Source organism: Halobacterium sp. KA-6 (assembly GCF_021029015.1).
Classification (GTDB): domain Archaea; phylum Halobacteriota; class Halobacteria; order Halobacteriales; family Halobacteriaceae; genus Halobacterium.
Genome location: NZ_JAJJZH010000006.1, coordinates 1 through 104,301 on the forward strand (window position 1 = coordinate 1; position 104,301 = coordinate 104,301).

Below are 104,301 nucleotides of genomic sequence, written 5' to 3' on the forward strand. Positions count from 1 at the left end.
ACGTCGTCGTCGACGGCAGCGACGCGTTCGCGGGGGAAGCGCGAACGCGCGTCCGGGAGCGGATCCGCGAGACGGCGGTTCGAGCGTGCGCGCAGAAACACGGCGTCTCGCGGGACGAAACCACGGACGCCGTCGCGCGCGGCGAGTGGACGAGCGACACGGTCGCCGCGGCGTTCCTCGGGGACGAGCGCGCGCCACGGTACCCGCTCCGCGAGCGCCTGCGCGGGTGGGTGCACCCCGACCGAGCGTTCCAGCGACGCGTCGAGCGCGCCGTCGACGCGACCCACGACCTCGCCACGGAGGGGTCGCAGTGAGCCAGTCGCGATTCACGGGCGGCCTGCTGGCCGCGCTCGTGCTCGCCGGCGCGGGCGCAGCGAGCGGCCGGTCGGCGCTGTTCGTCGCCGCCGTGATTCCACTCGTGTTCGTGCTGTACGGCGCGCTCTCCGTCCCGCGAGCGGATGACGGAGTCCACGTCACTCGCGACCTCTCGACGGAGTCGCCGCTGCCCGGCGACCGCGTCGCGGTCGAACTCACCGTCGAGAACGTCGGTGGGAGCGCGCTCCCGGACGTCCGCGTCGCCGATGGCGTCCCCGGCGACCTCCGCGTGGTGGACGGCTCGCCGGACGCCGCGCTCGCGCTCCCGGCGGACGGCACGGCGACTGTCGAGTACACGATAGTCGCGGACCGCGGCCAGTTCCCGTTCGATTCGCCGACCGTCCGGGTCCGTGGCGCGAGCGCGACGAACGCCCGCACGGTCGACGCACCCGTCGACGGAACGGACGAACTGAACTGCCAGGTGAGCGTCGCTGACGTACCGCTTCGCAGGCAGACGACCGCCCACGCGGGGACGCTCCCGACGGACTCCGGCGGGCCGGGCATCGAGTTCCACTCGACGCGCGAGTACCAGCGCGGCGACCCCGCGAGCCGCATCAACTGGCGGCGCTACGCCAAGACCGGCGAACTCTCGACGGTGAACTACCGGGAGCGACGCGCGGCCGCCGTCGTGCTCGCCGTGGACGCCCGCGACGCAAGCGACGCGACCGCCCACGCCGGCACGCCATCCGGAGCATCACTGTCCGCGTACGCCGCAGCGCGCGCCGTCGAACCGCTCGAAACCGCCGGGCACCGCGTGGGGCTCGCGGTATTCGGTATCGACGACCCCGTGACCGGCGGAACGGACCCCGCGTGGGTGCCGCCCGGCACGGGTGACGCCCATCACGCGCGCATCGCGACCGTGCTCGACGCCGCAGTCGAAGGCGGCGCGGACGACGCTGAAACGACGACGGAGGAGGCCGAACCTGATCAGGGAGAAAAACAAGTCGCCACGGCCGACGGCGGCAGTTGGCTCGGTGCGGGCGACGACGCGCGCATCGACCGGTTCGCCGAACGCGTGCAGCCAGGCACGCAGGTCGTCGTCTGCTCGCCCGCGCTCGACGAGTTCCCGGTCGCGCTGACGCGCCGGCTCGCGGCCGACGGCCACCACGTCACCGCGGTCAGCCCGGACGTCACCGCCACGGACACGCCCGGACGAACGCTCGCCGCGACCGACCGCGCGCTCTCGCTCTCGGACCTCCGGGCGGCCGGCGCGCACGTCGTCGACTGGTCGCCCGACGAGCCACTGGCCAGTGCGGTCGCCCGCGCGACCACCACAATCCGAGGAGGACAGCGATGAGCACCGAGACCGTGCGCCGGCCGACGGTCGTCGCGGGCGCTGCGATGCTCGCGGTAGTGCTGTTCGCCGTCAACGACGCCAGCGGCACGTACGGCCTGCTGGCGTTCCTCGCGGCAGCGGGCGGCGGCGTGCTCGCTGTGGCGACCGGACTCGCGACGCGGGAGGAACCGCTGGCCGTGTTCGCGGCGTCCGTGCTCGCTCCCATCGGTGGTGTCGTCGTCCTCGCCACCGCCGGGCTCTCGGCCGCCGACCTCCCGCTGCTCGCGGACGTACTCGACCCGCTGGTCGTCGTCGCGCTCGCGACCGCGGGTTTCGGCGCGACGGCGGCGTTCACGGGCGGCGTCGGCGGCGGCGCGGTCGGCCGCGCGTTCTCCGTCGTCGTCGCGACTACCATCCTCCCGTTCCTCGCGACTGTCGCCGTGCTCGTCGAACGCGTGCAGCAGAACGTGGGCGTGCTCGGCGAACTCGGAGACGTCGTGGGGGTGGTCGTCGGTCTCGTCCGCTCACCCACCGGAACCAGTATCGACGTGGTGGTGTTCTTCGTGCTGGTCGCAGCGACAGCGCGTGCACTCGCTGCCGGCGTGAGCGCCGCGCCGCTGGTCGAACTCGCGCCGCGCGACCGTCGCGAGACGGTGTCGCAGGCCAGCCGGTACGTGGTCGCCGTCTGCTTGACCGTCTGGCGGTTGTTCGCCCTGAGTTGGGCGGTCGTGTTCGTGGCGTTCGTCACCGGCATCGCGGAGCGCGCCGTCGCACAGATGCCGGACAGCGTCGTCTCGCTCGTCGGCACGCTCGCATCCGCCGGCGTGCTGCGTACGCTCATGTTGGTCGCTATTACGGTCTCCTTGCTCGTGGTCGGCGCCCTACGCGTCGCACGTCTCGCGACCGGAGACCACCGCGAGAGTCTCCGCCGGGTCGCGCCAGCCGCTGGTGGCGGCGTGCTCGCGGTCCTCGTCGGCGTCCTGTTCGCTAATCGGGTCGTCGCTGAAGTCCGGCGCGCGCTCCCCCAGCAGGCGCGTGCGAACTTCGAGGGCGTCGTCGCGACGTTCGGCGAGCCGGCGCTGGCTCTCGTCGCCCTGCTCGCACCGCTGGCCGCACTCTCGGCGCTCCTGCTGGCGTTCGCGGGGCTGGGCTGGCTTCGCGCGATTCCCCAGCGCAGCGCGCCCGCCGCCGTCGCAGCAGGCGCGCTCGTGGTCGCCGCGGCCGCCGCCGGCGTGCAGGGCGCGCCCCGTGAATTCGTGTTCGCGCTCGTCGCCACGGGGATGGTCGCGTGGGACGTCGGCGAGTACGGCGTCGGCGTGGCCGCGGAGTTGGAGCGACACGCGCCGACGGCCCGCGCGGAAGTCGTTCACGTCGCCGCCGCGGTCGCCGTGGGCGTGCTCGCGTACTACGCCGCGACGCTCGTCGGCGGGGTCGCCGCCGGACTCCAGACGCCCGACCCAGGCGCAGCGCTAGTCGCGCTCGTCGCGGCAGGCGTGGGACTGGCGGCGCTGGTCGGCGCGCTCGCGGAGTGAAGAATTGAGCTACCCACCCCTGAAGGGGTGGGATTCAGCATGGACTCCCGTTCTAGCCGAAACCTCGGCAGGTGATTCATACTCACCGTTCACGTTCAGCGTCCCGCTGTTCAAGCGCACGCCCAAGGGTGCGCCTTCGTCGCCCCCGGTTTGGTTGCGACGAAGATACCGCAAACCGATATTCTTGGCCGCGTTGTAGTCGGCGTGGTTCTCGTACCCGCACTTCAAGCACTCGAAGGCTTCGCCGTCGCGGTTGTCCGGGTGGGTGAACCCACAGTATGAACACCGCCGCGACGTGTTTTCCGGGGGAACCTGCTCTACTGTGATACCGTACTCTGCGGCCTTGTATTCGACATATTCGTAGAGGCGGTTGAATGCCCACTTATGCCCCCACGACGCCCCGGTCCGCTCGCGGATATCGGTTAAGTCCTCGAAGGCGATGACCGTACAGCCGTGTTGGCGGGCTTCTGCAACCAGTTCGTTGCTGATACGGTGAAGCGTCTGCTTGAATCGGCCGTTTTCTTTCCGACCGACTGCCTGGATATTCTCGTGTGCCCACCGCGTCCCGCACTCTTGTAGGTCGCCACGCCGATTTTCGTATTCACGCCGCCAGTGGTCGAACTCCGCGCCCGTCCAGAACGTACCCGTGCTGGCGACAGCGAGGTTGTTCACGCCGAGGTCAATCCCGAGAACCGTTCCGTTCTCAGGTGTTGGCTGTTCCGGCGAGTCCAACTCTCTTTCCTTCTTACAGTGAACGTGAAGTTGCCACTCGTCGTGCTTTCGATGTAGTTCCGCCCCCGTGGTTTCGTACTCGTCGGAGAACAGGTATTCCGCATGGGGTGTCTCACGATCTCTGTCGGGTAGCACGTAGTCGGCTTCGACCCGACCGTCTGTAGTGGCGAGAGACACGTAATCGTCGTAGAATGTGGCAGTTCGGTGGTCGTAGACGACGTGCGGGGAAGTCATACGCGGTTTCGACGCCTTCTTGCCTTGCTTCCATCGTTCGACAACACTCTTGCAGGCTTCTGCGGCCTTGTTGCGGGCGTTCTGAACCAGCCCCGTGTTTAGCGGCGTCTGATCGCACACGTCGTCGTAGGTTTCGCCTTGAAGTTGACCTTTGCTCGTGGTGACGTATTCGCCTTGGAAAGCGTGGTCAACCACGTATTGTGCCGCGAACAGAAATTCGTCCACGGTGTCACGGAGAAGTGCGTCGTCATCACTGTCCACGTCAAGCGTGACGGGGACAGTCCGGCGCACTTCCATAGATTAGATGTGATACTGGTGGTTTATGAAGATTAGGGAGTCAGGGTGGCTACGTCTGGTGGTTTGTGGAGCGGAGCTTACGGATTCATCCCACGGCTAACGCCGTAGGGTTTCTCCTGTATCTTCTCAAACACCGGGGCGGTCGACTTCTGGAGTATGCGGACGCTCTATGTGCAGCCGCTCTGCCCGTACTGCCGGAAAGTCAAACGCGCGCTCGACGACCTCGGACTCGACTACGAGACCGAACGCGTCTCCTTCTTCAAATTCCGCCGAGACGAAGTTCGAGAAGTCAGCGGCCAGTCGCAGGTGCCCGTGCTCGTGGACCCCGAGCACGGCGTCGACGGGATGCCGGAGTCAGACGATATCGTCGACTACCTCTACGAGACCTACGGCGAGTAGTTACGACACAGCCGGTACCTGCACGCTGTCGAGGACGTCGCGCACGACGTCCTCGGGGTCGACGTCTTCGACGGTGGCCTGCCCGGTGAGCACGAGCCGGTGGACGAGCACGGACTGGCCTGCTCGCTTGACGTCCTCGGGCGTGACGTAGTCGCGGCCCTGCACGACGGCGCGGGCGCGAGCGACCTCGAAGAGACGCTGGGTACCCCGGGGACTCACGCCGACTTCGACGCGGTCGTCCTCGCGGGTGGCGCGCCCGATGTCGACGACGTAGTCGCGGACGCCGTCGCTGACCGAGACCGTCTCCGGGACCTGCTGGAGGTCCGCGAGCGCGTCGTCGGGGACAACCTGTGACACCTCGGGTGTGGTGGTCTGGCGGTCCGCACGGCGGTCGATGAGTTCGCGTTCGCCCGCTCGGTCGGGGTAGCCGATGCCGGCTTTCACCGCGAAGCGGTCGCGCTGTGCTTCCGGTAGTCGGAACGTGCCCTCCTGCTCGACGGGGTTCTGGGTCGCGATGACGAAGAAGGGGTCCGGGAGCTGGTGGGTCTCGCCGTCCACGCTCACCTGTCCCTCCTCCATCGCTTCCAGTAGCGCGGCCTGCGTCTTCGGCGGCGCGCGGTTGATTTCGTCCGCGAGCACGACGTTGGCGAACACGGGGCCGGGGTTGAACTCGAAGGACTCGGTGCGGGCGTCGTAGACGTGCGAGCCGGTGATGTCCGACGGGAGGAGGTCGGGCGTGAACTGCACGCGAGTGAAGCCGAGGCCGAGCGCGTTCGCGAGGCTGCGCGCCGTCAGCGTCTTCCCGGTGCCCGGAACGTCCTCCAGGAGGACGTGGCCGCGAGCGAGCGCGCCCGAGAGGACCGTTTCGAGGAACGTGCGGTCGGTGACGACCGCCTCGCTGACTGCGTCTATCACGTCGGTGCACGTCCGGGCGGCGGTGTCGGCGTCCATTCGAGTCGTGGGTCGCCGCCACCGTCCTTGTAGTTGTCGCCTGTTCTCGGCGCATCACTGGAATAACCGCTCAGTTAATACCGCGCCAGCCCGTCACTTCGACTAACCTAGCGAAACGCATACACCGCTCCCACCGAGAGGAGTGCGTGCTAGCGCCGTTCGAGGACGGGGCAGGCGTCTCGAACGGGCAACGGGGGCAACCGACGAACATGGGACCTGACACAGAGCTTTCGAACGTCGTACTCGTCACGGTGGACTCGCTCCGAGCGGACGCCATCGGAGCGTACGACGCACAGCGACACACGCCAGTGATGGACCGCCTCGCCCAGCGAGGGACCGTCTTCGAACGCGCGTTCGCGAACGGGAACTGGACGCCGTTCTCGTTCCCGTCGATGCTCTCCTCCCGGCCAGTGTTCTCCGATTCCGACGAGGTCGGTGTCAGCGAGTCGCCGACGCTCGCTTCGGCGCTGTCCGACGCGGGCGTCGCCACGGGCGGGTTCAACGCGGCGAACGGCTTTCTCACCTCGCACTGGGGATACGACAAGGGGTTCGACGAGTTCGAGCCGTTCGTCGCCAGCGTCGGGTCGAGCATCTACAGTCGCTACCTCGCTACTCACCCCACGGTCGAGGCGTGGCTGCAGCTCGCGACGTCCCCGCTGCGCCGCGCCGGGTCGTGGCTGCGCGGCGACAGCGACGACCGGCCGTTCCTCGACACGTCCCGAATGTTCGACGTCGAGCACGCTGCCACCGAATTCGTCGAAGACACCGACGAGCCGTTCTTCCTGTGGGTCCACTACATGGACGCACACACGCCGTACGTCCCCGCACCGCGGTACATCCGCGAAGTGTCCTCGAACGTACTCGGCACCCACCGGATGCTGCACGCACACACCCGCACCGGCCTCGGATGGGAGGTCGGCGAACGCACGCTCGGCGACCTCCGTACACTCTACCAGGCCGCTGTCCGGCAGGTCGACGCCAGTATCGGGCGACTGCTGGACACCCTCGACGAGGAAGGCGTCGCCGACGAGACCGCAGTCGTGCTCGCCGGCGACCACGGCGAGGAGTTCCAGGAGCACGGCCACCTCGCGCACTACCCAAAACTGTACGACGAACTGATTCACGCGCCGCTGGTCGTCGACGTCCCCGGCGCGGAGCCGCGGCGCATCGAGCAGCAGGTCGGCCTGGACTCGATTCCGCCGACCATCACGGACCTGCTGGACGTCGACGCGAACGCCGACTGGCAGGGCGACTCGCTCGCCACCGCGGTCCTCGACGGCGACGAACCCGACGACGACCCGGTCGTGTCGGTGACCGTGCGTGGCGAGTCGGTGACCGCCCAGCCCATTCCGCGCTCGCTGGACGACGGCGACCTGCTCGTGAGCGTCCGCGACGCGGATTGGACGTACGTCGAGAACGTCGACGCCGACACCCACGAGCTGTACCACCGGCCGTCGGACCCCAGCCAGCAGGACGACTTGTCCGTGGACCCGTCGGCGGAGGCCCGCGAAGTCGTCGAACGGTTCGCGCCGCTAGTCGACGAGCACGCGGCCGTCATCCGCGACCGGAGCGGAACGACCGAAGCCGCAGTCGACGAGGACCTCGGCGCGCGGCTGGAAGCACTCGGCTACAAATAGATGGTCCGGCGCTACCTCCGCGGCCTCTACGAGGGGCCGTTCGCGATGCAGTTGCGACGGTTCGTCGCCGTCGGCGCGTTCACGGCGGGCGTCCAGATGGTGTTGCTGTGGGCGTTCGTGGACGTCGGCCGTCTGAACTATCTCGTCGGCGCAGTCATCGCCATCGAAATCACCATCGTCCTCTCGTACGTCCTCAACAACGCGTGGACGTTCCGCCGCTACCGCAACACCGGCACCGTCGATTTCCTCGTCGGCTTGCTGAAGACGAACGTCATCCGCGGCTCCGCAATTCCGCTACAGGTCGGCGTCCTGTTCGCGCTCGTGGAGTGGCGCGCGCTCCCGTACCTGCTCGCGAACGCGTTCGCCATCCTCGTCAGCGGCCTCTACCGCTACGTCCTCGACGCACGCTGGACGTGGGGTTAGGCGTACGAACGCCGCTGGATGCCTCTCGCGGTCGCTTCTGTTGACTCGCAGAACGTTCAGTCCAACTGCTTGCGCATCGCGACGTGGGGAATGCCTGCTTCCTCGAACTCGTCGCCGTCGCGGACGTAGCCGCGGCGGTCGTAGAACCCGGCAGCGGGCAGTTGGGCGTGGAGATACAGTTCGTCGAACCGCTCGCGCGCGGCGGCTTCGAGGGCGTCCATCAGCGCCGCACCCCAGCCTTCGCCGCGGCGGGCTTCGCGGACGGCGACGCGCTCGACTTTCCCCACGCTCGCCTCGTACTCGCGGAGGCGCGCAGCCCCGACGGGCTCGTCGTGTTCGGCGTAGGCCACGAAGTGGAGCGCGTCGCCCTCGTGTTCGTCCACTTCGAGGTCCTCGGGGACGCCCTGTTCGTCGACGAACACGGCGTACCTGACGTCGAGTGCGTCCTCGTAGCGGGCGTCGGTGTCGGCTCGCACGACCGGCATGAAAACGAGTCGGGCCGCGAGCCGGAAAACCCCTACTGCTCGTCGGCGACGTCCGCGACGAACTCTTCGAGCAGCGACGACAGCATCCCGGCGAATCCGGTGTCGCGGCTCCAGAACGCGGTCTCGGTGCCGTCGTCGCCAGCGACGCTGATGAGCACCGCAGTATCGTCGACCATCACGACGCGCTCGGCACCCATGTCGGGGGTCGGCTGCTGCGCGACCGCGACGTCACCGATGCGGCTCACGACCGCCACCCCCGGAGGACTGTTGGTAGAATCATACTGACAGTGTGGTTCTCGGGTTGTACTGACAGCTACTGCTTACACAAACACACCGGGAAGAGCGGTAATCCGTATCAACTACTCGCGGCGCTGGCGGTAGTCCGGCAGCGTGTCGTCCTGCATGACGGCCGTTCGCCCGCCGTCCACGAGCAGGGACGTGCCCGTCACGAACGCCGCTTCGTCGCTCGCGAGGAACGCCACCGCCGCCGCGACGTCCTCGGGCTCGCCGATGCGACCCACGGGGTGGATGGAGTCGAGGTGTTCGCGGTACTCGTCGTCCATCTCCTCGGTGGTGCGGTCGACGGCGACCCAGCCGGGGTTCACGGTGTTCACGCGAATCGACGGCCCGAAGTCCAGCGCCATCGCCCGCGTCATCCCGTCGATACCCGCCTTCACCGCGTTGTACGGGAAGTGCTCGGGCATCGTCAGCCGCGCGTGATTCGAGGAGACGTTGACGACGCTGCCGCCGTCCATCGCCGTGACGGCGTGCTTGGCGGTCAGCCAGTACGACCGGAAGTCCGTCTCCAGCACGAACTCCCAGTCCTCGATGGTCGCCTCGTCGGCGGGCGTCTCCGTCTGCACGCCCGCGTTGTTCACCAACACGTCCAGCCCGCCGAAGCGCTTGACGGTCGCCTCCACGAGCGCTTCGATGTCCTCCGGGTCGCGCATATCGGCTCGTACGAACACCGCCGAACCCGCTTCCTCGTCGCTGATTCGCTCCGCAACCACCTCGCCGTCCTCGACTGTCCGACCGGTGACGACGACGTTCGCGCCCTCCGCGGCGAGCCGGCACGCGATACCCTCTCCGATGCCGCGCGTCGACCCCGTGACGAGGGCGGTCTTCCCCGCGAAGCGTTCGCCAGTGCTCACCACTCGGCGACACCTCCGTCCTCGTGACGCCAGATTGGGTTGTGCCAGTCGGGCTCCTCGGACGCGCGAATCGCGTCCTCGTCCACGTCGATGCCCAGGCCCGGCCCTTCAGGGAGTTCGACGTAGCCGTCCTCGTACTCGAACACCGACGGGTCTTCGAGGTAGTCCAGCACGTCGCTGCCCTCGTTGTAGTGGATATCGAGGCTCTGCTCCTGAATCAGGGCGTTCGGTGCTGCTGCGTCCACCTGTACGCAGGAGGCCAGCGCGACCGGCCCGAGCGGGCAGTGGGGTGCCATCGCCACGTCGTAGGCTTCGGCCATCGACGCGATCTTGTTCACCTCGGTGATGCCGCCGGCGTGCGAGAGGTCCGGCTGGATGACGTCCACGCTGCCCTGCTCGAAGACCTCCTTGAAGTCCCACCGGGAGTACATCCGCTCCCCGGTCGCGATGGGCGTCGTCGTCTTCGCCACAATCTCCGGGAGCACGTCGTTGTGCTCGGGGAGCACGGGCTCCTCCACGAAGAACGGGTCGTACGGTTCGAGCGCGGCGACCAGCTGCTTCGCCATCGGCTTCGAGACGCGGCCGTGGAAGTCCACGCCGATGTCCACTTCGTCACCGACCGCCTCGCGGACCGCAGCGATGCGGTCGACGGCCTCGTCGACGGCCTCCGGGTTGTCGACGCGGCGCATCTCCGGCGTCGCGTTCATCTTCAGCGCGGTGAATCCCGCGTCGACCTTCTCCGCAGCGGCCTCGCCGACGTCGCCGGGTCGGTCGCCGCCAATCCACTGGTAGACGCGAATCCGGTCCCGTGCTGGCCCGCCGAGCAGTTCGTAGACCGGCGCGCCGAGCGTCTGTCCCTTGATGTCCCAGAGAGCCTGGTCGATGCCCGCGATGGCGGACATCAGGATGGGGCCGCCGCGATAGAACCCCCCGCGGTACATCGCCTGCCAGTGGTCCTCGATGCGCGTCGGGTCTTCGCCGAGCAGGTAGCTCTCGAACAGTTCCTCGACCGCCGTCTCGACCGTCTTCGCACGCCCCTCCACGACCGGCTCCCCCCAGCCGACGGTGCCGTCGCTGGTCGTGACTTTCAGGAACAGCCATCTTGGAGCCGCGTGGAACAGTTCGTAGTCGGTAATTCGCATTACGTCGAGGACTGACCGGACACCCGTTAGTGGTTCCGGTCAGGCCCGCGAGCGCTCAGAACGACTGGCCGCTACTGGGACTGGAACCGCCGCGGCCGCGGTACTCGTAGTCGCCGAAGCCCAGCACCGGGAAGAAGATGGCCGGAATCAGCCAGAGCCCAATGCCGAAGAGGAGGCCGCAGCCGAACGACTCCGCGATGTCGATGGAAATCTTCGCAAGCACGAAGATGTTCACGATGGGCACGAACAGCAACAGCAGCCACCACCACTCGTTGCCGCCGATTTTGACCATCACATAGACGTTGTATATCGGGATGATGGCGGCCCAGCCGGGCTCGCCGGCTTTCGAGAACGTCAGCCACGTTCCGCCGACAACAGCGACCAAGACGACCAACGCGATGAGTAGTCCGACAAGCCCAGCGACGGCGTCACCGGCGCTCGACTGGAGGGGACAACAGGAAACTGTCGAGTGTCATTCAAGACTACTACAGGCGCACCACCGTAAAAAACTCCGGGACGTCACTCTAGTTGCTCAGCGTACTCGTAGTCGGCGGGGTAGGCGTTCGGCGCGGCGTCGTCGATGCGGATGCCCCACCCGTCGAGCACCGTGGGGTCGTCGAGCGCTGTGCGCAGCGTCTCGCGCACGTCCTCGACGTCCACGCCGTAGTAGTCGCCGGGCACGCCGTCGAGGTACTGCAGTGCCGTCCGGAAGAGACTGCGCATCCCCGCGTCGTCGCCGGATGCCGGGCGGTCGTCCGCCGTGCTTCGCGTCCCGTCGCTCTCGAAGTTGTAGTGCTTGTGCGCGCCCGCCGCGACCTGCACCATCCCGTGGAGGAACGCCGACTCCGTGGTGCCGCTGCCGTAGTTGTACCACTCGTCCTCGAAGCAGTCGTGGGACTCGTGGAACTCCCCGCTGTTGTAGAGGCGGACGCCGTGCTCCGTCGCGCGTCGTAGCGTCGCGTGCTCCCACACCCGGCGGTCGGCGAGCCAGCCGGTCGGGTTCCCCAGCGGCGGCGCGACGCTCGGGTCGCGGGTGTGGTCGTCCATCACGACCGGCTTGGACCTGGCGGGCCGTAATCCCGTCGGTGGGCCCTCCACGATGGCCGCAACGGCAACCCCTATGCGTCCGCGTCCGCTACGACGTGACGATGCGAGTCGAACAGCTAGGCGATGGCGAACCCGAAGTGGCGGTCGTCGGGAGTGTCCACGGCGACGAGCCCTGCGGCGCTCACGCAGTCCAGCGACTGCTCGACGCCGATCTCGACGTGCTCGAACCCGTGAAACTCGTCGTCGCGAACGAGCGCGCGCTCGAGGAGAACGTCCGCTACCTCGACGCCGACCTCAACCGCTCGTTCGGCGAGGACGTCCCCGACGACGCCCACGAGGTCGAACTCGCTCACCGCCTCGCCGACGAAATCCGGGGCTGTACCGTGCTGTCGCTGCACTCCACGCAGTCCCACGCCGACCCGTTCGCCATCACCGCGGGCTTCGACGGCCAGATTCCGGACGTCGTCCCGCGACTCCCCATTGTCGCGACCGTCGACACCCAGGGCTTCGGCGAAGGCCGACTATTCGCGTCCGACGCGGACATCATCGAGGCCGAGGCCGGCCTCCAGGGCACGGAGACGGCCGCGGAGAACGCGTTCCGCCTCGCACGCGAGTTCCTCACCGCGGTCGGCGCGCTCCCCGGGAGCGCAGTCGAACGCGAGATTCCGGTCTTCGAGATGGGCGAGTCCATTCCCAAACCCCCGGCCGACGAGTACGAGGTGTTCGTTGAGAACTTCGAGCGCGTCGAGCGCGGCGAGACGTTCGCCGCCGCGGACGGCCACGAACTCGTCGCCGACGACCCCTTCTATCCGGTGCTGTTGTCGCCGTACGGGTACGCCGGCCAGTTCGGCTACCGCGGCCAACACCGCGGCACCGTCGGTCAGTCCTCGGACGGCGCGAACTCCACGAGCGTCAACTCCCTGTCCAGCGCGCAGTAGTCGTGGGGCGGGTCCCCGAGAATCTCCTGAATCTGGTACTCCTTGTCGAACTCCGCGCCCACCGGCTCACAGTACTCGTGGCTCGGACACTCCGTGTGGGGGCACGGCCCAGCTAACTTCCCCTTGCTCCCAGCGTACGCGCCCTTCGACGGCACGTTCGCTTTCACGGACGTCGGCTCCACGTCCACCGCGACCACGCCCTCGTCATGGACCGCGCAATCCAGTACCTGTCCGCCCTCCCGGACTTCGGTGACCTCGTAGCGCACGCCCTTCTCCAGCGTCAGACACTGCTTGCGGTACGGACACCCCTCGCAGGCCGACGACTCCCCGCGATAGACGAACTCCGTACCCGGCTCGGCGAGCCGCGACCCGAGCAGCGTGATAGACATGTTCGTCGATTCGACTCGCGCGTGGTTAAGCCTCCCGCCAGCAGGACGGTCTGGCATTGGATGTGATTCCGTTTCTCCGAGTTACGTAGCGATAGACGTGCACACTTCCTCGAAAGCCCCGAGGCTGTAGACTCGGGAGGCTTGTTGCGCTCCTCGCTCGCTAGGCTCGCTGCGGTGCTTACGTCGCCTGCCTTCGTCTACTAGCCTCGCCCCTTTCAGTCCGTCCCGTTACCGGCTGAACAACCGGTCTCGGGCGGACTGAAAGGGGCGAGTCGCTCGGCGAAGTACGCCGAAGTAAGCACCGAGAGAGTGAAGCGAATTAGGCGCGCAGCGAGGCGCACGAGTCGAGCGAGCCGGGGCTTTCGAGGTGGTACCGTCAACGATGCAGCAGCAGTCTACGAAAACAACCCAACCTATCCCGAACATCTACCCGAGCGAGCACCGACAGCCTAGGCGTGATACTGGTCGTGTGTGGGCCGCCGGGCGCGGGGAAAACCACCGTCGCGCTAGGCCTGAATCGGCGGCTCGAAGCCGACGGCTACGACTTTCAGGTGGTGCACACAGACGACCTCGCGACGCCGGTGTACGACCACTTGTTTGAGCGCGTCGCCGACGCTCCCGAAGCGAACTGGCTGCTCGACGGGACGTTCTACAAGGCGAAGTGGCAGGCGCGAATCCAGGAGTTCCCGGATGTCTACGTGCTGCTCGTGACCGCGGACCGAGACACCTGCGTCCGGCGGAACTACGAGCGAGACGGAATCCCGGACCGCGCGGTGAAGACGATTTACGACGAGTTCGACTGGCCCGACGCGGACTTCACCGTCGACACCGACGTGCTGCGCGTGGAGACCGCGGTCGACCTCGCGTACGAGCGCGTGCAGGAGTGGCTCCGCGAGGCGGAGACAGTCGATGCGGAACACACCCGAGAACAGGAATAGCGGCGATCAGCCCGTGAGTTCGTCGAGTTCGTCGAGGTAGTCGTCGCGGGGAAGCTGGTAGGCGTCCCGGTAGTCGATGTCACCCATGTCGAAGCGGGCGGCGAGATCGACCGCACCAGCGTCGGCGGCGTCGCGAGAGTCGAAGCGCGCGTCGGCGTCCTTGACGCGGACTTCGGGTTCGAGGCGGAGGGAGACGAACCAACTGTCGGGCGCGGAGTGCGAGCGGCGCTTGCGCTCGGTTGGCGGGCGGCACGCGACGCGAATCGTCGGGAGGCAGGGCGCGGGGAAGCGTTGGGTGTCGAAGACGTCGGGCCGGTAGACGAGAATCGCGCCGTCCTCGTCGTCGTTCCAGACCTGCCAGCCCTCGGAGAGGTCGTCGAACGCGGTCATGGGCGTCCTATCCCGCGAACGCCGTAAGGTCTGCCGGTTCGCGGCGAGCCGGAAGCCGACTATCGGCACGGCGTTCGGTACTGGCTGTCGGTGAAAGTGAAGTCAGTCGTGGCTGTACCGCGATTGCGTGTTCACAGGTGGAATCGGTCCGCAGCGCGATAGTAGCCACACAGAATAGTTCGCTTCACTTTCACTCCGCACCCCGGCTGGGCGTCGCAGTTCCTCGTTCAGGTGTCGGCCAGCGTGGCGGCTGCGTCGACACTGTCCGCGTCGTCGCCGAGCCACTCTTCAGCCCACTCCTCGATGGCGTCGAACACCGGGAACAGCGACTCACCTTTCGCGGTCAGCGAGTAGTACGTCGCTACGGGCGACTCCTCCTCGAGGCGGCGGTTGACGAACCCCATCTCCTGGAGGTCGTCGAGCACGCGCGAGAGCGTCCGCGAGCTGGCGTCCGTCGAGCGTTTGAGCTCGTTGAACCGCTTCTCGCCGTCCTGGAGGTCGTGGAGCACGATGAGCCGCCACTGGGAGCCAATCTGTTCCAGCGAGTCGATGACGCTGCAGGCCTCCTCGCTGTATCGCTCGTCTGCCATGTCCGACCGTACGCAGCGGGCACGCATAGTGGTTCCGACTGGAATCAGGTGTCAGAGTGACACTGCTGGGGTGACGCCGCCGTCACCGGATGGCCCCGAGGTTAGCGGAACGGTTTACGTGTGGGTGGCTTACTGGGAGGCATGACAGACACCGACCCCCACGCCGGACAGCCGGTTGAGCACCGCGGACCCGCACTCGAAGACGCCGACAGTGCCGTAATTCTGCTGCACGGTCGCGGCGCTCGCGCCAGCGGAATGCTCGGATTCGCCGAGGACCTCCCCAGCGAGGGCACCGCGTTCGTCGCACCGCAGGCCGCCCGCGCGACGTGGTACCCGAACAGCTTCCTCGAACCCACCGAAGAGAACGAGCCGTGGTTCAGTTCCGCGCTCGGCCTGGTCAACGACGTCTTCGAGGACGTCACCGAGCACGTCCCCGCAGAGAACGTCGCGCTCCTCGGATTCTCGCAGGGTGCGTGTCTCGGCAGCGAGTTCGTCGCTCGGAACCCCCGCGAGTACGGCGGATTCGTCGCGTTCTCCGGCGGCCTCCACGGCCCCGAAGGCACCACGCACGAACACGAGGGCGACCTCGAAGGCACGCCAATCTTCCTCGGCTGCAGCGACCGCGACCCCCACATCCCCGAGGAGCGCGTCCACGAGACCCGCGACGTCTTCGAGGCGATGAACGCCGACGTCACCGAGCGCATCTACGAGGGCATGGGTCACACCGTCAACCAGGACGAACTCGAACACGCCGCCGACATCGTCGGCGACCTCTGACCCGCCGCGACCTGTAGGTTTACCCGCGGCCGCTCCCTACCAGTGAGTATGAGTGACGCCAGTGACAGCGCCGACGCCGGCAGCGCGGACGCCAGCGACGTGCCCGAGACCGAGGCGGAGTGGCGCGAGCGTCTCAGCGACGACGAGTACGAGATTCTGCGCGAGGCGGGGACCGAACGCCCGTATTCCGGCGAGCACGTGGACCGCGACGAGGACGGCACGTACCGGTGTGCGGGCTGCGGCGAGGTGCTGTTCGACGCGGACACGAAGTTCGACGCGCACTGCGGGTGGCCGAGCTTCTGGGACGCCGCCGAGAGCGACGCCGTCGAACGCCGCCCCGACCACAGCAACGGCATGGAGCGCACGGAAGTCGTCTGCGCGACCTGCGGCGGCCACCTCGGCCACGTCTTCCAGGACGGGCCGGAACCCACTGGAGAACGCTTCTGCATCAACTCCGCCGCGCTCGACTTCGACGCCCAGAATTAGAAGCAGAACGAGAACGGGTAGGTGAGCGCGACGCGGTCGCCGTCCTCCAATTCGGTGGCGAACCCGTCGAGGAGTTCGTTGAACCGCCCGTTCACAAGCACGCGAGCGTACGCCCGGGTGCGCTCGCCCTCGGGGTTGCGCTCCCAGCGGCCGGGCGGGTCGCCGGGGTAGTTCGCCCACGTCGCAGCAGTCTCCTCTTCCTCGCTCTCCGCGAGCAGCATGTCTTCAAGGCCGTACTCGTCGAAGAACGCATCGAGGAACTCCCCGAGCGTCGTCCCGTCGAAGGAGAACTCCATGCTGTGCGTGCCGAGCTCGCGGCGAACGTGGCCGGTCGCACGCAGTTCCACGGTGGTCTCACTCCGCTGACCGTCGACCTCACCGCCCTCCTCGCGGTTCTGAACGCTCATACGGGTCGTTCGCGCTTCACCCGCCTAAACACAACCCCGAACGTATTCGGTTCGGACGACGGGAAACGCCTATCCCGTTCGCTGTCGAGGTGGCCAGTGATGGACGAGGACCGCGAGTTCGCGCTCGAATCCCGGCTCACGAACCACGGCTGCTACCTCCGCGAAGTCGCCGAATCCGGGGACACCTACCACCTCACCTACCAGTCCGCGGCGGCCGACCAGCACGGCGAAATCCCGCACCAGCAGGTCGGGGACATAGTCAACGTCTTCCGGAAGCTGTTCGCCGACGCCGGCTGGTCGGTTCGTAGCGTGGAAGCGACCGTAACCGACCTCGACGACGAGCCACTGGGGTCGTGGCGCGCGGAGCAGGAGTGGTTCGACGCACTCGCCGACGGCACCATGACCGAGGTCGAGTTCTCGCGTCGCGTCGTCGACAGCCTCGAACCTTAGCCGCCCGCGCGCATCGCCTTCCGCGAGAAGTCCTCGACGAGTTCCTCGAGTGCTTCCTCGCCGAACTCCTCGTCGGCCGCGAAGGCAACGGTAACTTCGGTGAGTTCCAGCGACGGCCCGATGGCGACTTTCTCCGCGGACAACTCGGCGCGCCAGCCGTCGCCCTCGACCGTGTCGTCGTCGACGATGGTGCCGCCGAGGTTCTCGAGGTAGTTCCGAGCGAGCCGCACGGAGATGCCGCGAAACTCCTTCTCCCGCTTCACACCACGTCCCCCGTCGCTGTTCCACCGGCGACCGGTGGGAAGATGCTCAACTGGTCGCCGTCTTCGAGTTCCGTCTCCATGCCGTCGAGGTGTAGCACCTCCCGGCCGCTCTTCAGGACGTTGATGTGCGGGCGGAGGCCGCCGTTCTCGACGAGCTGGCCCGCCAAGCCATCGTACTCGGTTTCGAGTTCGCGGAGCACCTCGCCGACGGTCGTCCCCTCGTCGTACTCGCGCTCGACGACCTTCGTGCCGACTGACTCACGGAAGGTCGCGAAGAAGCGGAGTTCGACGTTCATGCGCCCCCGAACCGGATGCCGTCCTCGACGAGGCGCTGGTTGCGCTCGCGGTCCAGCGCTTCGCCGAGTTCGTCGTGGTCGTAAATCTGGGCGACGAGTTCCGCGTAGAGGTTCCGCCACGAGATGGCGTAAATCGGCGACTGCCCCCACGCGCGCAGTTCCGGCACGAATTCGTCGTAGCGTTCGAGGCGCTCCTCCAGCCGCTCGACGGCGTCGACGACGTACGACACGGCCTCCTCGTCGGAGTCCGCGGCGTCAATGGCGTCGTTGAGGCGGCGCTCCCAGCCGGCGACGGCTTGCTGCATGTCCTTGCGCGTATCGTCGCTGTCGGCGGGGAGTGCGTCGAGAATCGGTTCCGGAACGCCGAGTGACACCGGCTCCATGCGTGAACGTGACGCGGCGACGAGCATAAAGGTCCCGCTGACCCCGGAATCCCCGGGACGGCGAAGCGTCGCGCGGCTCGAATTGGTGTCCCGAGTGGTCCGCTCGCCCTCGTAAATGTAACTGGTATCAGTTACGTGACCGTGGAATCACTATCGGGATACGGTCCGTATGTAACGAAAGAGCACCAACTATGACTGACCTAGGTGGCTTCCAGGACCACGTCGCTCGCGTCGACCTCGGCGCCGGCGACGTCGACTACGAGAGCATCGACGACGAGGACGCGCGCAAGTACATCGGCGCGCGCGGCCTCGGCGTGAAGTACGTCTTCGAGAACGGCCCCGACGTCGAGCCGCTCTCCGAGGAGAACTTGCTGGCGTTCATGAACGGGCCGCTAACGGGGACGCAGACACCAATGAGCGGACGCATCGCGGTGGTAACGAAGTCCCCGCTGACGGACACTGTCACGGACTCCCACCACGGCGGGTGGAGCGGCGCGCGCCTCAAGTGGGCGGGCTTCGACGGCCTGCTGTTCGAGGGGAAAGCCGAAGACCCCGTCTACGCCGTCGTCGAGGACGGCGAAGTCGAACTGCGTGACGCCAGCCACCTCTGGGGGTACGGCATCCACGACACCATCGACGAATTGGAGAGCGAAGTCGACGGCACGTACGGGAAGAACCTCTCCGCGATGGCTATCGGTCCGGGCGGCGAGAACACGGTCCGGTACGCCTGCATCATCAACGAAGACGACCGCGCCTCCGGCCGCGGCGGCACGGGCGCCGTCATGGGGTCGAAGAACCTCAAAGCGGTCGTCGTGAAGGCGTCCACGCAGATGCCCAAGCCCGCCGACCGCGAGACGTTCATGGACGGCCACAAGGCCGCCATGCAGGCGATTCAGGAGTCCGACGTCACCGCGCCCAACGAGGGCGGGCTCTCCGTCTACGGGACGAACGTCCTGATGAATCTCACCGAGGAGATGGACGGCCTCCCGACCCGAAACGGCCGATACACGTCCACGAGTACGGAAACCGAGGCCGAACCCGACGAGCCGAACATCGACTCCGAGAAGGTCTCCGGGGAGAACGTCGAGGAGAACATCCTCGTCGACGACCCGACGTGTCACTCCTGCCCGGTCGCCTGCAAGAAGGAAGTCGAGGTCGACGTCCACCACAAGGGCGAGGACCTCAACGTCCGCATGGAGTCCTACGAGTACGAGTCCGCGTGGGCGCTCGGCCCGAACTCCATGAACGACGACCGCGACAAGGTCGCGCTGATGATGGACCGCTGCAACGACTTCGGCATCGACACCATCGACAGCGGGAACATGCTCGCGTTCGCGATGGAAGCCGCCGAGAAAGGCTACCTCGACGACTTCGACGAGACCCTCGACTGGGGCGACGTCGACGCCATGGTCGAGATGCTGGAGAAAATCGCCACCCGCGACACCGACCTCGCGGACGTGCTCGCCGAGGGGCAGAAGCGCGCGGCGGAGACGCTGGACGCCCACGACTGCCGCCTCGACGTGAAGGGGCAGTCCATCGCGGCGTACGACCCGCGCGGTCTGAAGGGCATGGGCATCGGGTACGCGACCTCGAACCGCGGCGGCTGCCACCTCCGCGGGTACACGCCCGCCGCCGAGATTCTCGGCATCCCGGAGAAGGTCGACCCCACGGACTGGGAGGGGAAAGGCGAACTCACGGCGACCTTCCAGGACCTCCACGCCATCTCGGACTCGTTCGACATCTGCAAATTCAACGCGTTCGCCGAGGGCGTCGAGGAGTACATCGACCAGTACAACGGCATGACAGGACGCGACGTCGGCGAGGAGGAACTGCTGGAAGCGGGCGAGCGCATCTACAACCTCGAACGCTACTACAACAACCTCGCCGGCTTCGACGGCGACGACGACACGCTCCCGGACCGCTTCGTGGAGGGCGCGGAGGACGCAGTGCCCGCGGGCGGCGGCATCGAGGGTGAACTCTGCGAACTCGACGCGATGAAAGACGAGTACTACGAGCACCGCGGCTGGGTCGACGGCGTCGTTCCAGACGAGAAACTCGATGACCTCAGCATCGACCTCGGCCCCGGCACGGGCGTCTCCGCTAGCGGCGCAGCGTCCGCGGACGACTAACGTTCCAATCCGACGTTCCACGTTCTTTTGCTGCCCGACTTGCCAACGTAGCGACAGCCGCTCAACAGCTGGTCCCTGGCGGATTGAAAGGGCCGAGGGCTTTCAGGTGTGCGAGAGAGCGACAAATTCAGGAGCGATTCCGACACCTAGACCCGAAACCCGTTTTTCCGCGCGCGCCTTACGACGCTGCAGTGACTGACATCTCCAAGGAGGCGTTCCACGACGCCCTCGAAGCCGTGGGTCGGCCGGTTGCGACCGCCGCACAGGTCGCCCGGGAACTCGACTGCACGCAGGCGGCGGCTGCCAACGCCCTCGCCGAACTCGCTGAATCCGGTGACGTGGAGCGCGCGGACGTGGAGAACGACCCGGTGGTGTGGTATCCGCGGGACTGGCTGGAACTGACGGACCGCGAGCGGGTCGTGCCGTTCCCGGACCGCCGGGAGATTGTCGTCGACCAGCCCGCGCAGTTCACGCGCGCCCAGTTGTCGCGGTTCGCGCACCTCGCGGACACGACGCGGACGGGCAGCTACCGGTACGTCGTCCGCGAGGAGGACGTGTGGGCGGCGCCGTTCGAGAGCCTCGACGACCTGCTGGCTGCGATGGACCGCGTGCTCCCGCGGGACTGCCCCGGATTGAAGGACTGGGTGGAAGAGCAGTGGACGCGCGCGACGCGCTTCCGGCTCGTGACGCACGAGGACGGCTACGTCGTCCTCGAAGCGAAGACCGAGAGCCTGCTCGGGAACGTCGCCGACCAGCACCTCGCCGACGACGTGATTCGCGCGCCCATCTCGGACACGGAGGCGTGGGTCGCCGAGAACAAGGTCGCGGAACTGAAGCGCACGCTCTACGAGGCTGGCTACCCCGTCCAGGACGAGCGCGACCTCGAAACCGGCGAGCCGCTGGACGTCGACCTCGACCTCGAACTCCGGGACTACCAGCAGGACTGGGTAGAGCGCTTCGTCGACGCGAGTTCGGGCGTGCTCGTCGGGCCGCCGGGGTCGGGGAAGACCGTCGCCGCGATGGGCGTCCTCGAAGCCGTCGGCGGCGAGACGCTGATTCTGGTGCCGAGTCGCGAACTCGCCGCGCAGTGGCGCGAGGAGTTGCTCGCGAACACCAACCTCGAATGCGACCAAATCGGGGAGTACCACGGCGGCACGAAGAACGTGCGCCCCGTCACCATCGCCACGTACCAGACCGCGGGGATGGACCGCCACCGGCACGTCTTCGACGACCGGGAGTGGGGGCTCGTCGTTTACGACGAAGTCCACCACATCCCCGCGGAGGTCGCGCGCCGGTCGGCGGACCTCCAGAGCAAACATCGCCTCGGACTCACCGCGACCCCCGTCCGCGAGGACGACAAGGAGGAGGACATCTACACGCTCGTCGGGCCGCCAATCGGCACCGACTGGGACGCGCTGTTCGACGCGGGCTACGTCGCCGAACCCACCGTCGAGATTCGGTACGTGCCGTGGCGCGACGACGATGCCCGCTACGAGTACGCCGCGGAGAGCGGGCACACGCGCCGTCGGCTCGCCGCGGAGAACCCCGCGAAAGACGAGGAGGCCCAACACCTGTTGCGCCAGCACGCCGACAAGCAGGCGCTCGTGTTCGTGGACTACCTCGAACAGGGCGAGCGACTCTCGGAAGCCATCGACGCGCCGTTCGTCAGCGGGGAGACCCGCCACGCCGAACGGGAGGCGCTGTTCGACCGATTCCGCACGGGTGCGTTGAACACGCTCGTCGTCTCGCGCATCGGCGACGAGGGCATCGACCTGCCGGACGCCGAACTCGCCATCGTCGCCTCGGGGCTGGGCGGGAGTCGCCGACAGGGTGCCCAGCGCGCCGGGCGGACGATGCGGCCGGGTGGCCAGTCGCTTTTGTTCGTGCTCGCGACGCGGGGGACCGAGGAGGAGGACGACGCCCGCAGCCGGATGCGCCACCTCGCCGCGAAGGGCGTGCGCGTCACGGAGTCCGGCAGCGAGCAGGCCTGACCCGGGCGCCGAACCCCGGTCATTAAGCCGCCGGCCGGCACACTGCCGACGATGACCGAGTTTCCGTTCACGACCACGGTCGACGTGCGCTACCAGGACCACGACACGCTCGGGCACGTCAACAACGCCGTCTACGTCACGTACCTGGAGGAAGCCCGCGTCGCGTACCTCACGGAGCACGCGGGACTGTCGATGGAGAACCTCTCGATGGTCGTCGCGCACCTCGACGTGGACTTCGTCGAACCTGTCCGGCACGCCGAATCCGTCGAGGTCGCGATTGCCGTCACGGACGTCGGCGGGTCGAGTTTCACGATGGCCTACGAGATTCGCCACGAGGACAGCGTCGCCGTCGAAGCCGAGTCCGTACAGGTCACAATCGACTCGGATACTGGAAAGAGTCATCCGGTCCCGAAGGCGTGGCGGGCGGCGTTCCAGGAAGACTAGCTACGTGGGCCCTGTCGCCGGGAACGCGTCGAGTCGAGCGAGAATCGTGTCGACGATGTCTGCGTCGAACGTCCAGAAGCCGTAGAACTGGTCGTCGTCGCGCTCTTCGGCGAGCAACGCGCGCTTGTCGTGGTCGCTTTTGGCGTCCAGCACCACGAACCACGTGTCCGTGATTTCGTCGTCCTCGTAGGCGTGAATCGTGTGGGCGTCGGTCGGCACCGTCCAGTTCGACCGCCCGTAGATGTGGGTGTCGACGCCCGCGGCCGCGAGCCGTTCGTAGAGCCGGTACTGCGGCCGCAGGTTCGACAGCCGCTGGAAGCCCGCGTGCAGCGTTCCCCCGAGCTGGTGGGCACTCGACTCGATTTCACGGGAGGCGACGACCATTCGGTCGCGGCCGTAGTCAGTGAACACCGACTGGTCGATGTGGCGGAACAGTTCCGGGTACTCGATTTCATCGGGTGCGGAGACGTCGATGAGCGGGGAGTCCGGCCGAACCACCCGGTACAGCGACTGCAGCGACGACGCCGCGAGATACTCGCTGTCGTCGTGGAGAACGACAAAATTACGTGGGATGCCGTCGTCGGTGGCGGCGCGCCGCAAGTCCACCGACTGCACCGCGAAGTACGACTGGATGTCCTGCAGTACGGACCGCGGTACGTCGACGTTGTACAGCGTCAGCGTGAGCGCGCGCTCGTCGACGCGGTCGACGATGTCCGGCAGTGGGGGAGCAGCGTCGTCAGCCATCGCTACGTATCTGGTCCGTGTGGTGCCCGACTCATAAATCCGCGTGGCCGGGTGACACCCGCCGAGTCGGCTGCATACCTGCGGTCACGTCGCGCGCCCCGTCGTTGTGACTGCGATGCCGACGAGGACCACGGCGCCGCCCGCGACGGTGAATACGCCGGGTACCTGCCCGAAGACAGCGAGTGCGAGCAGCGTGCTCCCGACCGGCTCGCCGAGCAGCGAGACGCTCACGACGCTGGACTCGACGTACTTCAGCGCCCAGTTGACGAGCGTGTGGCCGAACAGCCCGGGGCCGACGGCCATCGCGACGAACAGCGCCCACTCGCGGGGCGGATAGTCGACGAGCGGCAGCCCGAGCGCGACCGCCACCGCGAACAACACGACCGTGCAGACGCCGTAGACGGCGAACACGTACGGCGCTAACGAGAGTCGCTGACGGACGGACCGGCCTGCGAGCACGTACCCCGCGCCAGCCACGGCTCCGACGACCGCGAGCGCGTTCCCGAGGTTCGGCGCCGACCCGACTGCGCTTCCCGTGAGGAAGTCGCCCGCCGACAACAGCACCGAACCCGCAATAGCGACGAGGATGCCGCCGACGATGCGCGCGCCGACGCGCTCGTCCAACAGCAGCCACGCACCCACCGCGACGAACGCCGGCTGCGTCTGCACGAGCGTCGTCGACGCAGCGATGCTCGTGAATTCGATGGACGCGAACCACGACGCGAAGTGAACCGCCAACAGGACGCCCGCGACGCTCACGACCAGCCAGTCCGCACCCGAGACGTCGGCGAATTCGCGGCGCTCGCGGAACGCGAACGGCGCGACGAACGCGGTCGTGAACAACACCCGGTAGCCCGCCTTCAACACGCGCGGCGCGTCGCTGAGCTCCACGAGGATGGCGCTCGTGCTCACCGCGACGACGGCGACAGCGACGGCGGCCATCGGCGGCACGACGGGGTCGTCGGCACTCACGGCTGGACGTTACCGGCCGCAGCAAAAGAGATTGCGTTCGCGGGAGTCGGGAGAGAGCTATTCCTCGTCTGTGCGAACGATAGTGAGCGCGGGCACGAGTGGCCGACAGGTCACTCGGCGTCCGCGGGCGTGTCGAAGTCGTGGTAGTGTTCGCCCTTCTCCTTCGAGAGGATGTTGAGCGCGGCCGCAGCGCCGTCGCCGGCTGAGATGACTGCCTGCCACTCCTCGACGCGTACCATGGCGCCAGTCGCGTAGGCGTCCTCGACGCTCGTCTCCATGTCGACGTCCACGTCGACGACGTCCTCGTCGGTGAACGCGGCACCGAGGTCTTCGGCGAGGTCGCGGCTCGCACCCGTCGCGAGCACGACGTAGTCCGCTTCGTACTCGCCGTCTTCGGTCGTCACCGCGAACCCGTCACCGGACTGCTCGACGCCCGTGACTTCCTCGCCCTGGTGGCGGTCGACGCCGAATTTGTCGACCTGCTCGCGGGCGCTCTCCACGAACGCCGTGCCGTCCTCGGAGTCGATGCCGAGGTAGTTGAAGAGGTGGGCCTTGTGCATCCACGTCTCGTCGGTGTCGAAGACGGTCGTCTCGAGGTCGTTTTTCGCCGTGAACAGCGCCGCGCTCAGGCCGGCGGGACCGCCGCCGACGACGATGACGTGTGTCATAGTCGTGTGTTCTCCCGCTCACCGGTTAAACCTACGGCCCGTCCAGAATGTCCCGCGTCCGGCGGTGACGGTACCAGAACATCGGCGCGAGCCCGAGGCGCGCGAACTCGTCGCCGATACCGCCGATTGGCGCACGGTACTCGACGTGGTCCCGAATCAGCGTCTCGTCACCGTCGGCGTAGAACAGGTGCGTGTGCTCCCACTCGGGGAACGGCCCCTTCTCCATCACGTCCACGAAGTACGCGGTGTCTTCGCCCTCCTCTCGGGTGGTGATGTGCGAGACCCACGTCTGCCGCGGTCCGACGCCGAACGGCTGCACGGACGCGTGAATCCGCGTGCCCGCCGTGAGGACGTGCGCCTCGGGTTCGTCGTCCGGGCGCTCGATTTCCTCGACGCGCAGGTTGAGCCAGTCCGGCGTCAACGACCGCAGGCCATCGATAGTGGAGTGGAACGCCCACACGTCGGCAAGCGGCGCGCGAACCCGCAACTCCCGCTCGAAAGTCGCCATACACGTCGTTCGCGGGGCGCGTGCAAAACTCCGGCGGCAGGGGTCGTTCGGCTACTTGAGTCGCTCCTGCAGGAACGAGGGATGGGCGGCAGTAACGCCGTCGATGCCGTGAATCTCGTCGCTAATGACTTCGCCGAGGGCGTCCCCATCAGCGGCCCGGACTTCGGCCATCAGCATGTGGTCGCCGCTGGACGTGTACAGCGCGTGGACCGCCTCCAAGTCCTTCAGGTCGCGCGTCGCCTCCACGTACCGCTCGGAGGCCACATCGATGCCCACGAGCGCGATGGACTGCCCGGAGAGTTTCTTCGGGTCGACGTCCGCGGAGTAGCCGACGATGACGCCTTCGTCTTCGAGTTTGTCGATGTACTTCCGGACCGTCGGCTTCGAGACGTCCGCGCGGGCGGCGATGTCGGCGTACGACGCCTGCGCATCCTCCTCGAGCGCGGCGAGGATTCGGTCTTCCGTCGATTCGGTGCTCACACCCCTCGTTTTGGTGCCTGTGAAAAAATATCTTCCGAATGAGAAAGTCACCTCGCGCGGGCGAGAAGCATCGTGGTCGCGCGCCGAAGCCGTCGGCTACTCGAGCGATTCGCGCGAAAGAAATTGGAGCCGGGCCGTAGTGGAACGCTACTTGTGGCGCTCGATGAAGTCGTACGAGCGCTCCCAGTCGTAGTCCTCGTCGAAGTACCGCTCCGCGAGCGGTTCCTCGGGCATGTCGCCGCGCTGCTGCTTCTCCTGCTGGTAGGAGTTGCGGTTCTCGTCCTTGTAGTAACGCCCGGTGAGGACAGTGCCCTCGTAGAGGGCGTCCTCGGTCTCGTGCATCAGGTCGGCCGCCTCACGGCGGTCGGTGATGTCGAAGTCGTAGTCGTCGCTGTCCTGCACGTCGACGTAGGGGACGTACTGCTTGGCGTCCTTGTTCCACGTCGGGCACTGGGTCAGGAAGTCGACGTGGGAGAAGCCGTCGTGCTCGATGGCTTCCACGATGATTTCCTGGGCCTGGTTCGGGTTGACGGCCGCCGTACGGGCGACGTACGAGGCGCCCGCCGACAGGCTCATCGAGAGCGGTCGAATCGGGTCCTTCGCGCTCCCGTGAGGCTGGGTCTTCGACTTGTGGCCCTTCGGCGACGTCGGCGACGTCTGGCCCTTCGTGAGGCCGAAGACCTCGTTGTTGAACACGATGTAGGTCATGTCGTGGTTCTCCCGGGCGGTGTGCATGAAGTGGTTCCCGCCGATGCCGTAGCCGTCACCGTCGCCGCCCGCCGCGACGACTTCGACGCCGTCGTTGGCGAGCTTCGCGGCGCGGGCCACGGGGAGCGACCGACCGTGAATCGTGTGGAAGCCGTAACTCTCGAAGTAGCTGTTGAGCTTCCCCGAGCAGCCGATACCGGTGCACAGCAGGACCTCCTCGGGGTCCTTGCCGAGTTCCGCCATCGCACCCTTCAGCGCCTTCAAGACGCCGAAGTCACCGCAGCCAGGACACCACGTCGGCTGCGGCTCGATGCCGGGCGTGAACTCGTCCCGTTCGACCTCCCGTTCCTCTTCGATTGCGCTGAACGCTTTGCTCATGGATTAGTCACCTGCCGCAGGTTCGAGGGTAGTCTGAGCGGTCGGTTCCCCGCCGCCGTCCTGTTCGAGCTCGACCGCTTCGACGATTTCGGCGGGCTCGAACGGGTTGCCGTTGTACTTCAGGAGGCTGGAGAGCTTGCCGTCGACGTTCCCGAGCTCCTTCTGGATGAGCCCGCGGAACTGCTTCGTCGAGGACATCTCCACGACGATGGCTTCGTCGACGCTCTCGATGAACTCCCGCACCTCGTCGACCGGGAACGGCGAGAGGTCGCTGACGCCCAGCGCCTTCACGCTGTTCCCGTCGTCGTTCATGCGTGCGACGGCTTCCTCGACGGTGCCCTGCTGGCTGCCCCATACGATGAGCCCGAAGTCCGCGTCCTCGTCGCCGTAGACGACCTGCTGGTCGCGCTCGTCGAGGTCGTCGCCGATGGCGTCGAGCTTCTGGAGCCGGCGTTCGACCTGCGCGACGCGGTTGTCGGGGTCTTCGGCGATGTGGCCGGTCGGCCAGTGCTCGTTGCCGGACGCGAGGTAGCGGCCGCCAGACTGTCCCGGGATGGAGCGCGGGCTGACGCCGTCCTCGACGCCGTCCGTCCGGAACCGCTCGAACTTCCCGGTGTCGTCATGGGGTGCCTCCGCGATTTCGTCCTCGGTGAGCGTGCTCCCGAGGTCCGGCTTCGGGTCGCGGTCGAAGAACGACGCATCCACGTTCCGGTACTCGCCGGAGAGCTTCTGGTCGTAGACCACGATGGCCGGAATCTGGTACTCGTAGGCGATTTCGAACGCCGTCCGCGTCTGCTCGTAGCACTCCTTGGGGTCGCTGGGCCCGAAGGCGACGCGGTGGCTGTCACCCTGACTCGTGTACAGGATGTGTTCGAGGTCAGCCTGCTCGGGCTTCGTCGGCATCCCCGTGGAGGGACCCGCGCGCATCGCTTCGAGCAGGACCAGCGGCGTCTCGGTCATCTCCGCGAGACCGAGCGGCTCGCTCATCAGCGCGAAGCCGCCGCCGGAGGACCCAGACATCGACTTCACGCCGGAGTGGCTCGCGCCGACCGCCATCGCCGCTGCCGCGATTTCGTCCTCGACCTGCTCGGAGATGCCGCCCATGTCCGGCAGGAGGTTCGTCATGATGGTGAACACGTCCGTCCACGGCGTCATCGGGTACCCGGCGATGAACCGACAGCCGGCGTCGATGGCCGCGTACGCGATGCCGTGGCTGCCGGAGACGAGGACCTGCTCCTCGTCGTGTTCGCCGGTGGGCACCGTCAGGTCGTGGGACTGCTCCATCTCATTGACCTGCTCGTAGGCGTCGTGGAGGACTTCGAGATTCTGTTCGAGAATCTCGCCGCCCATCGCGTCCGACATCAGGTCCTCGATGTGGTCGAGGTCCATGTCGACGAGTGCGGCCGTCGCACCCACGCCAGCGGTGTTGCGCATGACCTCGCGGCCGTGCTCTTTGGCGAGCGACCGGAGGTCGAGCGGATAGACGTGCCAGTTGTTCTCCTCGGCGCGCTCCTCGAAATTCGGGACGTCCTCTACGTCGAGGAGGCCCTCGTCGTAAACGATGACCCCACCTTCGCGGAGGTCGTCGAGGTTCTCGGAGAGCGGCTTCACTTCCTCGTCGCCGTAGACGGCGTGCTCGCTGGGGTTGCGTGCGAACGAGTCCCCGAGCGCGAGCAGGAAGTTGTAACCGTCGCCGCGCGACGTTACGTTCTCGTCCCGCGCACGAATTTCCACATACGTGTGGCCGCCGCGGATGCGGGACGGGTAGTGTCGGTGCGTGAAGACGTCGAGGCCTGAACGCATCAACGCCTTCGCAAAGTTCTGACTCGTGGAGTCGATTCCGTCGCCGGAACCCCCTGCCACTCGCCAGATGAGTTCGTCATCAGTCATAGTGTAACCCTCTGGCCCGTGCTCGGACCGTTAGTAGGGTGTTGGTCGGACCCACACTAAATCGTTTGCTATCCATTAACAATAGAAGATGATTAAGGAATACTGTACAGGACCCGAAATCCCCGGCGAACCTGCCGGAACGTCGGCGAGCCCCATAACTATATTACTTAAAATTCAACCGTACGATCATATATAATAGTTAGTAGAATTAATTTTGTAGATTGTGAAAGAAGCAGGAACGCGTAGAATGGCTAATTCGTGCCAGCCTCTGGTGCGATCGTAGAGAGCGACTACAACAACGAGACGGCACACCAGTACGGAGAAGGGTACGTCGCCGACAAGGCGCTCCCGCCGCTGGAACGACGCGCGGGCGCAGTACTCATCGTACTAACACTAATCGGGAGGTCCGCTGGCTACGGTCGAGTTAGCGCTCGATTCCGCCCTGTTCGGAGATCTGCAGAATGTTCCGCATGTTGAGGTAGACGTGTTGGGCGTCGACGTCCTCGTCTTCGTCGTAGATGTCGCTGACGCGATGGACGATAGCGGCGATGCGTTCGGCCTCTTCGGAGTCTTCCTCGCGGAGGTCATCCGCGACGTCGCGGAGTACGTCGCGTTTCTGGGCGTCGTCGTAGTCAGACATCGTCCTGAGTTGTCAGTGCTGGGCGGGTCGGCTGGCGTTGCGGCGGTGGACGAGCCCAACCATGTCGGCGGTTTCGGCGACGAAGTCGCGGAACGCTTCGCCGGTCTGGTTGTCTTCGTCGAGGACGACCGGCTCCCCCGTGTCGCCGCCCTGGCGGACGCTGGGGTCGAGAGGGATGGAGCCGAGGAACGGGAGTTCGTTCTCGTCGGCGAAGTCGTGGCCGCCACCGCTGCCGAAGATGTCGTGGGTACCGCCACAGTCGGGACAGACGAACCCGCTCATGTTCTCGGCGATGCCGAGGACGGTGGTGTCGTGGCGTCCGAACATGCGCAGTCCCTTGCGGGCGTCGTCAACGGCGACATCCTGCGGTGTGGTGACGACGACGGCACCGGTGAGTGGGACCGTTTGGAGCATCGTGAGTTGGGTGTCGCCGGTGCCCGGCGGGAGGTCGACGACGAGGTAGTCGAGGTTGCCCCATTCGACGTCCTCGACGAGTTGCGTGAGGACCTTGTGGACCATGGGACCGCGCCAGATGACGGGGTCGTCGTCGCCGACCATGAACGCCATGCTCATGAGTTTCATACCGTGGCGCTCGGGCGGGACGATGGTGTCGCTCTCCGTGGCGCGCGGGTGGTCGTCGGCGTCGACCATTCGGGGGACGTTGGGGCCGTAGATGTCGGCGTCGAAGAGGCCGACGCGGGCGCCGCGGTCGGAGAGACCGGCAGCGAGGTTGACGGCGACCGTGGACTTGCCGACACCGCCTTTCCCGGAGGCGACCGCGATGACGTTCTTGACGCCGGGGAGGACGTCGCCGCTGTTGCGGTCGGGGATGGCGGCGGTGAGGTCGGGTTCGAGGCCAACGTCGGAAAGCACTTCGCGGACGCGGCCGGCGATGTCCGTCTCGGTCGGCGAGTAGGGCGCACCGAGCGCGAGCGAGAGGGTGACTTTGTCGCCGTCGACGTCAAGGTCGTTGACGAGACCGAGGGAGACGATGTCGTCGTCGAGGGAGGGGTCCTCGACGTCACGGAGGAGGTCCAGCACGTCGTCTTCGTTCATGCCCGCGAGTAGGAGACGGTGCGCCGATAAGGGTTGTGTCGAACGAACGTGCGGCCGCGACCACACACCACGCCCCGAGCGTAACCACTCGTGGTTACGAAATCGCCGCTTGCACCCACGAGTTTAAGCGTCTGTACGTGCCACATTCTGGCATGCTCTCGGACTCGTTCGGGCGCGAGGTCTCCGGCGTCCGGGTCTCTCTGACGGACCGCTGTAACTTCGACTGTGTCTACTGTCACAACGAGGGACTGGGGGACACGCGCGGCCCGATGGACGCACGGGACCACGAGATGAGCGCCGACGACGTCGTCCGCTTCCTCGAAGTCGTCGAGGAGTTCGGCGTCGAGAAGGTGAAGCTCACGGGCGGTGAGCCGATGCTGCGCGACGACCTGGAGGAAATTATCGAGCGTACGCCGGACTCGATGGAAGTGTCGATGACGACCAACGGCACGTTCCTGCCCGGGCGCGCGGAGGACCTCGTGGACGCGGGCCTCGAACGCGTGAACGTCTCGCAGGACGCCCTCGACGCCGAGGACTTCCAGGCGCTCACGAAGAGCGGGGCCTACGAGAAAGTACTGGAGGGCGTGCGGGCTGCCGTGGACGCGGGCCTCGACCCTGTGAAACTGAATATGGTCGTGTTCCGGAAGACGGCAGGCTACGTGCCGGAGATGGTCGACCACGTCGCGGAGAACGACGCGCTCCAGCTCCAGCTCATCGAGTACATGCCCGAAATCGCGGGCCACCCGGAGTGGGCCGTCGACATCGACGATGTCCACGACTGGCTCGAAGAGCGCGCAGACCGCGTCGAACACCGCGAGATGCACGACCGACGGCGATACTACGTGAACGGTGGGATGGTCGAAATCGTCGACCCCGTCGGCAACGAGGAGTTCTGTGCGAACTGCCACCGCGTGCGCGTGACACACGAAGGCTACCTGAAGGGGTGCCTGAACCGGAACGACGACCTGCGGTCGATGGGCGAGATGTCGAAGGCCGAGATTCGGGAGGCGTTCCGTGAGACCGTCGAGAACCGGGTGCCGTACTACGGCGAGTACATGGTCGAGAACGGCGACGGCGGCTGGGAGGTCAACGACGACTACGTCGAGGTGTACGCCGACGGCGGCACCGAGTCGGCGGACTGACCGCAGACTGTCGATTTTCGGCGCGCGGCGTGGGACTTCGTGTCGTCCGCGACCCACGCCCTTTCGTGATGTTTAAGTACGGGCCGCGGTTTCTCAAGAACGCAGTCACTGTAGGGGCGTCGGGTCCCGAGTCCGAGAGGGCGAAGATACACCCGAAAGCGTGTCGTGGTAGCCTAGCCTGGTCAAGGCGCAGGGTTGCTAACTCTGTGGCGCAAGCCTCCGGGGTTCAAATCCCCGCCACGACGCCTTTCCACAACACATCAAAACATGAGTTCGGAAGAACAAGACGCGGACGAGGACATTCAGTACTTCGTCCGCATCGGGCAGACAGACCTCGACGGTACCAAGTCCGTCGAGCGTGCGCTCGCGGAACTCGACGGCGTCGGCCGACGAGTCTCGCGAGTCGTCGCGGAGAATGCGGACGTCGACCGCACCGCGACGATTGGTCGCCTCGAAGACGATGTCATCGACGACATCAAGGCGGCCGTCAACGAGTTCGCAGACCACGCTCCGGAGTGGCTCGCGAACCGTCGGAACGACTTTTACTCCGGCGAGACCCAGCACGTCACCGGCAACGACGTCAACCTGACGCGCGACCAGGACATCAATCGGATGCAGATGATTCGGTCCTACAAGGGCATCCGACACGAGCGCGGACAGAAGGTCCGCGGTCAGCGCACCAAGTCCACCGGTCGTACGGAAGGTACCATCGGCGTCAACGTCGAGGCTATCAAGGAAGAACAGGCAGCAGAAGAAGCAGCGGGTGAGGAAGAATAATGGCGCTCCCAGGTGAGAACACCAAGTTCTACGAGACGCCGAATCACCCGTATCAGGGCGAACGCATCTCCGAGGAGAGCGACCTCGTCTCCCGGTACGGCCTGAAGAACAAAGAGGAACTCTGGCGTGCGCAGTCCGAACTGCGCAACTTCCGCCGCGAGGCGCGCCGCCTGCTCGGCCGTACGGAGGCCACCAGCGGCGAGGAGTTCGTCTCGCGCCTGCAGCGCATCGGCGTGCTCTCCAACCAGGAGGGCCTCGACGACGTCCTGTCGCTCGACGTGACGGACGTCCTCGAGCGCCGCCTGCAGACGGTCGTCTACCGCGAGGGCCTCGCGAACACTGTCGGTCAGGCCCGACAGTTCATCTCCCACGGCCACATCACGGTCGACGGGAGTCGCGTCACGGAGCCCTCCTACAAGGTCGACGTCTCCGAGGAGGACGTCATCGCGTTCGACGAACGAAGCGACCTCACAGACGAACTGCACCCGGCTCGCGCCGGTGCACAGGAGTAACACAATATGGCTGACGACACCAAATGGGGCATCGCGCACATTCACGCCTCGTTCAACAACACCATCATGACGGTCACCGACGAGACGGGCGCCGAGACGCTCGCAAAGTCGAGTGGCGGTACCGTGGTGAAGCAGAACCGTGACGAGGCGTCGCCGTACGCCGCGATGCAGATGGCCGAACAGCTCGCCGAAGACGTCTTAGACCAGGGCATCGACAAGGTGCACGTTCGCGTGCGCGGCCCCGGTGGCAACCTCCAGCGCAGCCCGGGTCCGGGCGCGCAGGCTGCCATCCGAGCGCTCGCTCGCGCCGGTCTCGAAATCGGCCGCATCGAGGACGTGACGCCCGTCCCCCACGACGGGACGCGTCCGCCGAAGAACAGCGGGTACTAAGCAATGAGCACGGACTTCGACGTCGAATTCATCGACCGCGACGACCGGGAAGCCCGGTTCGTCGTTCGCAACATCACGCCGGCGTTCGCGAACGGCATTCGGCGAGCGATTATCGCCGACGTTCCGACGCTGTCCATCGACACCGTCCGGTTCGTCGAGAACTCCAGCGTGATGTTCGACGAACAGCTCGCGCTGCGTCTCGGCCTCGTCCCGTTGACGACGCCCGAGGACTTCGCCGAGGGTGACACCGTCACGCTCGCGCTCGACGTCGAGGGCCCGGGGACGGCGTACTCCGGGGACCTGGTCTGTCAGGACCCCGAAGTGGAGGCCGCCGACGAGAACATCCCCATCATCGAGCTCAAAGACGACCAGCGCCTCGAACTCGAAGCCGACGCGGAACTCGGCTACGGCCGCGACCACGCCAAACACCAAGGCGGCGTCGCAGTCGGTTATCGACACCTTCAGCGCGTGAACGTCGTCGGCGACGCCGACGAATACGCTGACGAGGAACCCCGGATGCTCCGGGGCGTCATCGAGGAGGACGGCGAGCTCGTGCCGACGGACGACTTCGACAACGACCTCACGAACCGGTACCCCGGTAAGGAGCTCGAAGTCGAGGACGTCCCCGGCGCGTTCGTCTTCCACGTCGAATCCGACGGCTCGATGCCCGTGACAGAGCTAGTTCTCCGAGCAGTCGACTCCCTGGTCGACCGCGCGGACGAACTCGAACAGGCAGTCCAACTATAACATAACATGATTGCTCCGACCCACACTACCGCGCCGACGTCCACTCCTGCCCCGGGAGCCTCGGGCCCGGCAATCGAAATCGGTAAGAAGGGTCGGGAGCTACGGAGAAGCGAAGCGCCATCGCGGCCGTGCAGGGATAGCCAAGTTAGGTCAAAGGCGCAGCGTTCAGGGCGCTGTCCTGTAGGGGTTCGCAGGTTCAAATCCTGCTCCCTGCACTCGACTTCTCACAACTTTCCAGGAGTACGAGCATGAGTAAGACAAGTCCGAGACTCAGCAGTCTCATCGCCGAACTGAAGTCCGTCGCTCGAGATTCGAGCACGGACGTCTGGCACGACGTCGCTGGCCGGCTGGAGAAGCCGCGCCGCACGCACGCCGAGGTGAACCTGAGTCGTATCGAACGTTACGCGAACGAGGACGAGACCGTCGTCGTCCCCGGCAAGGTGCTGGGGTCCGGCGCGCTTCGAAAGTCCGTCACCGTCGCTGCCGTGGATTTCTCCGGCAGCGCGAAGACGAAAATCGAGCACGCCGACGGCGAGGCCGTCCATCTGGAACAGGCAGTCGAACAGAACCCCGAAGGATCCGACGTGCGGGTGATTCGATGAGTCTCGCAGAATTCGACGCCGACGTGGTCGTCGACGCGCGAGACTGCATCATGGGTCGCGTGGCGAGCAACGTCGCCGAACGCGCCCTCGACGGCGAGACGATCGCCGTCGTCAACGCCGAGCAGGCAGTCATCACCGGCACCAAGGAGGACATCTTCGAGACGTACAACAAACGCGCGGAGCTGGGCTCCGACAGCGGTCCGTACTACCCGAAACGCCCGGACGGCGTCTTCAAGCGCGCCATCCGTGGCATGCTGCCGTACAAGCAGCAGGACGGCCGTGAGGCGTTCGAAAACGTCCGCGTGTACGTCGGTAACCCGTTCGACGAGGACAGCGAAGTCATCGAGGGAACGTCGCTAGACCGACTCTCGACGATTCGCTTCGTCACCGTCGGCGAGGTCTCCAAGGAACTAGGTGCTAACGTCACATGGTAACCAACACGTCCGGTAAGAAGAAGACGGCCGTCGCTCGCGCGACCGTGAGCGACGGCGAGGGTCGTGTCCGAATCAACTCCACGCCCGTCGAACTCGTCGACCCGGAGATGTCGCGCCTGAAGATGCTGGAGCCGTTCCGCATCGCGGGCAAAGACCTCCGAGACGACGTCGACGTCGACATCGACGTCTCGGGTGGCGGCTTCGCGGGCCAGGCTGACGCCGTCCGCACCGCCATCGCACGCGGGCTGGTCGAGCATTACAGCGACGCAGAGCTCCGGGACGCGTACCGTGAGTTCGACCGCAGTCTGCTGGTCAACGACGTCCGGCAGTCCGAGTCCAAGAAGTGGGGCGGCCCGGGCGCTCGTGCCCGCTACCAGAAGTCCTACCGCTGAGGTGACCAAATCATGATGGTACCAGTCCGGTGTTTCACGTGCGGTAACGTCGTCGGTGAGTACTGGGAAGAGTTCAAGGCACGCGCCGAGACCCACGACGGCGACGAGGACCCAGCGGACGTGCTGGACGACCTCGGCGTGGACCGGCACTGCTGTCGACGCATGATGGTCTCCCACCAGGACCTCGTGGACGTCGTCTCGCCCTACCAGTAATGAGCGACACACAACACTTCAATCGGTACGAGAAGGCCCGCATCATCGGTGCGCGAGCGCTGCAGGTGTCGTACGGGGCGCCCGTGCTGGTCGACACCGACCAGACCGAGCCCATCCTCATCGCGGCCGAGGAGTACGACGCGGACGCGCTCCCGTTCACTGTCCGGAGGGACAACTGAGATGACGCGCATCGAGTCCGTCCGATTCCGGCCGATCCTGGACTCCCGCGGCAACAAGACCGTGGAAGCCGAGGTCGTGACCGCGGACGGCGGGTTCGGCCGTGCGGCAGCGCCATCCGGCGCGAGCACGGGCGAGCACGAAGCCGTCGAACTCCCCGTCGAGGAGGCGATTGCGGCAGCGCGCGAACACGTCGCACCGCGCCTCGAGGGCCGAGAGTTCGCCGGCGACCAGCGCGGCGTCGACGCCGCACTGCACGCCGCCGACGGCACGGAGGACTTCTCCGACGTCGGGGCGAACAGCGCGGTCGCCGTCAGTATGGCGGCCGCGAAGGCCGCCGCGGACGTGCTCGGTGTGCAGCTGTACCAGCATCTCGGCGGCGCCTTCCGCGGTCGGAACTTCCCCGTGCCGCTCGGGAACGTCGTCGGTGGCGGCGAACACGCCGCCGACGCGACTGCGATTCAGGAGTTCCTCGCGGCCCCCGTCGGCGCGCCGAGCGTCCGGCAGGCCGTGTTCGCGAACGCCGCCGTCCACGAGCGCGTGGGCGAACTCCTCGAAGAGCGTGGCGAGGCTGCCGCGAAAGGCGACGAGGGTGCGTGGGCGCCGTCCATCGACGACGCCACCGCCTTCGAGGTCGTCGACGAGGCCACCAGCGACGTCGCCGAAGAGTTCGGCTTCGACGTCCAGTTCGGTCTCGACATGGCGGCCGCCGAGCGCTACGAGGACGAGGAGTACGTCTACGGCGACGAGGTTCGTTCCACGGAGGAGCAAATCGAGTACGTCGTCGACCTCGTCGAGGAGTACGACCTCGCGTACGTCGAGGATCCCCTCGATGAGAACGACTTCGCGGCGTTCTCAGCGCTAACCGAGCGCGTCGGCGACGACACGCTCGTCTGCGGGGACGACCTGTTCGTGACGAACGTCGAGCGACTCCGCGACGGCATCGAGGTCGGCGCGGCCAACAGCATCCTCGTGAAGCCCAATCAGATCGGGACGCTCTCCGACGCGTTCGACGCCATCGAGCTGGCGTCCCGGAACGGCTACGAGGCCGTGGTCTCCCACCGCAGCGGTGAGACCGAGGACACGACCATCGCACACCTCGCCGTGGCGACCGACGCTCCGTTCATCAAGACGGGGACGGTCGGCGGCGAGCGAACTGCCAAGCTGAACGAACTCATCCGCATCGCGGACGAAGCATGAGCGAGAACGAATCCGACACAGAGGCCGACCTCGAGGACGCCGCGGAGCAGGCAGCCGAGCCTGCTGCCGAGGCCGCCGAGAGCGACGCCCAGACAGACGAACAGCCCACCGAAGAGGAGCCGGGAGCGGCGGCCACCGAGGACGTCATGTCCGACGAAGAGGCCGACCTGCTCATCCCCGTCGAGGACTACCTCGGCGCCGGTGTCCACATCGGTACCCAGCAGAAGACCAACGACATGGACCGGTTCATTCACCGCGTCCGCACGGACGGCCTGTACGTGCTCGACGTCTCGAAGACGGACGAGCGCATCCGGACGGCCGCCGACTTCCTGGCGAACTACGACCCAGAGCAGATTCTGGTCACGTCGTCGCGCCAGTACGGCCGCTTCCCTGCGGAGAAGTTCGCGGAAGCGGTCGGCGCACGCGCCCGGACGGGACGGTTCATCCCGGGTACGCTGACGAACCCGCAGTACGACGGCTACATCGAGCCGGACGTCCTCGTCGTCACTGACCCCATCGGTGACGCGCAGGCCGTCAAGGAAGCCATCACGGTCGGCATCCCCGTGATTGCGATGTGCGACTCCAACAACCAGACGAGCAACGTCGACCTCGTCGTCCCGACGAACAACAAGGGGCGGCGCGCGCTGTCGGTCGTCTACTGGCTGCTCGCCAACGAGACGCTCGACCGCCGCGGTGCCGAGCCGACGTACTCCCTCGAAGACTTCGAGGACGGCCTGTAACCCGGCTTCCGCCTTCGCACTTTTCAGTTAATAGACCGGCCAGCGACGGCTATATCGAGACGACGCCGAGGTATCCGTCGAGCCCGTCGACGAAGCGCACGCGCCGCCCGAACCACTCGCGACCACCGTCGAGAGGGTGGCGGTGGCGCGCGTCGTCGATATCCGCGCTCAAGAGCACGGAGACGGGACCGGGACCGAGCCGGTCGAGTCGCTCCCGGACCCGCCCGCTGGCGGGCTCGCAGAGTACGATATCTTGTCCGGGGAAGCGTGCGAGGTCGCCGTACGTGTCGTCGTAGTCGTGGTCCGGTTCGGGGAGCCGGTAGAGTCGCTGGAAGCGCTCGATTGCGCTGGCGATGTCGTCGGTCGCGAGGACGACCCACGAAATCCCCGAGACGGGCGACCCGTAGAGGTCGCTGTCGGGGACGCGGTACTCGCGGGGCGTGCGGTCGCTGACGACGAACGGGAGGAGGCTGTCGTCACCACCGAGAAATGCCTGGTCCCACTCGACGAGCGTGCCGTCCGGGCGTTCGCGGCGGCCGTGAATCGGGCCGTGGACGGTGACGTCGTGGTCGATGACGCGCTGGCACTCGGCGTGGACACTGCCGGTCTCCACGCACCAGTCGCAGGGGCCGGCGACGGGGTCGGCCGCGTCGAAGTACGCGGGCCAGCGGTCGGGGTGCTCGCGCGTAGGCGCGACGAGTTCGAGGTAGGAGCCGTCCGGTAGTACGAGCGCCGCCATCTCCGTGCCTGCGTCGGGGTGGGCGCCGCCGTACGTGGGGTCGAAGCCGGCGGCTTCGAATCGCTCGACGAGGGCGTCGAGGTCGCTGGCGGCGAACGGCACGTGGTCGATGACGGGGCGCATAGCCGCTCGTTCGGGGCCCGCACGCAAAAGCCTGCGGCGGGGCGTTCCGGAAGTTCTGTAACGACGTGGTTCCGACCGAGAGGTATGACCACGACTTCGAGCGCGCCGGGGAAGGTCTACCTCTTCGGCGAGCACGCCGTCGTCTACGGCGAGCCCGCGGTGCCCTGCGCCATCGAGCGACGGGCGCGTGTGACCGTGACGGCCCGCGACGACGACCGCGTGCGGGTGTCCGCCGACGACCTCTCGCTGGACGGCTTCACGGTCGAGTACGGCTCCGGGAGCGACGAACAGCCCGACGTGGACGTGCCGACGCCGCTCATCGAGGCGGCGATGGGGTACGTCGAGGAGTCTCTAGAGCAAGCGCGGGACGCCGCTGGCCAACCAGTCGCGGGCTTCGACGTGGAAATCGAGAGCGAGATTCCGCTCGGCGCGGGACTGGGTTCGAGCGCGGCGGTTGTCGTCGCGGGCATCGACGCCGCGACGCGCGAGCTCGGCGTCGAACTCGCGCCGGAGTCGGTCGCCGAGCGCGCGTACCGCGTCGAGCACGAGGTGCAGGACGGGCAGGCCTCGCGCGCGGACACGTTCTGTTCGGCGATGGGCGGCGCGGTCCGCGTGGAGGGCGACGACTGCCGGGCCATCGACGCACCCGACCTGCCGTTCGTCGTCGGCTACGACGGCGCGAGCCACGACACCGGCGAACTCGTAGCTGGCGTGCGCGACCTCCGCGACGAGTACGACTTCGCGGCCGACACCGTCGGAGCCATCGGCGACCTCGTGCGGGAAGGCGAGCAGGCGCTCGCGGACGGCGACCTCGACACGCTCGGTCGGCTGATGGACTTCAATCACGGCCTGCTCTCGGCGCTGGGCGTCTCCGCGCGTTCGCTCGACAACCTCGTGTGGGCGGCCCGGGACGGTGGCGCGCTCGGTGCGAAGCTCACGGGTGCGGGTGGTGGCGGCTGCATCGTCGCACTCGACCGGGAAGACGGCGTGGAGACCGCACTATCGTTGGCTCCCGAGTGCGAGCAGTCGTTCCAGGCCAAACTCGCGACGGAGGGCGTGCGCGTCGAATGACGGTCGTCGTGAAACTCGGTGGCAGCGTCGTCACCGAGAAAGACCAGCCCGAGACCGTCGCCGACGACCGCCTGGCGGACCTCGCAGGTGCGCTCGGCGACGCAGCTGTCGACGACCTCGTCGTGGTACACGGCGGTGGGAGCTTCGGCCACCCGCACGCGGCCGAACACGGCATCTCCAGCAGCGAGGGGTCGAAGGACGCAGCCGCGGCACGCGACGTCGCGAGCGCGATGGAGGAACTGAACACGGCGGTCGTGAGCGCGCTCGCGGACGCGGGCGTTCCCGCGGTCCCGGTCCATCCGTTCTCGGTCGGCTACCGAACCGCCGACGGCGCCCTCCAATTCCCGACCGACCAGGTCGCGGCGATGCTCGACGAGAATTTCGTGCCGGTGCTGCACGGCGACGTGCTCACGCAGGTTGGGGAAGGCGCGACAATCGTCAGCGGCGACGAACTCGTCACGCACGTCGCCAGCGAACTGGACGCCGACCGCGTCGGCCTCTGCTCGACGGTGCCTGGGGTCCTCGACGAAGCCGGTGACGTCGTGCCCGAGATTACGGACTACGAGGACGTCGCGGCAGCGCTGGGTGGAAGCGACGCAACCGACGTTACTGGCGGGATGGCCGCAAAAGTCCGCGCGCTGCTGGCACTCGGTGCGCCCGCGTTCGTGTTCGGTCCCGACGCCCTCCCGGCATTCCTCGCGGGCGAGGACGCCGGAACGCGAATCGAGGGCTGAGAAACGTTAGTCGCGCAGATCCTCGTCGAGTTCGCCGACTTTCACGTCCGCGTCCGGGGCGTTCTGCTTGACGCTTTGCAACCCCTGTTTGGCCTTCTGCTTCGAGGAGTAGCCTTCACCGCTGTCCGCGATGATGTTCCCGTTGCGGTGCACGAGCCGCCACCGATACTGGCCGGCCTCGTCTTCGTAGACGTGGAACGTCGCACTCGCCATGAACGCGGCCACGACGGCCGCCCTCAAGGCGATTGTGGCCGACGGCTCGACGCCGCGGCAATCCCCGCTGTTTTTAACACCGCGGGACGTAGGGCTGCCAAGAGCAGCGTCGCGTGCGTTGACGCGGCGGCGGCCGATGGCTGTAAGACGCCGCGGCCGCCGCCGCCAGCGCGCGGCTGTTTCAGACACGACTCCCCCTCACCGGGGGTTTCAGTGCTTCAAAACCATGGAAATCGAAATCGCAACAATCGGCGGATACGAAGAAGTCGGTCGGCAGATGACTGCCGTCCGAGCCGGTGACGACATTGTCATTTTCGACATGGGCCTCAACCTCTCGCAGGTCCTGATTCACGACAACGTCGAGACCGAGAAGATGCACAGCCTCGACCTCATCGACATGGGCGCAATCCCGGACGACCGCGTCATGTCCGACCTCGAGGGTGACGTGCAGGCAATCGTGCCGACGCACGGTCATCTCGACCACATCGGCGCAATCAGCAAGCTCGCCCACCGCTACGACGCACCCATCGTCGCGTCGCCGTTCACGCTCGAACTCGTGAAAGGCCAAATTGAGGGCGAACAGAAATTCGGCGTCGACAACGAGCTCGTGGAGATGGAGTCCGGCGAGACGATGCAGATCGGCGAGGAGTGCGAACTCGAATTCGTCCACGTCACACACTCCATCATCGACGCCATCAACCCCGTCCTCCACACGCCGGAGGGCTCGGTCGTCTACGGCCTCGACAAGCGCATCGACCACGACCCGGTGCTGGAAGACCCCATCGACATGGACCGCTTCCGCGAAATCGGGCGCGAGGGCGAGGGCGTCCTCTGTTACATCGAGGACTGTACGAACGCCGGCCGAAAGGGCCGCACGCCCTCCGAGAGCGTGGCGCGACGCCACCTCAAGGACGCGATTCAGAGCATGGAGGACTACGACGGCGGCATCGTCGCCACGACGTTCTCCAGCCACGTCTCCCGGGTGTCTTCGCTCGTCGAGTTCGCGAAGGACATCGGCCGCGAGCCGATTCTGCTCGGCCGCTCGATGGAGCAGTACTCCGGCACCGCCGAGCGCATGGGCCGCGTGAACTTCCCGGACGACCTCGGGATGTTCGGCCACCGCAAGAGCGTCGACCGCGCGTTCAAGCGCGTGATGAACGAGGGCAAGGAGAACTTCCTGCCCATCGTCACGGGCCACCAGGGCGAACCCCGCGCGATGCTCACCCGCATGGGCCGCGGCGAGACGCCGTACGACATCGAGAACGGTGACAAGGTCATCTTCTCGGCGCGCGTCATCCCGGAGCCGACCAACGAGGGGCAGCGCTACCAGTCCGAACAGCTCCTCCGCATGCAGGGCGCACGCATCTACGACGACATCCACGTTTCCGGCCACCTCCGCGAGGAAGGCCACTACGAGATGATGCAGGCGCTCCAGCCCCAGCACATCATCCCCGCCCACCAGAACATGAAGGGCTTCGCACCGTACGTCAGCCTCGCAGAGAGTCAGGGGTACAAGGTCGGTCGCGACCTCCACGTGACCTCGAACGGCAACACCATCCAACTCGTCGAGTAGATGTCCAAGAACGCCCGCGAACAAGCGGTGCTCGGCGCGGTCCGCGAGCGCCGCGAGAAGGTCAACGCCGCCATCGACGAGGACCTCCCGGCGCAGCGCCCCGAACGCCTCTACGAGGCGGCGCGCTACATCCTGGAAGCCGGCGGCAAGCGCCTGCGGCCCGCGGTCCTACTGTTGACCGCTGAGGCGCTGGCGGACGTCGAACCCGGCAGCACGGACTACCGGGAGTTCCCCGACCTGACGGGCAGCGAGGTGGACGTGATGTCGGCGGCGGTGTCCATCGAGGTCATCCAGTCGTTCACGCTCATCCACGACGACATCATGGACGACGACGACCTCCGGCGCGGCGTGCCGGCGGTCCACCGCGAGTACGACACCGAGACCGCGATCCTCGCGGGCGACACGCTCTACTCGAAGGCGTTCGAGATCATGCTGCAGACGGGCGCGCCGCCCGAGCGCGGCATGGGTGCGATGCAGACGCTCGCGGAGACCTGCACGCACATCTGTGAAGGGCAGGCCCTTGACGTCGACTTCGAGACGCGAACCGACGTCCTCCCCGACGAGTACATGGAGATGGTGGAACTCAAGACTGCGGTGCTGTACGCCGCGGCGGCGTCGATTCCCGCGGTTCTGCTCGGTGCCGACGACGACACCGTGGAGGCGCTGTACGACTACGGCGTCAAGGCCGGCCAAGCGTTCCAGATTCACGACGACGTCCTGGACCTCACGGTCCCGTCCGAGCAGCTCGGCAAACAGCGCGGTTCGGACCTCGTCGAGGGCAAGAAGACCGTCGTGACGCTGCACGCGGCCGACCACGGCGTCGACGTCGGCGACCTCCTGGACGCAGACGACCCCGAGAACGTCACGGACGCCGACATCGAGGACGCCGTCGAACAGCTCCGCGAGGTCGGCAGCATCGAGTACGCCCGCGAGTGCGCGGACGAACTCGTCGCCGAAGCCAAAGCCCACCTCGACGTCCTCCCGGACAACGAGGCACACCACCGCCTCGAACAGGTCGCGGACTACCTCGTCGAACGGGGCTACTAAACTCGGACCTTTTTACTCCTCGGGTGTGCGAGCGCAGCGAGCACACCACTCGTCGCAAAAATCTACGCTAAAAACTCCCTGCGCTCACTTCGTTCGCGCAGTGAACCGCGCGGCTTCGCCGCGCGGATGCTCTTCGCGCCACACAGCTGCCGCTACGGACCGTCTTCGTCCGTCTGGTCGAGATACGCGCGGATGCGGTCGTCGTCGAGGTGTTCGAGGATTCGGTCGTGGGCTTCCTGCCGGCGGCGTTCGATTTCTTCGTCGTCGACGTACCTCCCGAGGCGGTCGTCTACTTCCGACTCGCGGAGTTCGATTAGTTCGTCGTCCGCGAGGTCGTGGTCCTCCGGGACGTGTTCGTCGAAGTACTCGCGCCAGCGGTCCGGGTCGGCCCACTCCTCGTCGCGAGCGCGCTCCTGTCGGAGCCAGTCGACGCGCTCGGCCAGTCCCTCGGGGTACCCCTGTTCGCGGCGCGCGTCCCCGACGACGTGGCGGCCGACGAGCGCGCCGAAGCCCGCTGCCGCGATGGCCTGCGTCGACCACTCCTCGACTGGCGAGGCGACGTAGAGGCCGTCTATCGGTGTGCGGCCGTCGTCGTCGGCGTAGGTTCGGTCGAAGTACTCCTGTTCCTCACCACCGTGCTCGTGGGTTTCGTACATCTCGCCGTCCGCGTCGAGCGGCCGGAGGTAGTCGGCGTCGTAGCGAGTGGCAGCGACGACGCGAGTCGCTCGCACGGGTTCGCCGGACTGCGGCTCGACGATGAAGCCGCCGTCGTTGGCGTGCTCGACCGATTCGACGAAGTCCTCGACGACTTCGCAGCCGACTTCTCGGGCGTGGTCGTGGGCGAGCGCGTAGAATGTCTCGACGTCGATACCCGCAGGGAAGCCGAGGTAGTTCTCCAGGTGCGCGCACTGCTGGAGCGACGAACGTCCGCGGTCGAAGACGACCGTGTCGAGGCCCTCGCGAGCGGTGAAGACGCCAGTCGAGCAGCCCGCCGGCCCACCGCCGACGACGGCGACGTCCCACTCCGGGTCTACGTTGGTCACGCGTCGCCTCCGCTGGCTCGTCGTTCGACAGCCTCGCGTGTCGGCCGCTCGGTTCGGTCGCGCTGAAACACGTGTTTTAGGCTGGCCTAATCGAACATAAACGCATCGGGAGCGCGCAACAACTGTTATGCGGTGGGCGACACCACTCCCAGACATGAGCACCGACGATTCGAGCGATACAGACGACGAAACCGCGGACGATGCGGGCGAAGCAGTAAACGGAGCCCCAAGTGAGGCGGCGGGCGACACGAAGGGCGAGACGCCAGGTATCGACGAGGCCTACTGTCGGAACTGCGGGGAAATCATCGACGCGAAGGCCGAAATCTGCCCGGAGTGTGGCGTGCGCCAGCGCTCCCCGGACAGCGGCGTCGGAAACGACTCGGGTATCGCGGCGGTCGCATCGCTCATCATCCCGGGTGCGGGCCAGATTTATCTCGGGCACCTCGGTCGCGGCCTCGGTTTCATCGTCGCGTCGTTCGTCGCGGGGCTGTTCTCGGTGTTCCTCGTCGGCATCCCGTTCCTGCTGGCCATCTGGGTGTACGCCATCTACGACGCCTATCACCTCGCCGAAGACCCCGAGCGCGGCGCGTAGTTGGCGCGAATCCCAACGGATTTGCCGGCCTCGGGCGAACGACTACGTAATGGACGACGAGCTCACCGAGCGCGTGCGCCGCGAAGCCGAGACGGCGGCGCTGTACAACGCGCTCAAGCACGACAGCGACGCCCAGGTCGGCGCCATCATGGGGCCGCTGATGGGCGAGAACCCCGAGTTCCGGGAGCACGGCGACGAGATTCCGGGCATCATCGCGCCCGTCATCGACGAAGTGAACGCGATGGACGCCGAACAGCAGCGCGAACGCCTCGCGGAACTGGCGCCCGAGCGCGTCGAGGAACTCGAAGCCGAGGACGAAGGCGAAGAAGACGTGCTGCCGGACCTCCCAAACGCCGACGACTACGACGAGGTTCGGATGCGGTGCGCGCCGAACCCGAACGGCCCGTGGCACATCGGCCACGCCCGCATGCCCGCGGTCATCGGGACGTACGCCGAGGAGTACGACGGCGAGTTCATCGTGCGCTTCGACGACACCGACCCCGAGACCAAGCGCCCGCTGCTGTGGGCGTACGACGAGATTCTCGAGGAAATCGACTACCTGGGCTTCGAGCCTGCGGAGGTGTACCGTGCCAGCGACCGCCTGGAGACGTACTACGAGCACGCCCGCGACCTCATCGATTTGGGCGGCGCGTACACGTGTAGTTGTCCCGCCGGCGAGTTCTCCGAACTGAAGAACAACGGGGAGGCGTGCCCGCACCGCGAGAAAGACGTCGAAACCGTCCACGAGGAGTTCGAGGCGATGGTCGACGGCGAGTACGACTCCGGCGAGATGGTGCTCCGCGTGAAGACCGACATCGAGCACAAGAACCCCGCGCTCCGGGACTGGGTGGCGTTCCGCATCATCGACACCCCGCATCCGCGCGAGGAGGCCGAGCAGTACCGCTGCTGGCCGATGCTCGACTTCCAGTCCGGCGTCGACGACCACCTCACCGGGGTCACGCATATCATCCGCGGCATCGACCTGCAGGACTCCGCAAAGCGCCAGCAGTTCGTCTACGACTACTTCGACTGGGACTACCCCGAGGTCATCCACTGGGGCCACGTGCAGGTCGACGCCTACGACGTGAAGATGTCCACGTCGACCATCCGCGAACTCATCGACGCGGGCGAACTCGACGGCTGGGACGACCCGCGCGCACCGACGCTTCCGAGCGTCCAGCGCCGCGGCATCCGCGGGGAAGCCATCGTGGACGCGATGGTCGAGTTGGGGACCTCGACGAGCAACGTCGACCTCTCGATGTCCGCCATCTACTCGAACAACCGCGACCTCGTCGACGACGAGGCCCCCCGCCAGTTCCTCGTCCGCGACGACTTCGAGGCGCGCGCCGAAGACGTCGACGAGGAGTACGCCGCCATCCAGGTGCCCGTCGACGGCGGCCCGGACAGCGCGAACCCGCCCGTCCATCCCGAGCACGAGGACCGCGGCGAGCGCGACATCCCCGTCGAAGACGGCGTGCTACTCGAGGAGGACGACCTGCCGGCGGTCGGCGAGCGCGTCTGGCTGAAGGGGTACGGCCCCGTGCGCTACGACGGCGAGCGCTTCGAGTTCCTCGACGCGGACATCGACATCGTCCGCGAGGAGCACGTCGACGTCGTCCACTGGGTACCCGCCGACGACAACGTCCGCGTCCGCCTGCGGACGATGGACGGCGACGTCACGGGCTACGCCGAACCCGGATTCGCGGACGTCGACCCGGACGAAGTCGTGCAGTTCGTTCGCGTCGGGTTCGCGCGCTGCGACCGCCACGACGCCGACGAATCGGTCGCGTACTACGCACACCCCTAGACGAACTGGAGCCACGCGACGACCGCGAACACGGTCGTCGTCAGCACGACCTGCATTCCTGCGGACGCGAGCACGCCGACAGTCGCGTAGCCAGCGCGCCGCGCGCTGCCGGGGAGGTCGTTACTCGCGCGAAATTCGATAACGAAGACGGTAGCGGCGACGCCGAGCAGAAGGCCGAGCGGACCACCCGGAAGCATGAGGACGAAGCCGACGACCCCCGCTATCGCCGCAGTCCGCGTGCTGGTACCGCCGGCGCGGGCACCGACGAAGCCGGCGAGCCAGTCGACGAGCGTGGCGACGACTGCGAGACCGACGAGCACGGCGAGCAAGAAGAATCCGGGCTCACCGGTCGTCCACCAGTAGACGAGCACGCCGGCCAGCGAGAGCAGACCACTCGGCAGCAGCGGGAGGACGCTCCCCACGACGCCAGCGGCGAGGAGCACGAACGCGACGGCGACGAGCGGGTCCATGGCTGAAATACGCTCGCGGGTCGTTAGTCTTCGTCGGTGAAGCGCGCCAGTTCTTCGCGCGCAGCCGTCGTTCCGTATTCGTCGACGAGTGGGCGGAGCGCGTCGCCGAGCGCGCGCATCGCCTGACTCGTGGAGTGGAAGCCGAGTCCGTCAGCAACCTCGTCCCACGGGCGTGCCTGCAGGAGTTTCGCGACGAGCAGGCGCTTCTCGCGGGCCGCGAGCATGTTGGCGTCGCCAGCGACGAGGTGGTGGCGGGCGAGCCGGCGGAACGGCGCGGGGTCGACGCTGTACATGCCGGGGCCGTGGGCGGCACCGGCGACGACGCGCCACGACGAGTCCGCGAGGTCCAGCGACTGGTCGGCGTCGCAGGCGCGGAGCGCGGCGCGCGCGACGTTCGGGTCGAGGTCGCGCAGCGAGTCCGCGAGCACGTCCGGGATGCGGTCGGCGAACCAGCCGGCGTGGCGGTCGTGGAGGCGCTCACCGAGGTGCGAGAGCGGGTCGAGCATCACCGCGGAGTACTCGCCGCTGGTGTCGTTGCGCGTGGTCGAGAGGTGGACCGTCGAGTAGCCGTTCGCGCGCCAGAACGACAGCAACTCGGGCGTGGCGCCGTAGCCGACGCCGAGCCAGTCGGCGTCGGCCTCGTACTCCGCGCGCAGTTCGCCGAGCAGCCGCGAGCCCAGTCCGCGGGAGCGGGCGGCGTGGTGGGTGGCGATGCGCATCACGCGATAGCCCACGGGAATCGCGGCGTCCTCGTCGCGGAGCTGGCTGGTGAGCACGTCCGGAAGCATGTTGCCCTTCACACGCTCGCCCTCGTACATGGCCGCGCGGAGGTCCGCGTCGAGTCCGCCCTCGCGTGCGAGCAGCGCGACGGAGACGACGTGGCCGTCGTGGACGAGCGCGCGCACCGCGAGGTTCGGGGCGTCGAGCAGGCGCGCGAGGTCGTTCGGTTCGGTGCGATAGTGGGCGTATACGAGCAGGCCGAACACCTCCCGGAGCAGGTTCTCGTCGGCGAGGAGGTCGTCCGGAGTGAGCGCCTCGTACGTAACGCTCTCCGTAGTCGCGTCCTCGACGAGTGGGTCGACGGCGGGCCGAGCGTCGAGGAGGAGCGCGCGGAACGCCCAGACCTCGACCGGGTCGCCGGCCGCGTACCGAATCGGCTCCGCGAGCGTCACGTCGGTGGCCTCGTGGTCGGTGTCGGCGAGCCGGTCGCGGAAGCGCACGTCGAAGCCGCGGCCCGCGCCCTCGTAGCCATGCACGGTCGTGGTGAAGGCGAGGCGCTCGCACTCCAGCAGCGACTCGAGCAAGCGCACCGGAATTGCGGCGGCTTCGTCGGCGAAGACGGCGTCCGGGTCGTCCGGGAGGTCAGCGGCGTCCGGTGGTTTCGCGAATCGGATGCGACCGCCCGCGTCCGTCTCGATTGGCTCGTCGGCGGCGAGCGCGTCGAGGTCGCCGAGCAGTTCGCGTGCTCGCGCGAACAGTTCGCTAGCGCTACGGCGGCCCGGCGCGGTGACGAGCACGTCGAGGCCGTCTTTGGCGAGACACGCGGCCGCGAGGCCGGCTGCGCTGGACTTCCCGCGGCCGCGGTCGGCTTCTGCGACGACGGCGGCCGGCGGATCGCGCAGTCCCTCGAACGCCGCGAGCGCGTCCATCTGATCGTCCGTGAGACACGCCGCGTACGCCTCGTGGGGGAACGCGCGGTCGGCGGGCGGCTCGGGTTCGGATTCAGCGATGCGTGGTGCGGGGTTTGTCAGGCCGTCACGTTCGAGTGTGTCGGCGTCGACATCGTAGATAGCGATGCCGGGGTGGGTTCGGAGCGTCTCGACGAGCCGGCGGCGAAAGCGACCGGCGACGTCCTCGACGTCGAACGGCGGCACCGCTAACCCCTCGTCGAATGCGTCGTGGCCCGACGGCCACTCGTCCAGCACGGGCGCGAGCACGAGCAGGAGTCCGCCGCCGTCGACGGCACCGACGACGCGCCCGAGCGCGTTCGGCCGGCACTCACCGTGTGCGTCGAAGACGACGGCGTCCCGGGTCGTGCCGAGGAGTTCGTCCGCGTTCCGCGGGCCGACTTGCTCGCAGGCGAGCGCGTCGCGCGTGGAGACGAGCGTCGTCCCCGTAAGCGGAATTGGGAGTGCGCCGAGGATGCGGTCGGCTGCCGACAGGCACGCCTCGCGGTCGCCCGTAAGGACGAGCACTCGCCGTTCGTTCACGGACTGGGCCTCTTCGTGGAGCGTCCGTGCGGCCTCGACGACCATCGGTCGTGTTTCGGCGAGCCGCGGGAAGGGCGTTTCGTCCCACGCGACCCGGCGACGGCCCTGCGGCGGCTTCGCACGGCGATACACTTTGAAAGCGCTTTTAACTGAGGGGGCCCCAGATGTAGGATACAGTCCACGGGGGTCGATGATGCTCCTAGCCGTCAGGGATTCCGCACCGGCAGGGGAGCGCAAGCCCGTCCGTGGAACTAGGTGAACAATACATGCCAGTGTACGTAGACTACGACGTTCCAGCAGACCTCCAGGAACGAGCCCTCGAAGCGCTCGAAGTGGCTCGTGACACGGGTACAGTCAAGAAGGGTACCAACGAGACGACCAAAGCCGTCGAACGCGGCAACGCAGACCTCGTGTTCGTCGCCGAGGACGTCTCCCCCGAAGAAATCGTGATGCACCTCCCCGAGCTCGCCGAAGAGAAGGGCATTCAGGTCGTGTTCGTCGAGACGCAGGACGAACTCGGCAACGCAGCCGGGCTCGAAGTCGGAAGCGCCGCCGCGGCCGTCGTGGACGCCGGCGACGCCGAAGACGACGTCGAGGACATCGCTACGAAAGTCGAGGACCTCCAGTAACCACCCATGAGTGCAGAGGAAACTGAAGAAGAGGGCTCCACGCCCGCCGAAGTCATCGAGGTCGTCGGGAAGACCGGGATGCACGGCGAGGCGATGCAGGTGAAGTGCCGCATTCAAGAGGGCTCCAACCAGGGACGCATCATCACGCGAAACGTCCTCGGTCCCGTCCGCGTGGGCGACGTCCTCCAGCTCAAGGAGACGGCCCGCGAGGCGGACTCCATCGGTGGTCGGTAATGGTCCAGACACGCACCTGTGACTACTGTGGTGACGACATCGAACCCGGTACGGGGACGATGTTCGTCCACAACGACGGCAGCACAACTCACTTCTGCTCCGCGAAGTGCGAGAAGAACGCGGACCTCGGTCGCGAACCGCGCGACGTCGAGTGGACCGAGGAAGAGGCAGAGGTCGAAGAATGAGCCACCACGACGAGCGAACCTTCGTGATGGTCAAGCCCGACGGCGTCCAGCGCGGTCTCATCGGCGACGTCGTCTCGCGGCTCGAAGACAAGGGCCTGAAGATGGTGGGCGGGAAGTTCATGCAGATTAGCGAGGAACTCGCCCACGAACACTACGGCGAGCACGAAGGCAAGCCGTTCTTCGAGGGCCTCGTGGAGTTCATCACCTCGGGCCCCGTGTTCGCGATGGTCTGGGAGGGCGCGGACGCCACCCGCCAGGTCCGTCGCATGATGGGTGCCACGGACCCACAGGAAGCGGCCCCGGGCACCATCCGCGGCGACTACGGTAACGACCTCGGGCAGAACATCATCCACGGCAGCGACCACGAAGACCCCGGCGCGAACGAGCGCGAAATCGCGCTGTTCTTCGACGAGGACGAACTCGTCGACTACGAACTCGACGCAGCGACGTGGGTCTACGAGGACGCCGGCGACCACTAACTCCGGCTGTCTCTACTGCCGTCTTTTCCGCGACGCATCGCTCGTAGCCGCGGTGCTCGCTACTCTGTTTCCCCTTTCGTCACGCCGAGTTGCTGGAGAGCGATCCCGATGACGACCGCGAGCACGCCGAGCACGAGGCTCTCGACGCGGACGTTCACGAGCAGAGCGAGCGTGCTGAGTGCGCCGATGGCTGGCAGCCACGGCACGAGCGGCACGCGGAAGCGGCGTTCGACGTCCGGGCGTTTGCGCCGCGAATAGACGACGGCGACGTTGACCCCGACCAGTCCGGCGAGCAGCATGAAGTCCGCGAAGTGCGCGAGCGCTTCGACGCCGAGCGCACCGACCAGCGGGACGCTGGCTGGCAGCGGCGACGCGTCGGCGAACAGGACGCCGAACGCGAGGAAGAAGGCGGCCCCGAACGCGCCCGTGAGCAGGACCGCGCGGTAGGGCGTGCCGAAGCGGTGGTGGCGGTCGGCGAGGTCACTCGGTAGTTGGTCGCGGCGCGCCATCGCCTGTTCGACCCGTGAGCCCGCCATGACGGTGGCGTTCGTCGCGGAGACCATCGAGAACAGCGCGCCAGCGACGACGACGTAGAAGCCGATTCGGCCGAGGAAGTACCACGCGGCCTGTCCCATCACGAGGTCGCCGTTTGCGGCGAGGAACGCGCGCACGTTCGCCGCGGCCGCCAGGTCCGTGTTCGCGACAAGGAACTCCACGAAGGCGGCGTCGTTGACCGCGAGCACGACCGACAGCACGACGAGCACGTACAGCGCGACGACGATACCGATGCTGAGGAAGATGGCGCGCGGGACGGTCCGCTCGGGGTCCCTAATTTCGCCGGCGTTGGTGGCGATTGCCTCGAAGCCGAAGAACGTGATGAACACGAGCGCGGCCGTCGACAGCGTCTCGCCGAACGCGGTGGCGTGGTCGGCGAACGACGCCACCACCACGTCGGTCTGCCACGCCTGCAGCCCGCCGTAGAGGAACACCACGATGAGTGCGACCTTGAGAACCGTGACGACGATTTGGAAGACGCCGGTCTCCTTCGTTCCGAGGACGTTCAGCGCGACGATGCCGACGAACACCGCGAGTCCGAGCGTCCAGCCGGGCAGCCACGCGGGGACGCCGAAGATGCCGTAGAGGAATCGCTCGGTCCACCGGGAGAAACTCACCATGTAGAACGCGGCGCTGGCGGGGTAGCCGAGGCTCATCGCCCAGCCGACGAGGTACGTCCACTCGCCTTCGAGGGCGTGGTAGACGTACGTGTACGCGCCGCCATTCTCGGGGTAGACGGTGGCGAACTCGGCGTACGCCAGCGCGGTGATGGAGCCGACGAGCGCCGCGAGCACGAATGCGACGACCGCGACCGCGCCGACGTTCGCGACGGCCAGCCCGGAGAGCACGAACACGCCGGCGGCGATCATCGTGCCGACGCCGATGGCGGTTGCGGCGAGCAGTCCGAGTTCGCCGGTCTGGTCGGCGTTGTCCGCGCTCATTCGATGCGCTGCGCGACGAGTGGCGGTCGACGTGACGACGCGTGCGTGTCCGTCATCGAATCACTCCCGGAAGAGCGCGCGCAGTTCGTCGACGGTGCCGGTGTCGGCGGCGACGAGGTAGCGGTCGCCGGGCTGGAATTCGAGGTCGGGGCTTGCGAGGCGGCCGTGGGTGGAGGAGCCGACTACTCGGCAGTCCTCTGGGAGTCCGACCTCGTCGAGCGTGTGGCCGGCGACGGTAGCGTCCTCGGCGACCCCGAGTTCGAGGACAGAGAAGCCGCCGTCAGCCCCCGAGAAGGTCCGTATGCCGCCGCCGACGAGCAGGTCGACGACGCGGTTCGCGGTCGGCTGCTGGGGGAGCACCGCGGCGTCGACGTACTCCGTGTACTCCGTTTGGGCTTCGTCGTCGATGCGTGCGAGGGTGAAGAGGTCCGCGGCGAGGCGCTGGGCGACCAGACAGACCGCGAGGTTCGTCCCGGGGTCGCTGGTCACCGCGGCGACCGCGTGCGCCTCCTCGAGGTCGGCCTGTTCGAGCACAGATGGCTGCGTCGCGTCGCCGTTGACGACAGTCGCGACGTTCTCGTCGGTGACCGCCGCCGCGCGGGCTTCGTCTCCTTCGACGAGGATGACAGTGTGCCCGCGCTCGTGGAGGTCTGCAGCGGTCTGCACACCGACGCGACCGCCACCGACGACGACGATGCGGCGGCTACTCGACATTCACTCGCTGGTTCGGCGCAAGCGGGCATCAAAGTTGTCGCCGACACCCGGTGGGTTCTCCCGTCGGGAGCCCCACGGGAGTGCATGGACTGTGTCGTCTGTAACAGAACTGGCACGGCGTACCGGCTCGTAGACGAGCGCGCTGCGGCGCTGGGCGTCTGCGAGCAGTGCGTCGCCGAACACCTCGCGAGCGCGGCCGACGACGCGTGCGTCTACTGCGCGACCGCGGGCGGCTACGACCTCGTGGAGGACACGAGCGCGGTCGTGGCGTCCGAGTCACAGGCCGAGCGAGTCGTCGTCACTTCGGGCGTCGTCTGTCACGACCACGTCGGCGACCTCCGCCGCGAGAACGCGTGAGGTGCGGTGGCGTCAGTCGTCGGCGGGTGCGGCCGGGACGTCGATAGCGCCATCGTCGAGGTCGGCTTCGACGTTGCGCGCGGCCTCGACGAGGTTCGCCATCTTCTCGTAGGCGACCTCCCGAGGGAGCAGTTTCACGCCGCAGTCCGGGCTGACCGTGAGCCGCTCCGGCGGGACGACCTCCAGGCCCTTCCGGATGTTCGCCTCGATTTCTTCGACCGATTCGACCTCGGCGACGTGGGCGTCGACGACGCCGAGCGCGAGGTCCTTCGAGAAGTCAGGGTCCGTGAACACGTCCAGTTGTTCGTAGTCGCCGTTCGCGAGTTCGAGGTCGAACTCGTCGACGGGGAACTCCAGTATCTCGGGGTAGATGCGGGAGTAGTCGCCGTAGCAGACGTGCAGGCCGATGCGGACGTCGTCGGGGATGCCCGCGGCGATGCGCTCGAGGCACTCGCCGACGATGGCGTGGTCGTCGGGCGTCGTCGCGAGCGCAGGCTCGTCGATTTGGATGTAGCGCGCGCCGGCGTCGACGAGCTTCTCGATTTCCTCGTTGACGAGGTCCGCGAGGTCGTAGGCGAGTTCGTCGTCGCCGTCGTAGGCCTCGTTGAAGCTCCAGGACGCAAGCGTGTACGGCCCCGTAATCGGGACCTTCACCGGACTGTCCGCGACGCTAGCGGTGAATTCGTACTCGTCGACGAGCCACGACTCGTCGTAGGCGACGTCGCTGACGACGCTGGGCTTGTCGAAGTAGTTGTGCCCCCAGACTTTGACCGGGCCGTTGAACTCGTAGCCCTCGATGCGGTCGGCGAAGAACTCCACCATCTCGTTGCGCCGCATCTCGCCGTCCACGACCACGTCGAGGCCGGCGCGCTCGTGTTCTTCGGTGATGAGCCGGGCCGCGTCGTCTTCGGCTTCGTCGAGTTCCTCGTCGCCGAAGTCGGCCTCGGGGTCCTCGTAGAGGTCGTTCGCGCGGTCGAGCCACTTCGGCTTCGGGTATGAGCCGACGACGGTCGTCAGCAGGAAGTGGTCGTTGTCGTGGCCGTCGGGGCGGAACTGCTCGCGGTTCGAGCTCATGCTTTCACCTCGTGGGTGGCGTCGGCGAGCGCCTGCAGTTTCTGTTCGAAGCGGTTCACGGGCAGGTAGAACAGCCCCGTGTTCGCCGTCACGTACGCGTCGTCGAACTCGATGGCGTCCGGCACGGAGTCGCGGAACCAGTCCACGCGGTCGCGAATCGTCTCGGGGGACTCCACGAGCGTGTTCTGTCCGTCGACGACGCCCAGCGCGACCGAGTCCTTGGTACCGTACTCGGTGACGTTGTAGAGGTTGTCCTCGTGGCTCGTGACGAAGTCGTAGCCGATGGCGTCGACGCCGGCGTCGAGGAGGTGGGCGTGGACCTTCTCCTCGAGGGCGCCCCAGTAGGTGTGCGCGACGACGTCAGCGTCAACGGCGTCGGCGACGGTGTCGATGGCCTCGCTGGCGCGCTCGTCCTCGCCCTCCTCGGGCGGGTTCGTCACCAGCGACGGTTCGAGGACGAAGACGGTCTCGACGTTCGGGAATGCCTCGACTTCGCCCGCGAGGAAGTCAGCGACGGCGGCGAGGAACTGCTCGTCGTCGCCGTAGTACTCGTCGGTCGCGAGCTCCGACAGGGAGTACGGGCCGGGGACGACGGCCTGCAGGTTGTCAGTGAGCTCGCTCGCGGCTTCGAGGTCCGCGGCGAGATCGCCGGAGAACGTGAGTTCGCCCTCCACGATGGGGTCGCGGTAGAAGTTGTTGTTGTCGTAGTAGCGGACGATGCCGCCCGTCTCGACGTTCTCGTGGACAGTCAGGGGGTGGGCGAGCATGTCGTCCCAGCGGCCCTGCCCCTCGACCACGCGGTCGAGGCCAGCGTCGCGCTGGAGGCCGACGAGTTCTTCGCGGACCTCGTCGTAGGCGGCTTCGATTTCGGGGCCCTCGTCGCCGCTGACGAGGTCGTGCTTCTGGTGGCCCTTCAGGTCCGACAACGTCTCTTTGGCGTCGTCGGGGAGGGGGAATAGGCCGGGTGTCGTCGCGATTCGATTCATGCCCGACGCTACGGAATGCCTTTGTTTAATATTTGCTGTCGAAAGATATGTCCCTCAGTTATCCCAGAGTTTGAGGACGGTCAGCGTCTCGAAGGAGTGGGACTCCTCGCGGACCGCCGCTGCCGAGAACCCGCGGTCGCCAGCGTACTCCACGACCTCCTCGACGCCCGTCAGCGTGCTCACGAGCAACAGCACGAAGCCGTCCGGGGCGAGCACGCGACCCACGTCGTCGAGGAACGGCTCCACGACCTCCCGGCCCGTCTCCCCGCCCGAGAGCGCGACCTCCATCCAGTCGTCGCGCGCGGCGTCCTCGTCCCGCGGCAGGTACGGCGGATTGAACAACACCACGTCGAAGACATCGTCGCGGAACGGCGAGACGAGGTCCGCTCGAACCACCGGCACGCCGCGGTCGTGGGCCTGCGCACACGCGTACGGATTCAAATCCGAACCGACCACACTCGCGCCGACCTCGTCCGCGACCGTCGCCGCCACGTACCCCGACCCAGTACCGACTTCCAGCACGCGCGCCCGCGAGTCGACCTCCTCCACGGCCGCCTTCGCGAGCAGCAGCGAGTCCTCTGCGGGCTGGTACACCGTCGTCTCGGTGCCGCGGCGGCTGGCGAGGTCGTCACCCATCCGTCTCGTCACCCTCGTCGGCGTCCTCGGCTTCGTCGAGTTCCTCGTCGGCTGCGACGTTCTCGTCCTGCCGGACTGGCGACCCGGGCTGGTCCGCTTCCTCGGGCTCGGCCGCTTCCACGGTCGGCTGCTCCTGCACCCGGAACCCGCCGGTCTCGGCGCGCCCGGAGACCTCCCGCTGCGGGAACGGAATCTTCACGCCCGCCTCGTCGAACGCTGACTTCACCGCGGAGATGACGGCGGTCTGTGCGCGCCACATCCGCCGCGCGCTCGGCTTGTCTATCCAGAAGCGGAGGTCGAGGACGACTGCCGAGTCTCCGAACTCCTTCAACACGACCTGCGGCCGCGGCACCGTGAGGATGTCGTCGACGTCGTTCATCGCCTCCTTCGCGAGGTCCATCGCCTCGTCGACGTCCGCAGTGTAGTCGATGCCGACCTCCACGTGGATGCGCAGCCGGCCCTTCCGCGACCGGTTCACGACCTCGTCGGACCCCACGAGGTCGTTGGGCAACATCACGTACTCGCCGTCGAACGTCTGCAGCCGCGTGTTCACGATAGTGATGTCGGTGACGATGCCGTCCTTGTCGCCGATTTTCACCCAGTCTCCGATTTCGAACGGCCGCGAGAACATCAACACGAGCCCCGCGATGACCGCGCCCAGCGTCTGCCGGGCGGCCATCCCGAGCACGATGCCGGCGAACCCCGCCCCGATGAGCAGGCCACCGAGCTTGATGCCCCAGAGGTTGAGGACGACGACCAGCGCGATGACGTACACCGAAATCTGGATGATGCGGTACGTGATTTCGGCCTGGTGCTCGCTGACGCCTTCCGTGCGCTTGACGAACCGGCTGACTGCGCGGTGAATGACGCCCGTGCCGGCGTACACGCCGACGAGGAACATCACCGTGAGGAACGCACGGACGAGCATCGTCGCCTGCACTTGGAAGCTCGCGATAGCAGCCCACGCAATCGCCTCCGCGTCCCACGCGACCACCACGACGACGGTCGCCGCGATGACCACGGCGAGCGCGCCGACGGCAGCGACGACCGTCGACGATCGGGACTCCCGGCGTGTGGACTCACGCCGCGAGAACAGGATGGCGGCGACGAGCACGGCCATCGAGACGACGGTCACCACCACACGCTGGGCGGTCGAGAGGTCGTTTATCGCGATATCCACGAAGTCCGGCGCAGTCACGACGGGCCGCCCTCCTGGATGCCGAGCGCAACGTTCGCCAGCGCCGCGAACGTCTCCGGCGCGAGGTCGCCGGGGCGCTTCGAGAGCACGTCTTCCTCGACGGCGTCCACGACCGCGTCCGGGTCGTCCAGCCCCGAGATGTGACCGGTGTTCCGGATGGCGTTGCGCACGGTCTTGCGGCGCTGCGTGAACAGCGCCTTCACGAAGTCGAAGAAGAACTGCTCGTCGGCGACCTCGTAGTCGGGCTCGCGGGGCGTCAACCGCACCACCGCGCTCTCGACGCGCGGTTGTGGCTCGAACGCTTCCGGGGGAACGGTCTCGACAACTTCGACATGCGCGTAGTGCTGGGTGGCGACCGACAGCCGGCCGTAGTCGCTCGTGCCGGGTTCGGCGGCCATCCGCTCGGCGAACTCCAGTTGGTACATCAGGACCGCAGGCTCGTGCTCGGGCAGCAGCCGGAACGTGACCTCGCTGGAGACGCCGTAGGGAAGATTCGAGACGCAGCAGGTGTAGTCGGGGAACGCCACATCGAGGGCGTCGCCCTGCACGACGGTGAGGCGGTCGGCCGCGATTTCCTCGCTGAACTCCTCGCGGAGGAACTGCGCGTACCCGCGGTCACGCTCAACGGTCGTGACGTGGTCGGCGTGCTCTAGCAGCCTGTCGGTGAGCGCGCCTGTCCCGGCACCGATTTCGAGAACGTGCGACCGGTCGAACTCCTCCGCGTACGTCGGAATCCGGTCGAGGACGCGGTCGTCGACGAGGAAGTGCTGGTCGCGCTCGGGGTCGGGCCGGCCGGCGCGCCGAATCAGCGCGTCCGGGTCCCGCGAATCACTCATTACCCGGAGTATCCCCCGCCGTTCCCTAAAGGCTACCTTCTGTGCGTCCGCGTTAGGCCTGCACGAAGTTCTGGTACTTCAGGTCGTCCTCGCGCATCTCGTCGAGGATGCGCTCGACGATAATCTCCTCGGGGTTGTGGAGGCCGTCGACGCGCTCCTCGATGTCCTCGAAGCTCTCGAAGGGGCCGTTGCGCTTGCGCTCGTCGAGGATGTTGTCCCGGAGCTTGTCGCCGATTCCCGGCAGGAGGTTCAACTGGTGGAGGCGCAGGGAGATGGGCTGGGCGTCGTTGTAGAAGTCCACGAACCGCTGTTCGTTGGCTTCGACGACGTCCTCGACGACGTAGTCGAGTTCGGAGCGCGCGCCGTCCGAGAGGTCGTCGTAGTCGACGACGTGCCCGCGCTCGATGCCCTCCTCGAAGTCGGGACGGATGCGTACGCGGTCCAGAATCGAGATGTCCGCGTCCGCTTCGAGACTCAGCTCGTAGAGGACGAACCGGTCAGTAGAGACGGCGTACGCGAGCGGGCCGTCGCCGTAGCCGCGGCCGCCGTTCGAACGGCCGTGCGCGAGGAAGTCGAGGACGACAGCGTACTCTTCGTCCTCGGTCGAAGACGAATCACTCATACAAACTGCTACGCCCAGCCGACACTTAAACGGTCGGCCACTCGACTCGAGTTAGGCGTACTTCGCGACGACGTCGAGAATGTCGTCGAGTTCGTCGCCGGAGAGCGCGTAGCGTTCCTGGGCGAACACCGCACGCAGTTCCGTACGGGTTCGCGGGAGCAGGTCGGCAATCTTGTACGCGACGGACTCGTCGCTGACGTGTTCGAGGGCGAGCAGGTCCTCGACGAGTTCGCGGGACTCCTCCGGTTCGAGGATTGCGAACCGGTTGACGTGCTCGACCGCGCGAGCCAGCTCGAAGCGGAGTTCGCGGTCCTCCTCGGCGGCGCGCTCGGCTTCCACGTCGGTCAGCAGCTCCTTCGCCTCGGAGACGGTGAGGAACTCCTCGTCGAGCGTTTCCTTGAAGATGGTCATGCTAGTCCTGCTGTGCGCGGAGGTGGGCTGCCGCCGCGATGACGACCTTGTCCTTGCCGTTGTCGTTGATTTCGACCTTGAACGCGTCGCCCTGCTTCCCGATGACCTCGCCGGTGAGACCGTCGAATCGAGCGTGGAAGCGACCGTTCGCCGTGCTTGGGTCGGTCTTCAGGTGGACTTTCTGTCCTTCGTCGTACTCGGCGATGGCGCGCTGGGGCGGGGACGTGCCGCGGTCGCGGGGGTCGTTCGAGAGCTTCTCACGAGTGCTGTTGAGGGGTCCGTTGGAGCTCGGCATAGTCGTACGCCGGATTACACCCGTCGCGGTTATAAAACGCACGTTACGTGGCGGCCGAACGAAGTGAGGCCACGTAAACGCGAGCCGCGTGCTCAACTGACGGAAGAGCACGTTATAGCGAGCGGCGAAGGGAGTGAGCCGCGTGGGCGTCACCGCAAAACTGCGAAGCGACGCACACAGCACGAAACCACGGGCGGGGCCGCTGCCGACGCACTCAAGTCGGCCTGCGCGTTAGTCGCAGGTGATGCGAGTACGGGATTGGGAGGACATCGTCTCGGACGTCGTGGAGTCGAACGCCGACCCCGAGGGGTGGCGCGCGCTCGCCGGCGACCGCGAGTCCGGCGTCGGCGAGGACTTCTACCTCGGCCATCCATCGCGAGGTGTCTACCACTTGAAGACGTACGCGAAGAACCCCTTCGAGGTGCGCGGGGTGGGGACGCGGGTCGCGCGGAAAGTCGACGATGGGCTGGCGGACTACCTCCCGGACGGGGACAGCGGCCGGTTCGCCGTCCAGCAGCCCGTCGAGGACGAGGACGAAGCCGAGGACCGCGCGAGCAAACTGGAGCAAGTGGTGCAGGCGCACGCGGACGCGCCGACGACCCCTGGGGACTTTTTCGACGACGTGATGGACGCCTTGGAGAGTCCGGCGTTCGGCCCGATGGAGTACGATCCGTACGGCCGGCCGGATGCGATGGACGACCTCAAGGAGGAGTTCGCGGACGCCGAGGAACTACTCGATTCGGAACTCGACGACCTCGTCGAGGAGGACGACGTCGGCCGCGGCTTCCACTAGTTCTCGAACAGCGGCGCGAGTTCGTCCTCGTAGCACGGCTGACAGACGTAGTAGTCGACGACGCCCGCGTCGGTCTTGGTGTGAATCGTCGCGTGGATGGCGTGCCCGAGTGGCACGTCCTCCTCACAGATGCCACAGGTGGCTGGCATGCCGTCTCCCTCAGCTAATAAATTAGGCTGACAACACTTATAGCCGGGGGAGCGGAGGAAGGAGTTAGTCGTCGCTGGAGCGCGAGACGACTTTTGTGTCGGGTTTCCGGTCTTTGACGTCGTCGACGATCGTGCCGACGTCGACGCGCTTCTCGCCGACGATTGCGCCCGCGAGCGCACCGACGCCCGCCGCTGTACTCGCTGCGTTCCGGCTGACGATACCGCCGAGCGCACCGCCGACAGCGGCACCGATGGCTGCGTACTTCGCACGACTGAACACTCGCTTGAGTCGGCTCATAGGGGACAGTTAGCGACGAAGACTGATAAGTCTACTCGGCAGTCTCGTCCGGCGCCTCGGGGACGCGGGCGAGCCACGCGCGGGGCGCGTCGAGTTCCGCGTCCGTCGGGAGGTACTCTGGACTGTCCCAGACGCGGCTCGCACCGGCGAGCCCGCGCTCGGCGGCGACCGCTTCGAAGAACTCGCGGCCGCGCTCGTACTGCTCGCGCTTCAACTGGAGGCCGAGCGCGCGCTTGACGAGCTTCGTCAGCGGGCTACCGCCACGGCGGCGCGCGTCGAGTTTTGCACGGAGGTCGGCGTACTCGCCGTCGAACGCCTCGTCCATCAGCAGTTCCGCGTACCCCTCGACGGCGGTCATCGCGACGTGCAGTTCCTCGAAGGCCTCGCGTTCGACCTCGCCCTCGGCGAGTGCGGCGACGCCGGCTTCGAGGCGGTCTTCGAGGTGGTCGGCGAGCCAGGGCGCGGCGCCGAACTCCGCGGCGTGGGTGACCTCGTGGAACGCAATCCAGCGCCGGAACCGCGGGAACGCGACGTCGAGACTGTCAGCAGCCTTGACGACGTTCGGGTGGACGAAGTAGAGCGCGTGGTCGGACGTATCAGCCAACAGGAGCGGGTCGTACTGTCCGAGGACGTGCCGGGAGACGAACGCGAGCGCGCCCGCAGTGGTTGCCGTGTTCAGCGAGCGCGCGACGCCGGGGAGGTAGCTGGCGCGCTGGTTCAGCGGCTCGAACGCGCGCCGGAACGTCTCGACGTTGGCGTCGACCCAGTGGTGGCGGTTCTGAATCTCGACGGTCTCGGGGACGTCGAAGTCGAGCCCGGAGACCTCGCGGAGCTGCTGGCGGGCGTCCCGGACGTCGGCGGCGTACGCTTCGGCCTCGGCCTCGGAGAGGTCGAGGTCGCCGGGGTCAGTGGCGGCCTTCGCGGCCTCGGCGACGGCGTCCCAGTCGATAGCGCCGGTCCCGCTAGCGCCCGCGACGGCGCGCGCGCTCTCGAAAAGCGTCATAGGGGAAGTCGGCGACGAACGGCCAAAGCCCTTCTGCTGCTCGCGGTCTACGCTTCGAGTTCGACGTCTTCGTCGCCACTGCTGCGGCGCTTCCAGCCGACGAGCGCCGCGAGCACGACCAGTACGGCGAGCGCGACGAGCGCACCCAGCCCAGCAGCGCTACTCGACTCCGCCTCCTCGTCTTTCCAGCCGACGCTCTCGACGTCCTCGTCGGCGGCCTCGTCGCTCTCCTCGACTTCACCGGCTTCGAGAGCCTTCTCGCCAGCGCCCGTGACCATCGACGGGGAGAAGTCGAACTCCGACTCGTGGAAGTGTAACTCGATGAGTCCCATACTCGTCAGTTCGCCGAGAGGCCATAAATCCGTTGTGGGGTCGCACGCGTCGCTCCCGGAGGATTCTTGCCCGCGGCTTCGACAGCACACGTATGGACGAGACCCGAGACGCCTTCCTGCGCCGCCTGCTCGACGCGCCCAGCCCCTCTGGCTTCGAGACGGCGGGGCAGCGCGTGTGGGTCGACTACGTCGAGGAGTTCGCCGACGACGTACGCACGGACGCGTACGGGAACGCGGTCGCCGTCTACGACGGTGGAGATACGGAGGTCGCGTTCGCGGGCCACGCCGACGAACTCGGCTTCGTCGTGACTGCCATCACCGACGATGGCTTCCTGCGCGTGCGGCCGCTGGGCGGCGTCGACCGCTCGGTGACGGAGGGCTCGCAGGTCGCGATTCACACTGACGAGGGCACCGTCAACGGCGTCGTCGGACAGACCGCGGTTCACCTCCGGGAGGCCGGCGAGGACGAGCCCGTGGACGTCACTGAGCAGCACGTCGACGTCGGTGCCGAGGACGGCGAACACGCCCGCGAACTCGTGGAGGTCGGCGACCCCGCGACACTCGCGGCGGGCGTCCACGACCTCGCTGGGACGCGCATCGCGGGCCGCGGCCTCGACAACCGCACGGGGTCGTGGGTCGCCGCGGAAGCACTCCGGCGCGCCGCCGAGCAGGGCGCTGACTGCACGGTGTACGCGGTCAACACGGTCCAGGAGGAACTCGGGACGCGGGGCGCGAGCATGGTGGCGTTCGACCTCGACCCGGACGTCGCGCTCGTCGTGGACGTCACGCACGCCGCAGACAACCCGTCGTACCCGAGTGATCACGCCAGCGAGGTCGAACTGGGCAGCGGGCCGACCGTCACTCGTGGCGGGTCGAGTCACCCCGAAGTGGCGCGCGCAGTTCGAGAAGCGGGCGACGCGGAAGACATCGACGTGCAGGTCGAGGCGATGTCCACGACGACGGGGACGGACGCGGACACGTTCTTCCGGGCGCGCAGCGGCATTCCCACCGTCGCCGTCGGCATCCCGAACCGGTACATGCACACGCCCGCCGAAGTCGTGGACACCGAGGACGTCGAGGACGCCGCGGACCTGCTGGCGGCGTTCGCGGTCCGTGAGGCCGACCGGAAGTCGTTCGCAGTGGACGTCTGAGGACGCCAGCGGTGCCAGCGGGCGTCGAACCGGGTCGCGGCCGCGGTCCGGTACGCTTATAGACGCGACACGCGCCCGTTGGTGTATGAGCGGCCGACCACTCGACGTACTCGAGGAGTCACTAGAGGAGACCGTCACGGTCCGACTCAAGGACGGCGAAGAGTTCACCGGCGTCCTCACGGGCTACGACCAGCACATGAACATCGTGCTGGAGGGCGAAGACACAACGATTATCCGTGGCGACAACGTCGTTACCATCAAACCATGACGGGAGCTGGGACCCCGAGCCAAGGGAAGAAGAACACGACGACGCACACGAAGTGCCGCCGGTGCGGCGAGAAGTCCTACCACACGAAGAAGAAGGTCTGTTCGAGTTGTGGCTTCGGCAAGTCCGCGAAGCGCCGTGGCTACAACTGGCAGGGCAAGACCGGCGACAACTAACGACACCGTTTCTCCTGCGTTTCTCGCGACTCCGTAGCAACGCAGCTGTTCTCCGTTCTGAACATTCGTGACCCAGAGCCTGCGCTCTCGTAGCGGCTAAACAGTCTGGCTCGCCCCTTGGTCCACGATAGCACGCTAACCCACAGTTAGCACGTTCGTGTATACAACGGATGTGTGTCGCGCCGAGTTCGACACGGTTGCGGAAGTTTTACCCTGCCTGCCGGGGTAGGAGCGTCCATGTCACCCGGGCGCGAGGACGGCCCCGAGTTCGACCATCCCACAGAGAAGTGCGGCGTCGTCGGCGTCTCCCTCGCCGAGCGCGACGCCGCCTTCCCGACGTACTACGCGCTGTACGCGCTCCAACACCGCGGCCAGGAGTCCGCTGGCATCGTCACCCACGACGGCTTCCAGCAACACCAGCACGTCGGCATGGGCCTCGTCGGCGAGGCCTTCGACGAGTCCGACATCGAGGGCCTCGTCGGCAGCGCCGGTATCGGCCACGTGCGCTACCCCACCGCGGGCAGCGTCGACAAGTCCTGCGCGCAGCCGTTCTCCGTCTCGTTCAAGGGCGGCGCGCTCGGGCTCAGCCACAACGGCAACCTCGTCAACGCCGACGAAATCCGCGACGACCTCGCCAGCAGCGGGCACGCGTTCACCAGCGACGGCGACACCGAGGTCATCGCTCACGACCTCGCGCGCAACCTCCTCGACGAGGACCTCGTCGCCGCCGTCGAGACGACGATGAACCGCGTCCACGGGTCGTACTCGCTGACCATCATGCACGACGACACCGTCCTCGGCGTGCGCGACCCGCTCGGCAACCGCCCCCTCGTTCTCGGAGAACTCGACGACGGCTACGTGCTCGCCAGCGAGTCCGCTGCCATCGACACGCTCGGCGGCGAACTAGTTCGGGACGTCCGGCCCGGCGAATTGGTCGTCCTCCACGAGGACGGCGAGGGCTACGACTCCCACCAACTGGTCGAAGCCGAGAACACCGCGAACTGCTTCTTCGAGTACGTCTACTTCGCGCGCCCGGACTCCGTCATCGACGACGAGCTCGTCTACGAGGTGCGACGCGAACTCGGCCGCCAGCTCTGGGCGGAGAACGGCGTCGACACGGACGTCGTGATGCCCGTCCCGGACTCCGGGCGCGCTTTCGCCTCCGGGTACGCCGAAGCCGGACAAAACGACGGTGCGACCGTCGAATTCGCGGAGGGCCTGATGAAGAATCGCTACGTCGGCCGCACGTTCATCATGCCCACGCAGGAGGCGCGCGAGCAGGCCGTCCGCCTCAAACTCAACCCCATCAAATCCACCGTCGAGGGCCGCACGGTCACCGTCATCGACGACTCCATCGTCCGTGGCACCACGAGCAGCCAGCTCGTCGACCTCCTCCGGGAGGCCGGTGCCGAGGAAGTCCACGTACGCATCGGCGCGCCACCCATCAGCGCGCCCTGCTACATGGGCATCGACATGGCGACTCGTGACGAGCTCATCGCCGCCGACAAGACCGCCAGCGAAATCGCCGACCAGATCGGCGCGGACAGTCTCTCGTATCTCTCGCTGGAAGCCGTCACGACCGCAATCGGCCGGTCGGAGGCGGACCTCTGCGCGGGCTGCGTGACCGGCGAGTACCCCTACGACATCCCCGGCGAGGCCACCGACCGCGAAATCGACCACCCGGTCGAAGCGCCCGCCGACGACTGAGCGCCACAGTAACTTTTACGCAAGGAAACGACCCGCCGAGTATGCGGTTCGTCCTCCAGGTCGCCGTCGTCCTCGTGCTACTGTTCGCTGGCTGTATCGGTCAGGGCCCGGCTCCCCTCCCCGACGACTCGACCGAAACGATGCCGTACCCGCCTGGTGTGACGGCGGACGGCGTCTCGAACGCGTCCGCGCTCGTCGACGCGCACAGTGACCACGTCACCACGCACGGCGCCGTCGTCACGTCGAACGGCACGACGACGGTGCGAATCGGGGGCGAGCCGCGGACAATCGAGACGAACGCGACGGCTCGTGCGACGCCCAATCTGACGCGAATTCACGTCGTCTCGTGGGGCGTTCGCGTCAGCGGGAACGAGACCGCGCCGGAGCGCTACGAGGTGTACGCCAACGAGACCAGGGTGTTGGAGCGAATCGCACACGAGAACGAGACCTCGGTCCGTGTCGAGCGCCGGGGCGACGCACCAATCGTCGTCGAGCGCGTGGTTCGCGCGCAGCCGCTCCGGGCTGCGCTCGAATCACTGGACCTCGAGGTCGTCGGAACCGAGCGCCAGAACGGCCGGACCGTGACGACGCTGAGCGCTGACGAGACGACGCTAAGCGACGACGACCCCTCGCGGAACGCCGCGACGCTGGAGATCGCAGCCAGCGGGCGCGTGCTCTCGCTGTCCACGGTTCACGACCAGAACACGACGACGGCCGTCGGGCGGCGGACGCTCGACGTGACGTGGTCGAACGCGACGACCGTCGAGCCGCCCGCGTGGGTCCGGAACCGGAGTCAGTAGAGCACGTACAACAGGAGGTAGACGACGATGCCGAGCGCGAACGACACCAGCCACAGCGACGCCGCGACGCGCCCGACTTTCGCGTGGTTCGTCGCCGGAATCTCGTTCACCGGGCGGGTGCCCGCAAGCAACAGCGCGTAGTAGACCAGCGGAATCGACACCATCGCCAGCCCCATGTGGACAATCAAAATCGGGAGGTAGACGAACGTGTAGACGACGTCCGGGCCCGCGAACCCTGTGGTTCCCTCGACGACGATACGGTAGAGGTAGAACGCGAGGAACAGCACGAACAGCAGCGTCGACGTCACCATCGCGGCCTTGTGGCGCTTCACGTCCCCGTTCTGAATCGCGCGCCAGCCGGCAGCGATGGTGACGATAGCGGCCGCGCTGAGCGCGGCGTTCACGGTCGGGAGCGCGTGCAGGACCGCGTCCGGCGCGTGCGGCACCGCGGACGCGGGGACGAACCCGCGGACGGCGGCGATTACGAGCGCGAGCGACGCCACCGAGAGCACCGCGGTCAGCGAGCGAACGTGCCGCCGCGCGAACCCGTCTGTCATGGTCGGCGGTTCGGACGCGCGCCCCATAGCGGTTTCCGTGTCGGCGACTCGCAGGGGACGGCCAAATCGTAGGGGTTTTAATTGGTCGGCGGGTACGGTGGATTGCAAACGCACGTAGCGAGCGTGGGTAGCCAAGCTAGGCCAAAGGCGCAGCGTTGAGGGCGCTGTCCTGTAGAGGTTCGCCGGTTCAAATCCGGTCCCACGCATCGCTAGGGTGGACAAAGTCCACCGACGCCGAGACGGCTTCGCCGTCGAGGCAACGCGATGCACGGTGATATCCCCTCTGGGACATCACCCACGCAAAATTCTGCTGACCTAACACTCGACAGCAGCGCTGCTGTCGTTGGCGTATACGCGAGTTCGCCAGCGCCGCGGCCGGCAGGAAGAGAGTCAGTTGTCGGTCTCGGGGTTGTCGATGGCGTCGTCGAGGCCGCGCTGCTGGGTGGCGTCGGCGACGTAGTCTGCGACGTCGCGTTCCTTCGCGGCTTCGACGCGCCGGGAGTCGGCGTCGCGCTGGGATTCCGTAATCGTCTCCGTGCCGGTAAGGTCGACGAACAGCGACGCGAACCGACTGTGTCGGTCAGTCGTCTGCGACATTCGTCTGGGTGGAGAGGGAGTTGGCGAACGTGGCGCTCGCGTCGGTGTCAACGTGGTCGACGGTGAGGGCGACGCCGCTCGCGTCGACGGAGAGCGTGACGTCCTCGACGCCGCAGTCGTACTCGCTGACGTGCTTGCCGGAGCGGCGCACGCGCAGCGACTCTTCGAGGAGGCCGGCGTCCGCGAGGATGTCGACCTTGCGGTAGGCCGTCGACTGGGGGAGGTCGCACTGCTCGGAAATCTCGTTGACGGTGAGCGTGGCGTCTCGGGTTGCTTCCAGAATCGTCCGGCAGTCGGCGTCGTCGAGCGCGTCGAGAACGTTCTGGACGTCCTCGGTGTCCGTGTGCGTGGTGGGACCGTCGTCGCGGTCGGTGCGGATGCCGGCGGGCAGCTGACTCTGACTCATATTTCGTAGAATGCACTCCGGGGGGAGGAGTGTACGACCCCGGTATCGAGGGGGGTTTAAGTCAGATGGGCGGAGCGAGCCGCTCGCAGCGTAACGAGGCCAGTTAGGACCCCTCTTCGAGCACGTCTGCGAAGAGCTTGCGCTGGGCGGCGGTGAGGTGCTCAGTGAGCGTCGACGGCGTGATGTCGAGTTCGTCGGCGACGTCCGTGGCGTTGGCTTCGCGGGGTTGGGCGAAGTAGCCCATGTCGTAGGCGGTCTGGAGGACTTCGAGTTGGCGCTCGGTGAGCTTCCCGCGGTCGACGAACACCGTATCGCGGGGCGCGCCGCCGGTGGGTGCGCGGACGAGGCGCTGGATGTCGACCTCGGGGTAGCGGTCGCGGAACTCGCCGACGATGGTCTGGAGCTGGTCGAAGCTCTCGGCGTGGAAGACGACTTCGAGGTCGCCCGAGTGCGCGAAGAAGCGGTCGACGGGCGTGTCGAACTCGCCCAGGCAGACGCAGGGGCAGTCGGCGTCGGTGTCGTGGGTGACGCGGTAGAGGTGGCGGTCGGCGTACTCGAATACTGGGTCGTCGTAGTCCTCCGGGACGGCGTCGGCGTCGACGAGGAACTCAGTGACGCAGTCCGCGGAATCGGCGGCCGCGACGCTCGTGGAGACGTCGCTGATGGTGGTGCTGGCGCGCTCGGAGAGGTCGGCGATGGGGCAGACCGCCGGCGCGGGGAACTCGACGGTGACGCGAATCCCGCCAGACATTAGCAGCCCGTTGGCTGGCTCCGTACTTGAGCGTGCGGGTCTATCGCGGCGGGAAAGCGTGGGCCCAGGAGAAGCAGCGCGGTCAGTCGTGGCGCTCGGAGAGTTCGATGTGGCGGCCGCTGATGGTGTCGGCGCGGAGTTCGTACAGTTTGATGTCGAGGTCGGGCTTGGCTTCGCCCCAGATTTCGAACAGGGGGCGCTTCGCTTCGCCGTACTGTTCGACGTGCTCGACGGTCATCTCGTCGCGGGAAATCTCGGTGAGCGTGCCGGTGACGACGACGCTCTTGTAGGTGGGTTCGTCCTCCTCGTAGACGACGAGGCGGGCGTCGGGGTTCGAGGAGAGGAACTCGCGTTTCTCGCTCTCCGGCGTGGAGACCAAGCGGAGGTAGAACGTGCGGTCGTCGGCGTCGTACCCGTAGGAGATGGGAATCGCGTACGGGTCGTCGTCGCGGGCGAGCGAGAGCACGCCGGTTTCGTGGCGGCCGAGGAGCGCGTCGGTGTCCGACTGCGTCATCTCGGTCTGCTTCTCCAGGGCCATCGTAGACATGTCGTGGTTGTTCGGCAGTATCTTTATACTTGCCTATCTGGAGTGCGGAAAAACCCGGACACGCGCTACGGGCGCGCGTACTGCCAGCGAGGAGCGACCCCTCGAACGGAGTCGTTACTCGGGTGTGTCGACGGGGGAGAACGCCTCGGTGGTAACCGAGGCCCCGCAGACGACGCACCCGTTCTCGACGAGGGCGTCCCGCATCGCGGGGTTGACCTCCATGGACTCCCCGCAACTCGGGCAGACGAAGGTGAACTCCTCACTGGCGGTCATCGCTACCTGAGCGTATGCTCGCTCCGGGTAAATGAACCCCCCTGTTTCCAAACGTCTGAGAACAACTCCTTCGCGACCCAGATCGTCAGCGGAATCGTCCAGTAAGCCCCGAGACACGGCGCTTCAGGCCGTCCAAGCGCTCTCCGAAGGAGGCTTCAGGACTCGACGGACCACCTCCGGACGCATCCGTCGAGCGCTCCGGGAGCACCGTGCGGACGTGATGGCGGACAACGACCAGCGCGGCACCGACGACGAGCACCGGGAAGCCCGCGAGCGCGACGGCCGAGAGGGGTTCGACCGAGGGAGACACCTGCACGCCGAGCCCGTACGCGACGTAGACGCAGCCGACGAGCACGGCGACGGTGGCGGCCGCGACGGCGAACCCGAGCCGCCGCGTGCGGGTGGCGAGGTGCGTGCAGAACGCCTGGACTTTCCCCGCGACGTGCGTCGCGGCGTCGCCGTGGGACTCGCTGGTGCCCGCGCGCTGGACGGCCGCGGTCTGCTCGCGCGTGAACGTGGCGAGTCCGGGTCGTGGCGCGACGGCGGCGTGGACAGCCACGCCCGCCGCAATTGCCGTGCCGACCGCAACCGCAGCGACGCCGACGCTGACGGTGCCCGTGAGCACGAGTCGGGAGCCGGTCGGCGGGCGGAAGACCGCGACGACCGCGAGCGTCGCGGCGAGCAGGAACGCCGTGAGGCCGAGCACGCGCCACGCGACGGCGCGGACGCCGTCGAGTGCGACGAGGTGGGCGTCGAGTACCGTCTCGGTTCCGGTGACGGCAGGTGCGCTCGCGTCGAACGGTTCGGGGTCGGGCCGACGGTCCCCGGGCGTCCCGCCGGGCGGGACGTCGAACGCGAGTGGGTCGGCGACCGCGTCCTCGACGAGGCGTGCGGGCGTCGTGTACTCCGTGCGGAGGTCCGCGGCGACGGCCTTGGGCAGCCGGTAGAGCGAGTCGTCGCGGCGCGCGTCGTCTATCCCCAGCGAGAGCAATGAGACATGGTCGAGGGCGGGTTGGACGTTCGTGAGCGTGACGACGCCCCACTCGCCGGCGGGCTCCTCGATGTTAGTGTAGCGGGCGACCTCGCTGCTGTCCGCGGTTGTCGCCCACACCTGGCCGACGCAGCGTAGGCCGAACTCGCGGTGGAAGAAGACGTAGTCGCCGCGGTCGAGGGCCGCGAGGACGTCCGTGTCGCGGGTCGCCCACGCGTGCGTATCGGCGAGGCTGCGGAGGAGGTCCGAGACTGCGGGCGGCTCCGCGGCGGTCGCGTACCCCTCCCCGAAGGCGTCGGTGAGGTCCTCGCTGGTCAGCGAGGCGAGGTAGACGCTGTCGGCGAAGTCGGCGGGCATACGGGAGCGCTGACGCCGCGGGTACTTAACTGTCGCCCGCGAGATTTCTGGCGGTTACGGCCGGCAAGCGGGGTATTAAAATGTCGGCACCTCCATACGGCAGGGTATGCCGAAGTATTCGACCGGCGGTGCCAGCGGCGGCGGGGGCGGACAGACCTGCGAGCTCTGCGGGTCGTCCGCCGACTCCCTCCGCACCGCGGACGTCGCGGGGGCGGAGCTCACGGTCTGCCCCGACTGCGCGAGCAGCCACGACGAGAGCCCCGACCGGACTCCGGACGAGGACCAGGAACGCAAGAAGCAGGCCGCACAGAACACGGCCCGCGCGCTCGACCAGGCGACCGGCGACTCCAGTCACTGGGAGGAGAACGGCACCGACTACGAGCGCGACCAGCTCCCGTACCTCGTCTCGGACTACGGCGAGCGCGTCGTCCGCGCGCGCCAGGAGGCCGGCCTCCAGCGCGAGGAACTCGCCGAGGAACTCGACATCGACGAGTCGGACCTGCTCGCGGTCGAGCAGGCACGCGCGACGCAGGCGAGCGTCGGCGGGTCGGTCGTCGCGGCGCTCGAAGCGCGCCTCGACGTGGAACTCAGCGACGAGTAAGCCGAACGCGGCCTGGTCGCGGCGGCGGCCGGGAATTAGTCATCTTTTTTCAGGCGAGACGCGTTGGTGGCGTATGGACCTCTCCGCCGAGCAGCGCCAGATTCGGGACGCCGTCCGGGACTTCGCGACCGAGGAGATTCGCCCGACGGCGGCCGACGCCGACCGCGAGCAGGAGTTCCCCGAGGACGTCTGGGACGGCCTCGCCGAGATGGGGATGACCGCGATGACCGTTCCGGAGGCGTACGGCGGCCTCGACGTGGACAGCCTCACGTACAGCGTCGTCAACGAGGAGGTAGCGTACGGCGCGCTGTCGGTGGCGACTGCGCTCTCCGTGCACTGCCTCGCGACGTCGTGCATCGCGGAGTTCGGCAGCGACGACCTCAAGTCGGAGTGGCTACCGGAGATGGCCGACGGCCGGCCCGTCGGCGCGTTCGCGCTCTCGGAGCCCGACGCCGGCTCGAACCCCGCGCAGATGACCACCGAAGCCGTCCGCGACGGTGACGAGTACGTGCTGAACGGGAAGAAACAGTGGATTACGAACGGCCAGCGCGCCGGCGTCGCCATCGTCTTCGCGAAGGTGGACGGCGACGACGACGAGATAACGCAGTTCCTCGTACCCAAGGACACCGACGGCATCGAGGTCGGGAAGAAGGAGGACAAACTCGGCCTGCGCGCCAGCGACACCACCGCGTTGCTGTTCGACGACTGCCGGATTCCCGCCGAATACCGGCTCACCGAGGAAGGCAAGGGGATGTCCGCGGCGCTGCACATCCTGACTGGTGGCCGCATCGGCATCGCGTCGCAAGCCGTCGGGCTCGCGCAGGCCGGCCTCGACGCTGCGCTCTCGTACGCCGACGAGCGCGAGCAGTTCGACCAGAAGCTCTCGGCGATTCAGACGATTCGACACAAACTCGCGGATATGGAGACGCAGACGCAGGCCGCGCGGCTGCTCGCGCGTGACGCCGCCCGGCGAGCCGACGCGGGCGAGGACCACCGCGACGCCGCGGCGAAGGCGAAGTACTTCGCCAGCGAGGCAGCCGTCGACGTCACCAACGAGGCCGTCCAGATTCACGGCGGCTACGGCTACACCACCGACTTCGACGTCGAGCGGTTCTACCGCGACTCCAAAATTACGACCATCTACGAGGGGACCTCAGAGATTCAGAAGGAGGTCATCGCGCGCGGCCTGCTGGACTGAGCGGCCGCACGACCTTTGGGCCAGCGCGCCGACGCCCCGGACATGACCGACACCGAGGACTGGCAGCGCGACGTCGTCGAACCCGTGTTGCGGGTGCTCCACCAGGCGGGCGTCGCCGTCACCGCGGACGTGGTCTCGACGAACCTCGACGCCGTACTCGACGACGCGCCGACCGCCGTCGAGGTGGACGCCGCACTCGCTGAACTGGACGAGGACAACTTCGTGCGGACGTTCGCGGACACCGACGACTACTACGTGATTACGGACCGCGGCAGCGGCCACGTCAGCAACGAGCTCGAAGAAGAGGGGTTCGGCTTCGTCGACTGACCCACCGAAGTTGCTAACCCTCGGGACAGCCTACGCGGAGTCGTGACTGACTACGAGGCAGTGGTCTACGACCTCGACGGAACGCTCGTCCGGCTCGCGGTCGACTGGGCGGACGTCGAACGCGAGGTCGCCGCGCGGCTCCGCGAAGCGGGCGTCGACCCCAGCGCGTACGACATGTGGGAGATGCTGGACGCCGCCGAGGACGCGGGCATCGGGAGCGACGTCCACGACCTCATCGCGAGCCACGAGCGCGACGGCGCGACCCGCGCGGAGCGACTGTCGGGTGCGGACGAACTCGCGGACCTCGACGTGCCCGCGGCGGTCTGCTCGCTGAACGCAGAGGACGCGTGCCGCACCGCGCTGGAGCGCCACGACCTGCTGGACTCGTTCCGCGTGGTCGCGGGTCGCGACACGGTTCCCGCGCGAAAACCCGACCCGCGGGCGCTGACGTGGGTGCTGGACGAACTCGGCGTCGCGCCCGAGAACGCGCTGTTCGTCGGTGACTCGGCCTCGGACGAAGTGACCGCCGAGCGCGCAGGCACGTCGTTCCGCTGGGCGTAGCTACTCCTCGACGTTTCGGCGCGCGTACCAGTACGTCGCGAGCGCCGTCAACAGCCAGACGACCGCGCCGACGCGCACCGCGAACGACACTCGCGCGGCCCACGTCGGTAGCGTGTAGAACAGCGACAGGGCGACCACCGTGGGTGCGCCGACCACGATAGTGAGCACGAACGTCGTCTGCATCACCCAGCCGTAGTCGACGCCCTCCGGGTCGGTCTCTTCCTGTAGCTCCGGCACACGCGAGAGCACGGTGGCCCCCGGCATAACTTCCCCGTTGTGCGGCCCGGTTCGCGTACGTTTATCACGACGCCGGCGCGACCACGAAGTATGCCGACCGTCCGAGACGTCCGCCGGAACGCGGGCGACGAGCCGATAACGATGCTGACTGCGTACGACGCGCCGACCGCCAGCGTCGTCGACGACGCGGGTGTCGACGTGATTCTCGTCGGCGACAGCATGGGCAACGCGAAGCTCGGCTACGACACCACGCTGCCCGTGACCGTCGACGAAATCGCGAGCGCGACCGGCGCGGTGTCCCGCGTCACCGAGGACGCCGTGGTCGTCGCGGACATGCCGTTCCTGAGCTTCGGCGCGAACGAAGCCGACAGCATCGAGCACTGCGGCCGCATGCTGAAGGAGGCGAACGCCGACGCGGTGAAACTCGAATCCGGCCCGCACACGGTCGAACTCACGGACCGGCTGACGGACCTCGGGATTCCCGTGATGGCCCACCTCGGGCTGACTCCCCAGCACGTCAACCAACTCGGCGGCTACTTTCGGCAGGGAACCGACCAGAGTGCCGCCGAACGTATTCTCGACCTCGCGCGCGGTCACGAGGACGCGGGCGCGTTCTCGCTCGTGCTCGAACACGTCCCCGCGAACGTCGCCAGCGACGTCACGGACGCCCTCGACATCCCGACCATCGGCATCGGTGCCGGCCCAGGCACAGACGGCCAGGTGCTCGTCGTGGACGACGCAATTGGGCTCTCCGAGCGCTGTCCGCCGTTCGCCGAACAGTTCGGGGACGTCAAAACGGAGATGGAGAACGCCGTCGAGGGCTACGTCGACGCCGTCGAGTCGGGGGAGTTCCCCGCCGAGAAGCACAGTCACGTCGAAGAAGACCTGGATTCGCTCTATTAGAGCCCTCGCTCGTCGAGGAACGACGTGAGTTCATCGTTGAACGCTTCTGGGGCTTCCAGCATCGCGAGGTGCGCGGCGTCGTCGACGGTCGTCCACGCCCCGTCTTGCACGTGTTCTGCGACGTACTCGTGGTACTGTGGGGGCGTGAGGCGGTCGTACTCGCCCGTGAGTGCGAACACGGGCGTCTCGATTTCGTCGAGGCGGTCCCTGACGTCGAAGGTGTGACAGGACAGGAAGTCGCGTTCGACGACTTCACGGCCGGCTTCGCGCATCGCGTCCTTCGAGAATGCGACTTCGCGCTCGCTAGGTTCGTGGAAGAGCATGTCCTCGCGGTGGAGGAATTCGACGGCACGGTCGAAGCCGTCGCCCTCGCCGGCCAGCCAGTCCCGGAGTTCGTCGAGCACCGAGAGCTTCGCGCCGGAGCCCGCGAGCACGACGGCGTCGGCGTCGAACGCCGCGTCGAGGACGGCGGTGAGGGCGACAGCGCCGCCGAGGCTGTTCCCGACGAGCACGCCGGCGTCCACCTCGTCGGCGACCGCACGCACGTCCTCGACGTACGCGGCGAGCGTCTCGGGGCCGGGCTCGGTGTCCACGTCGTCGCTCTCGCCGTGGCCGCTGAGGTCGAGGGCGGCGACTGGGCGCTCGCTGGACAGGCGTGCGAGTTGTGCCTTCCAGACCGTGTGCGTGCCACCGCTGCCGTGGACGCAGAGCAGCGGTGTCCCGCTGCCCCCGCGGTCCTCGATGCGGTAGGCAGTCGTACGGCCGTCGTGGGTGACCGTCTGCATGGTTCCGGCGAGGGCGACCAGCGCCAAAACACCTACGGCGATGTGAACCGCAATTCTACCTGTCTCACTTTCGCCGTACCGTCCCCCACTGACCGCCGATAAGTTTATAAGGGTGCACGGGTAACTTTACGTTAGTTAGATGAACCCGAAATCCTTCACCGAGCAACTCGACGCGCCGGCACGACGGTTCGACTACGGCGACGAAACCGTCCTCGTCGCGGACCTCGGGGTCGCCGACGACGCGGTCTCGATCGACGTCGTCGACGAGACGGTCATCCTCGTCGTCGAAACCGACGACGAGCCGCACCAACACGAATTCGACGTGCCCGCGGGCACGGTCGCGAAAGCGCTTATCAACAACGGCATCGTCACCGTCGAGGTGGAACGATGAAACTCACGGTCAAGCCGCTCAAGCAGAAGGACGCAGGCCGTGGACTGGCCGCCATCGACCGCGCGGCGATGGACGAACTCGACCTCGAGAACGGCGACTACGTCGTCCTCAGCAGCGACCAGGGTCGCGCCGTCGCCCGCGTCTGGCCGGGTTACCCCGAAGACGAAGGCGAGGGCATCGTCCGCATCGACGGTCGCCTCCGCCAGGAGGCCGACGTCGGCATCGACGACAACGTCGCCGTCGAACCCGCCGACATCAAGCCCGCGACCGCCGTCACGGTCGCGCTCCCGCAGAACCTCCGCGTGCGTGGCGACATCACGCCAATGGTGCGCGACCGCCTGAGCGGCCGCCCCGTCACCACCGGACAGACCATCCCCATCTCCTTCGGTTTCGGTGGGATGAGCACGGTCTCCGGCCAGCAGATTCCCGTCAAAATCGCCGACACGGACCCCGACGGCACGGTCGTCGTGAGCAACGACACCGAGATTCAGGTCTCCGAGCAGCCCGCCGAGGAAATCGCCGCGGGCGCTCCCGCCGGCGAAGGCGGCGACAGCACCCCGAACGTAGCCTACGAGGACATCGGTGGCCTCGACCGCGAACTCGAACAGGTCCGTGAGATGATCGAACTGCCGATGCGCCACCCCGAGCTGTTCCAGCAACTCGGCATCGAGCCGCCGAAAGGCGTGCTCCTCCACGGCCCGCCGGGTACCGGGAAGACGCTCATCGCGAAGGCCGTCGCCAACGAAATCGACGCGCACTTCCAGACCATCTCCGGCCCCGAAATCATGTCGAAGTACTACGGGGAGAGCGAGGAGAAACTCCGCGAAGTCTTCGACGAGGCCGAGGAGAACGCCCCCGCCATCGTCTTCATCGACGAAATCGACTCCATTGCGCCCAAGCGCGGCGAGACCCAGGGTGACGTCGAACGCCGCGTCGTCGCCCAGCTGCTGAGCCTCATGGACGGGCTCGAAGAGCGCGGCGACGTCACGGTCATCGCCGCGACCAACCGTGTCGACGCCATCGACCCCGCGCTCCGCCGCGGCGGCCGCTTCGACCGCGAAATCGAAATCGGCGTCCCGGACAAGGAGGGCCGTAAGGAGATTCTCCAGGTCCACACGCGCGGCATGCCCCTCGCCGAGGAGATCGACATCGACGCGTTCGCCGAATCCACGCACGGCTTCGTCGGCGCGGACATCGAGAGCCTCGCGAAGGAAGCCGCGATGAACGCGCTCCGGCGCGTCCGCCCGGAAATCGACCTCGAAGCCGACGAAATCGACGCCGAACTCCTCGAATCCATTCAGGTCACCGAGGACGACTTCAAGGCCGCGCTGAAGGGCATCGAACCCTCCGCGCTCCGCGAAGTGTTCGTCGAAGTCCCGGACGTCACCTGGGACCAGGTCGGCGGCCTCGAAGACACCAAAGAACGCCTCCGCGAGACCATCCAGTGGCCGCTCGACTACCCCGAGGTCTTCGAGTCCATGGACCTCCAGTCCGCGAAGGGCGTCCTGCTGTACGGCCCGCCGGGCACCGGGAAGACGCTGCTCGCGAAGGCCGTCGCCAACGAGGCCAACTCGAACTTCATCTCCGTGAAGGGCCCCGAACTCCTCAACAAGTACGTCGGGGAGTCCGAGAAGGGCGTCCGCGAAGTCTTCGAGAAGGCCCGCGCGAACGCCCCCACGGTGGTGTTCTTCGACGAGATCGACTCCATCGCCGGCGAACGCGGCTCCAACATGGGCGACTCCGGTGTCGGCGAACGCGTCGTCAGCCAGCTCCTCACGGAACTGGACGGCATCGAGGAACTGGAGGACGTGGTCGTCGTCGCAACGACGAACCGCCCCGACCTCATCGACAGCGCGCTGCTCCGCCCGGGCCGCCTGGACCGCCACGTCCACGTCCCCGTCCCGGACGAGGACGCACGCCGCGCCATCCTCGAAGTCCACACGCGGAACAAGCCGCTGGCCGACGACGTCGACCTCGACTACCTCGCCAGCGAGACCGGGAACTTCGTCGGCGCGGACATCGAAGCGCTCGTCCGCGAAGCCACGATGAACGCCACCCGCGAGTTCATCAACTCCGTCGACCCCGAGGAAGCCACCGAATCCGTCGGTAACGTCCGCATCACCGCCGAGCACTTCGAGGAAGCGCTCTCGGACATCACGCCGAGCGTCGACGAAGACGTCCGCGAGCAGTACGAAGAACTCGAAGAAAAATTCGAGAAAGCAGCCACCCCCGAGGAAGAAGAACCCACGACCCCCGGGGCGTTCCAGTAGTACCTTTTTGCAGCGCTCGGCGCGCGAAGCGCGCCGTCGCTTGCAAAAATCTACGCTAAAAAGCGCTCCTCGTTCCCGTCGCGCGCCGGAGGCGCGCGGTGGTCACTCGTCGGCCCGCTCGCTCACTGCGTTCGCTCGCGGGAGAAACGCGCGGCTCTGCCGCGCGTATGCTCTCACGCACCCAATTTCTCTCGCTCTCTCTGCCACTCCTGAGCGACCGCGACGCTATTCTCAGTAGAATACAGTTTCGGCGCTAAACCCGGCGAGCCGCCGTCAGTCCAGTTTCTCGGCGGCGTCCTTCTCGACGAGCGGCTTCGCGTTCTCCTCGGGCAGCGTCACGATGTCTTCGGCTTCGAGTGTGTACGGGCGTTCGTCCACGCCGAAAATCTCGCCGACGTCGTCGGTCACGCGCACCTTCGTCCGAGCCACGTCCTCGTCGGAGTCAGCGTCCACGTCGGCCTCTTCGTCGTCCGCGACGCGTTCGAGGTCCTCGGCGATGGCTTCCGGCGGTTCGGGTTCGGCGGGCACGCGGTCTGATTCGGGGGAGTCCTCGCCAGCGTCCGGCTCGGGGGCTGGCTCCGCGTTCGCGTCGTCGAGTCCGCCACCCATTGCGGCCGCCGCAGACGAATCCTCGGCGGATTCGGGCGTCCGGTCTGTCGGCGTCTGGTCGGCGGCGTCGCCGAGCGGTTCCGTGTCGGAGTTCTCCGACTCGGCGCTCGTCGGTTCGGCGTCCCCGGAGATGACGTCGAGCACGTGATTCTTGTTGGACTCGATGCGCTCGACGAGGTCGCCGTACAGGGCGCGCTCCTCGTCGGTGAGCCCTTCTGCGTCGTCGGGCATCCCCGCAGCCGCGAGGCTCGCCTGCTTGACGAGCTTGCCCATGCGGCGCTCGTAGATGGCTTCCGCGACCTGCTCGGCAGTCTCGACCTTGTCCGTGAGCTCCTGGACCTCGGGGTCGCCGAACGGGTCGTCGGCCGCGCTCGCGGCGGCCTCCCGGCGGTCCTTGAGCTCCGCGATGTACTCCGCGACGTCGGCGTAGAACGAGTCCCGAAGCTCCTGGAGGCCGTCGGTCGCGCGCTCCCGAGTCTGGGCCGCCCGTAAGTCTTCGAGGTTCATTGCTTGGCTTTCTCCGCGGTGCCGCGGGCCATCAGGAAGACGCCCGCGTACTCTGGGACCGAGACGACGCCCGGTCGCACCGTAAGCGTTTCCCCGAGCAGTTCCAGCGTGCGCTCCTCCTGGACGTCGACGGTGATGTCGTGGCCGACGAACGTCTCCGGGACGGCGTCCACCAGCGGGTCGAAGTCGTCCAGTTGCTCCCGGGTGAGCCGCTGGACCTCCAGGCCGCTCCCGCCGTGCAGCGTCCCGGGCAGCCGAATCAGGCGATTGGTGTCCGTCGTCACGGGCTCGTCGATGGGCGCGTTCTCCGCCTCGACGGTCTCCGCGACGTACTTTCGCGCGACCTTCAGGAACGCCGGGTGCACGTCGACGTTGCCCGCGCGCACCGCCTCGGTGTTGTTCGCGACGGCGTTGTAGATGGCGCGCGCGGACTTCTCGCCGACGCCATCCATTCCGGAGAGGTACTCGACGGCGTCGTCCTCGCCGCGCTCCAGTATGTCGTCGGCGAACTCGCCGAGGCGCTCGGTGACCCGGCGCCCCCAGCCGCCGTCGGCGGGGAGCACGCGCTTGTTCGTCGGGTTCTTCAGCCCGAGTCCTTCGACGGTCTCTTCGCGCACGAGCGAGTCGAGTTCGAGTTCGTTCCCGCGCACGTAGTCCACGATTTCCCGGCGCTGCTCGCGTTCGAGGTCGTGAACGCCCTCGTCACGGACGTGTACGTGGTATCCCCGGCCGCCGGAGAACGTCACCGTGAGGTCCTCGAAGCCGAAGTCGCGTTCGAGGAAATCCAACAGTCGGTAGAGCGCGTCCTTACACTTCGCGAGCATCTGCGCGTATGTGTCCTCACCGAGCGTCACGCTCGGCAAGTGGTCGGCGTCCAGGTCGAAGACCAAATCGGACCCCAGCCAGTTCTTCTGCTCCATCGTCGACGCACCCGGCGTCTCGTAGAACCCCGCCGAGAAGTAGACGTGGCGGGGTCGCTCCCGTTCGAGGAACGCCGACGTGTTCCCCAAATCGAGCGTGGACTTGTGCCGGACCATCGTCGTGTCCGGCCCCGACGTCCACGGAATGTACCCCCACTCGCGGTCGTCGGCACGCGGCGGGAGCTGTACCTCCGAGCGGCGATAGAAGTCGCCGAAGCGCCCCCGGAGATACGCGCGGGTCCGTTCCTCCATAGCGGGAAACGCGTACGCCGACCGCGGGTAAATGCGTGTCGTCTCTCTCGTCTGCCTGGGTTGACTTGCCCCGACAGTAGTGCACTCAACTTCTCGAAAGCGCGACAGCACCGCCCCTTTCAGTCCACCCGTCACCAGTTGGGCAGCCGGTAATCGCGCGGATTGAAAGGGGCGATACTCTGGACGAAGGCAGGCGACGCAAGCACCGGAAGGAGCCCAGCGACTGAGGAGCGCAACGAGCCTCCCGAGTCCAGAGTAGCGGGGCTTTCGAGGAGACTTCGACATCGCTGTCGAAGCCGTAGCTACGCGAAAAGCGGACTACACAGCCAGACGCGAGAACTACCGTCCACGCAGCAGTTCAGAAATCCGGTCCCGGATGCGGGCGCGGTCGCCGAGGCGGAGGTAGTAGGCACCTTCGCCGTCCTCGTAGTAGTTCGAGATGTCGCGTTCGACGCTGAAGCCGAGGTGTTCGTAGAACGAGACCGCGCTCTCGTTGCTCTGTCGGGCGTGACACGAGGCTTTCCCGGCGTCCTCCGTGACGCGCGCGACGAGTCGTTCGCCGTAGCCTTCGCCGCGGTACTCGGGGGCGACCGCGAGAAACAGGATGTAGCCGTCCGAGCGCGCCGCCGCGAAGCCGACCATGTCGTCGCCGTCGAGGAAGCAGTAGACCGTCGAGCGACGGTAGGCGTTCGCGAAGAACCCGCGTCGCTGCTTGAGGAGGCCTTCGTCCTCCCGGATGCGCTCTTTGAGGTCCCACGCTTCGTCGAGGTGCTGGTCGCGCCCCGGTGGAACCACGCGCTTGTCGACTGTGACGCTCACTAAGAGGGGGTAGCAGGCCAGCGAATATAATTCCACCGTCGCCGGACGCCGAAACCCTTTCACGCGTCGTCGGCGTCTCCGCGAACGATGCTAGGCGGTAGCCGCCCCGACGGCGAGGCGATGCAGCGCGCCAGCGAGTCCGCGTACGACCGCGTCCGCGAGGCCGCGCTCACGGGCGTCACGGTGGTCGTCCCGCTGCTCGTGACGCTGTACGTGCTCTCCATCGCCGTCGGCGTCGTCGACGACCTCCTCGAGCCGCTCGCACAGGTGCTGAACAGCACGAACGTCGCGCCGAACGCCTCCGAGATGATCGTCGACCTCGTCGGCGTGCTCGTGGTGGTCGCAATCACGGTTCTCGTCGGGTTCGCGGCGTCGTTCCGGTCCGGAGAGCGCGTGCTCGCGTACTTCGACGCGGCGCTGGAACGCATCCCGGGCGTGGGTGCCGTCTACAAGAGCTTCCGGCAGATGGGCGACGTGATGGTCGACGGCGAAGCGGACAACTTCCAGTCCGTGAAACTCGTGGAGTTCCCCCACCAGGACGCGTACACGCTCGGATTCCTGACGACGGAGACGCCGAGCGCCATCGAGGACGCCGCCGGCCACGAGGAGATGCTGACGCTGTTCCTGCCGCTCGCGCCGAACCCCGTGATGGGCGGCCACCTCACGCACGTCCCGGCCGAGCGCGTGATGGACGTCGATATGAGCGTCGAGGAGGGAATGCGCGCGGTGGTGACGATGGGCGTCGCGGTGTCCTCCGAGGCGGGCGCGACCGAGGGGCTCTCCCGGGAGCGCCTCGAACGGCTGACTGGGGAGGAAATCGCGCCGACGCAAGTCGCGGAGGACGACGAATGAGCTACGAACTCAGAGAACACACCGCCGACGTCGCCGTCGAAGCGACCGCGGACAGCCTCGGAAACGTGTTCGCGGCGGTCGCCGAGGGCATGGCGGCGGCGATGACCGAGGAGACGCCGGACACCGGAAGCCGGTTCACGTTCGAGGAGCGCGCCGAGAACCGTGAGGCGCTGTTGTTCGACTACCTCGACCGCCTCATCTACGAGCGCGACGTGCGCAACGTCCTCCCGGTCGACCACGACGCCACGGTCCGCGAGGAAGGCGGTGAGTGGGTCGTGGAGGCGAGCGCACTCGGCGTCCCGCTGAACGAGGTCCACGCCCGCGACCTCAAAGCGGTCACGTACTCCGAGATGGACCTCTCCGAGCGCGAGGAAGCAGGGGGGTGGCACGCGTACGTCGTCTTCGACGTTTAATCCGGACTGGCCGACCTTTTTGCGTTCGCGGCGCGTTGGCGACCGTATGTTCACAGGCACAGGTCCCGGTCACGTCGACTACGTCGTCGAGGGCGCGCCGACGGTTCGCGCGGTGGAGTTCCTCGTGGAGGTGCTCTCGAACCCGCTGAACGCCGTGCTCCTGCTCGGTGGCGCGCTCTCGGTCGTCGCCGGCATGGTCGCGTACATCAAGTACAAGCCGGCAGCGGCGGACGTGCGCGCGCTCCGCAGCACGCTCGAGGACTACCACGCGTTCCTGCCGTGGATGCTCCGACTCGCGGTCGGCCTGCCACTAGTCGGCGCGGGGTTCGCGGGCTACTTCTTCTCGCCGTCGGTCGAAGCACCGACGCGCATCCTCCAGGTCCTCATCGGGTTCTTCCTCCTGTTCGGGCTGGCGACCCGCGCGGTCGCGCTCGTCGGCCTGCTGGCGTACCTCACGGGGCTCGTGCTCCGCCCCGAGCTCGTGCTCGCCAGCGAGTACATCGGCGGATTCCTCGGCGTGCTCCTGCTGGGCGCTGGCCGCCCCAGCGCCGACCACTTGCTCCAGCAGGTCGCCGCCGCGAGAGGGACAATCTACGGTCGCTTCGACCCGCTGCATCCGCTCGTCGCGAAGTTCAACGATATTGTCGGCCCCTACGAGCAGTACGCGCCGACGGTCATCCGGCTCGGCGTCGGCTTCAACTTCGCGCTGCTGGGGTTCTGGGAGAAACTCGCGAACCCCGGGATGGCGCTCGCAGTCGTCGACAAGTACAATCTCACGGCGGTCGTCCCCGTCGACCCCGGTATGTGGGTTGTCGGTGCCGGCCTCACCGAACTCGCCGTCGGCATCTTCCTGTTCGTCGGGCTGTTCACGCGTGCGACCGCCGCGGTCGCGTTCGTCGTGCTGACGACGACGCTGTTCGGGCTGCCGGACGACCCCGTGCTCGCGCACATCACGCTGTTCGGGCTCTCCTCGGCCCTGTTCGTCACCGGCGGCGGCCCGCTCTCGCTGGACGAACGGCTCGCCGCGGTCACGGAGTACTCGCCGCTGGCCACCTCGACGGAGTAGCGCCCAGACGAAACGTATTCCCGGGCTCCGCGCCCATCGCCGAGTATGAACACGTTCGACGCCGACGGCGTCACGCTCCGAGAAGTCGAGGACGACGTCTGGGAGCTCGAACGCGACGACGAGATGCGAGTGCCCGCGCGCATCTTCGCCAACGAGACGCTGCTCGAAGACATCCAGAACGACAAGACCCTCGAGCAACTCCGGAACGTCGCCTGCATGCCGGGTGTGGTCGCGCCCGCGCTCTGCATGCCCGACGGCCACCAGGGTTACGGCTTCCCAGTCGGCGGCGTCGCGGCCTTCGACGCCGAAGACGGCTACATCTCGCCCGGAGCCGTGGGCTTCGACATCAACTGCGGCGTCCGGATGGTGAAGACGAACCTCACCTACGAGGACGTCCGCGGCTGCGAGGAGGAACTCGTGGACGCGCTGTTCGACGCCGTGCCATGCGGGCTTGGCGGCGGTGGCGTCCACGACGGCACGCACACCGACCTCGAAGCCGCGCTCGAACGTGGCGTCGACTGGTGTCTCGAAGCGGGCTACGCGGTGCGCGAGGACCTCCTGCACTGCGAAGACGAAGGCCGCCGCCCGGACGCGGACCCCTCAGCCATCTCGAAGAAGGCCAAGGACCGTGGCGCGAGCCAGATGGGGTCGCTGGGCTCGGGCAACCACTTCCTCGAGATCCAGCGCGTCACCGACATCTACGACGACGAGACCGCTGACGCGTTCGGCCTCGACGAGGACCAGGTCGTCGTCCTGATTCACTGTGGCTCGCGCGGGCTCGGCCACCAGGTCTGCTCGGACTACCTCCGGCGCATCGAACAGGAGTACCCGGACTTCACCGACGACCTCCCGGACAAGGACCTCGCGGCGGCACCCGCGGGCTCCGAGCTCGCCGACGACTACTACGGCGCGATGTGCGCCGCCATCAACTTCGCGTGGGTGAACCGCCAGCTCATCACGCACGCCGTCCGCGAGACGTTCGCGGACGTCTTCGACACCTCTTGGCAGGCCCTGGAGATGGACCTGCTGTACGACGTCGCGCACAACATCGCGAAGAAGGAGTCTCATGACGTGTACGTCACCGAGGACGGCTACAGCCTCGACGGCGACGGCGGCCGCGTCCAGCGCGACCTCTACGTCCACCGGAAGGGCGCGACGCGCGCGTTCCCCGCCGGTCACCCGGACGTGCCGAAGGCGTACCGCGACGTCGGACAGCCCATCATCATCCCCGGCAGCATGGGCGCGGGCAGCTACATCCTGAAGGGCGGCGCGCAGTCGCTGTCGCGGTCGTTCGGCTCGACGGCACACGGCGCCGGCCGCCTGATGAGCCGGACGCAGGCCAAGCGCGAGTACGGCGGCGGCGAGGTGCAGGCGGACCTCCGGGAGCAGAACGAAATCTACGTGAAAGCCGCCTCCGGCGAGACCATCGCCGAGGAAGCCCCCGGCGTCTATAAGGACGTCGACGAGGTCGTCGGCGTCTCCGACGCCCTCGACATCGGCGACCTCGTCGTCCGCACGTTCCCTATCGCGAACATCAAGGGGTAGTTACCGCGAGAATCCCGGACCGTTCGGCCCCTGTGGCCCGCTCGGTGCCATGCCTTCCGCCAACTGCACGTACTCGGATTCGGGTTGCCCGCTGACTTCCTCGCCATTCTCGTAGCGCACGAAGTTCAAGTAGAACGGCTCCCCGCAGCCCGGCTCGCCGTCCGCGGCTGACTCGGGTGGATGTGACCACGCCGCAGCGTCCGCACCACAGACGAACTTCACGCCGTCAGCGTCATCGCCCTCGTAATCGTCTGCGGCCGAGACGTACGTCCACCCCTCCAGCGGGAACGGCGTCACGGACTTGTCCGCGAGGTAGGGGTCGCGGTCCAGCTCGGCGACGGCGCCGCAGCGCGGACAGTAGTACGACACGTCGACCATACTCGAGATTGGGCGGCCAGCGGTTTGAGTGTCGCGACGCAGCACACTCCGAGAAGACGGTCGTGCCACGAGTAGTAACACCGCCAACCACGAGTAACTCGAAACAGCCGGTCGACCAACGTGCGGGGTTCCGTGGAAATCCACGACTGCTGGCCTGGTGGACTGTAAGGGCGACGACCGAGCGAGCGGCGCGCAGCGCCGCTCGCGAGGGAGGAGGGCTTACTTCGGAAGACATTAGGACGGACCCGCGGATGCATCGGGTATGATAGACGAGACTGCCGAGGAGATTCGCGAGATGCGGACCCACTCCTCCTCGGTCGTCGCCGTGAAAGCCGCTCGCGCGCTCCGGGACCTCATCGACAACGACTACCCGACTGTCGAGGAGTACGTGCGGGCGCTGGAGCGGAACAGCAACGCGCTCCGGCGCGCGAACCCCTCGCACGCGTCGCTGGTGACGACCCAGCGAGACATCGTCGAGCGGGTGCGGGACGCGGAGCCGGCGTCGGTCGCGGAAGCGAAAGAACTCACGGCCGCGGCTATCGACGACGTCGTGGAGTCCGTCGAGCAGGCGAAACACGAGGCCGCGGCGACGCTGGCCGACCGCGTCGAGGACGGCCAGACGCTGCTGACCCACGACTACTCCTCGACGGTGCTGGAGGCGCTGGAGACGGCCGCGCAGGACGGCAAGCACCTCGACGTGTACGTGACGGAGGCCCGACCCCGACACCTCGGCCGGAAGACCGCGCGGACGCTGGCGGCCATCGACCGCATCGAGCCGACGCTCATCGTGGACGGCGCGTCGGGCTACTACCTCTCGGAGTGCGACCGCGTGCTGCTCGGGATGGACTGCATCGTCGACGACACGTACTACAACCGCGTCGGCACGTACCCGCTGGCCGCAGCGGCCAACGACGCGGGGACGCCCGTGACGGTCGCGGGGTCGAGCGCGAAGCTCGTCGACGAGGGGTTCCGCTTCGAGAACGACTTCCGGGACGCCAGCGAGGTCATCCGCGAGCCGCCGGAGGGCTTCGACGTGAAGAACCCGGCCTACGACGCGACGCCGACGCGGCTGCTCGACTCGGTCGTGACCGACGAAGGCGTCCGCGAGTTCTAATCGGTGTGGCTGGCCAGTTCCGGCACAGCCCGCAGCCGATGTGTGAGCGCACGAGTGGGCGCAGCGCGTGAGGCTTGCCGGAACGACTAACGGCGTGGCAGCGAACGAATAGGTATGCGGCGTCTCGACGCCGACCAGGTCTGGAACTACCTCGCCGGTGACCGCCGACCCCGACGACTCGTCGTTCTCTCCGCTATCACCCTCGTCAGCGTCGCGTCCGTCGCGTTCCTGCTCGGACTGAACGTCAGGTTCTACGAGTTCTCGGGCTGGCTCGTTATCGTCCCCGGGATTGCCGTCGCCGGCGGGATTCTCGGTGCCGGTCTCGTGCCGACCATCGGGTCGCTGTGGCTCGTCGGTGTCTGGGGGTACGTCTTCCCGCCGCTGGTCGGATACGTCACCGGCGAGTGGACGGGCGGCGGTCGATACACCTCCCCGAGAATGCTGGGGTTCGCGTACGGATCCGCCCGCGCCGAACTCCTCGGCGGCGTCGAGACGACCCTCAACTTCGGGCTGGTGCTCGCGGTCCTCCTCGGCGTCCTCGGCTACGCCACGGGCTCCGCCGTCAGTTGGCTGGCGACGCGCATTCGGTCGTCCCAATAACGGGCCTCGTGTCTCGAGAAAGCGAGGATTCAGCGGCCGTACAGCACGTACGAGAGCACGAGAAAGCAGGCGACGGCACCGCCGACGAATCCCACGAACGCACCGTAGGGAACGTCGGCGTTCCCGAGAGCTGCTGCGAGAATCCCGCCGACGAGCGCCGATGCCAGCAGTAAGACGGCACCGGTCTGCCAGCGCTCGACGAACGCGACGGTGGTCTCGTCTGTCATAGACCAGAGTCGGGCTGACGTTCGCGTAAGTGTACCGACGAATCTACGCGAACGAGAACCCTACTCCCGTGGCGGGTTGTCGCGGGCGAGCGTGATTTCGTGAGCTTCGACGTCCTCGTAGGCGGCGACGCGACCGCCGACCTCGACGCGGCCCGCGTCGGTGTCGAGGACGAGCGTCGCAACTTCCTCGGTCTCCTCGAACTTCGTCTCGGCGACGCGACCGCGGTCCGTGCGCGCGTCGCCGCTGAGCACGTCGCGGCCGTGGACGGTCGCGTACACGTCGCCGTCGAGCGTCCGGATGTCCTTCACGCAGCGCCGGATGGAGGCGTACGTCCGCGGGAGTTCGATGTCGGCGGCGTCGCTCTCGTAGAGGGTGTCGTTGGCGGTCGACCAGATGACGGTGCCGAAGAAGCCCGAGACGAGGAAGCCCAGCGCCGAGCGGTTGAAGATGACGCCGTACTTCTCCGGGTCGTCGCGGACCGCGCCCTGTGTCGCGTAGACGGAGTACTGGCCGTCGGCGACGGCGACGACGGGCGTGGTGACACCACGGCGGCCGCGCGCGGTGGTGGCGACCTCGCCGTAGTCGAAGTCGTCGGGGTCGGGGGCGTTGCGGACCGGCGTGACGACGAGGTCGACGCTGACGCCGCGGTCGCGGGCGGCCGCGAGGTCGTCCGCGAAGCGGTCGAGCAGCCCCGGCGTCAGCGAGCAGACCAGTTCGAACTCCGCGCTGTCGATGACGTCGCCGAAGTAGCGCAGAATCGTCGACCGGGACTTCACCAGCGACACCGCCTCCGTCTCGCGGGCGGGCGTGGTGTACGCCTCTTCGAGGGAGGCGACCATCTGCGCGAAGTTCGTCTGGAGGTCCGCGAACGCCTCCTCGGGGTCGATGGCGACTACCTTCATCGGCCGGGACTCGCGGAGCTCAACGAGCCCGCGGTCGCCGAGGCTCCGAACCGTGTCGTACACGCGGGGCTGGGGAATTTCGGTGCGGTCGGCGATTTCGCTGGCGGTGAGTTCGCCGTGCTGTAGCACCGTGAGGTACGCCTCGATTTCGTACTCGCCGAGGTCGAACCCCGCGCCGACTCGTTCGACCGTCTCGCGGAGGTCCTCGTCGCTCATACCGCCACCCACGGTGACCCCGCTCTTTTACCCTGCGGTCGGCGGTCGGTGACGCGACACGTTCGACCGGCCAACTACATGTACATCCGGTCGTCGGGTCGCTCGTCGTCGTCGGCGCGCTGGACGCGCTCGCTCAACTCCTCGTAGTGCTGGGCGACTTCCGCCGCGAACGCTTCGAGGGGGCCGGTGTCCACATCGAGGTCGTAGACGTCGCTGACGGCGTCCACGAGGCGAATCGCGGCTTCGACGTCCGGCGCTTGGGCGTGAACCGGCGTCGTGTACACGCAGGCACGACGGTCGCTGTCGATGCCGCGCGCGAGCAGCTCCGCGTTCACGCCGTCGAGGAAGCCGTTGCCCATCGGCGGCACGTCCGCGTCTTCGAGGCGGGCTTCCTGGTAGTCGTCGGTCGCGATGTAGAACGTGCGGTGGCCCTCGGGGCCGTGGGCGACCGGAACGCCCGACAGCACCGCGGTCTCTTGGACGTCGTTGTCGTCCAACCACGTCCCGAGCGCGCTGCTGAACGCGCCCGACACGGAGACTGGCACGAACAGTTCGCCGACGAGCACGGTGACGTCGACGTCGGGCTTCGAGAAGAACCGCGTGTGGTGGCGCGGGGTGCCGTTCTCGAACGGCGTGATCGCGGGGAGGCCCTCGACGGCGACGTGGCCGGTCTGTTCGAGTTCGAGGTGGTCCACGAGGAAGTCCGCGGCCGTCAGGCCCGCGAGCCCGAATTCGGAGAACCCACAGAGGAGTGCGTCGCTGGGCTCGGTGTCGTGCGTAAACTCGAACTCGGGCTCGCTCCGGGCGGGGGCGGTCCCCGTAGCGTCGTCTGCCATACCGGGACGACGGCGACCAACCCCTTATCCGTTGCCCGGTCAGTCGTCGGCGTGCATCGTGACGCGCCCCTCGATTTCGGGGTCGATGCCGTGTTCGCGGGCGTACTCCGCGAGCACCTGGTGTTGGATGCCGAGGCGGTCGACACGATGGGCTTCGTCGAGCGCGGGGAACTCGTCGTCCGTGTAGAAGAGGTAGTCGGTGGTCGCCAACGTGTACGTCGCGCCGGGGTCGACGGGCTCGCCGGCGACCCGGACCTCCAGCAGTTCGTTGGTGGTCTCGTCCCACGTGAGTTCCGCGCCTGAGACGTGAGCGTGCCACCAGTCGGGTTCGGCGAAGCCGAGCGACCCGCCCTTCGCGCCGCGGAACACGTCCAGCAGTTCCGCGCCCGTGAGTTCGGCGACGGAGACCGGCTCCTCGAAGGGGACGACGCTGACGAGGTCCGCGACGGTCACGTCGCCCGCGATGGCGGGGCCGTCGCGGACGCCGCCGGAATTCTGGAGCGCGACGTCCGTGTCGGCGGCCCACCGGTAGGCGTCCGCGACGAAGTTCCCGATGCGGGACTCGCCGCGGAACAGCGTCGACTCGGTACGCTCCATCGGCTCCGCGACGTGGCCGACAGTGTCGTTCAGGCCGGTCTCGGCCATGCGCTCGCGGAGGCGCTCGGCGAGCGGTTCGTAGACGGGCGCGTCGGCGACGACGTGGCGCGTGACTTCGCCGGCGTCGAGGTCGACTTCGAGGACAACCTCCCCGCCGGAGCCGGGGCGCGTGAGCAGGGTGTCGTCGAGGCGTTCGACGCGCTCGGCAGGGATGTGGCCGCCCAGCACCGCGTCCACGTCCGTCGTAGCGGCGAGTTCCTCGTCGCCACGGCCGAGGTGCGAGAGCGCGACCACGTAGTCCGCCCCGGCCTCGCGGAGCTGTTCGCTGGCTTCTCGTGTCGCCTCGATGGGGTCAGTGACGGTGAGGTCGCTCGCCATCGGGTTCAGCGACGGCGTCGCGTCGTCGAGCACGCCGAGGAAGCCGACGCGCGCGTCGTCGACCTCGACGATGGTCCACGGGTCGACGCCAGCGACGCGGTCGCCGTCCCGGTAGACGTTCGCCGAGACCCACGTCTGCGGGGAGTCGGCGACGATTTCGCCCGTGACGTCCGCACCGTAGTCGAAGTCGTGGTTGCCGAACGTCTCCACGTCGGGCTCGACGGCGTCATAGAGGTCCAGCGCCTGCCGGCCCTCGGTCACCAGCGAGAGCACGCCCGGCGCCGTGTTGTCGCCCGAGCCCGCCGCAATCGCACTGCCGCGGTCGCGCAGGACAGACGCGAGCCGGCCGGCCTTCGCGGGCGAGTCGTAGACGTTCTCCAAATCGGAGTAGTGGAAAATCCGGACCGCCATTATCAAATTGGAGGCCCGCAGCGGGGAAGAGCGCTTCGATGAGCGGCACTCCCGCCGCGAGCGCGGGGACGGACAGGGCTAAATGCGGGAGCCGGCTACTGGTGAACATGCTTACGGTGGCGAGCGACGACGACACCCTGTACGTCGCGGAAGACGAGGGGCAGCGCGGTCAGGACGGCCCGTTCTACGTGGTCTACCGGACCGAGGACCGCGAGGGCCGGTACGGCTTCTACTGCTCGAACTGCGAGTCAATCGACGTCGCGATGGACTCGATGCGCCGCATCAAGTGCAACGGCTGCGGGAACTTCACGAAGCCCGAGGAGTGGGATTCCGCCCACGAGTAGCCGGACAACCCGAGTTTTAACCGCTGGGTCGGCGATTGCGCAGCCATGAGCCGTAGCTGCACGCTCGACCCCGAGACCCGGGACGCCGTGGAGTCGTTCGTCGGCGAGTGGCTGACCGACGAGACCGTGCCGAGCGCGGGCGTCGCGCTCGTGGACGGAGACGACATCGTCTACGTGGACGGGTTCGGGGCGCGCGGCCTGGAGTCGAACGCGCCCGCGACGCCGGACACGCTGTACGGGGTCGCGTCCATCACGAAGTCCGTGGCGGCGACGAGCGTTCTCCAACTCGTCGACGACGGCCATCTCTCGCTGTCGGACCCAGTAACCGAACACCTCCCCTACTTCGAGGAATTGGCGGAGTCGCCGACGGTCCACGAACTGCTCTCGCACACGTCCGGGATGCCAAGCGACGGCGCGAGCGTCACCCTCATCGCCCGGCTACTCGGCGAGGGGACCGAGACTGCGCCGTTGAGTTCGGACGCGGACTTCCGCCGCCACGTCCGCGAGTCGACGGACGAGCGCGCGGCCGGCGAACGGTTCTTCTACTACAACACGGGCTACACGGTGCTCGGAAAACTCGTCGAAGCCATCGACGGGCGCTCGTTCCCCGAGTACACCCGCGAGGAGGTGCTGGCGCCGCTCGGGATGGACCGCTCGGTCGTGCGCGCGGACCCGCGGGACTACGACGACGCGATGACGCCGTACCGCGTCGAGGACGGCGAACTGACGCGCGCCGACTACCCCGTGAAGGGCGTGGGTGCAGCGGGTGGCATGCTCAGCACGGCGCGTGACCTCGCGACGTACCTGCAGTTTGCGATGCACGGCGACGAGTCCGTCCTTCCGGACGCGCAGCGCGAACTGGCGCAGGCAACGCACGCGACGCGCACGGAGCGCCTCGACGGCCCGGCCGAGCGGTACGGCTACGGCTGGATGCGGCGGTCGTTCCTCGACGATGTCCTCGTCGGCCACTCGGGGACGCTGACCGTGACCTCGGCCTACCTCGGCTTCCTTGAGGACCGCGAAGTCGGCGTTGCGGTCGCGTGCAACACGGCGCCGGACGTCCACCCGATGTACGTCGGGCACGCGCTGCTCGCGCTCGTGGAGAGCGAGGACCCCGAAGACGTGGTGTCGTTCTACGCGCTCCGCGCGAAGTGCCGGCGTGTCGCGGGGACCTACAAGTCGTTCCGGAGCGCCGCGACCGCCGACATCGAGCCGGCGGACGGGAACCTCGACGTGACGCTGTCGACGGCGCTCGGCGAGGAGACGCTGACCGCGTTCCCGGAGACGACCGCCCGCGACGACTACCAGTTCTACACCGTCTCGGCGGGCGGTGACCGCGTGCCACTGACGTTCGAACCGACCGATAGCGGTGGGTTGGACTGCTACTACCGGCGGTGGCGGCTCCACGAGACGAGCGGCTGAGGCGCGCTGGACTCGGCAATTCTGAACTGTTACCATGCGGCAGGAAAACTTATTACCTAGTCCCGCCACGGTACGAGTGCATGGGGACTGTTACCACCCCTCCCGACGAGCAGGCCCGGTCGATATTCGACGACCTCGGGTACAGCCTCGCTGGAGACGGCGCGGAGTTCTCCGCCACGCGCGACTGGAAAGAGATACGCGTGACAGCCGTCACAGACCGAGTCGAGGCCGACCACGACAGCGGTTATCGCTGTTTCGTGACGTGGGCCGAGAACACCGACGCGCTCGAACGACAGCTGCGTCGGCTCGACCCGCCCTACGAGTGGGCGGTGATGGGTGTCGAGGAGGACGGTGACTACGAAGTAGCGCGCGCCCCGCCAGTCAGTTAGGGGCGCGTCGGTTTTTCTATCGGAGCGCTTCGCGCGTAGCGGCAAGCCCGGCAGCCGCGTCCACGTCCGCACCCAGCGCGTCGAAGGCGTCCGCGAGCGCGGCGACGACGAGTGTAACGTTCTCCGGGCGCGCGCCGTGGCCCATACAGCCGATGCGGAACACGTCGCCCTCCAAGGCACCGAGGCCGGACGCGATTTCGAGGTCGTAGTGGTCGAGCACGTAGTCGATGACCTCGCCGTCGTCGACGCCCTCCGGGACGCGCACGGCGTTCAGGCTCGGCAGCCAGTAGTCGTCATCGGGGTTGAGGCCGAGGCCCATGGCTTCGACGCCGGCCTTCAGCGCGCCCGCGATTCGCTCGTGGCGCGCCCAGCGCTGTTCGATGCCCTCCTCGGCGACCAGCCGCAGCGCCTCGCGGAGCGCGTACACGTTCGAGACGGGCGCCGTGTGGTGGTACGCGCGCTCGTCGCCCCAGTATCCCTCCAGCAGTGAGAGGTCTAGATACCACGACCGCGGGTCCGCCTCGCGGGAGAGTACTTTGTCCATCGCGTCGTCGTTCAGCGTCAGCGGACTCGCGCCCGGCGGACAGGACAGGCACTTCTGCGGGCCGGAGTACGCCGCGTCGATGCCCCACTCGTCAACGCGGAGTTCGACGCCGCCGAGGCTCGTCACGGTGTCCGCGATGACGAGCGCGTCATGCTCGTGAGCGATGTCCGTGAGTTCGGGGACGTTCGTCTGCTTCGCGCCGGTGGACGTCTCGGCGTGCACGAACCCGAAGACGTCTGGCTGGTGCTCGGCGAACGCGTCCGCGACGTCCGCGGGCTGGAGCGGCTCTCCCCACGGTGCGTCCACGCGCACGACCTCGCCGCCCGCGCGGCGCGCCATTTCAGCCATGCGGTCGCCGAAGTAGCCGTTCGTCGGCGCGAGGAACGTGTCCCCGGGCTCGGTGAGGTTGCCGATGGCGGCTTCCATCGCGGCGGAGCCGGTCCCCGAAACGGGAATCGTCCACTCGTTGTCCGTGCGGAACGTGTACCGCAGCAGTTCCTGGGTCTCGTCCATGATGTCCACGAACGACGGGTCGAGGTGGCCCACCAGCGGCGTACTCATCGCTTTCAGTACGCGCGGGTGGACCGGGCTCGGCCCCGGCCCCATCAGCGTTCGCTGCGGCGGCGACAACTCTCCGACGTCTGGCGCGTCAGTCATGTCCGAACCCCAGACGGGCGTTAGCAAGAAGGTTCGGGAATCGGCACCACGAGTCCCATCCAGCGGCAGGAGTTACGTGCCCGGGCCGCGATGGGCCAGTATGCAGCCAGAGTCGCCGTCGTCGCTGACCGACCTCCTGAACAACACCGTCGACGAGTTCGTCGGCAACGTCGCTAGCGCGCTCCCGCGAGTTCTCACGGGGCTGGTCTTCCTCGTGCTCGCGGCGATTCTCATCCGCGTCATCGCGACCGCCGTGCGCGTCGTCCTGCGACAGGTCTACCCGGACCAGCCGATTTACGTCCAACTCGGCGGCACGCTCGCCTCGGTCGTGCTGTGGTTCGGCGCGCTGCTCGGGTTCCTGTCGGCGGTTGGCCTCCCCGAAATCGCTGCGGCACTCGGCACCGCCTCCGGCTTCCTCGCGCTCGGTGTCTCGTACGCGCTCTCGGGGATGCTCGCGGACGCCGTCGCCGGCATCTATCTCCTGCGCGACCCCGACTTCAATCCGGGCGACACGGTCGTCGCCGGCGACGTGACCGGCGTCGTCACCGCCATCGAACTGCGGAAGACCCGCTTCCGGGTCGACGACGACACGGTCGTGCGCGCGAACGCCGACGTCGAGAAGAAGTGGACGAAGAAGGCCGAGTGAGGCGCGAACGCGGCGTGCTAGCGGGGCACCCGCGAGTTTATCCCGCTTCGTAGAGTACTTCGGGTATGTTCGTAGGGCACGCGATGTTCGCGTTCGGCGTCGTCGCGCTCGCTGCCGCTCGATTCGGGGCGTCCCGCGAGCGCGCGCTCGCCCTCGGCGTCGCCGCCGGCCTGTTCGCCGCCGTCCCCGACGTCGACATGGCCTACGCCCTCGTCGGCCTCGTCGCCGTCGACCCGACGAGCCCCATGGCCGTCGCGCAGTCGTTCTGGGGCGCATCGACGGTCGTCCACCGCGCGGTCACGCACTCGCTAGTCGTCGCCGTGCCCGCAGCCGCCGCATTCGCGCTCGCGCCAACCCACCGCCGGATTGCCGCGGCCGCCCTCGCCGCGCTCGTCGGCGTCGTCGCCGCGTTCTCCGGCCCGCTCCCCGCAGTCATCGTCGGCCTGTTCGCGGCCGGCGGCTGGCTCGTCGCGCGCGCCGCCCACGCCTACCGCGTCCGCGGCACCAGTCTGTTCGCGGTCGCGCTCGTCGGCCTCCTCAGCCACCCGTTCGGCGACCTGTTCACCGGGGAACCGCCGGAGCTGCTCTACCCCCTCGGCGTCACCGTCTTCGACGGCCGCGTCGCGCTCTCCGCCGACCCGACCCTGCACCTGCTAGGTGCGTTCGGCGTCGAACTGTTCGCCATCTGGCTGGGCGTCGCCGCGGCGCTCTGGCTCACCGGCCACCACTTCACCGACCACGTGAATTCACGGGCGGCGTTCGGCGCCGCGTACGCCCTCGCCGTGCTCGTGTTGCCACCGCCGACGATGGACGCCTCCTACCACTTCGTGTTCAGCGTCGTCGCGGTCGGCTTCGTCGGCGTCGTCCCCGCGCCGAAGTTCCGCCAGCGCTCGCTGACGCTGCCGTCGCTGCCGACTGCGGTCGTGACCGGGCTGGCAGCGGTCACGCTCGCCGGGCTCGCGTACGGCGTCGCGTACACTACCGGCCTCGCGTAACTATTCTCCCGCGGCCTCAGCACTTGTTAGGCGGGCGCCGAGATAGGTAATCGTGGCCCGTAACTCACGCCTCGCCGCGCTCGTCAGAGCCGAGCGCGCGAACGCCGCGCTCTCGTGGCTGCTCGTCACGGTCGTCGCCGCGTCAGTCGTCGCGAGCGTACCCCGTGACCCCGTCTGGGTCGTGTTCGCACTCGTCACCGCCGCGGTGGCCGTCCTCCCGCCGCTGGCGTTCGGGGACGCCCGGGCGATGCTCCCGTGGGAAGTGCTCGCGCTCGCTGCACTCCCCACCGTCGGCCGAGCACTCGCGGCCCCCGGGCTGACCAGCGACCTGTCTACCTACGTCGGGGTGGCCGCGCTCGCGCTCGTCGTCGCCGTCGAACTCGACGTCTTCACGCGCGTCCGCCTCGCGAACTGGTTCTCGGTCGTCTTCGTCGTCGTCGCGACGATGGCGACGGCGGGCTTCCTCGCCGTGCTCGGCTGGCTCTCGGACCTCGCCGTCGGCACCGCGTTCGTCCTCCCCGCCGAGCCGCCGCTGACCACCGCACAGGAGCACGCCGCCGTGACCGCGCTCGTGCAGGACTTTATCGCGGCGACCGCTGCGGGCGTGCTCGCCGCGGCGGTGTTCGTCTGGTACTTCCGGCGGCGCGCGGACGCCAGCCTCCGACTCCCCGCGGAACTGGAGGGGGTCGTCGAGTGAAACTCCGCGACCGCCTCGGCATCTCCGAGCGCCGCCAGCGACAGGCCACGCGCGGGATGCAACTCGCGCTCGCAGCGTTCACGGCCGTCGGCGTCCTGACGTGGAACGTCGCCGTCACCGTCAACGCGGCCGCCGCGCTCGCGGTCACACACCTCCCCGCAGTGCTCGAACGCGACTACAGCATCCCGATGGACGCCGCCCTCACGCTGTGGATTACGACCGCGGTGTTCCTGCACGTTCTCGGTACGCTCGGCGTCCCCGGCGTCACCGACCAGTTCTACGGGCCGAACCCGCCAATCTGGTGGGACCACCTCACGCACTTCCTCTCCTCAACCGTGGTCGCCGCGGCCGGCTACGCCACCGTGCGCGCGCTCGACGAACACCACGACGACGTCGCGTTCCCGCCGAACTTCACGTTCGTCTTCGTCGTCCTGTTCGTGATGGCGCTCGGCGTGCTCTGGGAGATACTGGAGTACGCGGCGTGGACGCTCGGAGACGCCGTCGGCGCGACTGTGCTAACCATCTACGGCGTCGACGACGTCACGCTCGACCTCGCGTTCAACACCATCGGCGCGGTGGTCGTCGGCATCTGGGGGACCGCGTACCTCGGCGACGTCACCGACGCCATCCGCGCCAACATCGAGGACGCCGCCAGCGAGTGACCTGTATCTAGCGAGTAACTTTATCCGGTTCGCTGGAAAACTGTCGGGCGATGGTATTCAAGAAGATTCGACTCATCGGGACCAGCGAGGAGAGCTTCGACGCCGCCGCGGACGACGCAATCGACCGCGCGGACGACACCCTGGACAACGTGAAGTGGGCGGAAGTCGTCGAACAGGGCGTCGAAATCGCCAGCGTCGAGAACCGACAGTACCAGGTCGAAGTCGAAGTCGCCTTCGAGTTGGAGAACTAAGTCCGGAAGGACTCGCCGCAGCCGCACTCACTCTCGACGTTCGGGTTCTGGACGTGGAAGCCAGCACCCTGCAAGCCGCCCTCGAAGGCGAGTTGGCTGCCACCGACGTAGTTCAGGCTGGACTGGTCGACGAACAGCCGGATGCCGTTGCTCTCAAAAATCTGGTCCTCGGGCTCCGGCTCGGGTTCGAAGCGCATCCCGTAGGAGAGCCCCGCGCAGCCGCCCTGCTGGACGTACAGCCGCAGGCCGGCCTCCGAGACGTCCATGTCTTCGCCCTCCATGAGCTCGCGGGCCTGCTCGGCCGCGGGCTCCGTGGCGGTGACCACCGTGTCTCCGTCCCCGTTCTCGACGGTCGCGCTCATGTCGAATACGTTCGGGGGCCGCAGTCATAAGCGTGGTGCCACCCCACAGGGCCGCCGCGACCAGTTACGAGTCGTCCTCGAAGCGCGCGTCCACGCTGGCCGCGTGCGCGTCGAGGCCTTCCGCCTCCGCGAGCGTCGTCACGGTGTCCCGGAGGTCCGAGAGCGCGCCCTCGTCGAGGCGCTGGACGGTCGTCGACCGGAGGAACGTGTCCACGGAGAGCCCGCCGGCGACCTTCGCCTTCCCGTTCGTCGGAAGCACGTGATTCGTCCCGGTGGCGTAGTCGCCCGCCGCGACGGGCGCGTACGGCCCAAGGAAGACCGAGCCCGCGGAGTCGATGCGGTCCAGGAGTTCCTCGTCGTTCGCCGCTTGAATCGAGAGGTGTTCGGCGGCGTACTCCTCAGCGAGCAGCACTCCCTCGCTCATCGAGCGCGCGACGAACACGCCGCTGGCGTCGTTGTCGAGCGCCGCCTGAATCGTCTCCGTGCGTTCGCGGTCCTCGATTCTCGTCTCGATTTCCTCGCAGACCGCGTCGGCGGTCGCCTCGTCGTCGGTCACGACGACGACGCTGGAGTCGGGGTCGTGCTCGGCCTGCGCGAGCACGTCCGCGGCGACGTAGCCCGGGTCGGCGGTCTCGTCGGCGACCACCAGTAGCTCGGAGGGGCCGGCGAGGAAGTCGATGTCCACGTCGCCCCGGACTTCGGCCTTCGCCGCGGTGACGAATTTGTTGCCCGGGCCGACGATCTTCTGCACGCGGTCCACAGTCTCGGTCCCGTACGCCAGCGCCGCGACGGCCTGCGCGCCACCGGAGGCGTACACGCGGTCCGCGCCCGCGACATGCATCGCCGCCATCGTCACCGGGTTCAGTTCCTCGGCGGGCGGCGTTGCGACCGCGACCTGTTCGACGCCCGCGACCTTCGCGGGAATCACGCCCATCAACACCGAGGAGGGGTACGCCGCGGTGCCGCCGGGCGCGTACACGCCGACGCGCTCGATTGGGCGGAATCGTCGTCCGAGTTCGCGGCCCTCGGAGAACTCGCGCCGCCAGTCGTCGGGCACCTGCGCCTCGTGGAACTCCCGGACGTTCGCGGCTGCTGCCTCGATGGCCTCGCGGGTCTCGTCGTCGAGTTCCTCGTACGCGCGCTCGGCTTCGTCCGTGACGTCGACGTTCCCCAATTCCACGTCGTCGAACTCGCTGGCGTACTGGCGCAGCGCCACGTCGCCCTCCTCGCGCACGCGCTCGACGATGTCCCGGACCGTCGACCGAACCGACTCGACGCCGGCCGTGCGCTCAAACAGCGCGCGGCGGCGGTCCGGCCCGAGGTCCGCAACGGCTTCGTAGTCCATACGCGCCATAGGGGCGGCCGGCGAAAAGGCGTTTCTATCCCGCGAGTCGCTGGCCGCGTAGTCGTGTCCGACGCCGCCGAACGGGAAACGGTGTCATCTTGGCGCTACGACTACGTTTAAATACTGCTACTGCACACCACCTGACATGGTCGACCCGATTTCGGCGGTGCTGATGACACTCACGGTGGGCGTGGACTCGGCCTCGCTGCTCCACCAGAAGCGGGACGCCGAGGCCGACGGGGGCGTCGAGGATATTGGTGGCGTCAAGGAGTTCTGGCAGGCACACAGACAGGGCTCGCTGGAAGCCGGGAGTTACGTCTCTATCGACGGGACGCTGTCGGAGTTCGCGCCGATGCTGTTCGGCGACCCGCGGCAGGTGAAACGTCGCCACTTCGAACTCCGGGACTCGCTGTCTGACGAAGCCCCAGCGGTCGTCGACGCGCTCGTGAGCATCTCCTCAGGGAACCCCGTCGTCCGACTCGCCCCGATGCAGGGCGTCTACTACATGGGCCTGTACGACTCCATCGGCCGGAACTCCATCCCCATCTTCGTCGACGCCGACGTCTTCGAGTCGTGGCACGCCGACCGCGACGACAGACAGGTTTGGGACGTGACCGTCACCGGCAAACTCGACGATCTCCCGCTGGAGTGGGGCGACTTCTTCTCCATCTTCGGCATCGACGATGAGGCCGCCGAGTACGCACTGTACGTCCACGCCGACGACGATGTCTCCGGCATCGAGTACCACGAGGAGACGCGGTTCTTCGAGGCCGACGCGTGGGCGGCGTACACCGTCGACGACGAAACCAACTGGATTACCCGGTGTCCGGACTTCGCCGACCGCTCGGATCGCCGCCACAGCCTCGAAACGATGATCGATGTCCTCGAATCCCGCGAGGACGCTACGCTCGTCTCCCAGTACGACCTCGTGGACAAGCCACTCACGTCCGGCACCAGCGTCGACGACAGCGCCACGACCGTCCAAGAGGTCGCGAACAAGCGCGTCCGAGAGGGGTACGTCGACGAGATCCAGTCCATCATCGAGGAGTACACGACTTGAGATGGGCGCCAGCCTCGACACCGACGACCCCCGCGAGTACGCCGAAGCGAGTCTCGAACGGTGTACACTCACCCGCCACGAGGACGACGACACGCTTATCGGGCTACCGAACCCGTACGTCGTCCCGAACACGAGCTTCTTCGAGGAACTGTACTACTGGGACTCGTACTTCACCATCGTCGGCCTCCTCGAACTCGACCGTACCGAGCTCGCGAAGGGGATGGTGGAGAACTGCTTTTTCCTGCTCGACGAGTACGGGTTCGTCCCGAACGGCAACCGCACGTACTACCTCTCGCGCTCGCAGCCGCCGTTCCTCGCGCCGATGGTCACCGCTGTCGGCGACGCGCTCGACGACGACGCGTGGCTCGCAGCCGCGCTGCCGTACCTCGAACGCGAGTACGAGTCCTACTGGACCGAACGACCGCACCTCGTCCCGGAAACCGGTCTGAGCCGGTACTACGACGCGTCCGGCGAGCACGAGCACGCCGAAGACGAGTCTGGTTGGGACCTCACGCCGCGATTCCAGCAGCGCGCCAACGACTTCCTCCCGGTCTGTCTCAACAGCTACCTCTACGGCTACGAGACGACGATCGCAGCCCTCCACGAGCGCGTCGGCGACGCCGACGAGGCGCCGGCGTGGCGGGAGCGCGCCGACCGCCGCCGCGCCGCGGTCGACGAGTACCTCTGGGACGACGAGACTGGCCTCTACTTCGACTACGACTACGTGAACGGGCGCCAGTCGCCGGTGCGCAGCCTCGCGACGTTCACACCGCTGTGGACCGGCCTCGCCTCCGACGAGCAGGCCGACCGCGTTGTCGCACACCTCGACGAGTTCGAGCACGCGGGCGGCCTCGTCACCTGTGACGAGAACTACGGGGCACCCGACCGCCAGTGAAACTACCCGAACGGGTGGCCGCCCCTCCAGTGGCTGGCCGTCGACGCACTCGACAGCTACGGCTACGCAGCCGACGCCGCCCGCATCGCGGAGAAGTGGTGTCGCGTCTGCGAGGACGTCTTCACCGAGACCGGCGTCTTCTGGGAGAAGTACGACGTCGTCAACGTCGACGTGGGGACCAGCGACCGACGCTACGAGATTCAGGACGGGTTCTCGTGGACGAACGCCGTCTACATCGCCCTCCAAGAGCGGTTCTGACTCTGCGGGCTCCACCACGAAACCAACGGCCACAGGTGTGGTCCGTACTGCCGTCTAGTCCAGTCCCAGTGCGCAGCGTTCACCCCATCCTGCTGACAGTCACCGGAAGACCGCGAGACCGAGCATACCCGCGAGGGCGATGCCGAGTGCGAAACAGATTAGGAGCACACGCCGAGTCGACCCGGATTCGGTGGGGGAAGAGACGGTGGCGTCCTGGTCGACGACGACGTCGGGCGTCGCGGAGTTCTCGTTGAAGCTGCTGGTGCCGGCGAACACGACGAAGACCGTGAGGCCGCCGAACGTGTAGGCCAGCGCAGCCAGGGGGAACGACTGCGAGGCGGCGAGCGCGTACCCGACTGCGGCGACGACGGCGGCCGCACCGCCGCCGTAGAGCACGGGGAACGAGGAGACGGAGGTTCATATTCTGTCGCTCAACTGTCAACATAAAAGGGTTCGAGTCCCGAGTTTCGCGGCGTCGCGACGCGCCCCCCGGAACCTGATTGAATCCCTTTGAAAGCAGTTCAGAGTGGTCTACGCCGTGACTACGCAGCCGGAAAATGTACGCCCGCGACACTAACGACCGACCTCATCCGTGGGCGGCGTGCCCCGTTGGCCGGGAAACCCTCGTGGCGGGCGGGAGTGCTCGTAGAGCACTCCGAACATCGAGACGGCGTAAGCCGTCAATTGCTGAACCGGCGTCAGCCGGCTCGCTGCGTGGTGTCTGACGCCACCAGCCGGGCAGCCGTCGGGCTGCCGGTGTGTCGCACGCCGGGGTTCTCCGAGCGGTCATCGCGTCCGCATGGACAGACTCGGCTGGGGACAAACGGCGCGCACAGAGTCGTAGGCGGCCGCGTAGAAAGAGGGTTACGCCTCTGCCGTCTCGGTGAGCGCGTACACCTGTTCTTTGGTCTCGCAGAGCCCGCAGACGCATTCGGCGAGGCCGGCGTCGTCGAGTTCCCCGAGCGCGTCCGCAGCGTCGGCTTCCGAGAGGCGTGCCTCCTCGGCCACTTCGGCCGGGGAGAGCGGGCCGCAGTTGTCGAGCACGACGCGCGCGAGTTTCGCCGCGCACGACAGTGCCTCGGACTCACTCATCACTTCCGCGTAGTTGACACGAGCCAAAAACCCTTCGTAAAGCGGCGAGTAGGGTCCCCGTCGCACAACGCTTAGGGTGGTCGCCGCCGACGAGCGAGTCGATGCCAGACATCACAGTACTGCGGACGGGTGCCCACGGCACCCCGATGTCGGAGTACGCCGCCGCGCTGCGCGACCGCCTCCCCGAGCAGGACATCGCGCTCGCGCGGACGCCGGCCGACGAGCGCGAACTCGTCGCGGACGCCCGTGTGGTGACGGGCGGCGACATCGACGAGGACCTGCTCGCGCAAGCCGAGGAATTGGAGCTGTTCGCTGGCGCGTACGCCGGCTACGAGCACCTGCCGCTCGACGCATTCAAGTCTCGGGACATCGCGGTGACGAACGCCGCAGGCGTGCACGCGCCGAGTGCCGCCGAGCAAGTGCTCGGGTACGTCTTGACGTTCGCGCGCAGCCTCCACGAAGGGTGGCGGCGCCAGCAGAACCGCGAGTTCCGCCACTACCAGGCGTACGAGTTGAAGGATTCGACGGTGACCGTCGTCGGCCTCGGTGCCATCGGGCAGGGTATCGTCCAGCGCCTCCAGGGGTTCGACGTGGACACCATCGGCGTGCGGTACACGCCCGAGAAGGGTGGCCCCACGGACGAAGTCATCGGCTTCGACGACGAGGCGCTCCACGAGGCGTTCGCGCGTACTGACTACCTCGTGTTGGCGTGCCCGCTCTCGGATACCACGCGGAACCTCGTCGACAGGGAAGCACTGGACACGCTGCCCCCGGAGAGCGTGCTCGTGAACGTCGCGCGCGGCGGCGTCGTCGACACGGACGACCTCGTCTCCGCGCTACGCCAGGAGCACATCCGTGGCGCCGCGCTCGACGTCACCGACCCCGAGCCGCTCCCCGAGGACCATCCGCTGTGGACGCTCGAAAACGTCGTCGTGACGCCCCACACGGCCGGTCAGACCCCTCAGTACTGGGAGCGGCTCGCGGACATCCTCGCGACGAACGTTCCGCGCCTCGACGCAGACGAGGAGTTCCAGAACCGCGTCGCCTAACCCTCGACGTAGCCCAGCCAGACGAACATCGCGCCGAAGAATCCCGCGAACACCGCGACGTAGCCGCCGATAATCGCCGCGTCCCCGGCTTCGGTGAGCGCGAAGTACGCGAACGCCGCGGCGAGCGTGAACGACCCCACGCCGAACGCGTACAGTGCTCTCGTTATCGCCGGATTCCTGTCGCTTTCGGGTGGGCTCTCGTCGCTCGATTCGAGGACGTCTCGGACCCGACTGGCGCGCTCGGGCGAAACGCCGAGCAGTCGCGGAGTGGACGCGCCCGCAGCGCCGTCGTGATAGCGAACGCGCAGCACCGAGACCGGCCCGAGGTCGTACTGGCGGACGCTGTCGACGGCTGCCAGCGACACCTCGCGGTCGTTCGCTTCGAAGACGCCCTCGGCTGTGTCCACGTAGCCTTCGCTCCGGAGTGCCGCGGCGACGGGGAGACAGACGAAGACGGCGACGAGGATGCAGGCGTAGACGACCTGCGACGGGACGTCAAGCGCGAGGAGCGTGCCGAGGAACGCGGCCCACGCGACGCTCGCGGCGACGAGTTCGCGTGCCGAGAAAAAGTCGGGGAGGCCACCGTTCTCGCTGCGTGCGAGCGCGGTGTGGGTCGCCAGCCGGCGCGCGCCGAGCAGGCCGAATGCCAACACCAGCGCGAGGATGGCGAACTCGCCCGCGAGCAGAGAATTTCCGACGACGAACACCGCGAGCGCGGCCACGAGCACGAACAGCCCGCCGATAGCACCGAACGCGGCGAGCGAGAGCGCGCGCAGTAGTTGGCTCGTCTCCGCGGTGTACCTCCACTCGACGCGAGTCACGGACGAGGGTTCGCGCGAGGGAGAGTTAAAACGAGAGGTGGCGTCTC

General features: G+C 67.4%; 133 protein-coding genes, 3 tRNA genes and 1 pseudogene (1 of these 137 only partly in view). 70 read left to right on the forward strand and 67 right to left on the reverse strand.

Features of this window, described 5'->3' with window-relative positions; all coding sequences use genetic code 11:
• From LPA46_RS12235 to LPA46_RS12245, 3 genes are all read left to right on the forward strand, one after another.
• Window positions 1-314: DUF7269 family protein (locus LPA46_RS12235; RefSeq protein ID WP_442908252.1), on the forward strand; the 314-nt coding region annotated here is incomplete at its 5' end.
• The gene (locus LPA46_RS12240) at window positions 311-1,672 is read left to right on the forward strand and encodes a DUF58 domain-containing protein (RefSeq protein WP_230892732.1); all 1,362 of its coding nucleotides are present in this window, start codon (window positions 311-313) and stop codon (window positions 1,670-1,672) included. The genes LPA46_RS12235 and LPA46_RS12240, both read left to right, overlap by 4 nt.
• Window positions 1,669-3,183, forward strand: coding sequence for a DUF7519 family protein (locus tag LPA46_RS12245; protein ID WP_230892733.1), 1,515 nt, complete (start codon window positions 1,669-1,671; stop codon window positions 3,181-3,183). The genes LPA46_RS12240 and LPA46_RS12245 overlap by 4 nt, the downstream gene beginning before the upstream one ends.
• A gap of 9 nt (window positions 3,184-3,192) precedes the next feature.
• Here the strand turns inward: LPA46_RS12245 and LPA46_RS12250 are convergent, their stop codons facing one another.
• Complete coding sequence (locus LPA46_RS12250) at window positions 3,193-4,446, reverse strand: RNA-guided endonuclease InsQ/TnpB family protein (protein WP_230892734.1); 1,254 nt, start codon at window positions 4,444-4,446, stop codon at window positions 3,193-3,195.
• A 156-nt stretch (window positions 4,447-4,602) separates the two neighbouring features.
• Here LPA46_RS12250 and LPA46_RS12255 point away from each other — a divergent pair, with 156 nt between their 5' ends.
• Complete coding sequence (locus LPA46_RS12255) at window positions 4,603-4,845, forward strand: glutathione S-transferase family protein (RefSeq protein ID WP_230892735.1); 243 nt, start codon at window positions 4,603-4,605, stop codon at window positions 4,843-4,845.
• Here the strand turns inward: LPA46_RS12255 and LPA46_RS12260 are convergent, their stop codons facing one another.
• Window positions 4,846-5,796 (reverse strand): AAA family ATPase, encoded by a 951-nt coding sequence (locus LPA46_RS12260; RefSeq protein ID WP_230892736.1) that lies wholly within the window; start codon window positions 5,794-5,796, stop codon window positions 4,846-4,848. It lies immediately after the preceding gene.
• Between the two features lie 209 nt (window positions 5,797-6,005).
• Between LPA46_RS12260 and LPA46_RS12265 the strand changes: the two genes are divergently transcribed.
• Both LPA46_RS12265 and LPA46_RS12270 read left to right on the forward strand, forming a co-directional pair.
• On the forward strand, window positions 6,006-7,433 hold the full coding sequence (locus LPA46_RS12265) for a sulfatase (RefSeq protein WP_230890773.1): 1,428 nt from the start codon (window positions 6,006-6,008) through the stop codon (window positions 7,431-7,433).
• Window positions 7,434-7,856: a GtrA family protein gene (locus tag LPA46_RS12270; RefSeq protein ID WP_230890774.1), complete on the forward strand. Its 423-nt coding sequence runs from the start codon at window positions 7,434-7,436 to the stop codon at window positions 7,854-7,856.
• A 56-nt stretch (window positions 7,857-7,912) separates the two neighbouring features.
• Here the strand turns inward: LPA46_RS12270 and LPA46_RS12275 are convergent, their stop codons facing one another.
• From LPA46_RS12275 to LPA46_RS12300, 6 genes are all read right to left on the reverse strand, one after another.
• Window positions 7,913-8,341, reverse strand: coding sequence for a GNAT family N-acetyltransferase (locus tag LPA46_RS12275; RefSeq protein WP_230890775.1), 429 nt, complete (start codon window positions 8,339-8,341; stop codon window positions 7,913-7,915).
• 32 nt (window positions 8,342-8,373) lie between these two features.
• Window positions 8,374-8,586 carry a hypothetical protein gene (locus LPA46_RS12280; protein ID WP_230890776.1) on the reverse strand — a complete coding sequence of 71 codons (213 nt, stop codon included), beginning with the start codon at window positions 8,584-8,586 and terminating at the stop codon, window positions 8,374-8,376.
• Window positions 8,587-8,700: 114 nt separating this feature from the next.
• A complete protein-coding gene (locus LPA46_RS12285) occupies window positions 8,701-9,492 on the reverse strand; it encodes an SDR family NAD(P)-dependent oxidoreductase (protein WP_230892737.1) in 792 nt (263 codons plus the stop codon).
• Window positions 9,489-10,634 carry a galactonate dehydratase gene (gene dgoD, locus LPA46_RS12290; RefSeq protein ID WP_230890778.1) on the reverse strand — a complete coding sequence of 382 codons (1,146 nt, stop codon included), beginning with the start codon at window positions 10,632-10,634 and terminating at the stop codon, window positions 9,489-9,491. The genes LPA46_RS12285 and dgoD overlap by 4 nt, the downstream gene beginning before the upstream one ends.
• Window positions 10,635-10,689: 55 nt before the next feature.
• Window positions 10,690-11,028: a DUF5684 domain-containing protein gene (locus LPA46_RS12295; protein WP_230892738.1), complete on the reverse strand. Its 339-nt coding sequence runs from the start codon at window positions 11,026-11,028 to the stop codon at window positions 10,690-10,692.
• Between the two features lie 125 nt (window positions 11,029-11,153).
• A complete protein-coding gene (locus tag LPA46_RS12300; RefSeq protein ID WP_230892739.1) occupies window positions 11,154-11,681 on the reverse strand; it encodes a DUF309 domain-containing protein in 528 nt (175 codons plus the stop codon).
• A gap of 101 nt (window positions 11,682-11,782) precedes the next feature.
• Here LPA46_RS12300 and LPA46_RS12305 point away from each other — a divergent pair, with 101 nt between their 5' ends.
• Window positions 11,783-12,619, forward strand: a complete 837-nt coding sequence (locus tag LPA46_RS12305; RefSeq protein ID WP_230892740.1) for a succinylglutamate desuccinylase/aspartoacylase domain-containing protein — start codon at window positions 11,783-11,785, stop codon at window positions 12,617-12,619.
• On the opposite strand, the gene LPA46_RS12310 is transcribed toward LPA46_RS12305, so the two are convergent.
• Window positions 12,562-13,008, reverse strand: coding sequence for a UPF0179 family protein (locus LPA46_RS12310; RefSeq protein WP_230892741.1), 447 nt, complete (start codon window positions 13,006-13,008; stop codon window positions 12,562-12,564). The genes LPA46_RS12305 and LPA46_RS12310 overlap by 58 nt on opposite strands.
• 455 nt (window positions 13,009-13,463) lie before the next feature.
• Here LPA46_RS12310 and LPA46_RS12315 point away from each other — a divergent pair, with 455 nt between their 5' ends.
• The gene (locus LPA46_RS12315; RefSeq protein ID WP_230892742.1) at window positions 13,464-13,946 is read left to right on the forward strand and encodes an AAA family ATPase; all 483 of its coding nucleotides are present in this window, start codon (window positions 13,464-13,466) and stop codon (window positions 13,944-13,946) included.
• A 6-nt stretch (window positions 13,947-13,952) separates the two neighbouring features.
• Here LPA46_RS12315 and LPA46_RS12320 read toward each other — a convergent pair whose 3' ends face one another.
• Together LPA46_RS12320 and LPA46_RS12325 are read right to left on the reverse strand one after the other, a co-directional pair.
• Entirely contained in the window at window positions 13,953-14,336 is a 384-nt protein-coding gene (locus tag LPA46_RS12320; RefSeq protein WP_230892743.1) for a DUF5820 family protein, read from the reverse strand.
• Window positions 14,337-14,563: 227 nt separating this feature from the next.
• On the reverse strand, window positions 14,564-14,926 hold the full coding sequence (locus LPA46_RS12325) for a winged helix-turn-helix transcriptional regulator (RefSeq protein WP_230892744.1): 363 nt from the start codon (window positions 14,924-14,926) through the stop codon (window positions 14,564-14,566).
• Between the two features lie 141 nt (window positions 14,927-15,067).
• On the opposite strand from LPA46_RS12325, the gene LPA46_RS12330 reads away from it, so the two are divergent.
• Window positions 15,068-15,703, forward strand: a complete 636-nt coding sequence (locus LPA46_RS12330) for an alpha/beta hydrolase (RefSeq protein ID WP_230892745.1) — start codon at window positions 15,068-15,070, stop codon at window positions 15,701-15,703.
• Window positions 15,704-15,751: 48 nt separating this feature from the next.
• Window positions 15,752-16,189, forward strand: coding sequence for a peptide-methionine (R)-S-oxide reductase MsrB (gene msrB, locus LPA46_RS12335; protein ID WP_230892746.1), 438 nt, complete (start codon window positions 15,752-15,754; stop codon window positions 16,187-16,189).
• Here the strand turns inward: msrB and LPA46_RS12340 are convergent.
• The gene (locus tag LPA46_RS12340) at window positions 16,186-16,596 is read right to left on the reverse strand and encodes a MoaD/ThiS family protein (RefSeq protein WP_230892747.1); all 411 of its coding nucleotides are present in this window, start codon (window positions 16,594-16,596) and stop codon (window positions 16,186-16,188) included. The genes msrB and LPA46_RS12340 overlap by 4 nt on opposite strands.
• A 99-nt stretch (window positions 16,597-16,695) precedes the next feature.
• On the opposite strand from LPA46_RS12340, the gene LPA46_RS12345 reads away from it, so the two are divergent.
• Window positions 16,696-17,046 carry a hypothetical protein gene (locus LPA46_RS12345; RefSeq protein WP_230892748.1) on the forward strand — a complete coding sequence of 117 codons (351 nt, stop codon included), beginning with the start codon at window positions 16,696-16,698 and terminating at the stop codon, window positions 17,044-17,046.
• Here the strand turns inward: LPA46_RS12345 and LPA46_RS12350 are convergent.
• The 3 genes from LPA46_RS12350 to LPA46_RS12360 are packed head-to-tail and all read right to left on the reverse strand — an operon-like array spanning window position 17,043 to window position 17,988.
• Window positions 17,043-17,309 carry a hypothetical protein gene (locus LPA46_RS12350; protein ID WP_230892749.1) on the reverse strand — a complete coding sequence of 89 codons (267 nt, stop codon included), beginning with the start codon at window positions 17,307-17,309 and terminating at the stop codon, window positions 17,043-17,045. The two genes, LPA46_RS12345 and LPA46_RS12350, sit on opposite strands and share 4 nt — an antisense overlap.
• Window positions 17,306-17,605, reverse strand: coding sequence for a ubiquitin-like small modifier protein 1 (locus tag LPA46_RS12355; RefSeq protein ID WP_230892750.1), 300 nt, complete (start codon window positions 17,603-17,605; stop codon window positions 17,306-17,308). Before LPA46_RS12355 ends, LPA46_RS12350 begins: the two co-directional genes overlap by 4 nt.
• Window positions 17,602-17,988: a hypothetical protein gene (locus tag LPA46_RS12360; protein WP_230892751.1), complete on the reverse strand. Its 387-nt coding sequence runs from the start codon at window positions 17,986-17,988 to the stop codon at window positions 17,602-17,604. Before LPA46_RS12360 ends, LPA46_RS12355 begins: the two co-directional genes overlap by 4 nt.
• A gap of 191 nt (window positions 17,989-18,179) precedes the next feature.
• Between LPA46_RS12360 and LPA46_RS12365 the strand changes: the two genes are divergently transcribed.
• The 3 genes from LPA46_RS12365 (at window position 18,180) to LPA46_RS12375 (ending at window position 22,552) form a co-directional block, all read left to right on the forward strand.
• A complete protein-coding gene (locus tag LPA46_RS12365) occupies window positions 18,180-20,117 on the forward strand; it encodes an aldehyde ferredoxin oxidoreductase family protein (protein ID WP_230892752.1) in 1,938 nt (645 codons plus the stop codon).
• 191 nt (window positions 20,118-20,308) lie between these two features.
• Window positions 20,309-22,108, forward strand: coding sequence for a DEAD/DEAH box helicase (locus LPA46_RS12370; RefSeq protein WP_230892753.1), 1,800 nt, complete (start codon window positions 20,309-20,311; stop codon window positions 22,106-22,108).
• 51 nt (window positions 22,109-22,159) lie between these two features.
• Window positions 22,160-22,552 (forward strand): acyl-CoA thioesterase, encoded by a 393-nt coding sequence (locus LPA46_RS12375; protein ID WP_230892754.1) that lies wholly within the window; start codon window positions 22,160-22,162, stop codon window positions 22,550-22,552.
• On the opposite strand, the gene LPA46_RS12380 is transcribed toward LPA46_RS12375, so the two are convergent.
• From LPA46_RS12380 to LPA46_RS12420, 9 genes are all read right to left on the reverse strand, one after another.
• A complete protein-coding gene (locus tag LPA46_RS12380) occupies window positions 22,553-23,296 on the reverse strand; it encodes a DICT sensory domain-containing protein (protein ID WP_230892755.1) in 744 nt (247 codons plus the stop codon).
• Window positions 23,297-23,380: 84 nt separating this feature from the next.
• Window positions 23,381-24,238 (reverse strand): DMT family transporter, encoded by an 858-nt coding sequence (locus tag LPA46_RS12385; RefSeq protein WP_230892908.1) that lies wholly within the window; start codon window positions 24,236-24,238, stop codon window positions 23,381-23,383.
• A gap of 140 nt (window positions 24,239-24,378) precedes the next feature.
• Window positions 24,379-24,936, reverse strand: coding sequence for an NAD(P)/FAD-dependent oxidoreductase (locus LPA46_RS12390; protein WP_230892756.1), 558 nt, complete (start codon window positions 24,934-24,936; stop codon window positions 24,379-24,381).
• Window positions 24,937-24,967: 31 nt separating this feature from the next.
• On the reverse strand, window positions 24,968-25,444 hold the full coding sequence (locus LPA46_RS12395) for an SRPBCC family protein (protein ID WP_230892757.1): 477 nt from the start codon (window positions 25,442-25,444) through the stop codon (window positions 24,968-24,970).
• 51 nt (window positions 25,445-25,495) lie between these two features.
• A complete protein-coding gene (gene lrpA1 / locus LPA46_RS12400) occupies window positions 25,496-25,924 on the reverse strand; it encodes an HTH-type transcriptional regulator LrpA1 (RefSeq protein ID WP_230892758.1) in 429 nt (142 codons plus the stop codon).
• Between the two features lie 147 nt (window positions 25,925-26,071).
• Window positions 26,072-27,010, reverse strand: coding sequence for a thiamine pyrophosphate-dependent enzyme (locus LPA46_RS12405; protein ID WP_230892759.1), 939 nt, complete (start codon window positions 27,008-27,010; stop codon window positions 26,072-26,074).
• Between the two features lie 3 nt (window positions 27,011-27,013).
• On the reverse strand, window positions 27,014-28,900 hold the full coding sequence (locus LPA46_RS12410; protein WP_230889012.1) for a 2-oxoacid:acceptor oxidoreductase subunit alpha: 1,887 nt from the start codon (window positions 28,898-28,900) through the stop codon (window positions 27,014-27,016).
• A 424-nt stretch (window positions 28,901-29,324) separates the two neighbouring features.
• Entirely contained in the window at window positions 29,325-29,540 is a 216-nt protein-coding gene (locus LPA46_RS12415; RefSeq protein ID WP_230892760.1) for a hypothetical protein, read from the reverse strand.
• Window positions 29,541-29,552: 12 nt separating this feature from the next.
• Window positions 29,553-30,596: an Mrp/NBP35 family ATP-binding protein gene (locus LPA46_RS12420; RefSeq protein WP_230892761.1), complete on the reverse strand. Its 1,044-nt coding sequence runs from the start codon at window positions 30,594-30,596 to the stop codon at window positions 29,553-29,555.
• Window positions 30,597-30,748: 152 nt separating this feature from the next.
• On the opposite strand from LPA46_RS12420, the gene moaA reads away from it, so the two are divergent.
• From moaA to rpsB, 14 genes are all read left to right on the forward strand, one after another.
• Window positions 30,749-31,738 (forward strand): GTP 3',8-cyclase MoaA, encoded by a 990-nt coding sequence (moaA, locus tag LPA46_RS12425; protein ID WP_230892762.1) that lies wholly within the window; start codon window positions 30,749-30,751, stop codon window positions 31,736-31,738.
• Between the two features lie 162 nt (window positions 31,739-31,900).
• Window positions 31,901-31,983: transfer RNA gene (locus LPA46_RS12430), tRNA-Ser, on the forward strand.
• A 22-nt stretch (window positions 31,984-32,005) separates the two neighbouring features.
• On the forward strand, window positions 32,006-32,515 hold the full coding sequence (locus LPA46_RS12435) for a 30S ribosomal protein S13 (RefSeq protein WP_230889016.1): 510 nt from the start codon (window positions 32,006-32,008) through the stop codon (window positions 32,513-32,515).
• Entirely contained in the window at window positions 32,515-33,027 is a 513-nt protein-coding gene (locus tag LPA46_RS12440; RefSeq protein WP_230892763.1) for a 30S ribosomal protein S4, read from the forward strand. Before LPA46_RS12435 ends, LPA46_RS12440 begins: the two co-directional genes overlap by 1 nt.
• A 6-nt stretch (window positions 33,028-33,033) precedes the next feature.
• A complete protein-coding gene (locus tag LPA46_RS12445) occupies window positions 33,034-33,417 on the forward strand; it encodes a 30S ribosomal protein S11 (RefSeq protein ID WP_058983656.1) in 384 nt (127 codons plus the stop codon).
• A gap of 3 nt (window positions 33,418-33,420) precedes the next feature.
• Entirely contained in the window at window positions 33,421-34,164 is a 744-nt protein-coding gene (locus LPA46_RS12450; RefSeq protein WP_230889018.1) for a DNA-directed RNA polymerase subunit D, read from the forward strand.
• Window positions 34,165-34,294: 130 nt separating this feature from the next.
• Window positions 34,295-34,379: transfer RNA gene (locus tag LPA46_RS12455), tRNA-Leu, on the forward strand.
• Between the two features lie 33 nt (window positions 34,380-34,412).
• Window positions 34,413-34,766, forward strand: coding sequence for a 50S ribosomal protein L18e (locus LPA46_RS12460; protein ID WP_230892764.1), 354 nt, complete (start codon window positions 34,413-34,415; stop codon window positions 34,764-34,766).
• Window positions 34,763-35,200 (forward strand): 50S ribosomal protein L13, encoded by a 438-nt coding sequence (locus LPA46_RS12465; protein ID WP_230889019.1) that lies wholly within the window; start codon window positions 34,763-34,765, stop codon window positions 35,198-35,200. The genes LPA46_RS12460 and LPA46_RS12465 overlap by 4 nt, the downstream gene beginning before the upstream one ends.
• Window positions 35,194-35,592 (forward strand): 30S ribosomal protein S9, encoded by a 399-nt coding sequence (locus LPA46_RS12470; protein ID WP_230889020.1) that lies wholly within the window; start codon window positions 35,194-35,196, stop codon window positions 35,590-35,592. Before LPA46_RS12465 ends, LPA46_RS12470 begins: the two co-directional genes overlap by 7 nt.
• A 12-nt stretch (window positions 35,593-35,604) precedes the next feature.
• On the forward strand, window positions 35,605-35,805 hold the full coding sequence (locus tag LPA46_RS12475) for a DNA-directed RNA polymerase subunit N (RefSeq protein ID WP_058983661.1): 201 nt from the start codon (window positions 35,605-35,607) through the stop codon (window positions 35,803-35,805).
• On the forward strand, window positions 35,805-35,984 hold the full coding sequence (locus LPA46_RS12480) for a DNA-directed RNA polymerase subunit K (RefSeq protein ID WP_058983662.1): 180 nt from the start codon (window positions 35,805-35,807) through the stop codon (window positions 35,982-35,984). Before LPA46_RS12475 ends, LPA46_RS12480 begins: the two co-directional genes overlap by 1 nt.
• Window position 35,985: 1 nt before the next feature.
• Window positions 35,986-37,182, forward strand: a complete 1,197-nt coding sequence (gene eno, locus LPA46_RS12485; protein ID WP_230892765.1) for a phosphopyruvate hydratase — start codon at window positions 35,986-35,988, stop codon at window positions 37,180-37,182.
• Window positions 37,179-37,922 (forward strand): 30S ribosomal protein S2, encoded by a 744-nt coding sequence (rpsB, locus tag LPA46_RS12490; protein WP_230889022.1) that lies wholly within the window; start codon window positions 37,179-37,181, stop codon window positions 37,920-37,922. Before eno ends, rpsB begins: the two co-directional genes overlap by 4 nt.
• A 49-nt stretch (window positions 37,923-37,971) precedes the next feature.
• Here rpsB and LPA46_RS12495 read toward each other — a convergent pair whose 3' ends face one another.
• A complete protein-coding gene (locus LPA46_RS12495) occupies window positions 37,972-38,784 on the reverse strand; it encodes a VOC family protein (RefSeq protein ID WP_230892766.1) in 813 nt (270 codons plus the stop codon).
• An 84-nt stretch (window positions 38,785-38,868) separates the two neighbouring features.
• Here LPA46_RS12495 and mvk point away from each other — a divergent pair, with 84 nt between their 5' ends.
• The gene (mvk, locus tag LPA46_RS12500) at window positions 38,869-39,855 is read left to right on the forward strand and encodes a mevalonate kinase (RefSeq protein ID WP_230892767.1); all 987 of its coding nucleotides are present in this window, start codon (window positions 38,869-38,871) and stop codon (window positions 39,853-39,855) included.
• Window positions 39,852-40,589: an isopentenyl phosphate kinase gene (locus LPA46_RS12505; protein ID WP_230892768.1), complete on the forward strand. Its 738-nt coding sequence runs from the start codon at window positions 39,852-39,854 to the stop codon at window positions 40,587-40,589. The genes mvk and LPA46_RS12505 overlap by 4 nt, the downstream gene beginning before the upstream one ends.
• Window positions 40,590-40,595: 6 nt before the next feature.
• Here LPA46_RS12505 and LPA46_RS12510 read toward each other — a convergent pair whose 3' ends face one another.
• Window positions 40,596-40,802 carry an HVO_2922 family protein gene (locus LPA46_RS12510; protein ID WP_442908253.1) on the reverse strand — a complete coding sequence of 69 codons (207 nt, stop codon included), beginning with the start codon at window positions 40,800-40,802 and terminating at the stop codon, window positions 40,596-40,598.
• A 226-nt stretch (window positions 40,803-41,028) separates the two neighbouring features.
• On the opposite strand from LPA46_RS12510, the gene LPA46_RS12515 reads away from it, so the two are divergent.
• A complete protein-coding gene (locus LPA46_RS12515; RefSeq protein ID WP_230889026.1) occupies window positions 41,029-42,375 on the forward strand; it encodes a ribonuclease J in 1,347 nt (448 codons plus the stop codon).
• Window positions 42,376-43,422 (forward strand): geranylfarnesyl diphosphate synthase, encoded by a 1,047-nt coding sequence (gene idsA3 / locus LPA46_RS12520; protein ID WP_230892769.1) that lies wholly within the window; start codon window positions 42,376-42,378, stop codon window positions 43,420-43,422.
• 152 nt (window positions 43,423-43,574) lie between these two features.
• Here the strand turns inward: idsA3 and LPA46_RS12525 are convergent, their stop codons facing one another.
• Window positions 43,575-44,465: an NAD(P)/FAD-dependent oxidoreductase gene (locus tag LPA46_RS12525; protein WP_230892770.1), complete on the reverse strand. Its 891-nt coding sequence runs from the start codon at window positions 44,463-44,465 to the stop codon at window positions 43,575-43,577.
• A gap of 154 nt (window positions 44,466-44,619) precedes the next feature.
• Here LPA46_RS12525 and LPA46_RS12530 point away from each other — a divergent pair, with 154 nt between their 5' ends.
• On the forward strand, window positions 44,620-45,057 hold the full coding sequence (locus LPA46_RS12530) for a hypothetical protein (RefSeq protein WP_230892771.1): 438 nt from the start codon (window positions 44,620-44,622) through the stop codon (window positions 45,055-45,057).
• Window positions 45,058-45,106: 49 nt separating this feature from the next.
• Window positions 45,107-46,864, forward strand: coding sequence for a glutamate--tRNA ligase (locus LPA46_RS12535; RefSeq protein WP_230892772.1), 1,758 nt, complete (start codon window positions 45,107-45,109; stop codon window positions 46,862-46,864).
• On the opposite strand, the gene LPA46_RS12540 is transcribed toward LPA46_RS12535, so the two are convergent.
• Both LPA46_RS12540 and tmcA read right to left on the reverse strand, forming a co-directional pair.
• Entirely contained in the window at window positions 46,861-47,334 is a 474-nt protein-coding gene (locus LPA46_RS12540; protein WP_230892773.1) for a DUF456 domain-containing protein, read from the reverse strand. The genes LPA46_RS12535 and LPA46_RS12540 overlap by 4 nt on opposite strands.
• Window positions 47,335-47,357: 23 nt before the next feature.
• Entirely contained in the window at window positions 47,358-49,589 is a 2,232-nt protein-coding gene (tmcA, locus tag LPA46_RS12545; protein ID WP_230892774.1) for a tRNA(Met) cytidine acetyltransferase TmcA, read from the reverse strand.
• A 221-nt stretch (window positions 49,590-49,810) separates the two neighbouring features.
• Between tmcA and rpl7ae the strand changes: the two genes are divergently transcribed.
• Genes rpl7ae through ndk form a run of 4 tightly spaced genes read left to right on the forward strand, consistent with a single transcriptional unit; the run spans window position 49,811 to window position 51,071 of the window.
• Window positions 49,811-50,173 (forward strand): 50S ribosomal protein L7Ae, encoded by a 363-nt coding sequence (rpl7ae, locus tag LPA46_RS12550; RefSeq protein WP_230889033.1) that lies wholly within the window; start codon window positions 49,811-49,813, stop codon window positions 50,171-50,173.
• Window positions 50,174-50,179: 6 nt separating this feature from the next.
• On the forward strand, window positions 50,180-50,407 hold the full coding sequence (locus LPA46_RS12555; RefSeq protein ID WP_230889034.1) for a 30S ribosomal protein S28e: 228 nt from the start codon (window positions 50,180-50,182) through the stop codon (window positions 50,405-50,407).
• Complete coding sequence (locus LPA46_RS12560) at window positions 50,407-50,592, forward strand: 50S ribosomal protein L24e (RefSeq protein ID WP_059057195.1); 186 nt, start codon at window positions 50,407-50,409, stop codon at window positions 50,590-50,592. Before LPA46_RS12555 ends, LPA46_RS12560 begins: the two co-directional genes overlap by 1 nt.
• Entirely contained in the window at window positions 50,589-51,071 is a 483-nt protein-coding gene (ndk, locus tag LPA46_RS12565; protein WP_230889035.1) for a nucleoside-diphosphate kinase, read from the forward strand. The genes LPA46_RS12560 and ndk overlap by 4 nt, the downstream gene beginning before the upstream one ends.
• A 59-nt stretch (window positions 51,072-51,130) precedes the next feature.
• On the opposite strand, the gene LPA46_RS12570 is transcribed toward ndk, so the two are convergent.
• Window positions 51,131-52,567 carry an APC family permease gene (locus LPA46_RS12570; RefSeq protein ID WP_230892775.1) on the reverse strand — a complete coding sequence of 479 codons (1,437 nt, stop codon included), beginning with the start codon at window positions 52,565-52,567 and terminating at the stop codon, window positions 51,131-51,133.
• Between the two features lie 60 nt (window positions 52,568-52,627).
• Entirely contained in the window at window positions 52,628-53,281 is a 654-nt protein-coding gene (locus tag LPA46_RS12575) for a potassium channel family protein (protein ID WP_230892776.1), read from the reverse strand.
• 84 nt (window positions 53,282-53,365) lie between these two features.
• On the opposite strand from LPA46_RS12575, the gene LPA46_RS12580 reads away from it, so the two are divergent.
• The gene (locus LPA46_RS12580) at window positions 53,366-53,638 is read left to right on the forward strand and encodes a hypothetical protein (RefSeq protein ID WP_230892777.1); all 273 of its coding nucleotides are present in this window, start codon (window positions 53,366-53,368) and stop codon (window positions 53,636-53,638) included.
• Window positions 53,639-53,650: 12 nt separating this feature from the next.
• Here LPA46_RS12580 and LPA46_RS12585 read toward each other — a convergent pair whose 3' ends face one another.
• The 8 genes from LPA46_RS12585 to LPA46_RS12620 are packed head-to-tail and all read right to left on the reverse strand — an operon-like array spanning window position 53,651 to window position 59,696.
• The gene (locus LPA46_RS12585) at window positions 53,651-54,712 is read right to left on the reverse strand and encodes a methionine synthase (RefSeq protein ID WP_230889039.1); all 1,062 of its coding nucleotides are present in this window, start codon (window positions 54,710-54,712) and stop codon (window positions 53,651-53,653) included.
• Window positions 54,709-55,698 carry a 5-methyltetrahydropteroyltriglutamate--homocysteine methyltransferase gene (locus tag LPA46_RS12590; protein WP_230892778.1) on the reverse strand — a complete coding sequence of 330 codons (990 nt, stop codon included), beginning with the start codon at window positions 55,696-55,698 and terminating at the stop codon, window positions 54,709-54,711. Before LPA46_RS12590 ends, LPA46_RS12585 begins: the two co-directional genes overlap by 4 nt.
• 54 nt (window positions 55,699-55,752) lie before the next feature.
• Window positions 55,753-56,334 carry a HemK2/MTQ2 family protein methyltransferase gene (locus LPA46_RS12595; RefSeq protein WP_230892779.1) on the reverse strand — a complete coding sequence of 194 codons (582 nt, stop codon included), beginning with the start codon at window positions 56,332-56,334 and terminating at the stop codon, window positions 55,753-55,755.
• Entirely contained in the window at window positions 56,327-57,532 is a 1,206-nt protein-coding gene (locus LPA46_RS12600) for a mechanosensitive ion channel family protein (protein WP_230892780.1), read from the reverse strand. Before LPA46_RS12600 ends, LPA46_RS12595 begins: the two co-directional genes overlap by 8 nt.
• Entirely contained in the window at window positions 57,529-58,368 is an 840-nt protein-coding gene (locus LPA46_RS12605) for a 16S ribosomal RNA methyltransferase A (RefSeq protein WP_230892781.1), read from the reverse strand. Before LPA46_RS12605 ends, LPA46_RS12600 begins: the two co-directional genes overlap by 4 nt.
• Window positions 58,369-58,420: 52 nt before the next feature.
• A complete protein-coding gene (locus tag LPA46_RS12610; protein WP_230889044.1) occupies window positions 58,421-58,990 on the reverse strand; it encodes a DUF655 domain-containing protein in 570 nt (189 codons plus the stop codon).
• A 51-nt stretch (window positions 58,991-59,041) separates the two neighbouring features.
• The gene (locus tag LPA46_RS12615) at window positions 59,042-59,401 is read right to left on the reverse strand and encodes an RNA polymerase Rpb4 family protein (protein ID WP_230889045.1); all 360 of its coding nucleotides are present in this window, start codon (window positions 59,399-59,401) and stop codon (window positions 59,042-59,044) included.
• A gap of 1 nt (window position 59,402) precedes the next feature.
• Window positions 59,403-59,696 carry a 50S ribosomal protein L21e gene (locus LPA46_RS12620; protein ID WP_230889046.1) on the reverse strand — a complete coding sequence of 98 codons (294 nt, stop codon included), beginning with the start codon at window positions 59,694-59,696 and terminating at the stop codon, window positions 59,403-59,405.
• Window positions 59,697-59,940: 244 nt separating this feature from the next.
• Here LPA46_RS12620 and LPA46_RS12625 point away from each other — a divergent pair, with 244 nt between their 5' ends.
• On the forward strand, window positions 59,941-60,489 hold the full coding sequence (locus LPA46_RS12625; protein WP_230892782.1) for a hypothetical protein: 549 nt from the start codon (window positions 59,941-59,943) through the stop codon (window positions 60,487-60,489).
• On the opposite strand, the gene LPA46_RS12630 is transcribed toward LPA46_RS12625, so the two are convergent.
• The 4 genes from LPA46_RS12630 to LPA46_RS12645 all read right to left on the reverse strand — a co-directional run bounded on the left by LPA46_RS12630 (window position 60,486) and on the right by LPA46_RS12645 (window position 62,271).
• Window positions 60,486-60,638 carry a hypothetical protein gene (locus tag LPA46_RS12630; RefSeq protein WP_230889048.1) on the reverse strand — a complete coding sequence of 51 codons (153 nt, stop codon included), beginning with the start codon at window positions 60,636-60,638 and terminating at the stop codon, window positions 60,486-60,488. The two genes, LPA46_RS12625 and LPA46_RS12630, sit on opposite strands and share 4 nt — an antisense overlap.
• Window positions 60,639-60,702: 64 nt before the next feature.
• Window positions 60,703-60,936, reverse strand: coding sequence for a glycine zipper 2TM domain-containing protein (locus LPA46_RS12635; protein ID WP_230892783.1), 234 nt, complete (start codon window positions 60,934-60,936; stop codon window positions 60,703-60,705).
• Between the two features lie 31 nt (window positions 60,937-60,967).
• A complete protein-coding gene (locus LPA46_RS12640) occupies window positions 60,968-61,939 on the reverse strand; it encodes a zinc-dependent metalloprotease (RefSeq protein WP_230892784.1) in 972 nt (323 codons plus the stop codon).
• A gap of 47 nt (window positions 61,940-61,986) precedes the next feature.
• Window positions 61,987-62,271, reverse strand: coding sequence for a hypothetical protein (locus tag LPA46_RS12645; RefSeq protein ID WP_230892785.1), 285 nt, complete (start codon window positions 62,269-62,271; stop codon window positions 61,987-61,989).
• 92 nt (window positions 62,272-62,363) lie between these two features.
• On the opposite strand from LPA46_RS12645, the gene LPA46_RS12650 reads away from it, so the two are divergent.
• The 5 genes from LPA46_RS12650 to LPA46_RS12670 all read left to right on the forward strand — a co-directional run bounded on the left by LPA46_RS12650 (window position 62,364) and on the right by LPA46_RS12670 (window position 66,370).
• A complete protein-coding gene (locus LPA46_RS12650; protein ID WP_230892786.1) occupies window positions 62,364-63,422 on the forward strand; it encodes a M20/M25/M40 family metallo-hydrolase in 1,059 nt (352 codons plus the stop codon).
• An 85-nt stretch (window positions 63,423-63,507) separates the two neighbouring features.
• Complete coding sequence (locus tag LPA46_RS12655) at window positions 63,508-63,690, forward strand: LSM domain-containing protein (RefSeq protein WP_058983693.1); 183 nt, start codon at window positions 63,508-63,510, stop codon at window positions 63,688-63,690.
• Window positions 63,687-63,863 carry a 50S ribosomal protein L37e gene (locus tag LPA46_RS12660; protein ID WP_058983694.1) on the forward strand — a complete coding sequence of 59 codons (177 nt, stop codon included), beginning with the start codon at window positions 63,687-63,689 and terminating at the stop codon, window positions 63,861-63,863. Before LPA46_RS12655 ends, LPA46_RS12660 begins: the two co-directional genes overlap by 4 nt.
• 237 nt (window positions 63,864-64,100) lie before the next feature.
• Window positions 64,101-65,570, forward strand: a complete 1,470-nt coding sequence (gene purF / locus LPA46_RS12665; protein ID WP_230892787.1) for an amidophosphoribosyltransferase — start codon at window positions 64,101-64,103, stop codon at window positions 65,568-65,570.
• A 41-nt stretch (window positions 65,571-65,611) separates the two neighbouring features.
• Window positions 65,612-66,370, forward strand: a complete 759-nt coding sequence (locus tag LPA46_RS12670; RefSeq protein WP_230892788.1) for a hypothetical protein — start codon at window positions 65,612-65,614, stop codon at window positions 66,368-66,370.
• Here the strand turns inward: LPA46_RS12670 and LPA46_RS12675 are convergent.
• Complete coding sequence (locus LPA46_RS12675) at window positions 66,364-66,927, reverse strand: DUF420 domain-containing protein (protein WP_230892789.1); 564 nt, start codon at window positions 66,925-66,927, stop codon at window positions 66,364-66,366. The genes LPA46_RS12670 and LPA46_RS12675 overlap by 7 nt on opposite strands.
• A 121-nt stretch (window positions 66,928-67,048) precedes the next feature.
• Here LPA46_RS12675 and LPA46_RS12680 point away from each other — a divergent pair.
• Window positions 67,049-67,133, forward strand: a tRNA-Leu gene (locus tag LPA46_RS12680).
• Between the two features lie 184 nt (window positions 67,134-67,317).
• On the opposite strand, the gene LPA46_RS12685 is transcribed toward LPA46_RS12680, so the two are convergent.
• From LPA46_RS12685 to LPA46_RS12710, 6 genes are all read right to left on the reverse strand, one after another.
• A complete protein-coding gene (locus LPA46_RS12685; protein WP_230892790.1) occupies window positions 67,318-67,524 on the reverse strand; it encodes a hypothetical protein in 207 nt (68 codons plus the stop codon).
• Entirely contained in the window at window positions 67,508-67,930 is a 423-nt protein-coding gene (locus LPA46_RS12690) for a winged helix-turn-helix domain-containing protein (RefSeq protein WP_230892791.1), read from the reverse strand. Before LPA46_RS12690 ends, LPA46_RS12685 begins: the two co-directional genes overlap by 17 nt.
• A 103-nt stretch (window positions 67,931-68,033) precedes the next feature.
• Entirely contained in the window at window positions 68,034-68,681 is a 648-nt protein-coding gene (locus LPA46_RS12695) for a helix-turn-helix domain-containing protein (RefSeq protein ID WP_230892792.1), read from the reverse strand.
• An 82-nt stretch (window positions 68,682-68,763) separates the two neighbouring features.
• Window positions 68,764-69,219 carry a pyridoxamine 5'-phosphate oxidase family protein gene (locus LPA46_RS12700; protein WP_230889176.1) on the reverse strand — a complete coding sequence of 152 codons (456 nt, stop codon included), beginning with the start codon at window positions 69,217-69,219 and terminating at the stop codon, window positions 68,764-68,766.
• A 123-nt stretch (window positions 69,220-69,342) separates the two neighbouring features.
• Window positions 69,343-69,501, reverse strand: coding sequence for a DUF7560 family zinc ribbon protein (locus LPA46_RS12705; protein ID WP_230889059.1), 159 nt, complete (start codon window positions 69,499-69,501; stop codon window positions 69,343-69,345).
• Window positions 69,502-69,586: 85 nt separating this feature from the next.
• Entirely contained in the window at window positions 69,587-70,849 is a 1,263-nt protein-coding gene (locus tag LPA46_RS12710) for a hypothetical protein (RefSeq protein ID WP_230892793.1), read from the reverse strand.
• Window positions 70,850-70,955: 106 nt separating this feature from the next.
• Between LPA46_RS12710 and LPA46_RS12715 the strand changes: the two genes are divergently transcribed.
• From LPA46_RS12715 to LPA46_RS12730, 4 genes are all read left to right on the forward strand, one after another.
• A complete protein-coding gene (locus LPA46_RS12715; RefSeq protein WP_230892794.1) occupies window positions 70,956-71,450 on the forward strand; it encodes a helix-turn-helix domain-containing protein in 495 nt (164 codons plus the stop codon).
• Between the two features lie 73 nt (window positions 71,451-71,523).
• A complete protein-coding gene (locus LPA46_RS12720) occupies window positions 71,524-72,648 on the forward strand; it encodes an acyl-CoA dehydrogenase family protein (protein ID WP_230892795.1) in 1,125 nt (374 codons plus the stop codon).
• Between the two features lie 42 nt (window positions 72,649-72,690).
• Entirely contained in the window at window positions 72,691-72,975 is a 285-nt protein-coding gene (locus LPA46_RS12725; protein WP_230892796.1) for a hypothetical protein, read from the forward strand.
• A 42-nt stretch (window positions 72,976-73,017) separates the two neighbouring features.
• Window positions 73,018-73,536, forward strand: a complete 519-nt coding sequence (locus tag LPA46_RS12730; RefSeq protein WP_230892797.1) for an HAD family hydrolase — start codon at window positions 73,018-73,020, stop codon at window positions 73,534-73,536.
• Here LPA46_RS12730 and LPA46_RS12735 read toward each other — a convergent pair whose 3' ends face one another.
• On the reverse strand, window positions 73,537-73,773 hold the full coding sequence (locus LPA46_RS12735; protein WP_230889065.1) for a DUF5822 domain-containing protein: 237 nt from the start codon (window positions 73,771-73,773) through the stop codon (window positions 73,537-73,539). It abuts the gene before it with no gap.
• Window positions 73,774-73,863: 90 nt separating this feature from the next.
• Between LPA46_RS12735 and panB the strand changes: the two genes are divergently transcribed.
• Window positions 73,864-74,676, forward strand: a complete 813-nt coding sequence (gene panB, locus LPA46_RS12740) for a 3-methyl-2-oxobutanoate hydroxymethyltransferase (RefSeq protein WP_230892798.1) — start codon at window positions 73,864-73,866, stop codon at window positions 74,674-74,676.
• Here panB and LPA46_RS12745 read toward each other — a convergent pair.
• The gene (locus LPA46_RS12745; RefSeq protein ID WP_230892799.1) at window positions 74,673-75,461 is read right to left on the reverse strand and encodes an alpha/beta fold hydrolase; all 789 of its coding nucleotides are present in this window, start codon (window positions 75,459-75,461) and stop codon (window positions 74,673-74,675) included. The genes panB and LPA46_RS12745 overlap by 4 nt on opposite strands.
• A 139-nt stretch (window positions 75,462-75,600) precedes the next feature.
• On the opposite strand from LPA46_RS12745, the gene LPA46_RS12750 reads away from it, so the two are divergent.
• Both LPA46_RS12750 and LPA46_RS12755 read left to right on the forward strand, forming a co-directional pair.
• A complete protein-coding gene (locus tag LPA46_RS12750) occupies window positions 75,601-75,852 on the forward strand; it encodes a DUF7127 family protein (RefSeq protein ID WP_230892800.1) in 252 nt (83 codons plus the stop codon).
• Entirely contained in the window at window positions 75,849-78,122 is a 2,274-nt protein-coding gene (locus LPA46_RS12755) for a CDC48 family AAA ATPase (protein ID WP_230892801.1), read from the forward strand. The genes LPA46_RS12750 and LPA46_RS12755 overlap by 4 nt, the downstream gene beginning before the upstream one ends.
• A gap of 273 nt (window positions 78,123-78,395) precedes the next feature.
• On the opposite strand, the gene LPA46_RS12760 is transcribed toward LPA46_RS12755, so the two are convergent.
• The 3 genes from LPA46_RS12760 to LPA46_RS12770 all read right to left on the reverse strand — a co-directional run bounded on the left by LPA46_RS12760 (window position 78,396) and on the right by LPA46_RS12770 (window position 81,229).
• Entirely contained in the window at window positions 78,396-79,238 is an 843-nt protein-coding gene (locus LPA46_RS12760; protein WP_230892802.1) for a DNA replication complex subunit Gins51, read from the reverse strand.
• On the reverse strand, window positions 79,235-80,410 hold the full coding sequence (priS, locus tag LPA46_RS12765; protein ID WP_230892803.1) for a DNA primase small subunit PriS: 1,176 nt from the start codon (window positions 80,408-80,410) through the stop codon (window positions 79,235-79,237). The genes LPA46_RS12760 and priS overlap by 4 nt, the downstream gene beginning before the upstream one ends.
• A 339-nt stretch (window positions 80,411-80,749) precedes the next feature.
• Window positions 80,750-81,229, reverse strand: a complete 480-nt coding sequence (locus LPA46_RS12770) for a GNAT family N-acetyltransferase (RefSeq protein WP_230889073.1) — start codon at window positions 81,227-81,229, stop codon at window positions 80,750-80,752.
• A gap of 87 nt (window positions 81,230-81,316) precedes the next feature.
• On the opposite strand from LPA46_RS12770, the gene LPA46_RS12775 reads away from it, so the two are divergent.
• From LPA46_RS12775 to LPA46_RS12790, 4 genes are read left to right on the forward strand one after another with little or no spacing between them, the layout of a single operon-like run.
• Window positions 81,317-82,081, forward strand: coding sequence for a DUF502 domain-containing protein (locus LPA46_RS12775; RefSeq protein WP_230892804.1), 765 nt, complete (start codon window positions 81,317-81,319; stop codon window positions 82,079-82,081).
• Window positions 82,078-82,494, forward strand: coding sequence for an archease (locus LPA46_RS12780; protein ID WP_230892805.1), 417 nt, complete (start codon window positions 82,078-82,080; stop codon window positions 82,492-82,494). The genes LPA46_RS12775 and LPA46_RS12780 overlap by 4 nt, the downstream gene beginning before the upstream one ends.
• A gap of 46 nt (window positions 82,495-82,540) precedes the next feature.
• A complete protein-coding gene (locus tag LPA46_RS12785) occupies window positions 82,541-83,560 on the forward strand; it encodes a DoxX family protein (RefSeq protein ID WP_230892806.1) in 1,020 nt (339 codons plus the stop codon).
• 45 nt (window positions 83,561-83,605) lie between these two features.
• A complete protein-coding gene (locus tag LPA46_RS12790; RefSeq protein ID WP_230892807.1) occupies window positions 83,606-85,105 on the forward strand; it encodes an RtcB family protein in 1,500 nt (499 codons plus the stop codon).
• Here LPA46_RS12790 and LPA46_RS12795 read toward each other — a convergent pair whose 3' ends face one another.
• The gene (locus LPA46_RS12795) at window positions 85,106-85,483 is read right to left on the reverse strand and encodes a hypothetical protein (protein ID WP_230892808.1); all 378 of its coding nucleotides are present in this window, start codon (window positions 85,481-85,483) and stop codon (window positions 85,106-85,108) included. It abuts the gene before it with no gap.
• 262 nt (window positions 85,484-85,745) lie between these two features.
• Here LPA46_RS12795 and LPA46_RS12800 point away from each other — a divergent pair, with 262 nt between their 5' ends.
• On the forward strand, window positions 85,746-86,597 hold the full coding sequence (locus tag LPA46_RS12800) for a translation initiation factor eIF-2B (protein WP_230892809.1): 852 nt from the start codon (window positions 85,746-85,748) through the stop codon (window positions 86,595-86,597).
• 114 nt (window positions 86,598-86,711) lie between these two features.
• Window positions 86,712-87,197 carry a hypothetical protein gene (locus tag LPA46_RS12805; RefSeq protein WP_230892810.1) on the forward strand — a complete coding sequence of 162 codons (486 nt, stop codon included), beginning with the start codon at window positions 86,712-86,714 and terminating at the stop codon, window positions 87,195-87,197.
• Window positions 87,198-87,226: 29 nt separating this feature from the next.
• Here the strand turns inward: LPA46_RS12805 and LPA46_RS12810 are convergent, their stop codons facing one another.
• The 4 genes from LPA46_RS12810 to LPA46_RS12825 all read right to left on the reverse strand — a co-directional run bounded on the left by LPA46_RS12810 (window position 87,227) and on the right by LPA46_RS12825 (window position 90,765).
• The gene (locus tag LPA46_RS12810; protein WP_230892811.1) at window positions 87,227-87,424 is read right to left on the reverse strand and encodes a hypothetical protein; all 198 of its coding nucleotides are present in this window, start codon (window positions 87,422-87,424) and stop codon (window positions 87,227-87,229) included.
• Between the two features lie 60 nt (window positions 87,425-87,484).
• Complete coding sequence (trmB, locus tag LPA46_RS12815) at window positions 87,485-88,543, reverse strand: HTH-type sugar sensing transcriptional regulator TrmB (RefSeq protein ID WP_230892812.1); 1,059 nt, start codon at window positions 88,541-88,543, stop codon at window positions 87,485-87,487.
• 74 nt (window positions 88,544-88,617) lie between these two features.
• Entirely contained in the window at window positions 88,618-89,379 is a 762-nt protein-coding gene (locus LPA46_RS12820) for a proteasome assembly chaperone family protein (RefSeq protein WP_230892813.1), read from the reverse strand.
• A gap of 39 nt (window positions 89,380-89,418) precedes the next feature.
• Entirely contained in the window at window positions 89,419-90,765 is a 1,347-nt protein-coding gene (locus tag LPA46_RS12825; protein WP_230892814.1) for a bifunctional metallophosphatase/5'-nucleotidase, read from the reverse strand.
• 107 nt (window positions 90,766-90,872) lie between these two features.
• On the opposite strand from LPA46_RS12825, the gene LPA46_RS12830 reads away from it, so the two are divergent.
• The 3 genes from LPA46_RS12830 (at window position 90,873) to LPA46_RS12840 (ending at window position 92,920) form a co-directional block, all read left to right on the forward strand.
• A complete protein-coding gene (locus LPA46_RS12830) occupies window positions 90,873-91,109 on the forward strand; it encodes a DUF5816 domain-containing protein (protein WP_230889177.1) in 237 nt (78 codons plus the stop codon).
• Between the two features lie 45 nt (window positions 91,110-91,154).
• A complete protein-coding gene (locus tag LPA46_RS12835; RefSeq protein WP_230892815.1) occupies window positions 91,155-92,531 on the forward strand; it encodes a serine hydrolase in 1,377 nt (458 codons plus the stop codon).
• Between the two features lie 80 nt (window positions 92,532-92,611).
• Window positions 92,612-92,920 carry a DUF7116 family protein gene (locus LPA46_RS12840; protein ID WP_058983725.1) on the forward strand — a complete coding sequence of 103 codons (309 nt, stop codon included), beginning with the start codon at window positions 92,612-92,614 and terminating at the stop codon, window positions 92,918-92,920.
• 16 nt (window positions 92,921-92,936) lie between these two features.
• Here the strand turns inward: LPA46_RS12840 and LPA46_RS12845 are convergent, their stop codons facing one another.
• Window positions 92,937-94,121: a pyridoxal-phosphate-dependent aminotransferase family protein gene (locus tag LPA46_RS12845; protein WP_230892816.1), complete on the reverse strand. Its 1,185-nt coding sequence runs from the start codon at window positions 94,119-94,121 to the stop codon at window positions 92,937-92,939.
• Between the two features lie 100 nt (window positions 94,122-94,221).
• On the opposite strand from LPA46_RS12845, the gene LPA46_RS12850 reads away from it, so the two are divergent.
• From LPA46_RS12850 to LPA46_RS12870, 5 genes are all read left to right on the forward strand, one after another.
• On the forward strand, window positions 94,222-94,767 hold the full coding sequence (locus LPA46_RS12850) for a mechanosensitive ion channel domain-containing protein (RefSeq protein WP_230889087.1): 546 nt from the start codon (window positions 94,222-94,224) through the stop codon (window positions 94,765-94,767).
• A 65-nt stretch (window positions 94,768-94,832) separates the two neighbouring features.
• A complete protein-coding gene (locus LPA46_RS12855; protein WP_230892817.1) occupies window positions 94,833-95,762 on the forward strand; it encodes a metal-dependent hydrolase in 930 nt (309 codons plus the stop codon).
• Window positions 95,763-95,814: 52 nt separating this feature from the next.
• Window positions 95,815-96,459: a hypothetical protein gene (locus LPA46_RS12860; RefSeq protein ID WP_230892818.1), complete on the forward strand. Its 645-nt coding sequence runs from the start codon at window positions 95,815-95,817 to the stop codon at window positions 96,457-96,459.
• Complete coding sequence (locus LPA46_RS12865; RefSeq protein ID WP_230892819.1) at window positions 96,456-97,121, forward strand: hypothetical protein; 666 nt, start codon at window positions 96,456-96,458, stop codon at window positions 97,119-97,121. Before LPA46_RS12860 ends, LPA46_RS12865 begins: the two co-directional genes overlap by 4 nt.
• Before the next feature lie 50 nt (window positions 97,122-97,171).
• Entirely contained in the window at window positions 97,172-97,372 is a 201-nt protein-coding gene (locus tag LPA46_RS12870; protein ID WP_230892820.1) for a dodecin, read from the forward strand.
• Here LPA46_RS12870 and LPA46_RS12875 read toward each other — a convergent pair.
• A complete protein-coding gene (locus LPA46_RS12875; protein ID WP_230889092.1) occupies window positions 97,369-97,734 on the reverse strand; it encodes a HesB/IscA family protein in 366 nt (121 codons plus the stop codon). The two genes, LPA46_RS12870 and LPA46_RS12875, sit on opposite strands and share 4 nt — an antisense overlap.
• A 64-nt stretch (window positions 97,735-97,798) precedes the next feature.
• Window positions 97,799-99,079 (reverse strand): histidinol dehydrogenase, encoded by a 1,281-nt coding sequence (gene hisD, locus LPA46_RS12880; protein ID WP_230892821.1) that lies wholly within the window; start codon window positions 99,077-99,079, stop codon window positions 97,799-97,801.
• 145 nt (window positions 99,080-99,224) lie between these two features.
• Here hisD and LPA46_RS12885 point away from each other — a divergent pair, with 145 nt between their 5' ends.
• The gene (locus LPA46_RS12885) at window positions 99,225-100,139 is read left to right on the forward strand and encodes a hypothetical protein (RefSeq protein WP_230892822.1); all 915 of its coding nucleotides are present in this window, start codon (window positions 99,225-99,227) and stop codon (window positions 100,137-100,139) included.
• A gap of 1 nt (window position 100,140) precedes the next feature.
• A pseudogene (locus LPA46_RS12890) lies at window positions 100,141-101,292 on the forward strand (trehalase family glycosidase).
• A gap of 99 nt (window positions 101,293-101,391) precedes the next feature.
• On the opposite strand, the gene LPA46_RS12895 reads toward LPA46_RS12890, so the two are convergent.
• Both LPA46_RS12895 and LPA46_RS12900 read right to left on the reverse strand, forming a co-directional pair.
• Window positions 101,392-101,688 carry a hypothetical protein gene (locus tag LPA46_RS12895; protein ID WP_230892823.1) on the reverse strand — a complete coding sequence of 99 codons (297 nt, stop codon included), beginning with the start codon at window positions 101,686-101,688 and terminating at the stop codon, window positions 101,392-101,394.
• Window positions 101,689-102,156: 468 nt separating this feature from the next.
• Window positions 102,157-102,384 (reverse strand): hypothetical protein, encoded by a 228-nt coding sequence (locus LPA46_RS12900; RefSeq protein WP_230892824.1) that lies wholly within the window; start codon window positions 102,382-102,384, stop codon window positions 102,157-102,159.
• Between the two features lie 101 nt (window positions 102,385-102,485).
• Between LPA46_RS12900 and LPA46_RS12905 the strand changes: the two genes are divergently transcribed.
• The gene (locus LPA46_RS12905; RefSeq protein WP_230892825.1) at window positions 102,486-103,433 is read left to right on the forward strand and encodes a D-2-hydroxyacid dehydrogenase; all 948 of its coding nucleotides are present in this window, start codon (window positions 102,486-102,488) and stop codon (window positions 103,431-103,433) included.
• Here LPA46_RS12905 and LPA46_RS12910 read toward each other — a convergent pair.
• Both LPA46_RS12910 and asd read right to left on the reverse strand, forming a co-directional pair.
• Entirely contained in the window at window positions 103,430-104,254 is an 825-nt protein-coding gene (locus LPA46_RS12910) for a hypothetical protein (RefSeq protein WP_230892826.1), read from the reverse strand. The two genes, LPA46_RS12905 and LPA46_RS12910, sit on opposite strands and share 4 nt — an antisense overlap.
• 45 nt (window positions 104,255-104,299) lie before the next feature.
• Window positions 104,300-104,301: a 2-nt sliver of an aspartate-semialdehyde dehydrogenase gene (gene asd, locus LPA46_RS12915; protein WP_230892827.1), read on the reverse strand. Its footprint extends 1,030 nt past the window's final position; just 2 of its 1,032 coding nucleotides fall inside the window; its start codon lies off the right edge, out of view; only part of the stop codon is in view: it crosses the right edge, with 2 bases visible at window positions 104,300-104,301.

Excerpts from the sequence above, each read along its gene's own strand:
- LPA46_RS12465 (WP_230889019.1), top strand. The coding sequence starts at position 34,763 with ATGAGTCTCGCAGAATTCGACGCCGACGTGGTCGTCGACGCGCGAGAC.
- LPA46_RS12475 (WP_058983661.1), top strand. The coding sequence starts at position 35,605 with ATGATGGTACCAGTCCGGTGTTTCACGTGCGGTAACGTCGTCGGTGAG.
- LPA46_RS12390 (WP_230892756.1), bottom strand. The coding sequence starts at position 24,936 with ATGACACACGTCATCGTCGTCGGCGGCGGTCCCGCCGGCCTGAGCGCG.
- LPA46_RS12690 (WP_230892791.1), bottom strand. The coding sequence starts at position 67,930 with ATGAGTCAGAGTCAGCTGCCCGCCGGCATCCGCACCGACCGCGACGAC.
- LPA46_RS12705 (WP_230889059.1), bottom strand. The coding sequence starts at position 69,501 with ATGACCGCCAGTGAGGAGTTCACCTTCGTCTGCCCGAGTTGCGGGGAG.
- LPA46_RS12300 (WP_230892739.1), bottom strand. The coding sequence starts at position 11,681 with ATGGACGACCACACCCGCGACCCGAGCGTCGCGCCGCCGCTGGGGAAC.
- dgoD (WP_230890778.1), bottom strand. The coding sequence starts at position 10,634 with ATGCGAATTACCGACTACGAACTGTTCCACGCGGCTCCAAGATGGCTG.
- LPA46_RS12320 (WP_230892743.1), bottom strand. The coding sequence starts at position 14,336 with ATGACCGCGTTCGACGACCTCTCCGAGGGCTGGCAGGTCTGGAACGAC.
- LPA46_RS12710 (WP_230892793.1), bottom strand. The coding sequence starts at position 70,849 with ATGCCCGCCGACTTCGCCGACAGCGTCTACCTCGCCTCGCTGACCAGC.
- mvk (WP_230892767.1), top strand. The coding sequence starts at position 38,869 with ATGACCACGACTTCGAGCGCGCCGGGGAAGGTCTACCTCTTCGGCGAG.
- LPA46_RS12625 (WP_230892782.1), top strand. The coding sequence starts at position 59,941 with ATGCGAGTACGGGATTGGGAGGACATCGTCTCGGACGTCGTGGAGTCG.
- LPA46_RS12515 (WP_230889026.1), top strand. The coding sequence starts at position 41,029 with ATGGAAATCGAAATCGCAACAATCGGCGGATACGAAGAAGTCGGTCGG.
- tmcA (WP_230892774.1), bottom strand. The coding sequence starts at position 49,589 with ATGGTCGTCGAGGCCGCACGGACGCTCCACGAAGAGGCCCAGTCCGTG.
- LPA46_RS12700 (WP_230889176.1), bottom strand. The coding sequence starts at position 69,219 with ATGGCCCTGGAGAAGCAGACCGAGATGACGCAGTCGGACACCGACGCG.
- LPA46_RS12375 (WP_230892754.1), top strand. The coding sequence starts at position 22,160 with ATGACCGAGTTTCCGTTCACGACCACGGTCGACGTGCGCTACCAGGAC.
- LPA46_RS12405 (WP_230892759.1), bottom strand. The coding sequence starts at position 27,010 with ATGAGCAAAGCGTTCAGCGCAATCGAAGAGGAACGGGAGGTCGAACGG.
- LPA46_RS12495 (WP_230892766.1), bottom strand. The coding sequence starts at position 38,784 with ATGCGCCCCGTCATCGACCACGTGCCGTTCGCCGCCAGCGACCTCGAC.
- LPA46_RS12275 (WP_230890775.1), bottom strand. The coding sequence starts at position 8,341 with ATGCCGGTCGTGCGAGCCGACACCGACGCCCGCTACGAGGACGCACTC.
- LPA46_RS12450 (WP_230889018.1), top strand. The coding sequence starts at position 33,421 with ATGAGCACGGACTTCGACGTCGAATTCATCGACCGCGACGACCGGGAA.
- LPA46_RS12755 (WP_230892801.1), top strand. The coding sequence starts at position 75,849 with ATGAAACTCACGGTCAAGCCGCTCAAGCAGAAGGACGCAGGCCGTGGA.
- LPA46_RS12670 (WP_230892788.1), top strand. The coding sequence starts at position 65,612 with ATGCGGTTCGTCCTCCAGGTCGCCGTCGTCCTCGTGCTACTGTTCGCT.
- LPA46_RS12270 (WP_230890774.1), top strand. The coding sequence starts at position 7,434 with ATGGTCCGGCGCTACCTCCGCGGCCTCTACGAGGGGCCGTTCGCGATG.
- LPA46_RS12575 (WP_230892776.1), bottom strand. The coding sequence starts at position 53,281 with ATGTCGAGTAGCCGCCGCATCGTCGTCGTCGGTGGCGGTCGCGTCGGT.
- LPA46_RS12255 (WP_230892735.1), top strand. The coding sequence starts at position 4,603 with ATGCGGACGCTCTATGTGCAGCCGCTCTGCCCGTACTGCCGGAAAGTC.
- LPA46_RS12830 (WP_230889177.1), top strand. The coding sequence starts at position 90,873 with ATGCTTACGGTGGCGAGCGACGACGACACCCTGTACGTCGCGGAAGAC.
- LPA46_RS12660 (WP_058983694.1), top strand. The coding sequence starts at position 63,687 with ATGACGGGAGCTGGGACCCCGAGCCAAGGGAAGAAGAACACGACGACG.
- LPA46_RS12630 (WP_230889048.1), bottom strand. The coding sequence starts at position 60,638 with ATGCCAGCCACCTGTGGCATCTGTGAGGAGGACGTGCCACTCGGGCAC.
- LPA46_RS12345 (WP_230892748.1), top strand. The coding sequence starts at position 16,696 with ATGGACGAGGACCGCGAGTTCGCGCTCGAATCCCGGCTCACGAACCAC.
- LPA46_RS12810 (WP_230892811.1), bottom strand. The coding sequence starts at position 87,424 with ATGACAGACGAGACCACCGTCGCGTTCGTCGAGCGCTGGCAGACCGGT.
- LPA46_RS12570 (WP_230892775.1), bottom strand. The coding sequence starts at position 52,567 with ATGAGCGCGGACAACGCCGACCAGACCGGCGAACTCGGACTGCTCGCC.
- LPA46_RS12340 (WP_230892747.1), bottom strand. The coding sequence starts at position 16,596 with ATGAGCGTTCAGAACCGCGAGGAGGGCGGTGAGGTCGACGGTCAGCGG.
- LPA46_RS12840 (WP_058983725.1), top strand. The coding sequence starts at position 92,612 with ATGGGGACTGTTACCACCCCTCCCGACGAGCAGGCCCGGTCGATATTC.
- LPA46_RS12760 (WP_230892802.1), bottom strand. The coding sequence starts at position 79,238 with ATGAACCTCGAAGACTTACGGGCGGCCCAGACTCGGGAGCGCGCGACC.
- LPA46_RS12470 (WP_230889020.1), top strand. The coding sequence starts at position 35,194 with ATGGTAACCAACACGTCCGGTAAGAAGAAGACGGCCGTCGCTCGCGCG.
- rpsB (WP_230889022.1), top strand. The coding sequence starts at position 37,179 with ATGAGCGAGAACGAATCCGACACAGAGGCCGACCTCGAGGACGCCGCG.
- LPA46_RS12435 (WP_230889016.1), top strand. The coding sequence starts at position 32,006 with ATGAGTTCGGAAGAACAAGACGCGGACGAGGACATTCAGTACTTCGTC.
- LPA46_RS12790 (WP_230892807.1), top strand. The coding sequence starts at position 83,606 with ATGAACACGTTCGACGCCGACGGCGTCACGCTCCGAGAAGTCGAGGAC.
- hisD (WP_230892821.1), bottom strand. The coding sequence starts at position 99,079 with ATGGACTACGAAGCCGTTGCGGACCTCGGGCCGGACCGCCGCCGCGCG.
- LPA46_RS12420 (WP_230892761.1), bottom strand. The coding sequence starts at position 30,596 with ATGAACGAAGACGACGTGCTGGACCTCCTCCGTGACGTCGAGGACCCC.
- LPA46_RS12410 (WP_230889012.1), bottom strand. The coding sequence starts at position 28,900 with ATGACTGATGACGAACTCATCTGGCGAGTGGCAGGGGGTTCCGGCGAC.
- moaA (WP_230892762.1), top strand. The coding sequence starts at position 30,749 with ATGCTCTCGGACTCGTTCGGGCGCGAGGTCTCCGGCGTCCGGGTCTCT.
- panB (WP_230892798.1), top strand. The coding sequence starts at position 73,864 with ATGCCGACCGTCCGAGACGTCCGCCGGAACGCGGGCGACGAGCCGATA.
- rpl7ae (WP_230889033.1), top strand. The coding sequence starts at position 49,811 with ATGCCAGTGTACGTAGACTACGACGTTCCAGCAGACCTCCAGGAACGA.
- ndk (WP_230889035.1), top strand. The coding sequence starts at position 50,589 with ATGAGCCACCACGACGAGCGAACCTTCGTGATGGTCAAGCCCGACGGC.
- LPA46_RS12800 (WP_230892809.1), top strand. The coding sequence starts at position 85,746 with ATGATAGACGAGACTGCCGAGGAGATTCGCGAGATGCGGACCCACTCC.
- LPA46_RS12245 (WP_230892733.1), top strand. The coding sequence starts at position 1,669 with ATGAGCACCGAGACCGTGCGCCGGCCGACGGTCGTCGCGGGCGCTGCG.
- LPA46_RS12650 (WP_230892786.1), top strand. The coding sequence starts at position 62,364 with ATGGACGAGACCCGAGACGCCTTCCTGCGCCGCCTGCTCGACGCGCCC.
- LPA46_RS12380 (WP_230892755.1), bottom strand. The coding sequence starts at position 23,296 with ATGGCTGACGACGCTGCTCCCCCACTGCCGGACATCGTCGACCGCGTC.
- LPA46_RS12825 (WP_230892814.1), bottom strand. The coding sequence starts at position 90,765 with ATGGCGGTCCGGATTTTCCACTACTCCGATTTGGAGAACGTCTACGAC.
- LPA46_RS12785 (WP_230892806.1), top strand. The coding sequence starts at position 82,541 with ATGTTCACAGGCACAGGTCCCGGTCACGTCGACTACGTCGTCGAGGGC.
- LPA46_RS12440 (WP_230892763.1), top strand. The coding sequence starts at position 32,515 with ATGGCGCTCCCAGGTGAGAACACCAAGTTCTACGAGACGCCGAATCAC.
- LPA46_RS12460 (WP_230892764.1), top strand. The coding sequence starts at position 34,413 with ATGAGTAAGACAAGTCCGAGACTCAGCAGTCTCATCGCCGAACTGAAG.
- LPA46_RS12780 (WP_230892805.1), top strand. The coding sequence starts at position 82,078 with ATGAGCTACGAACTCAGAGAACACACCGCCGACGTCGCCGTCGAAGCG.
- LPA46_RS12260 (WP_230892736.1), bottom strand. The coding sequence starts at position 5,796 with ATGGACGCCGACACCGCCGCCCGGACGTGCACCGACGTGATAGACGCA.
- priS (WP_230892803.1), bottom strand. The coding sequence starts at position 80,410 with ATGGAGGAACGGACCCGCGCGTATCTCCGGGGGCGCTTCGGCGACTTC.
- LPA46_RS12415 (WP_230892760.1), bottom strand. The coding sequence starts at position 29,540 with ATGTCTGACTACGACGACGCCCAGAAACGCGACGTACTCCGCGACGTC.
- LPA46_RS12855 (WP_230892817.1), top strand. The coding sequence starts at position 94,833 with ATGTTCGTAGGGCACGCGATGTTCGCGTTCGGCGTCGTCGCGCTCGCT.
- LPA46_RS12715 (WP_230892794.1), top strand. The coding sequence starts at position 70,956 with ATGCCGAAGTATTCGACCGGCGGTGCCAGCGGCGGCGGGGGCGGACAG.
- LPA46_RS12870 (WP_230892820.1), top strand. The coding sequence starts at position 97,172 with ATGGTATTCAAGAAGATTCGACTCATCGGGACCAGCGAGGAGAGCTTC.
- LPA46_RS12675 (WP_230892789.1), bottom strand. The coding sequence starts at position 66,927 with ATGACAGACGGGTTCGCGCGGCGGCACGTTCGCTCGCTGACCGCGGTG.
- LPA46_RS12580 (WP_230892777.1), top strand. The coding sequence starts at position 53,366 with ATGGACTGTGTCGTCTGTAACAGAACTGGCACGGCGTACCGGCTCGTA.
- LPA46_RS12480 (WP_058983662.1), top strand. The coding sequence starts at position 35,805 with ATGAGCGACACACAACACTTCAATCGGTACGAGAAGGCCCGCATCATC.
- LPA46_RS12695 (WP_230892792.1), bottom strand. The coding sequence starts at position 68,681 with ATGTCTGGCGGGATTCGCGTCACCGTCGAGTTCCCCGCGCCGGCGGTC.
- LPA46_RS12535 (WP_230892772.1), top strand. The coding sequence starts at position 45,107 with ATGGACGACGAGCTCACCGAGCGCGTGCGCCGCGAAGCCGAGACGGCG.
- LPA46_RS12885 (WP_230892822.1), top strand. The coding sequence starts at position 99,225 with ATGGTCGACCCGATTTCGGCGGTGCTGATGACACTCACGGTGGGCGTG.
- LPA46_RS12845 (WP_230892816.1), bottom strand. The coding sequence starts at position 94,121 with ATGACTGACGCGCCAGACGTCGGAGAGTTGTCGCCGCCGCAGCGAACG.
- LPA46_RS12720 (WP_230892795.1), top strand. The coding sequence starts at position 71,524 with ATGGACCTCTCCGCCGAGCAGCGCCAGATTCGGGACGCCGTCCGGGAC.
- LPA46_RS12505 (WP_230892768.1), top strand. The coding sequence starts at position 39,852 with ATGACGGTCGTCGTGAAACTCGGTGGCAGCGTCGTCACCGAGAAAGAC.
- LPA46_RS12305 (WP_230892740.1), top strand. The coding sequence starts at position 11,783 with ATGCGAGTCGAACAGCTAGGCGATGGCGAACCCGAAGTGGCGGTCGTC.
- LPA46_RS12395 (WP_230892757.1), bottom strand. The coding sequence starts at position 25,444 with ATGGCGACTTTCGAGCGGGAGTTGCGGGTTCGCGCGCCGCTTGCCGAC.
- LPA46_RS12725 (WP_230892796.1), top strand. The coding sequence starts at position 72,691 with ATGACCGACACCGAGGACTGGCAGCGCGACGTCGTCGAACCCGTGTTG.
- LPA46_RS12530 (WP_230892771.1), top strand. The coding sequence starts at position 44,620 with ATGAGCACCGACGATTCGAGCGATACAGACGACGAAACCGCGGACGAT.
- LPA46_RS12805 (WP_230892810.1), top strand. The coding sequence starts at position 86,712 with ATGCGGCGTCTCGACGCCGACCAGGTCTGGAACTACCTCGCCGGTGAC.
- LPA46_RS12850 (WP_230889087.1), top strand. The coding sequence starts at position 94,222 with ATGCAGCCAGAGTCGCCGTCGTCGCTGACCGACCTCCTGAACAACACC.
- LPA46_RS12385 (WP_230892908.1), bottom strand. The coding sequence starts at position 24,238 with ATGGCCGCCGTCGCTGTCGCCGTCGTCGCGGTGAGCACGAGCGCCATC.
- msrB (WP_230892746.1), top strand. The coding sequence starts at position 15,752 with ATGAGTGACGCCAGTGACAGCGCCGACGCCGGCAGCGCGGACGCCAGC.
- LPA46_RS12655 (WP_058983693.1), top strand. The coding sequence starts at position 63,508 with ATGAGCGGCCGACCACTCGACGTACTCGAGGAGTCACTAGAGGAGACC.
- LPA46_RS12635 (WP_230892783.1), bottom strand. The coding sequence starts at position 60,936 with ATGAGCCGACTCAAGCGAGTGTTCAGTCGTGCGAAGTACGCAGCCATC.
- LPA46_RS12330 (WP_230892745.1), top strand. The coding sequence starts at position 15,068 with ATGACAGACACCGACCCCCACGCCGGACAGCCGGTTGAGCACCGCGGA.
- LPA46_RS12645 (WP_230892785.1), bottom strand. The coding sequence starts at position 62,271 with ATGGGACTCATCGAGTTACACTTCCACGAGTCGGAGTTCGACTTCTCC.
- LPA46_RS12685 (WP_230892790.1), bottom strand. The coding sequence starts at position 67,524 with ATGTCGCAGACGACTGACCGACACAGTCGGTTCGCGTCGCTGTTCGTC.
- LPA46_RS12745 (WP_230892799.1), bottom strand. The coding sequence starts at position 75,461 with ATGCAGACGGTCACCCACGACGGCCGTACGACTGCCTACCGCATCGAG.
- LPA46_RS12605 (WP_230892781.1), bottom strand. The coding sequence starts at position 58,368 with ATGAGTGATTCGCGGGACCCGGACGCGCTGATTCGGCGCGCCGGCCGG.
- LPA46_RS12875 (WP_230889092.1), bottom strand. The coding sequence starts at position 97,734 with ATGAGCGCGACCGTCGAGAACGGGGACGGAGACACGGTGGTCACCGCC.
- LPA46_RS12775 (WP_230892804.1), top strand. The coding sequence starts at position 81,317 with ATGCTAGGCGGTAGCCGCCCCGACGGCGAGGCGATGCAGCGCGCCAGC.
- LPA46_RS12835 (WP_230892815.1), top strand. The coding sequence starts at position 91,155 with ATGAGCCGTAGCTGCACGCTCGACCCCGAGACCCGGGACGCCGTGGAG.
- LPA46_RS12640 (WP_230892784.1), bottom strand. The coding sequence starts at position 61,939 with ATGACGCTTTTCGAGAGCGCGCGCGCCGTCGCGGGCGCTAGCGGGACC.
- LPA46_RS12325 (WP_230892744.1), bottom strand. The coding sequence starts at position 14,926 with ATGGCAGACGAGCGATACAGCGAGGAGGCCTGCAGCGTCATCGACTCG.
- purF (WP_230892787.1), top strand. The coding sequence starts at position 64,101 with ATGTCACCCGGGCGCGAGGACGGCCCCGAGTTCGACCATCCCACAGAG.
- LPA46_RS12540 (WP_230892773.1), bottom strand. The coding sequence starts at position 47,334 with ATGGACCCGCTCGTCGCCGTCGCGTTCGTGCTCCTCGCCGCTGGCGTC.
- LPA46_RS12590 (WP_230892778.1), bottom strand. The coding sequence starts at position 55,698 with ATGAATCGAATCGCGACGACACCCGGCCTATTCCCCCTCCCCGACGAC.
- LPA46_RS12750 (WP_230892800.1), top strand. The coding sequence starts at position 75,601 with ATGAACCCGAAATCCTTCACCGAGCAACTCGACGCGCCGGCACGACGG.
- LPA46_RS12510 (WP_442908253.1), bottom strand. The coding sequence starts at position 40,802 with ATGGCGAGTGCGACGTTCCACGTCTACGAAGACGAGGCCGGCCAGTAT.
- LPA46_RS12560 (WP_059057195.1), top strand. The coding sequence starts at position 50,407 with ATGGTCCAGACACGCACCTGTGACTACTGTGGTGACGACATCGAACCC.
- LPA46_RS12820 (WP_230892813.1), bottom strand. The coding sequence starts at position 89,379 with ATGGCAGACGACGCTACGGGGACCGCCCCCGCCCGGAGCGAGCCCGAG.
- LPA46_RS12445 (WP_058983656.1), top strand. The coding sequence starts at position 33,034 with ATGGCTGACGACACCAAATGGGGCATCGCGCACATTCACGCCTCGTTC.
- LPA46_RS12585 (WP_230889039.1), bottom strand. The coding sequence starts at position 54,712 with ATGAGCTCGAACCGCGAGCAGTTCCGCCCCGACGGCCACGACAACGAC.
- LPA46_RS12900 (WP_230892824.1), bottom strand. The coding sequence starts at position 102,384 with ATGAGTGAGTCCGAGGCACTGTCGTGCGCGGCGAAACTCGCGCGCGTC.
- LPA46_RS12250 (WP_230892734.1), bottom strand. The coding sequence starts at position 4,446 with ATGGAAGTGCGCCGGACTGTCCCCGTCACGCTTGACGTGGACAGTGAT.
- LPA46_RS12310 (WP_230892741.1), bottom strand. The coding sequence starts at position 13,008 with ATGTCTATCACGCTGCTCGGGTCGCGGCTCGCCGAGCCGGGTACGGAG.
- LPA46_RS12360 (WP_230892751.1), bottom strand. The coding sequence starts at position 17,988 with ATGGAGCCGGTGTCACTCGGCGTTCCGGAACCGATTCTCGACGCACTC.
- LPA46_RS12555 (WP_230889034.1), top strand. The coding sequence starts at position 50,180 with ATGAGTGCAGAGGAAACTGAAGAAGAGGGCTCCACGCCCGCCGAAGTC.
- eno (WP_230892765.1), top strand. The coding sequence starts at position 35,986 with ATGACGCGCATCGAGTCCGTCCGATTCCGGCCGATCCTGGACTCCCGC.
- LPA46_RS12265 (WP_230890773.1), top strand. The coding sequence starts at position 6,006 with ATGGGACCTGACACAGAGCTTTCGAACGTCGTACTCGTCACGGTGGAC.
- trmB (WP_230892812.1), bottom strand. The coding sequence starts at position 88,543 with ATGAGCGACGAGGACCTCCGCGAGACGGTCGAACGAGTCGGCGCGGGG.
- LPA46_RS12795 (WP_230892808.1), bottom strand. The coding sequence starts at position 85,483 with ATGGTCGACGTGTCGTACTACTGTCCGCGCTGCGGCGCCGTCGCCGAG.
- LPA46_RS12355 (WP_230892750.1), bottom strand. The coding sequence starts at position 17,605 with ATGAACGTCGAACTCCGCTTCTTCGCGACCTTCCGTGAGTCAGTCGGC.
- LPA46_RS12595 (WP_230892779.1), bottom strand. The coding sequence starts at position 56,334 with ATGGGTGACGACCTCGCCAGCCGCCGCGGCACCGAGACGACGGTGTAC.
- idsA3 (WP_230892769.1), top strand. The coding sequence starts at position 42,376 with ATGTCCAAGAACGCCCGCGAACAAGCGGTGCTCGGCGCGGTCCGCGAG.
- LPA46_RS12615 (WP_230889045.1), bottom strand. The coding sequence starts at position 59,401 with ATGACCATCTTCAAGGAAACGCTCGACGAGGAGTTCCTCACCGTCTCC.
- LPA46_RS12610 (WP_230889044.1), bottom strand. The coding sequence starts at position 58,990 with ATGAGTGATTCGTCTTCGACCGAGGACGAAGAGTACGCTGTCGTCCTC.
- LPA46_RS12905 (WP_230892825.1), top strand. The coding sequence starts at position 102,486 with ATGCCAGACATCACAGTACTGCGGACGGGTGCCCACGGCACCCCGATG.
- LPA46_RS12365 (WP_230892752.1), top strand. The coding sequence starts at position 18,180 with ATGACTGACCTAGGTGGCTTCCAGGACCACGTCGCTCGCGTCGACCTC.
- LPA46_RS12620 (WP_230889046.1), bottom strand. The coding sequence starts at position 59,696 with ATGCCGAGCTCCAACGGACCCCTCAACAGCACTCGTGAGAAGCTCTCG.